A 115,343-nucleotide genomic window follows, 5' to 3' on the forward strand; every position below is an offset into this window, starting at 1 on the left:
CAGGTAGAACCGGAAGATCTGATCAAATTTGGTCTGATCCCTGAGTTCATCGGTCGTCTGCCAGTTGTAGCAACGCTGAATGAACTGAGCGAAGAAGCCCTGATTCAGATCCTTAAAGAGCCGAAAAACGCCCTGACCAAGCAATATCAGGCGTTGTTTAATCTTGAGGGCGTTGATCTGGAGTTCCGTGACGAGGCGCTGGATGCTATTGCTAAGAAAGCGATGGCGCGTAAAACCGGTGCTCGTGGTCTGCGCTCCATCGTAGAAGCCGCACTGCTCGATACCATGTACGATCTGCCGTCCATGGAAGATGTCGAAAAAGTGGTTATCGACGAATCGGTAATTGATGGCCAGAGCAAACCGCTGCTGATTTATGGTAAGCCGGAAGCGCAACAGGCATCTGGTGAATAATTAACCATTCGCATACAGTCAGTTAACCAAAAAGGGGGGATTTTATCTCCCCTTTCATTTTTCCTCTATTCTCGACGTTGAATGTGGGGGAAACATCCCCATATACTGACGTACATGTTAATAGATGGCGTGAAGCACAGTCGTGTCATCTGATTACCTGGCGGAAATTAAACTAAGAGAGAGCTCTATGAATCCTGAGCGTTCTGAACGCATTGAAATCCCCGTATTGCCGCTGCGCGATGTGGTGGTTTATCCGCACATGGTCATCCCCTTATTTGTCGGGCGGGAAAAATCTATCCGTTGTCTGGAAGCGGCGATGGACCATGATAAAAAAATTATGCTGGTCGCGCAGAAAGAAGCTTCAACGGATGAGCCGGGTGTAAACGATCTTTTCACCGTCGGGACCGTGGCCTCTATATTGCAGATGCTGAAGCTGCCTGACGGCACCGTCAAAGTGCTGGTCGAGGGGTTACAGCGCGCGCGTATTTCTGCGCTCTCTGACAATGGCGAACACTTTTCTGCGAAGGCGGAGTATCTGGAATCGCCGACCATTGAGGAGCGGGAACAGGAAGTGCTGGTGCGTACTGCAATCAGCCAGTTCGAAGGCTACATCAAGCTGAATAAGAAAATCCCACCAGAAGTGCTGACGTCGCTTAACAGCATCGACGATCCTGCGCGTCTGGCAGATACCATTGCCGCGCATATGCCGCTGAAACTGGCTGACAAACAGTCTGTTCTTGAGATGTCCGACGTTAACGAGCGTCTGGAATATCTGATGGCGATGATGGAATCGGAAATCGATCTGCTGCAGGTTGAGAAACGTATTCGTAACCGCGTGAAAAAGCAGATGGAGAAATCCCAGCGTGAGTACTATCTGAACGAGCAGATGAAAGCCATTCAGAAAGAACTCGGCGAAATGGACGACGCGCCGGACGAAAACGAAGCCCTGAAGCGCAAAATCGACGCGGCGAAAATGCCGAAAGAGGCAAAAGAAAAAGCGGAAGCAGAACTGCAGAAGCTGAAAATGATGTCTCCGATGTCGGCAGAAGCAACCGTGGTGCGTGGTTATATCGACTGGATGGTACAGGTGCCGTGGAATGCGCGTAGCAAGGTCAAAAAAGACCTGCGTCAGGCGCAAGAAATCCTCGATACCGATCATTATGGTCTGGAGCGCGTGAAAGATCGTATCCTTGAGTACCTCGCGGTTCAAAGCCGTGTAAACAAAATCAAGGGGCCGATCCTCTGCCTGGTAGGGCCGCCGGGGGTAGGTAAAACGTCCCTGGGTCAGTCCATAGCCAAAGCCACAGGACGTAAATATGTCCGTATGGCACTGGGCGGCGTGCGTGATGAAGCGGAAATCCGTGGTCACCGCCGTACTTACATCGGTTCTATGCCGGGTAAATTGATCCAGAAAATGGCGAAAGTGGGCGTGAAAAACCCGCTGTTCCTGCTCGATGAGATCGACAAAATGTCTTCTGACATGCGTGGCGATCCGGCTTCTGCACTGCTTGAAGTGTTGGATCCAGAGCAGAACGTGGCGTTCAGCGACCATTACCTGGAAGTGGATTACGACCTGAGTGACGTGATGTTTGTCGCGACATCGAACTCCATGAACATTCCGGCACCGCTGCTGGATCGTATGGAAGTGATTCGCCTCTCCGGTTATACCGAAGATGAAAAACTGAACATCGCCAAACGTCACTTGCTGCCGAAGCAGATTGAACGTAATGCGCTGAAAAAAGGTGAGCTGACCGTCGACGATAGCGCCATTATCGGCATTATTCGTTACTACACCCGTGAGGCAGGCGTGCGTGGTCTGGAGCGTGAAATCTCCAAACTGTGCCGTAAAGCGGTTAAGCAGTTACTTCTCGATAAGTCATTAAAACATATCGAAATTAACGGCGATAACCTGCATGACTACCTCGGCGTACAACGTTTCGACTATGGTCGCGCGGATAACGAAAACCGCGTCGGTCAGGTAACGGGTCTGGCGTGGACAGAAGTCGGCGGCGACTTGCTGACCATCGAAACTGCATGTGTACCAGGCAAAGGTAAACTCACTTATACCGGTTCGCTGGGCGAAGTGATGCAAGAGTCCATTCAGGCGGCGTTAACGGTGGTTCGTGCGCGTGCGGAAAAACTGGGGATCAATCCAGATTTTTACGAAAAACGCGACATCCACGTGCACGTACCGGAAGGTGCGACGCCGAAAGATGGTCCGAGCGCTGGTATTGCCATGTGCACTGCGCTGGTTTCTTGCCTGACCGGTAACCCGGTTCGCGCCGATGTGGCGATGACGGGCGAGATAACCTTGCGTGGCCAAGTGTTACCAATCGGCGGTTTGAAAGAAAAACTGCTGGCGGCGCATCGTGGTGGAATTAAAACTGTGTTAATTCCGTACGAAAATAAACGCGATCTGGAAGAGATTCCAGACAATGTTATTGCCGATCTGGACATTCATCCGGTGAAACGTATTGAGGAAGTTCTGACTCTCGCGTTGCAAAATGAGCCGTCTGGCATGCAGGTTGTAACCGCAAAATAGTGACCTCGCGCAAAATGCACTAATAAAAAAAGGGCTGGCAGGTAAATTCGGACTTGCCAGCCTTTTTTTGTCTCGTTAAGTTAGAGGGCGGATTAGGCTTGCCCTTATTAAGGGGTGTTGTAAGGGGATGGCTGGCCTGATATAACTGCTGCGCGTTCGCACCTTGAAGGATTCAAGTGCGAGATAAATTATAAAGAGGAAGAGAAGAGTGAATAAATCTCAATTGATTGACAAGATTGCTGCAGGGGCTGATATCTCTAAAGCTGCGGCTGGCCGTGCGTTAGATGCTATTATTGCTTCCGTAACTGAATCCCTGAAAGAAGGGGATGATGTAGCACTGGTAGGTTTTGGTACTTTTGCCGTTAAAGAGCGTGCTGCCCGTACTGGTCGCAACCCGCAGACCGGTAAAGAGATCACCATCGCTGCAGCTAAAGTACCGAGCTTCCGTGCAGGTAAAGCACTGAAAGACGCGGTAAACTAAGTGTTGTCCCCATTGGGGATGTGACGAAGTTCAAGGGCGCATCTACTGATGTGCCTTTTTTATTTGTATTCCGTGACTTTCTGCGCATTGTGGGCTGACAATTGCCCCCGTTTCTTGTCACAATAGGCCTTTGCGCGCAGCGATAAGTTGCGTGAGGTATACAGTCATCTACAGCGGAGTGTTGTTACACCATGATGGACAGCTTACGCACGGCTGCAAACAGTCTCGTGCTCAAGATTATTTTCGGTATCATTATCGTGTCGTTCATATTGACCGGCGTGAGTGGTTACCTGATTGGCGGAGGCAATAACTACGCCGCAAAAGTGAATGACCAGGAAATCAGCCGTGGGCAGTTCGAGAACGCCTTCAACAGCGAGCGTAATCGCATGCAGCAACAGCTGGGCGATCAATACTCCGAGTTGGCGGCGAACGAAGGCTATATGAAAACCCTGCGTCAACAGGTGCTGAATCGTCTTATTGACGAGGCGCTGCTGGATCAGTACGCTCGCGAACTGAAACTGGGTATCAGCGATGAGCAGGTCAAGCAGGCGATTTTCGCGACCCCGGCTTTCCAGGTTGACGGCAAGTTCGATAACAGCCGCTACAACGATATCCTCAACCGAATGGGAATGAGTGCCGATCAGTACGCGCAGGCGCTGCGTAACCAGCTCACCACCCAACAGCTGATTAATGGCGTTGCCGGCACCGACTTTATGCTGAAAGGTGAAACTGACGAACTGGCCGCGCTGGTCGCTCAACAACGTGTAGTGCGTGAAGCGACTATCGACGTTAATGCGCTGGCGGCTAAGCAAGCTGTGACCGAAGCAGAAATCGCCAGCTACTACGAGCAAAACAAAAACAATTTCATGACTCCGGAACAGTTCCGCGTGAGCTACATCAAGCTGGATGCCGCCACGATGCAGCAACCGGTTAGCGATGCGGATATCCAGAGCTACTACGATCAGCATCAGGATCAATTCACCCAGCCGCAGCGCACGCGCTACAGCATCATCCAGACCAAAACTGAAGATGAAGCGAAAGCCGTACTTGATGCGCTGAACAAAGGCGGTGATTTTGCCGCGTTAGCAAAAGAAAAATCTGCCGATATTATCTCTGCCCGTAATGGCGGTGATATGGGTTGGTTAGAAGACGCCACCACTCCGGACGAGCTGAAAAATGCCGGTCTGAAAGAAAAAGGTCAGCTTTCTGGCGTGATCAAATCCTCGGTAGGTTTCCTGATCGTCCGTCTGGATGACATTCAGCCAGCAAAAGTGAAGTCGTTAGACGAAGTGCGTGACGACATCGCAGCGAAAGTGAAACACGAAAAAGCGCTGGATGCATACTACGCGCTGCAACAGAAAATAAGCGATGCAGCAAGCAATGACACTGAATCTCTGGCAGGTGCAGAGCAGGCAGCGGGCGTTAAAGCTACTCAGACTGGCTGGTTCAGCAAAGATAAGCTGCCGGAAGAGTTAAACTTCAAGCCAGTTGCGGACGCTATCTTTAACGGCGGTCTGATTGGTGAAAACGGCGCGCCGGGCATCAACTCTGACATCATCACCGTAGACGGCGATCGTGCATTCGTTCTGCGTATCAGTGAGCATAAACCGGAAGCGGTTAAACCGCTGGCAGATGTTCAGGAACAGGTTAAAGCAATGGTTCAGCACAACAAAGCTGAACAGCAAGCGAAAGTGGATGCTGAAAAACTGCTGGTTGATCTGAAAGCGGGCAAAGGTGCGGAAGCTATGCAGGCTGCCGGTGTGAAATTTGGTGAGCCGAAAACCTTAAGCCGTTCTGGTCGTGACCCGATTAGCCTGGCGGCATTTGCACTGCCTCTGCCAGCGAAAGACAAACCGAGCTACGGTATGGCGACCGATATGCAGGGCAATGTCGTTCTGCTGGCGCTGGACGAAGTGAAACAAGGTTCAATGCCGGAAGAGCAGAAAAAAGCGATGGTGCAGGGCATTACCCAAAACAACGCACAAATCGTCTTTGAAGCTCTGATGAGTAACCTGCGCAAAGAGGCGAAAATCAAAATTGGCGATGCGCTGGAACAGCAATAATCCTGAAGCCGCCTCGCAAAAAAATGCTTTGCAGCTGTAACAAGAAAAGGTCGCTTTCGCGGCCTTTTCCATTTCTGAACATTGCCATTTGTTTACTGTTTTCACTGCCGTTAAGGTGATTCCACTGTTAACAAACAAGGAGAAAACAGTATGAAACACGGAATCAAAGCACTGCTCATTACCCTGTCCCTGGCCTGTGCCGGAATGTCTCACTGTGCGCTGGCGGCAGCTCCTGCAGCGAAACCGGCGGCGGTCGAAACCAAAGCGGAAGCACCTGCAGCACAAAGCAAAGCGGCAGTACCGGCGAAAGCCAGTGATGAAGAAGGCACCAGAGTCAGCATTAATAATGCCAGCGCGGAAGAGCTAGCCCGCGCGATGAATGGCGTTGGCCTGAAGAAAGCGCAGGCGATTGTCAGTTATCGCGAAGAGTATGGCCCGTTTAAAACGGTGGAGGATCTAAAGCAGGTGCCGGGGATGGGCAATTCGCTGGTGGAACGTAATCTGGCGGTATTAACCCTGTAATTAATTTGCATAGTGGCAATTTTTTGCCAGACTGAAGAGGTCATACCAGTTATGGCCTCTGTACTTATAACAACAACGTAAGGTTATTGCGCTATGCAAACACAAATCAAAGTTCGTGGATATCACCTCGACGTCTACCAGCACGTAAACAACGCACGCTACCTTGAGTTTCTCGAAGAAGCCCGCTGGGATGGACTGGAAAACAGCGACAGTTTTCAATGGATGACCGCCCATAACATCGCTTTCGTGGTGGTGAATATCAATATCAACTATCGCCGCCCGGCGGTATTAAGCGACCTGTTAACCATTACGAGCCAGTTACAGCAATTAAACGGTAAAAGCGGCATCTTAAGCCAGGTTATTACTCTGGAGCCGGAAGGGCAGGTGGTGGCAGATGCGCTTATCACGTTTGTTTGTATCGATCTTAAAACGCAGAAGGCTTTAGCTCTGGAAGGGGAGCTGCGCGAAAAGTTGGAGCAGATGGTTAAGTAAACGTTTTGTTGTGCCGGATGCGGCTTGAGCATCCGGCAACACCCGGAATAATTACTTCAACCCGGTCTTCTGCTTCATCGCCGCCATCACAACTGGTTTATCGGCCAGATAATGATTCAACCCATTACTACGCAGATTACATGCAGCACAATGACCGCAACCATCGCCTTTGATGCCGTTATAGCAGGTCAGTGTTTCGTTACGCACTAAATCCAGCTTGCCGTAATAATCCGCCAGCGCCCAGGTTTCCGCTTTATCAATCCACATCAGCGGCGTTTCAAAACGAATATCTTTCGCCATGCCCAAACTGACGGCATGGTTTAGTGCTTTCACAAACTCATCGCGGCAATCCGGGTAGCCGGAGAAATCTGTTTCGCAGACGCCGGTGATCACCGCTTCGGCTTTCACCTGATATGCGTAAATCGCCGCGAGCGTCAGGAACAAAATATTACGCCCTGGAACAAACGTATTCGGGATGCCATCGGCTTCAGGTTCATAATCTGGCACTGGAATGCTGTCACGCGTTAGACTGCTGACTGCCAGCTCGTTAAGCAGGGTGACATCCAGCACCTTATGCGCGCGTGCGCCCAGTTTCAGCGCCAGATCGCGCGCGACGTCGATCTCTGCGCGATGGCGCTGACCGTAATCAAACGTCACGCAATGGACTTCATCATATTGTTGCAATGCCTGCACCAGACAGGTTGTAGAGTCCTGGCCCCCACTGAATACAACGACAGCACGTTTCATAAATCATCCCGCTAAATCGATAAAACGTTATGGTAACGCCTGCGGTTAACCCGGGCCAGCTCTTCATTGCGACGGTGCGGGTAGCCAGGCCTCGGTAAATTCAAACCAGCCGCGCGGTGTCAGTCGCACACCGTTCACGCCTGGCGGCGCACTAATGCGATAGTGATAGTTGAACAGTGGTGTCAGCGTTGCGTCAGCCATTAACTGGCTAAACACCATTTTCAGAGCATTAAATCGGTTTTCTTCATCAGGCATTATTTGCACGGCATCCAGTGTCGATTGTAGATGTGCGTATGTACTGGCAGTAAAAACATGTGGCCACAGCGGATCGCAGCGCAGCCATTGTTCAAGGGTATATTCCGGCGCTTCGCCAATTAATCTGTCGCCCATCATGAGGTCTGCTTGCGCCAGTGGCGTGGCTCCATCCCAGTTTTTCGCGTTATGAAAAATAATCTTTAGCTCGCAACCTTCTGCCGCCAGCGTCGTTCGTAACTGTTCTGCCATCACATGAAGTTCCACCGGCAGGTGATAAACCAGCGTCAGCGTTTCAGGTAGTTTGACTTCCTCCGGTACCTTCCATTGTGGAATAGTCCAGCCTGGCAGCAATGCATGACTGGCGGTGATCAGATTTTCTCCGACTTCTAACGTTTGTAGTAAACCGGATTGATGAATAATGGTGATCACTTTTCGTGCCTGCCAGAGAGTCAGTCGGGGGCTTTTGCGCAACGTTAAATAGCAAAAACCTAAACTGATGCCGCTACTGACCTGACTGACCCGTGGCAATTCCTCTGGTTTGCCGATGGTGATTTGGACGGGATGCCGACAACTCGTACCCAAATCTTTTTCAAAAAGCGGCGGGGTTATCCAGTACTCAACCGCTTTTAGTAGCGGATGACGTAAATGGTAATAATCATGGCTTTCGAGGCGCACCAGCTCCGGTGTGAATTGTGTTAAGCGAAAAGGACCAGTGCCGATCAGTGGGAATTGCGGATGCGCCAGATGGCAGCAATAGCTCGCCAGCCGGTGTGCCAGCCAGTAATCGGGACGATTTAAAAAGAAGGTCAGACACTGCGGGTGGGTGACTTCAATACGCTTCACGCTAATAAATAACTGCCTCAGGGCAGGCAACTGTAGCAGCATCAGCAAGCGTTGATGTAGCTGTGTTGCTTTTACTGCATCACCGTTATGCCAATGTAGAGTTGAGCGAAGATAAAAATCCCAGCGTAACCCGTCAGCAGATGTTTCCCAGTGATGTGCTAAATCGCCAATTGGGCGTTGGGAGTTATTGTCGAAACGGCTCAGGCCGGAAAAAATTTGCCCGGCGAGATGCTGTTCGGCTCGTCCGGCTAAAAAACCCGGTTGCAGTGGTTCGAGCGGGCGATAATAAGGAATACGCAATGTCGGGGTATCGTTTTGCCATTGCCCGCCCATAAACGGTTGTAACATGGTACGCAGTTCGCCAGGCGCTAGCTGCGCGAGTTCCAGCACATCCTGTTGTTTTCCACTTTCCAGCGCCTGTTCCATCATCGTATTGCGCAAGGATTCCGGCGTCACCAGAAAGCGCAGTTGCCCGCGTTTTCCGCGCCCGGATTGCGCCTGCCACTCCAGCCATCCCGCCTCCTGCGCCTGACGTAACAATGTGCGTACATGGCGTTCGCTGCAAAAGCAACGTTCTGCCAGTTCGCTGACGGTAACGGATTGTGGTGCTCCGGCGGAAGGCTGCCACAAACGTTGATACTGGTTAAGACGATTAAGCAGTCGCATATAAACCCGGAACAATATTTTTTATCTATTCACTATTACTTCCGTATATATCAAGTGATACTCAATCACCATTAACCGTGTCACAGAGTGGAGAAAGAAATGGCTCGTCTGGCAGCATTTGATATGGACGGCACTTTATTGATGCCTGACCATCATTTAGGTGAGAAAACTCTCTCTACTCTGGCGCGCCTGCGTGAACGCGATATTACCCTTACATTTGCTACGGGGCGTCATGCGCTGGAGATGCAGCATATTCTCGGGGCGCTATCGCTGGATGCGTATTTAATTACCGGCAACGGCACGCGTGTGCACTCTCTGGAAGGCGAACTTTTACATCGTGATGATTTACCTGCGGATGTGGCGGAGCTGGTGCTGTATCAGCAATGGGATACCCGAGCCAGCATGCATATCTTCAATGACGATGGTTGGTTTACCGGGAAAGAGATCCCTGCGCTGTTGCAGGCATTTGTCTATAGCGGTTTTCGTTATCAGATAATCGATGTCAAAAAAATGCCACTCGGCAGTGTCACCAAGATCTGTTTCTGTGGCGATCACGACGATCTTGCACGCTTGCAGATCCAACTACACGAAGCTTTAGGTGAGCATGCACATTTGTGTTTTTCCGCGACTGATTGCCTGGAAGTGCTGCCGGTGGGCTGCAATAAAGGCGCTGCGTTGACGGTGCTGACCCAACATTTAGGTTTTTCGCTGCGTGACTGTATGGCCTTTGGTGACGCGATGAATGATCGCGAAATGTTAGGCAGCGTCGGCAAGGGCTTTATTATGGGTAATGCGATGCCGCAATTGCGCGCGGAACTCCCTCATTTACCGGTGATTGGACACTGCCGTAATCAGGCTGTCTCTCACTTTTTGACGCACTGGCTGGATAATCCACATCTACCTTATTCCCCCGAATAACGAGATCCCTTCCAGCACCGGGCAACTGCCCGGTTTTTTTTGCCCCGAATTTGTCATTTTGTGCATTCTCTGTGAAATCGCACGGAATTAATTGTCGGTATTTGGCCTTTAAAATAGAATCAAAAGAGAAAATAATTCTCTGTGGATTGGCTATGTTAGATAAAATTGACCGTAAGCTGCTGGCCTTATTACAGCAGGATTGCACCCTTTCTTTGCAGGCACTGGCAGAAGCCGTTAATCTGACAACCACGCCTTGCTGGAAGCGTCTGAAACGGTTGGAAGATGACGGTATTCTTATCGGCAAAGTCGCGTTGCTGGATCCGGAAAAAATTGGCCTGGGTCTGACGGCTTTTGTGCTGATTAAAACGCAACATCACAGCAGTGAATGGTATTGTCGCTTTGTTACGGTCGTCACGGAAATGCCGGAAGTTCTCGGTTTCTGGCGCATGGCCGGTGAATACGATTATCTGATGCGGGTCCAGGTTGCTGATATGAAGCGCTACGATGAGTTTTATAAGCGTCTGGTTAACAGTGTGCCGGGGCTTTCGGACGTCACTTCCAGCTTCGCGATGGAACAGATTAAGTACACTACCTCGTTACCTATCGAATAATTATCCAGGATCAGGTCAGGACATAACGCGTGCGATTATTTGCTCAACTAAGCTGGTATTTCCGCCGGGAATGGCGCCGCTATCTCGGGGCTGTCGCCTTGCTTGTCATTATTGCGATTCTGCAACTGATCCCGCCAAAAGTCGTTGGTATTGTTGTCGATGGCGTGACAGAAAAACACTTTACTACCGGGCAGATCCTGATGTGGATCGCCACCATGGTGTTGATTGCAGTGGTGGTTTATCTCCTGCGTTACGTCTGGCGCGTACTGCTGTTCGGCGCGTCTTATCAACTGGCTGTTGAACTGCGTGAAGACTATTACCGCCAGCTAAGCCGCCAGCATCCAGAGTTTTATCTGCGTCATCGCACGGGCGACCTTATGGCCCGTGCGACAAATGACGTCGATCGTGTGGTATTTGCCGCCGGTGAAGGGGTGCTAACGCTGGTGGATTCGCTGGTGATGGGTTGCGCAGTGCTGATAATGATGTCAACGCAGATTAGCTGGCAGTTAACTTTAATAGCGCTGTTGCCGATGCCAGTGATGGCAATCATGATTAAACGGAATGGCGACGCCTTGCATGAACGCTTTAAGCTGGCACAAGCCGCCTTTTCCAGCCTTAACGATCGTACCCAGGAGAGTCTGACCAGTATTCGTATGATTAAATCCTTTGGTCTGGAGGATCGCCAGTCTGCACTGTTCGCCGCAGATGCCGAAGATACCGGTAAGAAAAACATGCGAGTAGCGCGCATTGATGCTCGTTTCGATCCGACCATTTATATCGCGATTGGCATGGCGAATTTACTGGCGATTGGCGGTGGTAGTTGGATGGTCGTGCAGGGCAGCTTAACGTTGGGCCAGCTCACCAGTTTTATGATGTACCTTGGTTTGATGATTTGGCCGATGCTGGCGCTGGCGTGGATGTTTAACATTGTGGAGCGTGGCAGCGCGGCGTATAGCCGAATTCGTAGCATGCTGGCCGAAGCGCCAGTCGTTATTGATGGTAAAGATAAGGTGCCAGAAGGTCGTGGTGAACTGGATGTGAATATTCGTCAGTTTACGTATCCTCAAACTCATCACCCTGCGCTCGAGAATGTCAGTTTTGCGCTGAAACCGGGTCAGATGCTGGGAATTTGCGGGCCGACCGGCTCCGGCAAGAGTACTGTGCTGTCATTAATTCAACGTCATTTTGATGTCACCGAGGGTGATATCCGTTTTCATGATATACCTTTGACGCAGTTGCAACTCGACAGCTGGCGTAGCCGCCTGGCGGTAGTTAGCCAGACACCGTTCCTTTTTTCTGACACGGTTGCTAATAACATCGCGCTGGGTTGCCCGAATGCCACCCAGCAAGAGATTGAACACGTAGCGCGGTTAGCCAGCGTGCATGACGATATTTTGCGTCTGCCGCAAGGTTACGACACAGAAGTGGGCGAACGCGGCGTGATGCTTTCCGGTGGGCAAAAACAGCGAATCTCCATTGCCAGGGCATTGCTGGTCAATGCGGAAATCCTCATTCTTGACGATGCTCTATCGGCGGTAGATGGTCGCACGGAATACCAGATTCTCCATAACCTGCGCCAGTGGGGGCAGGGGAGAACGGTGATTATCAGCGCCCATCGCCTTTCTGCCCTGACCGAAGCGAGTGAAATTATTGTGATGCAGCATGGGCATATTGCCCAGCGCGGCGATCATGATGTGCTGGCGCAGCAAAGCGGCTGGTATCGCGATATGTATCGCTATCAACAACTGGAAGCGGCGCTCAACGATGCTCCGGAAAATCATGAGGAGGCCGTTGATGCGTAGTTTTAGCCAACTCTGGCCGACTCTGAAGCGCCTGTTAGCTTACGGTTCACCGTGGCGCAAACCGCTGGGTATCGCAGTGTTGATGATGTGGGTGGCAGCGGCGGCAGAAGTGAGCTGCCCGCTGCTCGTCAGTTACTTTATCGACAATATGGTGGCGAAAAATAATCTGCCGCTGAAAATGGTTGTCGGGCTGGCGGCGGCATATGTCGTACTGCAACTGTTTGCCGCCGGGCTACATTACGCGCAGTCGCTGTTGTTTAACCGTGCGGCAGTAGGCGTTGTACAACAGTTGCGTACCGACGTGATGGATGCTGCGTTACGCCAGCCATTAAGCGAGTTTGATACCCAACCCGTCGGGCAGGTGATTTCCCGCGTCACTAATGACACTGAAGTGATCCGCGATCTCTACGTTACCGTGGTCGCGACCGTTTTGCGTAGTGCCGCCCTGGTAGGGGCGATGCTGGTAGCGATGTTCAGTCTCGACTGGCGAATGGCGCTGGTAGCGATAATGATATTCCCGGTTGTGCTGGTGGTGATGGTGATATACCAGCGTTACAGTACGCCGATTGTCCGCCGTGTACGCGCCTATCTGGCGGATATCAACGACGGCTTTAACGAAGTTATTAACGGCATGAGCGTCATCCAGCAGTTCCGCCAGCAGGCGCGATTTGGCGAACGTATGGGCGAAGCCAGCCGTTCACACTATATGGCGCGAATGCAAACGCTACGGCTGGACGGCTTTTTACTGCGTCCCCTGCTGAGTCTGTTTTCATCGCTCATTCTTTGTGGCTTGTTGATGCTGTTTGGCTTCTCCGCCAGCGGCACCATTGAAGTGGGCGTGTTGTATGCGTTTATCAGCTATCTTGGGCGACTTAACGAACCCTTAATCGAACTGACCACGCAACAGGCGATGCTGCAACAGGCTGTTGTTGCTGGCGAACGTGTGTTTGAGCTGATGGACGGTCCGCGGCAGCAATATGGCAATGATGATCGCCCGTTACAGAGCGGCACCATTGAAGTTGATAACGTGTCATTTGCTTATCGCGATGACAATCTGGTGCTGAAAAATATTAATCTTGCCGTTCCTTCGCGCAGCTTTGTGGCGTTGGTGGGGCATACCGGTAGCGGAAAAAGTACCCTGGCAAGTTTGCTGATGGGCTATTACCCACTAACAGAAGGTGAGATTCGCCTTGATGGACGTCCGTTAAGTTCGCTCAGTCATAGCGCGCTGCGTCAGGGCGTGGCGATGGTGCAGCAAGATCCGGTGGTGCTGGCGGATACTTTCCTTGCCAATGTGACGCTGGGACGTGATATCTCCGAAGAGCGCGTCTGGCAGGCGCTGGAAACGGTACAACTGGCGGAACTCGCGCGTAGCATGAGCGACGGTATTAATACGCCGCTGGGCGAGCAGGGGAATAATCTCTCAGTCGGGCAAAAGCAACTGCTGGCACTGGCACGCGTGCTGGTGGAGACGCCGCAAATCCTGATCCTTGATGAGGCAACCGCCAGCATTGACTCCGGTACTGAACAGGCGATTCAACATGCTCTGGCGGCGGTGCGTGAACATACTACGCTGGTGGTGATTGCTCACCGCTTATCAACTATTGTTGATGCCGACACCATTCTGGTGCTTCATCGTGGTCAGGCTGTGGAACAGGGTACTCACCAGCAACTGCTGGCCGCCCAGGGGCGCTACTGGCAGATGTATCAACTGCAACTTGCGGGCGAAGAGCTGGCAGCCAGCGTGCGTGAAGATGAATCTCTGAGCGCCTGATTAGCGCAAAATTTCATCGGTGGTGCAAAAATGTAACGCACTGTGCACTGTCATAGTGCGTTTTTATTTTCAATCTTCTCAACTTCCTGCTCTCTTTCTCGTTTTTCATTTCTGGCACACCGCTTGCAATACCTTCTTCGTGTAGCAGAACCATTACCGAATTCTGACCGGAGGGGATCTATGAAGCTGGTGACCGTGATAATCAAACCATTCAAGCTGGAAGACGTTCGTGAAGCGTTATCTTCCATTGGTATTCAGGGCCTGACCGTCACCGAAGTGAAAGGTTTCGGGCGTCAGAAAGGGCATGCCGAGCTGTACCGTGGGGCGGAATACAGTGTCAACTTCCTGCCAAAAGTAAAAATTGATGTGGCGATTGCTGATGACCAACTCGATGAAGTGATCGATATCGTCAGTAAGGCGGCTTACACCGGAAAAATTGGCGATGGCAAAATCTTCGTCGCTGAATTGCAACGCGTCATTCGTATTCGTACCGGCGAAGCCGACGAAGCGGCGCTGTAATCTCTGGCACACAGCAACAGGAACGAAAAATGAAGATAGCGACGATAAAAACTGGGCTTGCTTCACTGGCGATGCTGCCGGGACTGGTCATGGCTGCACCTGCGGTGGCCGATAAAGCCGACAATGCGTTTATGATGATTTGTACTGCGCTGGTGCTGTTTATGACTGTTCCGGGGATTGCCCTGTTCTACGGCGGGTTGATTCGCGGCAAAAACGTGCTGTCGATGCTAACGCAGGTGACCGTGACGTTTGCACTGGTCTGTATTCTCTGGGTGGTTTACGGTTACTCGCTGGCGTTTGGTGAGGGCAACAACTTCTTTGGCAACATCAACTGGTTGATGCTGAAAAACATCGAACTGACGGCGGTGATGGGCAGCATTTATCAGTATATCCACGTGGCGTTTCAGGGATCGTTTGCCTGCATTACCGTCGGCTTGATAGTCGGGGCGCTGGCGGAACGGATCCGCTTCTCAGCAGTGCTGATTTTCGTGGTGGTATGGCTGACGCTCTCTTACATTCCGATTGCGCATATGGTCTGGGGCGGTGGTTTGCTGGCTTCTCATGGTGCGCTGGATTTCGCGGGTGGCACGGTGGTGCACATTAACGCCGCAATCGCCGGTCTGGTGGGCGCGTATCTGATAGGTAAACGCGTGGGCTTTGGCAAAGAGGCGTTTAAACCGCACAATCTGCCGATGGTCTTCACCGGAACTGCCATTCTCTATATCGGTTGGTTTGGCTTTAACGCCGGGTCAGCGGGTACGGCGAATGAAATCGCAGCACTGGCATTTGTGAATACTGTGGTGGCAACGGCGGCGGCAATTCTTGGCTGGATCTTCGGTGAATGGGCGCTGCGTGGTAAGCCTTCACTGCTGGGGGCGTGTTCTGGCGCGATTGCCGGTCTGGTCGGCGTGACGCCAGCCTGTGGCTACATTGGGGTTGGCGGTGCGTTGATTATCGGCGTGGTAGCTGGTCTGGCGGGCTTGTGGGGCGTTACCATGCTCAAACGCTTGCTGCGGGTGGATGATCCCTGCGATGTCTTCGGTGTGCACGGCGTTTGTGGCATTGTCGGCTGTATCATGACCGGGATTTTTGCCGCCAGCTCGCTGGGCGGCGTGGGCTTCGCTGAAGGTGTGACGATGGGGCATCAGTTGCTGGTACAGCTGGAAAGCATCGCCATTACGATCGTCTGGTCCGGTGTGGTGGCATTTATCGGCTACAAACTGGCGGATCTGACGGTTGGCCTGCGTGTGCCGGAAGAACAGGAGCGAGAAGGGCTGGACGTCAACAGCCACGGCGAAAATGCCTATAACGCGTAACAAGCAATCAAATGCAATTTCGCCTGATGCGCTGCGCTTATCAGGCCTACAATAAAAATCACAATTTGTTGAATTTACGATAATTTGTTGACCGGATAAGGCGTTTACGCCGCATCCGGCATCAACAAAAGTACGTTACCAACTATCTGGCAGCCGGACGGTTTTCACCTCCGGCTGTTTTTTTAATTGTGATTACGCATTACCCCTTCCTGAACGGTCGAGGCAACCAGCACGCCGTCCTGGGTATAAAACTCACCGCGCACAAAGCCGCGTGCGCTGGACGCTGACGTGCTCTCCACGCTATACAGCAGCCATTCGTTTAAATTAAATGGTCGATGGAACCACATGGAATGGTCAATGGTGGCTATCTGAATCCCCGGTTCGAGAAAACCGATGCCGTGCGGCTGTAGAGCTACCGGCAGGAAGTTAAGATCAGAAGCGTACCCCAGCAGATACTGATGAACGCGCAGATCATCCGGTACGCTACCATTTGCGCGGATCCATACCTGACGATGCGGCGCGGCGACGTGACCTTTCAGTGGGTTATGAAATTCCACCGGACGCACTTCCAGCGGACGATCGCAGATGAATTTATCTTTCAGCACTGGCGGCAGCAGGTGCGCCAGCGACTGGGCGATCTGTGTTTCCGAGGGCAAACCATCAGGCGCTGGGGCCAGAGGCATCTCTTTTTGGTGTTCGAATCCAACTTCTGGCGCCTGGAAAGACGCTGTCATATAAAAAATCGGTTTGCCGTTCTGAATCGCTGCCACACGGCGAGCACTGAAACTGTTGCCGTCGCGCAGTGTTTCGACATCATAAATAATCGGCTTCTTGCTATCACCAGGGCGAAGAAAGTAGCTGTGGAATGAATGCACCAGACGCTCTTCGGGTACTGTCTCCTTTGCGGCATACAGGGCCTGACCCACGACCTGGCCGCCAAACACCTGGCGTAAACCTAAATCTTCACTCTGGCCGCGAAAGAGTCCTTCCTCAATTTTTTCCAGATTCAACAATGTCAGTAAATTTTTTAAGGCCTGACTCATATTAACTCTCCAGTAACAAAGCTGCCGCAGCAAGCCAAAGTGAGTTGAGTATAACGCAATTTTGTCACTGGTCCGATGGGTGCAATGGTCTGAATTACGGGCTAAATGCAGGCGTAAATACGTGATTTGTGCCACACTTATTGACGTTACGATTTTGTTAACCACTCTTCCGGCGAGGAAAGTTAGCCCGCTGGTGCATTGATAATAAGGAGAAGTGAATGAAACTCGTGCACATGGCCAGTGGTTTAGCGGTTGCGATTGCGTTGGCGGCTTGCGCTGATAAAAGCGCGGATATCCAGACGCCAGCACCTGCTGCAAATACCTCTATTGCGGCGACACAACAACCTGCTATACAGCAACCTAATGTCTCCGGTACGGTCTGGATCCGTCAGAAAGTCGCACTGCCTCCCGATGCTGTGCTGACCGTGACACTTTCTGACGCGTCGTTAGCCGATGCGCCGTCTAAAGTACTGGCGCAAAAAGCGGTGCGTACCGAAGGTAAACAGTCGCCATTCAGCTTTGTTTTGCCATTTAACCCGGCAGACGTTCAGCCGAACGCGCGTATTCTGTTAAGTGCGGCGATTACCGTAAATGACAAATTGGTGTTTATTACCGATACCGTTCAGCCGGTGATCAACCAGGGCGGAACTAAAGCCGACCTGACATTGGTGCCGGTACAGCAAACTGCCGTGCCGGTTCAGGCCAGCGGTGGCGCAATGACCACCGTACCTTCGACTTCACCAACTCAGGTGAATCCGTCTTCGGCAGTTCCAGCTCCAACGCAATATTAAGCGAAGTTAACCCTCTCCGCCTGGAGAGGGTTAGTAGTTCCAGCGATAACGCTGCAAGTCGATTTGTCCGTTTCCCGATACCATCACGCCTTCTGCCAGTAATGCCTGCCGCTGACGCTGTAAATCTGGTCCGGTTAATGAGATTGTGCCGTGGCGGTTAACCACCCGATGCCAGGGCAAAGTGCTGCCTTCGGGCAGGCGCTTTAACACACCGCCCACCTGGCGCGCGGCACGGGGCGATCCTGCCAGTTTCGCGACATCGCCGTAAGTCGTGACATACCCTTCGGGAATAGCGGCTACGATTTGCCACACGCGTTGGGGAAATGAATCTTCTTTTTCCATCTTTCCTTCCTGAGGTAATTTTTCAGCATAATCTGGAAAAACGTCCGAGTGAAGCCGCATTGCGCAAGAAACCAGCATCTGGCACGCAATGGGTTGCAATTAGCCGGGGCAGCAGTGATAATGCGCCTGCGCGTTGGTTCTCAACGCTCTCAATGGGGGCTCTGTTGGTTCTCCCGCAACGCTACTCTGTTTACCAGGTCAGGTCCGGAAGGAAGCAGCCAAGGCAGATGACGCGTGTGCCGGGATGTAGCTGGCAGGGCCCCCACCCATTTCTGCCTCCCCACCGTTTCGTCAAAAAATCCCAATATGGCTAAACTTTAATCACGACTGATGCCGCAAGAATTTTCTGGCTGCGCAGTACGCTTCGGAGGTATGTCTGATGAAGTATGTTGATGGTTTTGTGGTTGCCGTTCCTGCCGACAAAAAGGATGCCTATCGTGAAATGGCCGCAAAGGCCGCGCCGCTGTTTAAAGAGTTTGGTGCCCTGCGCATTGTTGAATGCTGGGCCAGCGATGTACCGAATGGCAAAGTGACCGATTTTCGTATGGCGGTCAAAGCGGAAGAGAATGAGGAAGTGGTTTTTAGCTGGATTGAATACCCTTCAAAAGAGGTCCGCGACGCTGCCAATCAGAAGATGATGTCGGACCCACGGATGAAAGAGTTCGGCGAGTCCATGCCGTTTGATGGTAAACGAATGATCTACGGTGGGTTCGAGTCAATCATCGACGAGTAGCGTGACGGGCTGTGCGGCGTGCCGCCAGCCCCAAAATTCACAGATGGTGTTCTGCCCAGCGTAAAAACTCTTCTTTCGGTAATGCTTTGCTGTACAACCACCCTTGGCCGTAATGTACGCCATGCTGGCGTAGCCACTCTTCCTGTTTGCTGGTTTCGATCCCTTCCGCCACCATTTTAAGTTTCAGTGTTTTTGCCATTTCGATGATATGCGGTGTGACATTTTTATATTCCAGCGCATCAACGAAGGATTTATCGATCTTCAGAATATCGACATCCAGATCCTGCAAATAACTTAAGCTCGAATAACCGGTACCAAAATCATCAAGATAAATTTCATGACCAACCTGTCGATATCGGGAGATTACCGGGGCGCTGATTTTTGGATCGGCAAACTCGCGTTCAGTGAGTTCAAGAGCGATCTGTCTGGGATTGACCTGGTAGTGATTGATCATTTCACGCAGCAATTGCGGGATTTTTTCCGAGGTGAGCACGGTGGATTCAAGATTGATCGAAATATGTTGCTGCGGATGCTGACGCAGCCAGTCGCCCATATCTTCAAAGACCGTTTTGATAATAAGCAGAGTCAGAGATTCTGACAGGCCCGTTTGTTGCGCCAGCGGGATAAAACTATCCGGTGACAACCAGCTACCGTCTGTCTGCGGCCAGCGCGCCAGCGCTTCGGCTCCGACAATCTTTCCATTCGATAAGGAGATAATAGGCTGATAGTGCACGCAAATATCGCGGTTTTCGATAGCATCTTGCAGGCGATGATGCGGTGACTGGATACGGCGTAAAATCCGCAGGACGAACATTGCCGCCAGTAGGCCAATTAACAATCCGACAGGCAACCAGATAAAGACCTGCCGATACCAACCTTTTTGTAACGTTTTTGTCGAAGCCCAGGTGATTATGGAAATGTTCATCTCGGGGAGAGGCAGGATATCGTAAATGATTCCATTCTTTTCGATGTGTTCACCTGGTGTTTTTTGCAGCTGGGTAATAATTCCCTGGGCTATTTCGTCACTGCTGGTAATAATAATGTTATGCACATTGCCAATAATCGCGGCATCAATTTGCCACGAGCTATAAGGAATCACATCTATAAATGAGGCGGGGTCAATCATCACTATGTAATGTGCAGTTCCCATAGCGACCATGTAGCGGGTAATACCTAAATCGTTGTGCGAGGTTAACCATACCCGATAACCATCGTTCGATATTTTACCTGGCTCGGGGAAGGTATCTGGCGGACTTTCATGTTCCAGAGAAGAGCACTGAGGAACGTTGTTATCGACATAGACTACTTCCTGAATATAGCGATAACTATAAGATACCCGGCGCATTTCCATTAGATGAGCCTCGCTACAGGCTGCGCCTTGCCATTTTTCCAGTTTTTGTAGTGCATCTTTCCCTTGCGACGCCACTTTGTTGGCGCGAATAGCGACGCGGGATGAGTAGGTATGTAGCTCCTCAACAAATGACGTTTCTACCTGTTGATGAGCCAGCCAGATGCTTAAGCCCACTGGCAGAAGTACGGAAAGGATCAGTACTCCTGAAATTAGGCTGACCAGATGTCGTGTTCTCACCAGCATGTCCTTATTTACGCAGTGTAGGGAAAGTATATCCGATAGCGAATAAGGGCATGCAAAAGATAAGTGATGCGGGGGAGTTTCGTTAAATGCGTTGTGGCAACGATTGTTGTCAATTCACCAGGCGCGGATGTTTACGCCTGGTGAGGGCGATACAACTTATGGTGTCGCTTCGGTGCGGGTGAGAGTGAAAATATCGTAAAAGGACAACTCACCTTTACGAGCGATCATTTTCTGCAACTGTTCTTTGTGGATGTTCGCGACACGCGGCGAGTTCAGAATAGCGTCGACCAATGCAGTTGGAACAAAGCGTGTATTGTACCATTCGCCGTTGTAGCAAACCCGGAAATCCAGAACGTCGATATCTTCGTAATGGTAACGCGGATAAACGTCAAAAAAGAAGAAACCGTTAAGCAGGATGAACAATACCACCAGGAGCCAGACTGAACCAACCAGCGTTTCAGACTGTAACATCACAGCCAGAGTGGCAAAAAAAGCGACATACATACCGATAAACAGCCCCGGATGTTTACGGATAAAACTGATACTAAAGCGAGGTTTATTATCGCGTTTTTCGTGTGCATTTAGTGCATCAATTGTTTCGGTCAGCAGGCGTTGTATTTCAGTCATCTTTTGCCTTTGTGGTATCTGCAACTTTTCAGGGAACACCTTATTTTAACGTGGGAATCATATGATGAAAGTAACAGATTAACCACAATTTTGCATAACAGTTGCAACTATGGTTACAGTTTTTTAATGACAGTGGCCGGGTTACCGCCCACGACAACGTTAGCCGGAACATCTTTTGTGACGACGGCGCCAGAGGCCACCACGACGTTATCGCCAATGGTTACACCAGGGTTGATGACAGCACGTCCGCCAATCCAGACGTTATTACCGATAGTCACAGGTTTCCCCAGTTCAGCGCCACTATTACGGGCTACTGGGTCAACAGGGTGCGTTGCGGTATAAATGTGAACACCTGGTGCCAACATGCAATTATCACCGATACGAATTGGGCAGACATCGAGCATCACGCAATCGAAGTTGGCGTAAAATCCTTTGCCCAAAAAAATGTTATAGCCATAGTCGCAGCGAAAAGAGGGTTCAATATAAGCATCTGCTACCTGACCGAATAAATCGGTGAGAATTTTCTGGCGTAATGTTTGTTCTTCCGGTGCGGAGTGATTGTATTGGTGAATAAGCTGACGAGCGCGCAGGCGATCGCGAGATAACTCCTCATCTGCCGAGCGATACAACTCACCAGCAATCATTTTTTCTTTTTCTGTGCTCATTACTGACCTCCCGTTGCTGAAAATGCGGCAACACGGTAATGCGAAAAGTCAGTTAAGAGAACGTTCCCGTTTCCCGAGTGTGATGAATGTCACATGCAGTATGCTTTCATTGCGAATAATATAATAATGTTAATAAACAGTCGGTTACATCTTCGAATGTCTGCTATTTAATTACCGAATAAATTTCCATACAGAGGAGGGGATCTTGTCGTACAGTTTATTCATGGTCAATTCTGCGAGGCGGTGATCTGCGGCTGAGTAAAATACCGCCAGTTCATTATCTGATAATTCGTATTTATTTTTCTCGATAACACGCTCAAGCGTGTCAATTGTCTGGCAACGACGCAGACGCATCAAATAATCGGTTTTCGTTAAAGGTTTATCGGACATACTTCTACCCATGGTTGTAATAATTCTAACAAGATAAACTCGCAGGATTCTCTTTAGTGGCATTCACAAAACAACGGAACAGTCGGTTACCTGACTTCCGCCATTTCTGGAGATCCTGCATATTAATACCATAACTACTGAACAACATAAAGGTGTCGTCCAGATATTCATCTATCTGCTCAATGAGCTTATTGTCTTCATTATACTTAATTTTGTAATTAAGTGCGAAGGTTGCTATATGCTCAATGAGTTCATTAAGCTGCAGATTGATGGCCGAGGTAGGGTCGTTAACCCAACCATGGTTACTTTCTTCAAGATTTGCAAGACAGTCATGATACAAGGTTTCGCAGAGAAATTTAAGCTGCGCGATATCATGTCTTTTTGGTGAGTATTCATCCATAACGCGTCCCCCTTCTTAGCGGTTGAACTAACGGACACCTTTTGGGATGGAAAACTTACAGACCTGGCCTTGCACTCTCACTTGTTAGATTAACTATAAGCTACTCTTTGGCGGTTTTCATCGTATTATTACGAAAAATTACAATTAGGAGGAGGGGAGGGAAAAGACCCTCTTCCTCATTCCAGCGCCGACGACGTAATGGCTAAAGCACTTTGTCTGATGCTATTCATAACATAATGTAATCAGGATGTTTGAGAGTGATAAAAGGGTCTGACGATTTGTCACACTAATACCCAGGATTACTCTGATTATGATGTAATTGACATGAACAAATAAAGAATTGCCGCAAATAATTAAGAATAGCCTCTAGATGCCTGGGGGTTATTAAATCCATCAGTACGACTTAATATAAATTAACTAACAATAAGTATTTTTTATGAATTTTATGCGGCGTTAAAACTAACTTACGTTTGAAATCATTAACTATAAACATTTCAACATTAAGATTACGCGTATAAAAAAGGCCGCTTGCGCGGCCTTAGTGATTACGATGTTAATCAGTGATGATCGACTGTATGGTTATGTTCGATATCTTCATTTTTGCGGCTAAAGCGGCGGCGAACCACCACGAAGAACACCGGAACGAAGAAGATCGCCAGTACCGTTGCGGTCACCATCCCGCCCATTACACCAGTACCTACTGCGTTCTGCGAGCCGGAACCAGCACCAGTGCTGATAACCAGCGGCATAACACCGAGAATAAATGCCAGTGAAGTCATCAGGATTGGGCGTAAACGCATCCGCACCGCATCCAGAGTTGCTTCAATCAGACCTTTACCTTCTTTATCCATCAAGTCTTTGGCGAATTCGACGATAAGTATCGCGTTCTTCGCCGACAACCCAATGGTTGTGAGCAGGCCCACCTGGAAGTAAACGTCGTTGGTCAGGCCGCGGAAGGTGGCTGCCAGCAACGCACCGATAACCCCCAGCGGAACGACCAGCATAACGGAGAACGGAATCGACCAGCTCTCGTACAATGCCGCCAGACACAGGAACACGACAATCAACGAAATCGCATACAGCGACGGCGCCTGGTTGCCGGAGAGACGTTCCTGATAGGACATCCCCGTCCAGTCGTAGCCAACACCGGTAGGCAGTTTGCTCGCCAGTTGTTCCATCAGCGCCATTGCTTCACCGGTACTCTTACCTGGTGCCGCCTGGCCTAAGATCTCCATGGATGGCAGGCCGTTGTAACGTTCCAGACGCGGCGAACCGTACTCCCAACGCGAAGAGGAGAATGCCGAGAACGGCACCATCTGGCCATCAGCAGCACGCACATACCAGTTACCGATATCTTCCGGCAGCATGCGGTATTTTGCTTCTGACATGACGTAAACTTTCTTCACACGACCGCGGTCGATAAAGTCGTTCACGTAGCTGCCGCCCCATGCAGCGCCCAGGGTAGTGTTAATATCGTTAATAGAAACACCCAGAGCCTGAGCTTTCTCCTGGTCGATATCAATCTTGAACTGCGGAGTATCTTCCAGACCGTTCGGACGCACGCTGGTCAACAGATCCGGATGTTTCGCCGCTTCGCCCAGCAGCTGGTTACGCGCTTGAGTCAGTTTTTCGTGACCGAGGCCAGCCTGGTCAATCAGCTCAAAGTCGAAGCCGGTTGCCGTACCCAGTTCCACAATCGCAGGCAGGTTAAAGGCGAAGACCATCGCATCTTTAATTTGCGAGAAGGCGCGCGTCGCACGCATGGTAATCGCTTCAACTTTGTTTTCATCACCCGGACGGTCAGCCCAGTCCTTCAACGAAACGAACGCAATACCGGTGTTCTGACCACGTCCCGCAAAGCCGAAGCCGTTAACGGCGAATACCGACTCAACGTTGTTCTTCTCTTTGGTCAGATAGTAATCCGTCACCTCATTGAGCACTTTCTGCGTACGTTCCTGCGTCGCACCCGCTGGCAGTTGGACCATGGTCATAAATACACCCTGGTCTTCATCTGGCAAGAAGGAACTAGGCAGACGTACAAACAGATAAGCCATGCCGACCACAATGATCAGATACAGCACCAGATAACGCCCCGTACTGCGCAGAATGCCGCCTACGCTGTCGGTGTAGTGGTGCGTGCTCTTCTCGAACATGCGGTTAAACCAGCCGAAGAAGCCTTTTTTGCCTTCGCCGTGATCGCCTTTAGCGATAGGTTTCAGCATAGTGGCACAAAGTGCCGGAGTCAGGATCAACGCCACCAGCACTGACAGCGCCATTGCCGAAACAATGGTAATGGAGAACTGACGATAGATTGCACCAGTAGAGCCGCCGAAGAAGGCCATCGGGATAAATACCGCCGACAGCACCATCGCGATACCCACCAGTGCGCCCTGAATCTGCCCCATCGACTTACGTGTGGCTTCTTTCGGCGGCAGACCTTCTTCCGCCATCACTCGCTCAACGTTTTCTACTACGACGATGGCGTCATCCACCAACAGGCCGATGGCGAGCACCATCCCGAACATCGTTAGCGTGTTTATCGAGAAGCCAAAGGCGGCAAGGACGGCAAAGGTCCCCAGCAATACCACCGGTACGGCAATGGTCGGAATCAACGTCGCGCGGAAGTTCTGCAGGAACAGATACATAACCAGGAACACGAGGATGATCGCTTCGACCAGGGTTTTAACCACTTCGTGAATAGAGATTTTCACGAACGGCGTCGTGTCGTACGGATAAACGATTTTCAGACCTGACGGGAAGAATGGCTCCATCTTCGCCAGTTCAGCACGGATTGCCGCAGCAGTTTCCAGCGCGTTCGCACCGGTTGCCAGCTTGATACCCAGACCCGAAGCCGGTTGTCCGTTAAATTCCGCGATGATGTCGTAGTTCTCACCACCCAGCTCAATCTTCGCCACATCACGCAGCAGCACGCGGGAACCATCCTGATTCACTTTCAGCAGAATTTTGCCGAACTCTTCAGTAGAGGTCAGACGCGTCTGAGCAATAATAGAGGCGTTAAGCTGCTGGCCTTTCACCGGCGGTGTACCGCCGAGCTGACCGGCTGCGACCTGGGCGTTCTGTGCTTTGATAGCGGTAATGACATCAACCGGCGTTAGCTGGTATTTGTTCAACTCATTCGGGTTCATCCAGATACGCATCGCGTACTGTGAACCGAACAGCTGAACGTCACCAACGCCCGACGTACGGCTAATGGCATCTTTCATATTTGCCGCTACGTAGTCAGAGATATCTTCCTGCGTCATGGTGCCGTCAGTGTTGATAACGCCGACAACCATCAGGAAGCTACTGGAAGATTTCTCAACGCTCACCCCTTGCTGCTGTACTTCTTGCGGCAGCAACGGCATCGCCAGCTGCAGTTTGTTCTGCACCTGAACCTGCGCGATATCCGCATCAGTACCAGACTCAAAGGTCAGGGTGATCTGCACAGTACCTGTGGAGTCACTGTTAGAGGACATATACATCAGGTTATCGATACCGTTCATATTCTGTTCGATAACCTGTGTCACCGTGTCCTGCACTGTTTTCGCATCAGCGCCGGGGTAGGAGGCGGAGATCGTGACCGCCGGCGGTGCAATCGTAGGATATTGCGCCACCGGCAGTTTGAGGATCGCCAGCCCCCCTGCCAACATGATAATGATGGCGATCACCCACGCAAAAATCGGGCGATCGATAAAGAAATTAGGCATGTCTTAACGGCTCCTGTTTAAGTTAAGACTTGGACTGTTCAGGCTGAGCACCGCTTGCGGCTTGCTGGTTATTATCAGCGGTAACTTCTTGTGCTTTTACCTGGACACCAGGACGCACTTTCTGCAGCCCACTTATTACTACGCGGTCGCCTGCTTTCAGACCTTCTGTCACCAGCCACTTATCACCAATAGCCTGGCTTGCGACGATTGGGCGGGTTTCCACTTTGTCATCTGCGCCAACCACCAGAACGGTAGCCTCACCGCGTGGTGTACGAGTTACACCCTGTTGCGGAACTAAAATGGCGTTAGGATTAAGCCCTTCTTCCAGACGAGCGCGTACGAACATGCCCGGCAGCAGAGTGTGATCCGGGTTCGGGAAGATAGCGCGTAAAGTGATAGAACCGGTGGTCTGATCGACAGTCACGTCAGAGAACTCCAGCGTACCGTCCTGCGGGAACTTAATGCCGTCGCTGGTGATCAGCGAGACTTTGGCCTTGCCGTTCTCTTGCTTCAGCGTGCCATTTGCCAGTTCCTGTTTCAGACGCAGGAAGTCGTTGCTGGACTGGGTAACATCCACATAGATAGGATCAAGTTGCTGCACGGTTGCCAGCGCAGTCGCCTGACCGTTTTGCACCAGGGCGCCTTCCGTCACGTTCGATTTACCAATACGGCCAGTAATCGGAGAGGTGACTTTGGTGTAAGCCAGATTGATCCGCGCGGTTTCAACAGCCGCTTTTGCCGCAGTGACAGCAGCATTTGCCTGTTGCGCATCAGCCAGCGCCTGATCGTACTCTTGCTTACTGATGTACTGAGTACCCAGCAGTTTCTGGTAACGATTAACAGTCAGTTGCGCGATATTGGCTGCCGCCTGCGCTTTCGCCAGATCGCCTTTTGCACTGTCGTACGCCGCCTGGTAGGTAGCAGGATCAATCTGATAAAGAGAGACGCCTGCTTCGATGTCGCTACCCTCTTTGAAATTACGCTTCAGGATAATCCCGCTAACTTGAGGACGAACTTCTGCGATCCGGTAAGCACTGGTGCGGCCCGGAAGCTCGGTTGTGATCTGCAGAGGTTCAGTTTTGACTGTTACTACCCCAACGGCGGGCATCTGCTGGCCACCTTGTTGGGCCTGTTTGTCGTCACATCCTGTAAGCGCTAAGCTGCCTGAGAGCATCAGAACGATCGCCAGAGGCGTAAACCCTCTGTTTTTGTTCATATGTAAACCTCGAGTGTCCGATTTCAAATTGGTCAATGGTCAAAAGTCGATAAACCCATTGCTGCGTTTATATTATCGTCGTGCTATGGTACATACATTCATAAATGTATGTAAATCTAACGCCTGTAAATTCACTAACATATGGCACGAAAAACCAAACAAGAAGCGCAAGAAACGCGTCAACACATCCTCGATGTGGCGCTACGTCTTTTCTCACAGCAGGGGGTATCATCCACCTCACTGGGAGAGATTGCAAAAGCGGCAGGCGTTACGCGCGGTGCAATCTACTGGCATTTTAAAGACAAGTCGGATTTGTTCAGTGAGATCTGGGAGCTGTCAGAGTCCAATATTGGTGAACTAGAGCTTGAGTATCAGGCAAAATTCCCTGACGATCCACTCTCAGTTTTAAGAGAAATACTAATTCATGTGCTTGAATCGACGGTGACAGAAGAACGGCGTCGATTATTGATGGAGATTATTTTCCACAAATGCGAGTTTGTCGGAGAAATGGCGGTTGTCCAACAGGCACAACGAAATCTCTGTCTGGAAAGTTATGAACGTATAGAGCAAACGTTAAGGCATTGTATTGAAAAGAAATTATTGCCAACCAATTTAATGACGCGCCGTGCGGCGATAATTATGCGCGGTTATATTTCCGGCCTTATGGAAAACTGGCTGTTTGCACCGCAATCTTTTGATCTAAAAAAAGAAGCCCGCGATTACGTAGCCATCTTGTTGGAAATGTATCTTCTTTGCCCGACCCTTCGTACTCCCGCCGCCAACGAAAAATCCTGAATCAGACTCCAGGATTTATCCTGGACATTTTCGCTGTTGCTATTCTGGTTCTCTACACCGTGATATTCTAGCCACCCGACTAGTTCAGGTCGTTCTTCAGGTTCAGAAACCTTCATTCATCATGACTATGTTCCAGTATTACAAACGATCACGGCATTTTGTTTTTTCAGCATTTATTGCTTTTGTTCTTGTCTTGTTATGCCAGAACACGGCGTTTGCGCGGGCGTCATCGAATGGTGATCTACCGACGAAAGCAGACCTGCAGGCACAACTTGACTCACTTAATAAACAAAAAGATCTTTCTGCCCAGGACAAGCTGGTGCAGCAAGATATTACTGACACATTAGCCACCCTCGAGAAAATCGATCGCGTAAAAGACGAAACGGTGCAATTACGGCAAAAAGTTGCCGAAGCGCCAGAGAAAATGCGCCAGGCGACCGCAGCGTTAACTGCGCTCAACGATGTGGATAACGACGAAGAAACCCGCAAAATTCTGAGTACGCTATCGTTGCGTCAGTTGGAGTTACGCGTCTCCCAGGCGTTGGACGATTTGCAGAATGCACAAAATGATCTGGCTTCTTATAACAGCCAGTTAGTTTCGTTACAGACGCAGCCTGAACGCGTGCAAAATGCGATGTATACCGCCTCGCAGCAATTGCAACAAATTCGCAGCCGCCTGGATGGAACCGAGGTCGGCGAAGCCGCCTTACGTCCCAGCCAGAAAGTGTTGATGCAGGCACAGCAGGCTTTGCTGAATGCCGAGATTGACCAACAGCGTAAAAGCCTGGAAGGGAACACTGTCTTACAGGACACCCTGCAAAAGCAGCGTGATTACGTGACGGCGAACAGTACGCGACTTGAACATCAGCTACAACTGTTGCAGGAGGCGGTGAACAGCAAGCGCCTGACATTAACCGAAAAAACGGCGCAGGAAGCCGTTACCCCGGATGAAGCTGCGCGTATTCAGGCTAATCCGCTGGTGAAGCAGGAGCTGGAAATAAACCAGCAATTAAGCCAGCGTCTGATTACCGCTACCGAAAACGGTAATGTCCTGATGCAGCAAAACATCAAAGTCAAAAACTGGCTGGAGCGGGCGCTGCAATCGGAACGTAACATCAAAGAGCAGATTTCTGTCCTGAAAGGCAGTCTGCTGCTTTCACGCATTCTTTATCAGCAACAACAAACGCTGCCCTCGGCGGATGAACTGGAAAATATGACCAACCGCATCGCGGACTTGCGTCTCGAACAGTTTGAAGTCAACCAGCAACGTGACGCGCTGTTCCAGAGCGATGCGTTCGTCAGCAAGCTGGAAGAAGGTCACGCCAACGAAGTCAACAGCGAAGTTCACGATGCGTTATTGCAAGTGGTTGATATGCGTCGCGAACTGTTGGATCAGCTTAACAAACAGTTGGGTAACCAGCTGATGATGGCCATTAACCTGCAAATCAACCAGCAGCAGTTAATGAGCGTATCGAAAAACCTGAAATCCATCCTGACTCAGCAAATTTTTTGGGTGAACAGTAACCGTCCGATGGACTGGGACTGGATCAAAGCGTTCCCGCAAACCCTGAAAGATGAGTTTAAATCGATGAAAATTACGGTGAACTGGGAAAAAGCCTGGCCCGCCGTATTTATCGCTTTCCTTGCCGGTTTGCCGCTGCTGTTGATTGCCGGGCTGATTCACTGGCGTTTAGGCTGGCTGAAAGCATATCAACAAAAACTGGCTTCGGCGGTAGGTTCCCTGCGTAACGATAGCCAGCTCAATACGCCAAAAGCGATTCTTATTGACCTGATCCGCGCGCTGCCGGTGTGCCTGATTATTCTCGCGGTTGGCCTGATTTTGCTGACCATGCAGCTCAACATCAGCGAACTGCTGTGGTCGTTCTGTAAAAAACTGGCGATTTTCTGGCTGGTGTTTGGCCTGTGCTGGAAAGTGCTGGAGAAAAACGGTGTTGCCGTGCGTCACTTCGGTATGCCGGAACAGCAGACCAGCCACTGGCGTCGGCAAATTGTCCGCATCAGCCTCGCGTTGCTGCCGATCCATTTCTGGTCTGTGGTGGCAGAACTCTCCCCGCTGCATCTGATGGATGATGTGCTGGGGCAGGCGATGATTTTCTTCAACCTGCTGCTGATTGCCTTCCTGGTGTGGCCGATGTGCCGCGAAAGCTGGCGTGATAAAGAGTCGCACACCATGCGACTGGTCACCATTACTGTGCTGTCGATTATCCCGATTGCGCTGATGGTGCTGACTGCAACGGGCTATTTCTACACCACGCTGCGCCTCTCCGGGCGTTGGATTGAAACCGTTTATCTGGTGATCATCTGGAACTTGCTCTACCAGACGGTGTTGCGCGGCTTAAGCGTAGCGGCGCGACGTATCGCCTGGCGTCGTGCGCTGGCGCGTCGGCAGAATCTGGTGAAAGAGGGCGCTGAAGGTGCCGAACCGCCGGAAGAACCCACCATCGCGCTGGAGCAGGTTAACCAGCAGACGCTGCGTATTACCATGTTGCTGATGTTTGCGCTGTTCGGTGTCATGTTCTGGGCAATTTGGTCCGATTTGATCACCGTGTTCAGCTATCTCGACAGCATCACGCTCTGGCATTACAACGGCAATGAAGCTGGTGCTGCGGTGGTGAAAAACGTCACCATGGGCAGTCTGTTGTTTGCGATTATCGCCTCAATGGTGGCCTGGGCGTTGATTCGCAACCTGCCTGGTTTGCTGGAAGTGCTGGTGCTGTCGCGCCTGAACATGCGCCAGGGGGCATCGTATGCCATCACCACTATCCTTAACTACATCATCATTGCCGTTGGTGCGATGACGGTGTTCGGATCGCTGGGCGTCTCGTGGGATAAACTCCAGTGGCTGGCAGCAGCATTATCCGTAGGTCTTGGTTTTGGCTTACAGGAGATCTTCGGTAACTTCGTCTCCGGTTTGATCATCCTGTTCGAACGTCCGGTGCGCATTGGCGATACGGTAACCATTGGTACCTACTCTGGGACGGTCAGTAAGATCCGTATTCGTGCGACAACGATTACCGATTTCGATCGCAAAGAAGTGATCATCCCGAACAAAGCGTTTGTTACCGAGCGTCTGATCAACTGGTCATTGACTGACACCACCACGCGTCTGGTGATCCGCCTGGGCGTGGCCTATGGTTCCGATCTGGAAAAAGTCCGCAGAGTTCTGCTCCAGGCAGCGACTGAGCATCCAAGGGTGATGCACGAGCCAATGCCAGAAGTCTTCTTTACTGCATTTGGCGCCAGCACGCTGGATCACGAACTGCGCTTGTATGTTCGTGAACTGCGCGACCGTAGCCGCACCGTCGATGAACTGAACCGTACTATCGATCAGTTATGTCGTGAAAACGACATCAACATTGCCTTTAACCAGCTTGAAGTGCATTTGCATAACGAGAAGGGCGATGAAGTGACGGAAGTGAAACGTGACTACAAAGGTGACGATCCGACGCCAGCGGTAGGATAATAACGAAAGGGGCGGCATTTAGTTGCCCCCGAGATTGCTGACAAAGTGCGCGTTGTTCATGCCGGATGCGGCGTGACCGCCTTATCCGGCCTACGAAACCGCGAAAATTCAATATATTGCAGGAGCGGTGTAGGTCTGATAAGCGTAGCGCATCAGGCAGTTTTGCGTTTGCCCGCAATCTTAGGGGACATTTAGCGGCCCCATTTATTTATCACTTTGCGCCTCATCATCGCGCGTTAATTTCTTTTCATAATCACGCTTTACAATATCCAGCGCGCGCAGCACGGTACTGGCAGGGATTTGATTTTCTTCCAGTAGCACAATTAAATCGACGGCCAGTTTGACATCGTCAGGGGCATTTTCCAGTGACATACATTCTCCATTGTTAGCGGGTTAAACGCGCTAACCTGTTTTCGATTTTTTCCAACGCATGACGGCAACGCGCCAGGCGCGCTTCATAGGCTTCCACTTCACGATGTAGCGTCTGCTGTTCCACGAGATCGGTCGCCCGCACCAGACGGGCTTTACGTTCGGCAACCATTTCACGTAGCCGTCGTTCAAACTCCTGATGCTGAATACGTTTACGCTGCCAGCGGGCTATTTTGGGTGGTGCGCTATCCCACTCGCGTAGCGACCAGGCTGCGGCTTCACGCGCGATGGCTTCCAGTTGTGCCGCCAGATGTTCTGCCAGCCAGGCGACTTGCGGCAGTTGCTGTTGCTCAACCGCATGGCGAAGCGCGGACAAATTATCTCCCGCTTCTTTCAGGTACGCCTGTAACGTTGTTGCACGGGTCTGAAAAAGGTGCCTGTCAAAACGGGCGCTTAGCGTGGCGAACTGCGCCACCGGGGCACAACGCTGGCGCAGCGTGGCGAGCTGACCTTCCAGTTTTTCCAGCAGCAGGGCAGTTTTCACGATAAGACCTCAATGAAAATGATAATTGTTATGCTAAAGTAGCCACTCTGTATGCTGACTACACATAATATGCAACGAATCATTTTAATCATCATTGGCTGGCTGGCGGTAGTGTTGGGTACGCTGGGCGTGGTATTACCGGTATTGCCGACGACGCCATTTATCCTACTGGCCGCCTGGTGCTTTGCCCGTTCATCGCCGCGCTTCCATGCCTGGTTGCTGTACCGTTCATGGTTTGGCAGCTATTTACGCTTCTGGCAGAAATATCATGCAATGCCACGCGGCGCAAAGCCTCGGGCGATATGCATTATTTTACTGACTTTTGCGATTTCACTTTGGTTCGTACATATGACGTGGGTGCGGATTCTGTTATTGGTGATCCTCGGCTGTTTGCTGATTTTTATGTGGCGAATCCCAGTGATTGATGAAAAGCAATAAAAACGGCAAAGCACAACAATCGCTGTTGCAATTATCGCCCACAGCCAGTACATTCTGGCGTTTTCGAGCACAGGCGCAGGCGGTCAAAGGTTAAACAACTGTTACTTTTGACTCGTTTAAAACGCGCCGTGAGTACCACCGTAACAAGCAGGCATACACTTATGACCGCGACTGCACAGCAGCTTGAGTATCTCAAAAATAGCATCAAAAGCATTCAGGACTACCCGAAACCCGGCATTCTTTTCCGCGATGTCACCAGCTTACTGGAAGACCCGAAAGCTTACGCTCTCAGCATCGATTTACTGGTTGAGCGTTACAAAAATGCGGGCATTACCAAAGTTGTCGGCACTGAAGCTCGTGGCTTCTTGTTCGGCGCTCCGGTAGCACTGGGTCTGGGCGTTGGTTTTGTGCCGGTACGTAAACCAGGCAAACTGCCGCGCGAAACTATCAACGAATCTTACGAACTGGAATACGGCACCGATAAGCTGGAAATCCACGTTGATGCCATTAAACCTGGCGACAAAGTGCTGGTGGTTGATGATTTGCTGGCAACAGGCGGCACCATTGAAGCGACGGTTAAACTGATCCGCCGTTTAGGTGGTGAAGTTACTGACGCTGCGTTCATCATTAATCTGTTCGATCTTGGCGGCGAACAGCGCCTCGAAAAGCAGGGCATTACCTGTTATAGCCTTGTCCCGTTCCCGGGCCATTAATTTTCGCCAGCCCACGTCATGGGCAGCACAAGTTGTACATTCAGCCTCGCCGTTCTGACGGGGCTGTGTTAGCATTACCCCTTCGTGAATCCACCTTCCAGCGTTTCAGAGCCTGCCAATGAGTTATCAGGTCTTAGCCCGAAAATGGCGCCCACAAACCTTTGCTGACGTCGTCGGCCAGGAACATGTGCTGACCGCACTGGCGAACGGCTTGTCGTTAGGGCGTATTCATCATGCTTATCTTTTTTCCGGCACCCGTGGCGTCGGAAAAACCTCTATCGCCCGACTGCTGGCGAAGGGGCTAAACTGCGAAACCGGCATTACCGCGACGCCGTGCGGCGTATGCGATAACTGCCGTGAAATCGAGCAGGGGCGCTTTGTCGATTTGATTGAAATCGACGCCGCCTCGCGCACCAAAGTTGAAGATACTCGCGACTTGCTGGATAACGTCCAGTACGCTCCGGCGCGTGGTCGTTTTAAAGTCTATCTGATCGACGAAGTGCATATGCTGTCGCGTCACAGCTTTAACGCACTGTTAAAAACCCTTGAAGAGCCGCCAGAGCACGTTAAGTTTCTGCTGGCGACGACCGATCCGCAGAAATTGCCGGTGACGATTTTGTCACGCTGTCTGCAATTCCATCTCAAGGCGCTGGATGTCGAGCAAATTCGCCATCAGCTTGAGCACATCCTCAACGAAGAACATATCGCCCACGAGCCACGTGCGTTGCAACTGCTGGCGCGCGCCGCTGAAGGCAGCCTGCGAGACGCCTTAAGTCTGACCGACCAGGCGATTGCCAGCGGTGACGGCCAGGTTTCAACCCAGGCGGTCAGTGCGATGCTGGGTACGCTTGACGACGATCAGGCGCTGTCGCTGGTTGAAGCGATGGTCGAGGCCAACGGCGAGCGCGTAATGGCGTTGATTAATGAAGCCGCTGCCCGTGGTATCGAGTGGGAAGCGTTGCTGGTGGAAATGCTCGGTCTGTTGCACCGCATTGCGATGGTACAACTTTCGCCTGCTGCACTTGGCAACGACATGGCCGCCATCGAGCTGCGGATGCGTGAACTGGCGCGCACCATACCGCCGACGGATATTCAGCTTTACTATCAGACGCTGTTGATTGGTCGCAAAGAATTACCGTATGCGCCGGACCGCCGCATGGGCGTTGAGATGACACTGCTGCGCGCGCTGGCGTTCCATCCGCGTATGCCGCTGCCTGAGCCAGAAGTGCCACGCCAGTCCTTTGCGCCCGTCGCGCCAACGGCAGTAATGACGCCAACCCAGGTGCCGCCGCAACCGCAACCAGCGCCGCAGCAGGCACCGACTGTACCGCTCTCAGAAACCACCAGCCAGGTGCTGGCGGCGCGTCAGCAACTGCAGCGCGCTCAGGGAGCAACCAAAGCAAAAAAGAGTGAACCGGCAGCCGCTACCCGCGCGCGGCCGGTGAATAACGCTGCGCTGGAAAGACTGGCTTCGGTCACCGATCGCGTTCAGTCGCGTCCGGTGCCATCGGCGCTGGAAAAAGCGCCAGCCAAAAAAGAAGCGTATCGCTGGAAGGCGACCACCCCAGTGATGCAGCAAAAAGAAGTAGTCGCCACGCCGAAGGCGCTTAAAAAAGCGCTGGAACATGAAAAAACGCCGGAACTGGCGGCGAAGCTGGCGGCAGAAGCCATTGAGCGCGACCCGTGGGCGGCACAGGTGAGCCAACTATCGCTACCCAAACTGGTCGAGCAGGTGGCGTTAAATGCCTGGAAAGAGGAGAGCGACAACGCTGTATGCCTGCATTTGCGCTCCTCTCAGCGGCATTTGAATAACCGCGGCGCACAGCAAAAACTGGCTGAAGCGTTGAGCACGTTAAAAGGTTCAACGGTTGAACTGACTATCGTTGAAGATGATAATCCCGCGGTGCGCACGCCGCTGGAGTGGCGTCAGGCGATATACGAAGAAAAACTTGCGCAGGCGCGCGAGTCCATTATTGCGGATAATAATATTCAGACCCTGCGTCGATTCTTTGATGCGGAGCTGGATGAAGAAAGTATCCGCCCCATTTGATCGTAAGCACTGCTTACGATCGTCATCCTTAACGTGATTGAGAGAGAAACCTATGTTTGGTAAAGGCGGTCTGGGCAACCTGATGAAGCAAGCCCAGCAGATGCAAGAAAAAATGCAGCAGATGCAGGAAGAAATCGCGAAGCTGGAAGTGACTGGCGAATCCGGTGCTGGTCTGGTGAAAGTGACCATCAATGGCGCTCACAACTGCCGTCGCGTAGAGATCGACCCGAGCCTGCTGGAAGACGACAAAGAGATGCTGGAAGATTTGGTCGCTGCGGCATTCAACGACGCAGCGCGTCGCATCGAAGAAACCCAGAAAGAAAAAATGGCCTCTGTTTCCTCCGGAATGCAGCTGCCGCCAGGCTTTAAGATGCCGTTCTGATGCAAACCAGCCCGCTGTTAACACAGCTTATGGAAGCACTGCGCTGTCTGCCGGGCGTTGGCCCAAAGTCGGCGCAGCGTATGGCGTTCACGCTGCTTCAGCGCGATCGTAGCGGCGGGATGCGTCTGGCGCAGGCGCTCACCCGGGCGATGTCGGAAATCGGCCACTGCGCCGATTGCCGCACCTTCACTGAACAGGAAGTCTGTAATATCTGTTCGAATCCGCGTCGTCAGGAAAACGGTCAAATCTGCGTGGTAGAGAGTCCGGCGGACATCTACGCCATTGAGCAGACCGGGCAGTTTTCCGGTCGTTATTTTGTGTTGATGGGGCATCTGTCACCGCTGGACGGCATTGGCCCGGATGATATCGGACTTGATCGCCTGGAACAGCGTCTGGCGGCAGAAAAAATCACCGAAGTGATCCTCGCCACCAACCCGACGGTCGAAGGTGAAGCCACCGCTAACTACATTGCCGAGCTTTGCGCGCAATATGACGTGGAAGCCAGCCGAATCGCTCATGGCGTACCGGTTGGCGGCGAGCTGGAAATGGTCGACGGCACCACGTTGTCGCATTCCCTTGCCGGGCGTCATAAGATTCGTTTTTAAGCAAACGAGAGCAGGATCACCTGCTCTCGCTTGAAATTATCCTTCCTTGTCCCCATTTACCCCTCATCCTGTTTTTAACCTTAAAATGGCATTATTGAGGTAGACCTACATGAAAGGACAAGAAACTCGTGGTTTTCAGTCAGAAGTGAAACAGCTTCTGCACCTGATGATCCATTCTCTCTATTCCAATAAAGAAATCTTCCTGCGTGAGCTTATCTCTAACGCCTCCGATGCGGCGGACAAGCTGCGTTTCCGCGCGCTCTCTAACCCGGATCTGTACGAAGGTGACGGCGAACTGCGCGTTCGTGTTTCTTTCGATAAAGACAAGCGCACGCTGACCATTTCCGATAACGGCGTGGGGATGACCCGCGACGAAGTGATTGACCATCTGGGGACTATCGCGAAATCCGGCACCAAATCATTCCTCGAATCCCTGGGTTCTGACCAGGCGAAAGACAGCCAACTGATCGGTCAGTTTGGTGTTGGTTTCTACTCCGCGTTTATCGTGGCCGATAAAGTGACCGTGCGTACTCGTGCGGCGGGCGAAAAACCAGAAAACGGCGTCTTCTGGGAATCGGCTGGTGAAGGTGAATACACCGTTGCCGACATCACCAAAGAAGATCGTGGTACTGAAATCACCCTGCATCTGCGTGAAGGCGAAGACGAGTTCCTCGATGACTGGCGCGTGCGTTCCATCATCAGCAAATACTCCGACCATATCGCGCTGCCGGTAGAAATCGAAAAACGCGAAGAGAAAGACGGCGAAACCGTTATCTCCTGGGAGAAAATCAACAAAGCGCAGGCTCTGTGGACCCGTAACAAGTCGGAAATCACCGATGAAGAGTACAAAGAGTTCTACAAACATATCGCCCATGACTTTAACGATCCGCTGACCTGGAGCCACAACCGCGTTGAAGGTAAGCAGGAGTACACCAGCCTGCTGTACATCCCGTCGCAGGCACCGTGGGATATGTGGAACCGCGATCATAAGCACGGCCTGAAACTGTACGTCCAGCGCGTGTTCATCATGGACGACGCAGAACAGTTCATGCCGAACTATCTGCGCTTCGTGCGTGGTCTGATTGACTCCAGCGATCTGCCGCTGAACGTTTCCCGTGAAATCCTCCAGGACAGCACAGTAACGCGTAACCTGCGCAATGCGCTGACCAAGCGTGTGCTGCAAATGCTGGAAAAACTGGCGAAAGACGACGCGGAAAAATACCAGACCTTCTGGCAACAGTTTGGCCTGGTACTGAAAGAAGGTCCGGCGGAAGATTTCGCTAACCAGGAAGCGATCGCCAAACTGCTGCGTTTTGCGTCTACCCATACCGATTCTTCTGCGCAGACCGTGTCTCTGGAAGACTACGTTTCCCGCATGAAAGAAGGGCAGGAGAAAATCTACTACATCACCGCAGACAGCTATGCGGCAGCGAAGAGCAGCCCGCACCTGGAACTGCTGCGTAAGAAAGGCATCGAAGTTCTGCTGCTTTCTGACCGCATCGATGAGTGGATGATGAACTATCTGACCGAGTTCGACGGTAAACCGTTCCAGTCTGTGTCTAAAGTTGACGAGTCGCTGGAAAAACTGGCTGACGAAGTTGATGAGAGCGCGAAAGAAGCGGAAAAAGCACTGACTCCGTTCATCGACCGCGTGAAAGCCCTGCTCGGCGAGCGCGTGAAAGATGTTCGTCTGACTCACCGTCTGACCGATACGCCAGCGATCGTTTCTACCGACGCGGACGAAATGAGCACCCAGATGGCGAAACTGTTTGCCGCAGCGGGCCAGAAAGTGCCAGAAGTGAAATACATCTTCGAACTGAACCCGGATCACGTACTGGTGAAACGTGCTGCAGATACTGAAGATGAAGCCAAGTTCAGCGAGTGGGTAGAACTGCTGCTGGATCAGGCGCTGCTGGCAGAACGCGGTACGCTGGAAGATCCGAACCTGTTTATTCGTCGTATGAACCAGTTACTGGTTTCTTGATGTAATGCCGGATGAATTTTATCCGGCATACAGCTGAATGTGGTGCCGGATGACCTTCGTGTCATCCGGCATTTTTCTTTTCATCCTCTGCAATTTCCGCAAATTATCTCACCATTAACCGTTTCAGCCCCGGGCGCCTTTCTTGAGGCAATCGCCTGTTGGTGGTATCGTTTATCGCTTTTTCAAAAAATTCGACACATTTTAAGGGGATTTTCGCAATGCGTATCATTCTGCTTGGCGCTCCGGGCGCGGGGAAAGGGACTCAGGCTCAGTTCATCATGGAGAAATATGGTATTCCGCAAATCTCCACTGGCGATATGCTGCGTGCCGCAGTCAAATCTGGCTCCGAGCTGGGTAAACAAGCTAAAGACATTATGGACGCTGGCAAACTGGTCACCGATGAACTGGTGATCGCGCTGGTTAAAGAGCGCATTGCTCAGGAAGATTGCCGTAATGGTTTCCTGTTGGACGGCTTCCCGCGCACCATTCCGCAGGCAGACGCGATGAAAGAAGCGGGCATCAATGTTGATTACGTTCTGGAATTCGACGTACCGGACGAGCTGATTGTTGATCGTATCGTCGGTCGCCGCGTTCACGCGCCGTCTGGTCGTGTATATCACGTTAAATTCAATCCGCCGAAAGTAGAAGGCAAAGACGACGTGACCGGTGAAGAGCTGACTACCCGTAAAGACGATCAGGAAGAAACCGTACGTAAACGTCTGGTTGAATACCATCAGATGACTGCACCGCTGATTGGCTACTACTCCAAAGAAGCAGAAGCGGGTAACACCAAATACGCGAAAGTTGACGGCACCAAACCGGTTGCTGAAGTTCGCGCGGCTCTGGAAAAAATCCTCGGCTAATCAAGCCGCAGCAGATCTGCTCTCGGGCAGGTCTGCTCATCCTCCTCAGGCCAGACCTTTCACAGCAATTAGTTCTTCTTCCTCACTTTTCCGCTACAATTATCAACAAGTTGAATCGATAAGAGGCGGTAATGCGTCAGACTAAAACCGGTATCTTGCTGGCAAACCTGGGGACGCCCGATGCCCCCACTCCTGAAGCGGTAAAACGCTATCTGAAACAATTTTTAAGCGATAGACGCGTGGTCGATACCTCACGGCTGTTGTGGTGGCCGTTGCTGCGTGGTGTGATTTTGCCGCTGCGCTCACCGCGCGTGGCGAAGCTGTACGCCTCGGTCTGGATGGAAGACGGCTCGCCGCTGATGGTTTACAGCCGCCAGCAACAGCAGGCGCTGGCACAACGTTTACCGGATACGCCAGTGGCGCTGGGCATGAGCTACGGCTCGCCATCACTGGAAAGCGCCGTAGATGAACTACTGGCAGAACATGTTGATCATATTGTGGTGCTGCCGCTCTATCCGCAATACTCCTGTTCAACGGTCGGTGCGGTATGGGATGAACTTGCACGCATTCTCGCGCGCAAGCGTAGCATTCCGGGGATTTCGTTTATTCGTGATTACGCCGATAACCACGATTACATTAATGCGCTGGCAAATAGCGTGCGGGCCTCTTTCGAAAAACATGGCGAGCCGGATCTGCTGCTGCTCTCTTATCATGGCATTCCTCAGCGTTACGCGGATGAAGGTGATGATTACCCGCAGCGTTGCCGCACAACGACGCGTGAACTGGCTTCCGCACTGGGAATGGCACCAGAAAAAGTGATGATGACCTTTCAGTCGCGCTTTGGCCGGGAACCCTGGCTGATGCCTTATACCGACGAAACGCTGAAAATGCTTGGAGAAAAAGGCGTCGGTCATATTCAGGTGATGTGCCCGGGCTTTGCTGCGGATTGTCTGGAGACGCTGGAAGAGATTGCCGAGCAAAACCGTGAAGTCTTCCTCGGCGCTGGCGGGAAAAAATACGAATATATTCCGGCGCTTAATGCTACACCGGAACATATCGAAATGATGGCTAATCTTGTTGCAGCCTATCGCTAAAGAATCGAGCACCGTCGCGTAGAGCATCGTCGGCGGTTTTCATCATCCGTGAATAATGCAAAAAGGCGTGCAGCGTACCGGAGTAGAGTTTGAACTCACAAGGTTGCTGGTGTGCCGCTAACGTCTGGTAAAGCAGGCGACTGTCATCCAGCAGCGGATCGAACTCCGCTCCGGCGATATAACAGGGCGGCACATTTCGAGTGAGATCATTATTAAACAGGCAGTAATACGGCGACTCGCGATCCGCTTCGCTGCCTAAATATGCCTCTTCATACATCTGCAAATCCTGTTGCGTTAAGCCATCCCAGGCACCGCCCAGCAGGCGACGAGTCACGGAATCCCGTAACCCATAAAGTCCATACCACAGCAAAACGCCCACAACCTTACCGCAATCGATCTGTTTATCCCGCAGCCACAAGGCGCTGGCTAGCGCCAGCATTGCGCCAGCGGAATCACCGGCAAAGCCAATACGTGACATATTGATTTGATAATCGCCCGCCTGCTGGTGGAAGTGACAACAGGCGGCCACGATTTCCTCTATCGCCTGCGGAAAACGCGCTTCTGGCGAAAGGGTGTAATCAATGCCAATCACCGTACACTGAGTGTAGATTGCCAGAAGTCGCATGATGCGATCGTGGGTATCGAGGTTGCCGAGAATAAAACCACCGCCGTGAAGATAAAATAGCGTCGCTGGGCTATCTGAATTTGGACAAAATAAGCGGGCCTCCACTTGTCCATATTTTGTCGGAACTGCGTAATCTCTGGTTTCCATTTCTGGAGCGCCCGCATTCCAGAATTGCCGCTCGAGCGTGTAATGCTGACGCTGCTCGGCAAGTGTTCCTTCTGCGGGCCAGGGCGGTAAATCAGGCTGAAGTGTATTAACAACGGCCCTCATTTCGGCAGAAATCAGTTCCAGTGCGGGTAATTTGTTTTCCATCTTCATAGAAAAACTCCTTTCAAATTACGCCATTGTAAGGAAGCTCTGCCATGATAATGCGATCTCGTCTGCTGATATTGAAACTGGCTGCATCTCGCGCGTTCCCGTGAGATTGTGTTAACATTCGCCGCTCAGTTAACCACCCGTAAAAACAACCATGAAATTTCCCGGTAAACGTAAATCCAAACATTACTTCCCCGTAAACGCACGCGATCCGCTGCTTCAGCAGTTCCAGCCAGAAAACGAAACCAGCGCCGCCTGGGTAGTGGGTATCGACCAGACTCTGGTCGATATAGAAGCGAAAGTGGATGATGAGTTCATTGAACGTTATGGATTAAGTGCCGGGCATTCACTGGTGATTGAAGATGATGTTGCCGAAGCACTCTATCAGGAACTTAAAGAGAAAAACCTGATTACCCATCAGTTTGCGGGTGGCACTATTGGTAACACCATGCATAACTACTCGGTACTGGCGGATGACCGCTCGGTACTACTGGGCGTGATGTGCAGCAATATTGAAATTGGCAGCTACGCCTATCGTTATTTGTGTAATACCTCCAGCCGTACCGATCTTAACTATCTGCAAGGCGTAGACGGCCCGATTGGACGCTGTTTTACGCTGATTGGCGAGTCTGGCGAACGCACTTTTGCCATTAGCCCTGGCCACATGAACCAGCTACGGGCAGAAAGCATTCCGGAAGATGTGATTGCCGGAGCGTCGGCGCTGGTACTCACCTCATATCTGGTGCGCTGCAAGCCGGGCGAACCGATGCCGGAAGCAACCATGAAAGCCATTGAGTACGCGAAGAAATATAACGTACCGGTGGTGCTGACGCTGGGGACTAAATTTGTCATCGCCGAGAATCCGCAGTGGTGGCAGCAATTCCTCAAAGAACACGTTTCCATCCTTGCGATGAACGAAGAAGAAGCCGAAGCGTTGACCGGAGAGAGCGATCCGCTGCTGGCGTCTGACAAGGCGCTGGACTGGGTGGATCTGGTGCTGTGCACCGCCGGGCCAATCGGTTTGTATATGGCGGGCTTTACTGAAGACGAAGCGAAACGCAAAACCCAGCATCCGCTGCTGCCGGGCGCTATCGCGGAATTTAACCAGTATGAGTTTAGCCGCGCCATGCGCCACAAGGATTGCCAGAATCCGCTGCGCGTCTATTCGCACATTGCGCCGTATATGGGCGGACCAGAAAAAATCATGAACACCAACGGTGCCGGAGATGGGGCGCTGGCGGCGCTGTTGCATGACATTACCGCTAACAGTTATCACCGTAGCAGCGTACCAAATTCCAGCAAGCATAAATTCACCTGGCTGACGTATTCGTCATTAGCGCAGGTGTGTAAATATGCCAACCGTGTGAGCTATCAGGTACTGAACCAGCATTCTCCACGCTTAACGCGCGGGCTGCCGGAGCGTGAAGACAGCCTGGAAGAATCTTACTGGGATCGTTAAGTTATCGTCGGTTCGTAGGCCAGATAAGGCGTTCACGCCGCATCTGGCATTTGGCTCTCGATGCCTGATGCGACGCTGGCCGCGTCTTATCAGGCCTACATATCCGCGCCTGTTATCAGGCAACCACCGTTTACCCCGTCACCACTTCACCTGCCGGTGGCGTTTCCAGCAGTTCCAGCATGGTGCGGGCAATTTCACGCTCGCCCATCACCACCTGATTCGCGCCACGTTCGGTGATATATGCCACCTCGTCGTCATAATGGGCGCGGGCGATAATCTCAATATCCGGGTTTTTCGCGCGAGCAGACGCCACAATCTCGCCTGCTTCGTAACCGTTGGGAATCGTCAGGATCAGCCATTTTGCGCATTCCAGATGCGCCAGTTGCATGATCTCTTCGTTAGCCGCGTTGCCTAATACCGCCCGGACTCCGCGCTCACGCAGTTCGTCGACGCGAGTACGTGACGTCTCAATCACCACTAAAGGAATATCAGACGCGAGCAATTTCTCCCCCAGCAGGCTGCCCACACGACCATAACCTACCAGCAGCGCATGGTTGCAGATATCAACCGGAATCTGCTTCTCTTCTTCGATAGCTTCCTCCAGCGTCTGCTCTTCCAGCGTTTCGGTTTTCGCCAGGTATTTCTCCAGCAGCGCGAACAGCACAGGGTTGAGCATAATCGACAAAATCGCCCCCGCCAGCACCAGGTTTTGCCCCACCTGCGGCAGCAGATTCAATGCCATCCCCAGTCCCGCCAGGATAAAGGCGAACTCACCAATCTGCGCCAGGCTGGCGGCGATGGTCAACGCCGTACGCTGGGAGTGGCCAAACAACCGGACGAGGAAGAGCGCCGCGACCGATTTACCAAACAGAATAATCGCCAGCGTAGCCAGCACCGCCAACGGCTGCTGAATCAGGATTAACGGATCAAACAACATCCCGACAGAGACGAAGAACAACACTGCAAACGCATCACGTAATGGCAGCGTATCGTGGGCGGCACGGTGGCTAAGTTCGGACTCATTCAGCACCATCCCGGCAAAGAACGCGCCGAGTGCAAAGGAGACGTCAAACAGCTCCACCGCGCCAAAAGCAATCCCTAACGCCAGCGCCAGCACCGACAGGGTAAACAACTCGCGCGAACCCGTTGCCGCGCTACGTGCCATAATCCACGGCACCAGACGGCGACCTACCAACATCATAATGGCAATAAACGCGACAACTTTGCCGATAGTGATACTCATATCCAGCGCCAGCGTCGCAAAGCCCACATCGCCCTGTTCCAGCATTCCGGCTACCGCTGGCAGCAACACCAGCGTCAGGACCATCACCAGGTCTTCCACAATCAGCCAGCCGATGGCGATTTGCCCTCGCTGGCTGTCTATTAATTGCCGTTCTTCAAGTGCACGAAGTAACACTACCGTACTGGCGGTGGAAAGACACAAACCGAACACGATACCAGTCATCAACGACCAGCCCAGCACGGCGGAGAGCGCCATACCCAGCAGTGTCGCCACGGCTATCTGGGCAATTGCGCCGGGAATGGCGATGGACTTTACCGCCATCAAATCCTTGAGCGAAAAATGCAAACCGACGCCGAACATCAGCAAAATAACGCCCAGTTCCGCCAGTTCAGGCGCAAGTTTTGTATCGGCAACAAAACCTGGGGTAAAGGGGCCTGCCAGCACACCCGCTAACAGATATCCCACCAGAGGAGAAATACGCAGTTTATTGGCCAGCATGCCGAGGATAAAGGCAAGCACAAGGCCGCCAACAATTGTGGTGATAAGCGGGGTGGCGTGATGCATTCCGTCTCCTTTTCCTGGTGGTGGTTGTCCATATTTTGGCCGGGAAAACCAAAATTACAGGTAATAGTTTATGACAATTTCATAGATGATGTTTATGAATAATTGTTGAATTTTGCAGAAAAATGGAATTAGCCGCAAAAAAGGCACGGATCGGAAAAGTGATGAGGTGTATGAAGAGGAAAGGCTTATGGTTACTGCAAAATGAAGCAGCCAAAGTTTACCTTTGGCTGCCGGGAATTCAGGATTTATGCCGATTATCAGGTAAGAATATGGTCAACATGCCAAGAAGCGGCAGGAAAGCACATATTTTATAAACTAACTCGATACTGGTATGGTCGGCGATAAGCCCCAGAACTGCGGCTCCAAGGCCACCCATGCCAAAAGCAAAACCGAAAAAGAGCCCGGAAACCATGCCGATACGCCCCGGCAACAGCTCTTGTGCATAAACCAGAATGGCAGAAAACGCCGAGGCGAGGATAAATCCAATAATCACCGTCAAAACCCCCGTCCAGTGCAGGCTTGCGTACGGTAAAATAAGCGTAAAAGGCGCAACGCCGAGGATAGAGCCCCAAATTACATATTTTCGCCCAATCTTATCGCCAACAGGCCCGCCAATCACCGTCCCCGCCGCAACGGCAAATAAAAAGGCAAACAGATGAAGTTGGGCATTCTGGATGGATAATCCGAATTTTTCCATCAGATAAAAGGTGTAATAGCTGCTGATGCTCGCCATATAGAAATATTTCGAGAAAATCAGCACTAACAGTACGCAAACAGCCAGCACGACCTTATTTCGTGGCAGCGGATTGATTATTGGCGCTTTCGGCTTGCCTTTACTCATTCGGTGCTGCGCAGAGTACCAGCGGCTGATTTGCGCCAACACCACGATTGCCAGCAGTGCCGCCAGTACAAACCATGCAACGTTGCCTTTGCCATAGGGGGCGATGAGCACCGCCGCCAGCAAAGGTCCCAACGAACTGCCAAAGTTACCGCCGACCTGGAAGATGGATTGCGCCAGACCATGACGTCCGCCAGACGCCATACGTGCCACGCGGGAAGATTCTGGATGAAAGACCGACGAACCGGTACCGACCAGCGCCGCCGCCAGCAACACCGAGCCAAAACTGCCCGCCAGTGCCAGCAATACCAGGCCGCTTAAGGTAAAGCACATGCCAATTGGCAACGACCACGGCATGGGGTATTTATCTGTCCAGTAACCGACCACTGGTTGCAGCAGCGAAGAGGCGAGCTGGAAGGTGAGGGTTATCAGCCCAATCTGCATAAACGTCAGGGAAAACTCTGACTGTAAGAGCGGATAAATCGCCAGAATCAGCGATTGGATCATGTCGTTCAGCAGATGTGAGAGGCTGATAGCGCCTAAAATACCAAACGAAGTTCGGGCCTTGGTGGCCGACGCAGTCGCGCCTGCCACAGGCTGGGATTGTTCACTCATTGCCATAGGAAAGTCACTTTTTTAGAGTTGCGATGTAAAAATTTATCTTAATTGTGATTATTACCTGACTAACATACCTGCACGTGCCTTTTGAAGGAAGTCTCAATGTGGAAAACAGAATTTCCAATCTGGATGTAGATTTATCGTAACCGAACGCAGACTTGTCTATGATGTCGCGTCATACTAATTTTCAACACGTTATTATCTGGTCAGGGAGAGAAGTATGAAATTATTGCAGCGGGGTGTGGCATTAGCACTGTTAACCACATTGTCACTGGCGAGTGAAACTGCGTTGGCCTATGAGCAGGATAAAACCTATAAAATTACGGTTCTGCATACCAACGACCATCACGGTCATTTCTGGCGCAATGAATATGGCGAATACGGTCTGGCGGCACAAAAAACGCTGGTGGACGGTATTCGTAAAGAGGTCGCTGCTGAAGGCGGGAGCGTGCTGCTACTTTCTGGTGGCGACATTAATACCGGTGTGCCGGAATCCGATTTGCAGGACGCAGAGCCAGATTTTCGCGGCATGAATCTGGTGGGCTATGATGCAATGGTGATTGGCAATCATGAATTTGATAACCCGCTCACCGTATTACGCCAGCAGGAAAAGTGGGCAAAGTTCCCGTTGCTCTCTGCCAATATCTATCAAAAAAGTACCGGCGAGCGCCTGTTTAAACCCTGGGCGCTGTTTAAACGCCAGGATCTGAAAATCGCCGTTATCGGTTTAACAACTGATGAAACAGCGAAATTAGGTAACCCAGAAAACTTCACCGACATTGAATTCCGTAAACCTGCCGACGAAGCCAAACTGGTGATCCAGGAGCTGCAACAGACAGAAAAGCCGGACATTATTATCGCGGCGACCCATATGGGGCATTACGACAACGGTGAGCACGGTTCTAACGCGCCGGGTGATGTAGAGATGGCGCGCAGTTTACCTGCCGGATCGCTGGCGATGATTGTCGGCGGACATTCACAAGATCCCGTCTGTATGGCAGCTGAAAATAAAAAGCAGGTAGATTACGTTCCTGGTACACCATGCAAACCGGATCAACAAAACGGCATCTGGATTGTACAAGCGCATGAGTGGGGCAAGTACGTTGGTCGGGCCGACTTTGAGTTTCGCAACGGCGAAATGAAAATGGTCAACTACCAACTGATTCCGGTGAACCTGAAGAAAAAAGTCACCTGGGAAGACGGGAAAAGCGAGCGTGTGCTGTACACCCCGGAAATCGCCGAGAATCAGCAAATGATCTCGCTGTTATCGCCTTTCCAGAACAAGGGCAAAGCGCAGCTGGAAGTGAAAATTGGCGAAACCAATGGTCGTCTGGAAGGCGATCGTGACAAAGTGCGTTTTGTACAGACCAATATGGGACGATTGATTCTGGCAGCCCAAATGGATCGTACTGGTGCCGACTTCGCGGTGATGAGCGGAGGCGGAATTCGTGATTCTATCGAGGCAGGCAATATCAGCTATAAAAACGTGCTGAAAGTGCAGCCGTTCGGCAATGTGGTGGTGTATGCCGACATGACCGGTAAAGAGGCGATTGATTACCTGACTGCCGTCGCGCAGATGAAGCCGGATTCCGGTGCCTACCCGCAATTTGCCAACGTCAGCTTTGTGGCGAAAGACGGCAAACTCAACGACCTGAAAATTAAAGGCGAACCGGTCGAACCGGCAAAAACCTACCGCATGGCAACATTAAACTTTAATGCTACTGGCGGTGATGGTTACCCGCGCCTTGATAACAAACCGGGATATGTGAATACCGGCTTTATTGATGCCGAAGTGCTGAAAGCGTATATCCAGAAAAACTCGCCGCTGGATGCGAATGCTTATGAGCCGAAAGGTGAGGTGAGCTGGCAGTAATCTGAAAGTGCCGGATGCTCACATCCGGCACGATGCTTAATCGCGGCGAGCGATATCGGCAAATTTGGCATCGAGGATCTTCGCCAGATCGCTTGCCGCCAGTTCGATATCCAGCCCGCGTTTACCGCCGGAAACATAAATAGTGGCAAATTCTTGTGCGGGGGCGTCGATAATCGTCGGCAGACGTTTTTTCTGCCCTAGTGGGCTAATTCCACCAACCAGATATCCCGTTGAACGCTGCGCGACCATCGGATCGGCCATCTCTACTTTCTTGGCACCCAGCGCCTTTGCTACTTTTTTGAGATCTAATTGACCTGCGACTGGCGTGACGGCCACGGCAAGGTGTTTCATATCGCCGTTCACTGCGACCAGCAGCGTTTTGTAGACCTGATCCGGATTCAAACCTAATTTTTTGACGACTTCATCGCCAAAATTGGTTTCAGCCGGATCGTGTTCGTAGGTATGAACCTGAAAAGAAATTTTGTTTTTTTCGAGTAATTTAACTGCGGGTGTCATCGTAATTTTCCTGCCTCAAACAAAAAACGGAGAAAGCATACGCCTGATGGCGGCCCAAAAAAAAGTGTCATCTTGCCTAAGAGTATTGGCAGGATGGTGAGATTGAGCGACAATCGACTTACACCGTCGTTTAAAGCGACGGCATAATAATAAAAATATGAAATTCCTCTTTGACGGGCCAATAGCGATATTGGCCATTTTTTTAGCGCAACATTTGCGGCAAATTCCCTTCTCCATACAGATGTAAAGCTCCGACAGCGACCACATAGCGCCCCGGCGGCATGGCGCGTAATTTATCCCGCCAGGCGAGATTTCGCTGGTGCATCAGCACATCGTACAGCGACTGGCTAAACGTATTGGGCAGCGTTATTTCATTATTTTGCGGCGGCGCATTCAGCCACCAGCTCATCATTTGTTGCAGTAACCGTGCGTTGGTATGCCAGTGAGTCAGCGTATCGTCCAGCAGCGCCAGTCCTTTGTCGGGAAGCTGGAGCAACATGGCAATCTGTTTTTCAGCCCCTTCCAGTTCAATTACAGGTTTATGTTGTTGCTTCGCCGCCTGCAATAACTGGTAATCGATACCGTATTCTGCCCGCAGCCCCAGTTTTTGCGCCTGTGTCGCCTGAAGAACCATCGCGATTTGCCACAGCGGTTGAGTAGAAAAGAGTGAGGGAGAAATGCCCATCTCCAGGCTAATGTGCTGCAGATTTTGCAATTGTTCTTCGCTAATGCGCGCTTCCAGCGCCTCGCAGGCTGGCAAATTGGCAAAAGGCGTATCGCTGGTGGAAACATCCGCCTCGACGATCAGCGCATCGGCGTTTTTGAGCTTTTTGAGCAAACGGGTGGGCAGGGGAGCCATATCGTGACTCCCCATATGAATACTGCCAATCAGATGAAAATGGCGATTGCCGGGAAGAGAGATATCGATAGCAGGCCAGGTGTAATGATTACCGCGCAGCGCGGCCCAAAGCGTTTTTACCCGGTACAACAGATCCATACGACCTCCCTTTGTGAAATATCATGCTAGCGCGCGGGGAGGGATGGCGCAAATGGAGTTGAGACGGATTGAAACTGCGACCGAATATTTGGCACGCCGTGAAGAGCGTGCAAAAAAGATCGCGTAAGGCTAAAACATCGCTTCATCTCGTAGGTCGGATAAGGCGTTTACGCCGCATCCGGCATTCGATCACCATTGCCTGATGCGACGCTGGCGCGTCTTATCAGGCCTACAAACCTATGCCTGAACCGTAGGCCGGATAAGGCGTAAACGCCGCATCCGGCATCCGAGCACCATTGCCTGATGCGACGCTGGCGCGTCTTATCAGGCCTACAAACCAATGCCTGAACCGTAGGCCGGATAAGGCGTTTACGCCGCATCCGGCAGTCATGCGTCGATGCCAAATGCGCCGCCCTAAAGCAGCGCATCCGCAATGACGTACTTATTCCTTCGGTTTAAACCGCAGCAACCGGTTGGCGTTACTCACTACGGTAATCGACGAGAGCGCCATTGCCGCTCCGGCAACTACCGGGTTAAGCAGTGTTCCAGTGAAAGGCCACAAAATACCGGCGGCGACCGGAATACCGATACTGTTGTAGATAAACGCGCCGAGCAGGTTCTGCTTCATGTTGCGCAGCGTTGCGCGGGAAATAGCGAGCGCATCCGCAACCCCCATCAGGCTATGGCGCATCAGGGTAATCGCCGCGGTTTCAATGGCAACATCACTGCCGCCACCCATCGCAATACCGACATCCGCCTGGGCCAGCGCTGGCGCGTCGTTAATGCCGTCGCCCACCATTGCCACCTGACGTCCTTCACTTTGCAGACGTTTGATCGCTTCGGCTTTACCGTCCGGCAGCACCCCGGCAATCACTTCATCAATCCCCGCTTCTTTGGCGATTGCTTTGGCGGTGGTTGGGTTATCCCCGGTCAACATCACCAGACGATATCCCGCTTTATGCAGACGTTGCAGCGCCGCCACGCTATCGTTACGCAACGGATCGCGTACTGCCAGCAGGGCCACCGCTTTCCCGTCTACCGCCAGCAGCACAGGCGTTGCGCCTTGCGATGCCTGAGCAGTAATCTCCGCTTCGATAGCTTTGGTATCAACCTGTTGCTCATTTAACAACGCCTGATTACCCAGCAATAACGCATGACCTTCTGCTTCACCGCTCACGCCCAGCCCGCGCAATGTGCGGAAACCGTTGACCTGCGGCAGCTGCATATCGCCTGCTTTATCAAGGATCGCTCGTGCCAGCGGATGGCTGGAACCTTGCTCCAGCGCCGCCGCCAGACGCAATGCCTGCGCTTCATCAACATCAGCAAACGTTTTCACTGCGACAACCTGCGGCTTCCCTTCAGTCAGCGTCCCGGTTTTATCGAACACGACGGTATCGAGCGTACTGGCGCGTTGCAGTGCGTCGGCGTCCCGCACCAGCACACCAAACTCAGCCGCCCGCCCGACGCCGGAAATAATCGACATCGGCGTCGCCAGCCCCAGCGCACACGGACAGGCGATAATCAGCACTGTGGTGGCAATCACCAGGGTATAGACAATCTGCGGTGCCGGACCAAAGAAATACCAGATTGCCGCACTGATCAGCGCAATAACCACCACTACTGGCACAAATACGGCAGAGATTTTATCCGCCAGCTGGCCGATTTCTGGCTTGCTGCTCTGGGCCTGGCGCACCATACGAATAATCCGTGACAGCGTGGTATGGCTGCCAACCGCACTGGCGCGAAACAGCACGCTACCGTCCTGAACCACTGTCCCGGCATGGACGCTATCGCCTTCGCCCTTTTGCTGCGGGATAGGTTCGCCCGTCAGCATCGCTTCATCCAGCCACGCTTCGCCTTGGGTAATTTCACCATCTACCGGCACGCGGTCGCCCGTCGTCAGGCGCAGTAGCATGCCTGGCTGAACTTCCGCCAGCGGCACGCTTTTTTCACCTTCGTCAGTAACCAGGCGCGCCGTTGGCGGGGTTAAATCGAGTAATTTCTCCAGCGCCTTTGAAGAACGCTGACGTGCGCGTGCTTCCAGCATATGGCCGAGATTAATCAGACCGATAATCATCGCGCTGGCTTCGTAATAAAGATGCCGCGCTTCCATCGGGAACCACTGCGGCCACAGGTTGACGCTCATCGAATAGAGCCACGCCACGCCCGTACCCAGCGCCACCAGCGTATCCATCGTCGCCGCACCGTTGCGCAGGCTTTTCCACGCGCTGCGGTAAAAATGCCCGCCCGCGAAGACCATCACCGCCAGGGTTATCAGGCCGATAACTAACCACAGGCTGCGGTTGTCAGCGGTGACCATCATGTTATCGCCGATCATCCCCCAGACCATCACCGGGATACCCACCGCCAGGGCGACAATCGCCTGCCAGCGGAAGCGCTTCATTGTAGCGATGGCGGTTTCCTGCTGGCGCTCACGGCGTTTAGCGTCATCTTCAATCGCTTCCGCGCCGTAACCTGCTTTCTCCACCGCCTGGACTAAATCTTGTGGGGAGGCACTGCCCATCACCAGCGCAGTACGCTCCGCCAGGTTTACCCGTGCCTGGGTGACGCCCGGTACGCTTTGCAGCGCATTTTGTACGCGGGTGACACAGCTGGCGCAGCTCATGCCGCTCAGCAGCAACTGCTGGCTGTCATCGTCATCGGCGGTCGCTGCCGGAAGCTCATCAGAAACCGCTGTCAGTGCTTCCGACGGGATTGATGACTCCGCCAGCGGTTTAGCCTTTGGGTGGCTTACAGATGCGTCATAACCCGCTTGTTTGATGGTTTCGATCAGCTGTTCTGCACTTGCAGTGCCGGTAACGTGTGCTTCAGTGACAGACACATCCGCCTGCTCAACGTCCGGGCGCTGTTCGAGACTTTCTTTCACGCGTTTAACGCAGTGACCGCAGGACAGGCCGTCCAGGGTCAGGTCGATAGTTTGTGACATAACGTACTCCTTTAAGACAGTGTTGACTGACTGTGATAAAGGGTAAACCTTCCAGCAAGGGGAAGGTCAAGAAATTATTTATCAGCGAAATGAAAAGTCGGCAGAGATTAAAAAATTGGCGCAATTAGCATCAGAATTAGACATTTATCTCTTTGTTTTCCTTTATCTAAAGTACGGGTGCTAAGTTAAATCAGGATGCCTGAAAACTGGCATCGGGGTGAGGAAATACCTCCCGCATCTATAAAAAGGAGTTAACAAAAGATGTTAGATGCAAACAAATTACAACAAGCAGTGGATCAGGCGTACACCCAATTTCACTCACTTAGCGGCGGACAAAACGCCGACTACATCCCCTTTCTGGCGAATGTCCCCAGTCAACTGGCGAGCGTCGCTATCGTAACCTGCGATGGCAATATCTATAGTGCCGGTGACAGTGATTACCGCTTTGCGCTGGAATCCATCTCCAAAGTCTGTACGCTAGCCCTCGCGTTAGAAGATGTCGGCCCGCAGGCTGTACAAGATAAAATTGGCGCAGATCCCACCGGACTTCCCTTTAACTCGGTCATTGCCTTAGAACTTCATGGTGGCAAACCGTTATCACCGCTGGTTAATGCGGGGGCTATTGCCGCCGTCAGTCTGATTAAAGCCGAGAATGCAGAACAACGCTGGCAGCGAATTTTACATATTCAACAACAGATTGCAGGAGAACAAGTCGCGCTCTCTGACGAAGTCAACCAGTCGGAACAAACAACCAACTTCCATAACCGCGCTATTGCCTGGCTGCTGTACTCCGCCGGATATCTGTATTGCGATGCGATGGAAGCCTGTGATGTCTACACTCGCCAATGTTCCACGCTCATCAATACCGTGGAACTGGCGACGCTTGGCGCGACGCTGGCGGCGGGCGGTGTTAATCCGCTAAGTCAAAAACGCATTCTGCAGGCCGACAACGTGCCATACATTCTGGCCGAAATGATGATGGAAGGGCTGTATGGTCGCTCCGGTGACTGGGCGTATCGCGTTGGTTTGCCAGGAAAAAGCGGCGTTGGCGGCGGCATTCTGGCGGTCGTACCTGGCGTGATGGGGATTGCCGCGTTCTCCCCGCCGCTGGATGAAGACGGTAATAGTGTTCGGGGTCAGAAAATGGTGGCATCTGTTGCTAACCAACTCGGCTATAACGTGTTTAAGGGCTGATCATGATGAACGCGGAAGGTGATAACGGTAACAAACCCCTCGGGCTATGGAACGTCGTTTCCATTGGCATCGGGGCAATGGTGGGGGCAGGGATCTTTGCCCTGCTGGGGCAGGCGGCGTTGTTAATGGAAGCCTCAACCTGGGTCGCTTTTGCCTTTGGCGGCATAGTGGCGATGTTTTCCGGTTATGCCTATGCGCGACTTGGGGCGAGTTATCCCAGTAATGGCGGGATTATTGACTTCTTTCGCCGGGGATTAGGGAACGGCGTCTTTTCACTGGCATTATCCTTGCTTTACCTGATGACGCTGGCGGTGAGTATTGCTATGGTTGCCCGCGCATTTGGTGCTTATGCCGTGCAGTTTCTGCATGAAGGCAGCCAGGATGAGCATCTTATTTTGCTGTACGCGCTGGCTATCATTGCGCTGATGACTCTCTTCAACTCTTTAAGCAACCACGCGGTAGGTCGACTGGAAGTTATCCTCGTTGGCATCAAAATGATGATCCTGTTGTTGTTGATCATTGCGGGTGTCTGGTCGCTACAACCTGCGCACATTTCTGTCTCCGCGCCCCCCACTTCCGGCGCGTTCTTCTCCTGTATCGGGATTACCTTCCTTGCCTACGCGGGCTTTGGCATGATGGCGAACGCGGCGGATAAAGTAAAAGATCCGGCGGTCATTATGCCACGGGCGTTTCTGGTGGCGATTGGCGTTACTACGCTGCTTTACATCGCACTAGCGCTGGTACTGCTTAGCGATGTTTCGGCATTAGAGTTAGAAAAATATGCCGATACCGCGGTAGCGCAGGCCGCTTCTCCGCTGCTCGGGCATGTGGGGTATGTGATTGTGGTGATCGGCGCTTTACTGGCGACGGCTTCAGCCATTAACGCTAACCTGTTCGCGGTGTTTAATATCATGGACAACATGGGCAGCGAGCATGAGCTGCCGAAGCTAATGAATAAATCCCTGTGGCGGCAGAGCACATGGGGCAACATCATCGTGGTGGTGTTGATCATGCTGATGACGGCGGCGTTGAATTTAGGCTCGCTCGCCAGCGTCGCCAGTGCCACTTTTTTGGTCTGTTACCTGGCGGTGTTTATGGTCGCTATCCGCCTGCGTCATGATATCCACGCCTCGTTGCCAATCCTCATCGTTGGCACGCTGGTTATGTTGTTGGTGATCATCGGTTTTATTTACAGCTTGTGGTCCCAGGGCAGCAGTGCGCTGATGTGGATTATAGGCGCACTATTACTAAGCCTTATTGTGGCAATGGTAATGAAACGGAATAAAACGGTATAAACCTTCTTGTGCGCAGTGCTTTCTGCACTGCGCTTTTATTTTTTATCCTTAATTTAATCCCTTGCTTATGCTTTTAATAAATAATTCACACCAAAAAGATATATAGACGATAAAACTGTGATTTCTATCACTTCTTATCGTGGATTATTCTTAACGAGGATGATGGTAAACTAAAAGTCGTAGTGTATTCTTAATAAATAAAGTATAAGCTTTTTCACTGCATTTCTTTTAATGGGGGAAGTAAAAACAAAAGAGATGCACAAGTTATTACCCTTCTTAAATAAAATGATGCTGGTTATAAAGATCAGTTAAAATAATGACCTGGAAGGAAGTGACTTATCTATGGCGCGATTACAATTAAAAAACCGTAAAAATAAAGGTCTGATATTTTTAATCAGTTTTATTGTGATGGGTGGAGACGCGCTTGCTGCGCCATTACCGCAATGGGCGAATGCCCCTGCGGTTACGCCGGTTGCCAGTTTATCGTTACAGGAAAGCATATTGCGTGCCTTTGCGCGAAACCCCGACGTCACCCAACAGGCGGCGCAGATAGGTATTGGTGAAGCGCAAATCGATGAAGCCAAAAGCGCCTGGTATCCGCACATCGGTTTAACGGGTAATGCGGGGCCTTCCCGGCAAACGGACTCCAGCGGCAGGCTGGATAACAACGTTTCTTATGGCATAACCCTGACGCAGCTGGTGTATGACTTTGGTAAAACCAGTAACGATATCAAACTGCAAACTGCCGCTCGTGACAGCTACCGCTTTAAATTGATGGCAACCTTAACCGACGTAGCCGAAAAGACGGCGACGACCTATATGGAAGTCAGTCGTTATCAGGCTTTGTGCGACGCAGCGCAACGTAACATTCACTCTCTGGAAAACGTCTACAACATGGCCGCACTACGCGCCAACGCCGGGCTTAATTCATCATCCGATGAGTTACAGGCGCAAACGCGTATAGCGGGAATGCGCTCGACGCTGGAACAATATCAGGCACAGATGACAAGCGCCAAAGCACAGCTGGCGGTGCTCACAGGCGTACAGCCGGAGGCGATAGCTTCGCCGCCAGCCGCATTAGCCGAACAGCCAGTGTCGCTAAAAAATATCGACTATCAGTCCATCCCGCTGGTACTGGCGGCAGAAAACTTACGCCAGTCTGCCCAGTACGGCGTGGAAAAAACTAAATCGCAATACTGGCCTACGCTCAGTATTCAGGGCGGCAAAACGCGCTACCAGACCAGCGACCACTCGTATTGGGATGATCAGTTACAACTGAACGTCAACGCGCCGCTGTATCAGGGCGGCGCGGTTTCAGCCCAGGTGCAACAAGCCGAAGGGCAACAAAAAATCTCTGCCTCGCAGGTTGAGCAGGCAAAATTGGACGTGCTTCAACGAGCGTCGGTGGCGTATGCCAACTGGACTGGCGCAAGGGGTCGTGAAGAGGCTGGGTTAGCGCAATCTGAAAGTGCGCACAAAACGAGAGATGTGTACCAAAATGAATATAAATTGGGTAAACGCAGCCTGAATGATCTATTAACCGTCGAGCAAGATGTCTTTCAGGCGCAATCGGCTGAAATAAATGCCAATTATGATGGCTGGGTCGCCGCAGTGAATTATGCCGCTGCGGTTAATAACCTTATTCCATTAGCGGGAATTAAACAGGGCTTATACAACGACTTACCCGACTTGAAATAATCCTGCCATTATTAATATCAGGTATGCATCGTTGTTGAGTGATTACCTTTGTCTTATTTAGATAAATGGACTCGCTAAGGATGTGCGCCATTTATCAGGAATGCCATTATGAGCCTGATTATTGATGTTATTTCGCGAAAAACATCCGTCAAACAAACGCTGATCAATCCTGGCGACGTTACGGTTGTCATTTATGAGCCCTCTGTGGTGCAGGTTCATGCTCAGGCATCTGCCGTTGCGCGTTATGTTCGTGACGGAAATGACTTGTTGATCTATATGCAGGACGGCACGGTGATCCGCTGCAACGGTTATTTCCTGCAAGCGGCAAATACCAGCGAACAATCCGAACTGGTGTTTGCCGAGGGTCAACAACTGACCCACGTAACATTTGCCGATACCGCGGCAGGTGGATTAGCGCCCGTGGAGCTGACCGCTCAGACCACCGCAATTGAAAGCATTGCGCCGTACCTTGATATCGTCGGCCAGACGACGGCTTTCCCGTGGGGATGGCTGGCGGGGGCGGCGGTAGGTGGCGGCGCGCTTGGCGCTTTACTGGCAAGCGGTGGCGATGATGACTCAAAAACTGAAGTGGTTAACAACCCACCGCCAGCCGAACCCGGCAACGCCACGCCATCGTTTTTGGTAACCGATAATCAGGGCGATCAACGCGGTATTCTTTCCGCCAACGATACCACCGATGACACTACGCCAACCTTTAGCGGCAGCGGGCAGGCGGGGGCGACCATCCAGATTAAAGACAGCAATGGTGACACCATCGCCAGTACTCAGGTCGGTAGCGATGGACGCTGGAGCGTCGATTTGCCCACGCAAAGCGCGGGCGAACATACCTGGTCAGTGGTGCAAATCGTCGGTAGCACCATTACTAACGCCGGTTCGATAACGTTAACCATCGACAATAGTCAGGCCGCCGTACAGCTCGCCACCACCGCAGGCGATAACATCATTAACGCCAGCGAACAGGCCGCCGGATTTACGCTTTCTGGCACCAGTAGCCATCTGGCACAGGGAACAGAACTCACCGTCACGCTAAACGGCAAAACCTACACCACCACCGTTGGGGCTAACGGTGCCTGGAGCGTACAAGTGCCGACCGCCGATGCGCAAGCGTTAGGCGAAGGGAATCAGGCGGTGCTGGTCAGTGGGAAAGATGCCACGGGCAATACGGTCACTGGCGCGCAACTGTTAACGGTCGATACCCAACCGCCGACACTTGCTATCAACACCATCGCCCAGGACAACATTGTCAGTGCCGCGGAACATAACGCCGCGCTGGTGTTAAGCGGTACATCGAATGCGGAAGCGGGGCAAACCGTAACCCTGAACCTGAACGGCGTCACCCACACAGCAACCGTCGGTAGCGACGGAACCTGGCAAGTGACGCTGCCTGCCGCAGAAGTGCAGGCGCTGGCCGATGGCAACTACGCCGTAAATGCCAGCGTCAGTGACCGGGCAGGAAATACCACCAGTAACAATGCGAATTTCACGGTAGACACCACTGCGCCAGTGGTCAGCGTTAACACCGTTGCGGGCGACGATATTCTTAACACCGCTGAACAGATTGTGGCGCAGATTATTTCCGGTCAGGTCAGTGGGGCTTCTCCGGGGGATATCGTCACCGTGAAGTTAGGAGCCACAGTTCTGACAGGCGTGGTACAGGCAGACGGCAGCTGGAACGTAGCGCTTGATCCGGCGGTAACCCGTACTCTGGCGCGTGGCCCTAACGACATCATCGTCACGGTTACCGATGCCGCTGGAAATACCGGTACAGCGACCCATAACATCACGCTGGCAGGCGTCGCGCCGCAGGTGGCAATAGATACCATCAGCGGTGATAACGTACTGAATGCGCTGGAATCTCAGCAGCCGCTCACGTTAAGCGGCACCAGTAATTTACCTGACGGCGGCACGGTTAACGTGACGCTGAATAATGTCACGTATAGCGCTCAGGTCAGCGGCGGCGTCTGGTCGCTGAACGTTCCGGTGAGCGATGTCCTGAATCTGGCAAACACCAATTACACCGTTACCGCCAGCGCCACCGATGTGACCGGCAACACCGGCACCGCGCAGAGCAATTTGCTGGTCGATACGGTGCTGCCGCAGGTGATCATCAACACCTTTGCAGGCGACAACATTGTTAACAACGCCGAAGCAGCGGCAGATCAAACCCTCAGTGGGCGCGTCGTGGGTGCGGTGCAGGGCGATACCGTCACTATTGAACTGGGCGGTCATACCTACACGGCGACGGTGGGCAGCAACCTTACCTGGAGCGTGAACGTACCGACGGCGGATTTACAGGCGCTGGGCGATGGGGCGTTAACGATAAATGCCTCTGTGACGAACGGGCATGGCAACACTGGTAATGGTGAACGTGATATCACCATCAGCGCCACGCTGCCGGGACTGCGTATCAATACTGTCTCCGGCGATGACGTTATTAACGCTCTCGAACAGCAGCAGGATTTGGTCATTTCTGGCAGCAGTAGCCATTTACCTGCGGGCACTACCGTGACGGTAACACTCGGCAACGAAAGCTATCAGGGCGTGACCGACAGCAACGGCAACTGGCAGGTGGGTGTTCCAGCTGCGGACTTGCAGGCGCTCACTGCGGGCACGGTTATTGTTACCGCCAGTGCGGAAGATCCGGCAGGTAACCCGGTTTCTATCAACCATAATGTGCTGGTTGATGCGGGTAGCGTGGCGATTGTTATCAATACCGTCTCCGGCGATGACATTATCAATGCCGCAGAAAAAGGTGCGCCGCTGACGCTGACCGGTACCACTCAAGGAGTAGAGGCCGGGCAAACGGTAGTCGTGAAATTTGCCGGGCAAACCCTGACGACCACTGTTCAGAATGACGGTTCCTGGAGCCTGACCGTTCCCGCCAGTGCGGTAAGCAGCCTGCCCGATGGCGCAGCAGAAATCACCGCGACCGTCACTAATATCAGTGGTAACACTGGCGACACCTCCCGCACCATTACCGTCGACAGCCAGGCCCCGGCGTTGAGCATCGATCCGCTGACCGCTGATAACGTCATCAACGCCGCCGAAAGCGGGCAGAATTTGCAAATCACTGGCACCACTGACGCCCAGCCGGGGCAGACGGTGACCGTCACGCTGAATGGGCAGACGTATCAGGGCGTCGTGCAGGCAGACGGCACCTGGAGTGTGACCGTACCTGCCGCCAACGTTGGCGCACTGGCTGACGGCAACGCCACGGTCACCGCCAGCGTGAACGATGTCGCGGGTAATCCGACCAGCGTTTCACGCGTAGCGCTGGTCGATGCCACGCCACCTGTAGTAACCATTAATCCGGTGGCGACCGATAACGTCATCAACACGCCGGAACACACTCAGGCGCAAATTATCAGCGGCACGGTCACTGGCGCGCAGGCGGGCGATATTGTCACCGTGACGCTGAATAATGTGAATTACACCACCGTGGTGGATGCTTCCGGCAACTGGAGTCTGGGCGTTCCGGCCTCGGTGGTCAGTGGGCTGGTGGACGGCAGTTATCCGATCAATGTTTCAGTGACTGACCGTGCCGGAAACACGGGTAGCCAGTCACTGACCGTCACGGTCGATACCGCCGCGCCAGTAATTGGTATTAACACCATTGCTGGCGATGATGTGATTAACGCCAGCGAAAAAGGGGCCGATGTCCAGATTACCGGTACCAGCGATCAGCCAGCCAATACCGCTATCACCGTGACGCTGAACGGGCAAAATTACACCACCACGACCGACGCCTCCGGCAACTGGAGCGTCACGGTTCCGGCATCGGCGGTAACCGCGCTGGGCCAGGCCAACTACACGGTAACGGCGGCGGTGACCAGCGGTATCGGCAACAGCGCCACCGCCAGCCATAACGTACTGGTCGACAGCGCGTTGCCCGGTGTGACCATTAACCCGGTGGCAACCGACGATATTATTAACGCCGCGGAAGCGGGTGTTGCGCAAACCATCAGCGGGCAGGTTACTGGAGCCGCCGTTGGCGACACGGTAACGATTACGCTGGGCGGCAATACCTACACCACCACCGTCCAGCCGGGATTAAGCTGGAGCGTGAACGTTCCGGCGGCAGATATTCAGGCGCTGGGTAATGGCGATTTGACGGTGAGCGCCTCGGTCACCAATCAAAACGGCAATACCGGTAGCGGCACGCGGGATATCACCATCGACGCTAATCTGCCCGGTCTGCGGGTCGATACGGTGGCGGGCGATGATGTGGTCAATATCATCGAACACGGGCAGGCGCTGGTTGTCACCGGCAGCAGCTCGGGGCTGGCAGAAGGCACGCCGCTTACCGTCACAATTAATAATGTGGAATACACCACTGCGGTGCAGGCCGATGGCAGCTGGAGTGTGGGCGTTACGGCGGCGCAGGTTAGCGCCTGGCCTGCGGGGACGGTTAATATTGCCGTGTCCGGGGAAAGTAGCGCCGGAAATCCGATAAGCATTACGCATCCGGTAACGGTGGATCTCACTCCGGCGGCGATCACCATCAACACCATCGCCACGGACGACGTGATTAACGCCTCAGAAAAAGGCGCTAATTTAACGCTTTCCGGCACCACCACGAATGTAGAAGCCGGGCAAACGGTCACCGTGACCTTTGGCGGTAAAAACTACACCGCTACCGTGGCGAGCGATGGTAGCTGGACCGCCACCGTTCCCGCCGCCGATCTGGCGTCATTACCCGATGGCAGCGCCTCCGCGCAGGCCAGCGTCAGCAATATCAACGGCAATAGCGCCTCGGCGGTGCATAGCTACAGTGTCGACAGCAGCGCGCCAACCATCATTATCAATACCGTGGCGAGCGACAATATCGTCAACGCCAGCGAAGCTGATGCGGGCGTGACGGTGAGCGGCACCACCACCGCCGAAGCGGGGCAGATTGTTACGATAACGCTCAATAGCCCGACCGTGCAGACGTATCAGGCAACGGTACAGGCCGACGGCAGCTGGAGTATTAATATTCCGGCGGCAGATCTTGAGGCATTGACCGATGGCAGCCACACCCTGACCGCGACGGTCAATGACAAAGCGGGCAATCCGGCGAGCACCACGCATAATCTGGCGGTGGATCTCACCGTTCCGGTACTCACCATCAACACCATTGCGGGCGATGACATTATTAACGCCGCCGAACACGGGCAGGCGCTGGTGATTTCTGGTTCCAGCACAGGCGGAGAGGCGGGAGATGTCGTCAGCGTCACGCTAAACAATAAAACCTACACCACGACGCTGGATGCTTCCGGCAACTGGAGCGTCGGCGTTCCGGCGGCGGATGTCACGGCGCTGGGCAGCGGCCCGCAAACTGTTACCGCCACGGTGACTGATGCGGCGGGTAATAGCGATAACGAGACGCACACGGTTACCGTTAACCTTACCGCGCCGACCATTGGCATCAACACCATCGCCACCGATGACGTGATTAACGCCACCGAAAAAGGCGCGGACCTGCAAATTTCCGGCACCAGCAATCAGCCAGCAGGCACCACAATTACGCTGACGCTTAACGGACAAAATTACTCCGCCACGACGGACGCCGCAGGCAACTGGAGCACCACGGTGCCAGCCTCCGCCGTCGGTGCGCTGGGCGAAGCCAGCTACACGGTGACGGCGAACGTCACCGACAGCGCAGGCAACAGCAATTCCGCCAGCCATAACGTGCAGGTGAATACCGCGCTGCCGGGCGTCACCATTAATCCGGTAGCGAGTGACGATATTATTAACGCCGCCGAATCGGGCGTGGCGCAGACCATCAGCGGGCAGGTGACGGGCGCGGCGGCGGGCGATATCGTCACCGTAACGCTTGGCGGGAAAACCTACACCGCTACCGTGCAGGGCAATTTAAGCTGGAGCGTGGACGTTCCGGCAGCGGATATTCAGGCCATCGGTAATGGCGACCTGACGGTGAATGCCTCGGTAACCAACGGCGTTGGTAATACCGGCAGCGGTTCGCGAGATATAACTATCGACGCCAATTTGCCAGGTCTGCGCGTTGATACGGTGGCGGGCGATGATGTGGTCAATAGCATCGAGCACGCTCAGGCGCTGGTGATAACTGGTAGCAGTAGCGGGCTGGCGACGGGCGCGGCGCTGACGGTGGTGATTAACACGGTCACTTACGCTGCGACAGTATTAGCCGATGGCACATGGAGCGTTGGTGTTCCGGCGGCAGATGTGGGCAACTGGCCTGCGGGGACGGTGAATATCACGGTTTCAGGCGCCAGTAGCGCCGGAAACCCGGTCACTATCACTCATCCGGTCACCGTCGATCTGGCAGCGGTGGCGATCTCCATTAACACCGTTTCCGGCGATGATGTGATTAACGCCGCTGAAAAAGGGGCTGATTTAACCCTTTCCGGCAGCACTTCCGGCGTGGAAGCGGGGCAAACCGTCACCGTCACCTTTGGCGGCAAAACCTACACCGCCACCGTAGCGGGCGATGGCAGCTGGACAACCACCGTGCCTGCCGCCGATCTCAGCGCATTACGCGACGGTGACGCCACGGTACAGGCCAGCGTCAGCACTATTAACGGCAACACGGCTTCGGCGACGCACGACTACAGCATCGATGCCACAGCCCCGACGCTTGTCATTAACACCATCGCCACCGACGATATTCTGAACGCCGCCGAGGCGGGCAATCCGTTAACCATCAGCGGCAGCAGTAGCGCCGAAGCGGGGCAGACGGTAACAGTCACGCTTAATGGCGTGACTTACAGCGGCACCGTCCAGGCGGACGGCAGCTGGAGCGTCAGCGTGCCGACGGCAGATCTCGGCAATCTGACCGCCAGCCAGTACACGGTCAGCGCCTCGGTAAGCGACAAAGCGGGCAACCCGGCATCTGCTATCCATGGTCTGGCGGTGGATCTCAGCGTTCCGGTGCTGACAATCAACACCGTCTCCGGCGATGACATTATTAACGCTACCGAACACGGACAGGCGCTGGTGATCTCCGGCTCCAGCACTGGCGGCGAAGCGGGCGATGTCATCACCGTCACGCTAAACAGTAAAACCTACACCACCACGCTGGACGCTTCCGGCAACTGGAGCGTCGGCGTTCCGCTGTCAGATGTCACCGCGCTGGGCAGCGGCCCGCAAACCATTACTGCCACCATTACGGATATCGCGGGTAATAGCGATGACGCCAGCCGCACAGTTACCGTAAATCTCACCTTACCAACTATTGGCATCAACACCATTGCTACGGATGACGTGATTAACGCCACGGAAAAAGGCGTGGATCTGCAAATTACGGGCACCAGTAATCAGCCCGCAGGCACCACCATTACGGTGACGCTGAACGGGCAAAATTATACCGCCACCACAGATGCTTCCGGCAACTGGAGTGCCACGGTGCCAGCCTCGGCGGTCAGTGCATTGGGTGAGGCCAACTACACGGTAACCGCAAACGTCACTGATACGGCAGGTAACAGCAATTCCGCCAGCCATAATGTGCAGGTCAACAGCGCCTTGCCTGCTGTCACCATTAACGCGGTGGCGACTGACGATATTATTAACGCTGCCGAATCGGGCAATGCGCAAACCATCAGCGGCCAGGTCACGGGTGCCGCGGCGGGGGATACGGTCACCGTTACGCTGGGTGGCAACACCTACACCACCACGGTGCAGGCTAATTTAAGCTGGAGTGTGGACGTTCCGGCAGCGGATATTCAGGCGCTGGGTAACGGTTCTCTGACAGTTAACGCCTCGGTCACCAACGGCGTTGGCAACACGGGCAGCGGCTCGCGGGATATCACAATCGACGCCAATCTGCCTGGTCTGCGTGTCGATACCGTAGCGGGCGATGACGTTATTAACAGCATTGAGCACAATCAGGCGCTGGTGATCACCGGGAGCAGCACCGGACTGACGGCAGGAACCGCGTTAACGGTTGTGATCAACAACGTCACTTACGCCGCGACGGTGTTAGCCGACGGCACGTGGAACCTCGGTGTTCCGGCGGCAGACGTTAGCAACTGGCCTGCGGGTACGGTGGATATTACGGTAAGCGGCACTAACAGCGCCGGAACAACCTCCACCATTACCCATTCGGTTACCGTCGATCTGGCGGCAGTCGCCATCACCATTAACACTCTCTCCGGCGATGATGTGATCAACGCCGTGGAGAAAGGCGAAACGCTGGTGGTAAGCGGCAGCACCAGCGGTGTTGAAGCCGGGCAGACGGTGACCGTCACCTTTGGTGGCAAAAATTACACCACCACCGTGGAAGCTAACGGTAGCTGGACGGTGAATGTGCCGCCTGCCGATCTCGCTGCGCTGCCGGATGGCGCGGGCAACGTACAGGCGAGCGTCAGCAACATTAACGGCAATAACGCCCAGGCGGATCGCGCGTACAGCGTCGATGCCACCGCGCCGATCATTACCATCAACACCATCGCCAGCGACGATATTCTTAATGTGAGCGAAGCGGGCGCGGGGATCACCATCAGCGGCACCACCACGGCGCAGGCCGGGCAGACGCTGACCGTCACGCTCAATAACAACACGTACCAGACCACCGTCCAGGCCGATGGCACCTGGAGCGTGAGTGTTCCGGCAACGGATTTAAGCGGATTAACCGCCAGCAGCTATACCGTGACTGCGACGGTGAGCGATAAAGCGGGTAACCCGGCAAGCGCCGATCATGCGCTGGCGGTGGATGTCACCGCGCCGGATCTCACCATTAACACCGTCGCGGTCGATGACATCATCAACGCCATCGAACACGGGCAGGCGCTGGTGGTGAGCGGCACTAGCACGGGCGCGGAACCCGGCGATGTGGTCACCGTCACGCTCAACGGCAAAAACTACACCACCACGCTGGACGCTTCCGGTAACTGGAGCGTCGGTATTCCGGCGGCGGATGTCACGGCGCTGGCGACCGGTAGCCAGACCATTACCGCCAGCCTGAGCGATCGCGCGGGCAACAGCGACAGCACGACTCACGATGTGACCGTTGATCTCAGCGGCCCGACGCTGACCATCAATATCGTCTCCGGCGATGACATTATTAACAGTACCGAGAAAACCCAGGATCTGACCATCAGCGGTGGCTCCAGCGGCCTGGCGACAGGCACCACGGTCACTGTGATGTTGAATGGCCTGGCGTACAGCGCCACTACCGATAGTTCCGGCAACTGGAGCGTTACCGTGCCTGCTTCGGCAGTCGGCGCATTGGGCGAGGCGGTGTACCAGATTAGCGCCAGCGCCACCGACAGCGCGGGCAACAGCGGCAGTACCACCCATACGGTGAATGTCGAATCGCTCCTGCCTGGGGTAATCATTAATACCGTGGCGGGCGATGACATTATCAACGCCGCTGAAATTGCCGTTAACCAGACCATCAGCGGTCAGGTTACAGGGACGGCAGCAGCAGGGGATACGGTCACTATCACGCTCGGCGGTAATCAATACACAGCCACCGTGCAGCCAGATTTAAGCTGGAGCGTCAGCGTACCGACGGCAGATTTGCAGGCGTTAGGTAACGGTGAGCTGACCATCACCGCCTCGGTCACCAACACCACAGGCAATACCGGCACCGCCACACACGACATCGTGATAGACGCCAACCTGCCAGGTCTGCGCGTCGATACCGTAGCAGGCGATGATGTGGTCAATATTATCGAGCACGGTCAGGCGCTGGTGGTAACCGGCAGCAGTACCGGACTGGCGGTGGGAACGCCACTGACAGTGGAAATCAACAACGTCACCTACGGCGCAACGGTACTCGCCGATGGCAGCTGGAGCGTCGGCGTTCCGGCGGGAGATGTCGCAAACTGGCCTGCGGGGACGGTTAATATTGCCGTCTCTGGCACTAATACTGCTGGAACCACAACCAGCATCAGCCATCCAGTTACGGTCGATCTCGCTGCCGTCGCTATCACCATCAATACCCTTTCCACTGACGATGTCATTAACGCCGCCGAAAAAGGCAGCGATTTGCAGCTTTCCGGCACCACCTCCGGCGTGGAAGCGGGGCAGACTATTACCGTTATTTTCGGTGGTAAAAGCTACACCACCACGGTCGCCGCGGATAATACCTGGGGGCTGACGATCCCAGCCGCCGATCTCGCAACCTTGCCAGACGGCGCAACAAACGTACAAGCCAGCGTCAGCAACGTCGCAGGCAACATCGCCCAGGCAACGCATGCTTACAGCGTTGATGCCGCCGCGCCCTCTGTCACCATCAACACCATCGCCACGGACGATATTCTTAATGCCGCCGAAGCGGGTACTGCGCTGACCATCAGCGGCACCAGCACGGCGGAAGCCGGGCAGACGGTGACCGTGACGCTAAACGGTGTCGATTACAGCGGCAATGTACAGGCAGACGGTAGCTGGAGCGTCAGCGTCCCGACTGGCGATTTAGCGAATCTCACCGCCAGCCCGTATACGGTGAGCGCGGCGGTCAGCGACAAAGCCGGAAATCCGGCCTCGGCAACGCATAATCTGACGGTAGATCTCGTTGCCCCAGTCGTCACCATTAACACGGTGGCGGGCGATGACATCATCAACGCCACGGAACATGCTCAGGCGCAGATTATCAGCGGCTCGGCAACGGGCGCGACGACGGGTAACACGGTTTCCGTGACGATTGGCACGACCACCTACACCACCGTGCTGGACGCCAACGGCAACTGGAGTATCGGCGTGCCTGCCAGCGTGATTTCCGCACTGGCGCAGGGTGATGTGACCATTACCGCCACGGTCACCGACTCCGCAGGCAACAGCGGCACAGCCTCGCACACTGTCAGCGTGGCGCTCGGCGCACCCGTGCTCGGCATCAACACCATTGCCATCGATGACATTATCAACGCCACGGAGAAAGGTGCGGATCTGGCGATTTCCGGCACCAGCAACCAGCCTGCGGGTACGCAGGTAACCGTTACGCTCAACGGGCAAAATTACACCACTACTGCCGATGCCTCAGGTAACTGGAGCGTGACCGTTCCGGCGTCTGCGGTCGGTACGCTCGGTGAAGCGACTTATACCGTAACCGCCGCCGCAACCGATGTTGATGGCAACAGCGGTTCCGCCAGCCATAATGTGCAGGTCAATACTGCGCTGCCTGGCGTCACCATTAACGTTGTGGCGAGCGACGATATTATTAACGCCGCCGAAGCAGGCGCGGGCCAGACCATCAGCGGGCAGGTAACAGGCGCGGCGGCAGGCGACACGGTAACCGTCACGCTCGGCGGGGCGACTTACACCGCCACGGTGCAGGCGAATTTAAGCTGGAGCGTCAATGTTCCGGCAGCCGCTTTACAGGCGCTGGGCAACGGCGAACTGACCATTTCGGCTTCGGTGACGAACAGCGTAGGCAATACCGGAAATGGCACGCGTGAAATCACCATAGACGCGAATCTTCCCGGTCTGCGGGTCGATACTGTCGCTGGCGATGATGTGGTCAATATTATCGAGCACGGACAGGCGCTGGTGATTACCGGCAGCAGTTCCGGTCTGGCGACGGGCAGCAACGTCACTCTGACCATTAACGGGCAAACCTATGTTGCGGCGGTACTGGCGGATGGCACCTGGAGCGTCGGCGTTCCGGCGGTGGATGTCAGCGCCTGGCCTGCGGGGACGGTCACGATTACGGCGAGCGGTAGCACCACCGCCGGAAATCCGGTCAGCGTTACGCATCCGGTGACTGTCGATCTCTCGGCGATTGCCGTCAGCATCAACGCCATTACCGCCGATGATGTGATTAACGCCGCTGAAAAAGGCGCGGCGTTAACGCTCACCGGCAGTACCTCTGGCGTCGAAGCCGGACAAACGGTCACCGTCACCTTTGGCGGCAAAACCTACACAGCAAGCGTCGTGGCGAATGGTTCCTGGAGCACCACGGTTCCGGCGGCAGATATGGCAGCCCTGCGTGATGGTGATGCCAGCGCGCAGGCCAGCGTCAGCAATGTTAACGGCAACAGCGCCACCACGACCCACGCTTACAGCGTCGATGCCAGCGCGCCAACGGTGACCATCAACACTATCGCGGGCGACGACATTCTTAATGCCGCCGAAGCCGGTGCGGCGCTGACCATCACTGGCAGCAGCACGGCGGAAGCGGGGCAGACGGTGACCGTCACGCTCAATGGCGCAAACTATACCGGCACGGTTCAAACGGACGGCAGCTGGAGCGTCAGCGTGCCGCCAGCCGACTTAAGCGCGCTGACCGCCAGCAACTATACCGTTAGTGCGGCGGTGAGCGACAAAGCCGGAAACCCGGCCTCGGTTAATCACAACCTGACGGTGGATACTTCCGTTCCGGTCGTCACCATCAACACGGTGGCGGGCGATGATGTGATCAACGCGACGGAACACGCCCAGGCGCAGATTATCAGCGGCTCCGCCACGGGTGCGGCAACCGGTAGCACTGTGACGGTGACTATTGGCAGTAGCACTTTCACCACGGTGCTGGACGCCAGCGGTAACTGGAGCGTCGGCGTCCCGGCAAGCGTCGTCTCGGCACTGGCGAACGGTACGGTGACCATTAACGCCAGCGTCACCGATGCCGCCGGAAACAGCGGCAGCGCCACGCACCAGGTGACGGTCAATACTGGCCTGCCGTCAATTACCTTTAACGCCATCAGCGGCGATAACGTCCTGAACGCCGATGAAAAAGGCCAGCCGTTGACCATTAGCGGTAGCAGTACGGGGCTGGCGACAGGCGCACAGGTTACCGTCACGCTCAACGGTCATAACTACAGCGCCACCACCGACGCAGCAGGCAACTGGACCTTAACCGTTCCGGTGAGCGATCTGGCGGCTTTAGGCCAGGCCAACTATACGGTCAGCGCCAGCGCCACCAGTCCGGCAGGCAACACCGCCAGTAGCCAGGCGAATTTACTGGTCGACAGCGGCCTGCCGGGCGTCACCATCAATACTGTGGCGGGTGACGATATTATCAACGCCGCTGAAGCGGGGGCCGATCAAACCATCAGCGGGGTAGTGACCCGCGCCGCCGCTGGCGATACGGTCACCGTGACGCTGGGCGGCAACACTTACACCACCACGGTACAGGGCAACTTAAGCTGGAGTATCAGCGTTCCGGCAGCCGATCTCCAGGCGCTGGGCAATGGCGATTTGACCATTAATGCCTCGGTGACCAACGCGAATGGCAATACGGGTAGCGGCACGCGGGATATCACCATTGACGCCAACCTGCCGGGGCTGCGCGTGGATACGGTAGCGGGCGATGATATCGTCAACAGTATCGAACACGGGCAGGCGCTGGTAATCACTGGTGGCAGTAGCGGCCTGAATGCAGGCGCAGCGCTGACGGTCACCATCAACGGTGTGGCCTATGCCGCCACGGTACAGGCGGATGGAAGCTGGATCGTCGGCATTCCGGCGGCGAACGTTAGCGCATGGCCTGCGGGGCAGTTAAACATTGAGGTAACAGGGCAAAGCAGCGCCGGAAACCCGGTCAGCGTCAGCCATCCGTTTACCGTTGATTTAACGGCGGTGGCAATCAGCATCAATACGGTCGCCAGCGACGACGTGATTAACGCCGCCGAAAAAGGTGCCGACCTGACCCTTTCAGGCAGCACTAGCGGAATTGAAAGCGGGCAAACCGTTACCGTCACCTTTGGCGGCAAAACCTACACCGCAAGCGTCGCCGCTAACGGGAGCTGGAGTGTAACGGTTCCGGCGGCAGATCTGGCAACTCTGCCAGACGGCGCGGCGAACGTGCAGGCCAGCGTCAGCAGCGCGAGCGGTAACAGTGCCTCAGCGACTCATGCGTATAGCGTCGATGCCAGCGCACCGACGCTCACCATTAACACCATCGCCAGCGATGACATTCTTAACGCCACAGAGGCGGGAAATCCGCTCACCATCAGCGGCACCAGCACCGCCGAAACCGGGCAGACGGTCACCGTCACCCTTAACGGCGCAACCTACAGCGGTAATGTGCAGGCGGACGGTAGCTGGAGCGTCAGCGTTCCCACTTCAGCCTTAGGCGCGCTGACCGCAAGCAATTACACCGTCAGCGCCACGGTCAACGACAAAGCGGGCAACCCCGGCAGCACCAGCCATAATCTGGCGGTAGACACCACCGCGCCCGTTCTCACCATTAACACCGTGGCGGGCGATGACATCATCAACGACGCCGAACACGGGCAGGCGCTGGTGATCTCCGGCACCAGCACGGGCGGGGAAGCGGGCGATGTGGTGAGCGTTGTGCTCAACGGCAAAACCTACACCACCACCCTGGATGCCTCCGGTAACTGGAGCGTCGGTGTATCAGCGGCGGATGTTACGGCACTCGGTAGCGGTGCGCAGACGATCACCGCCAGCGTCAGCGATCGGGCAGGCAACAGCGATGACGCCAGCCGCACCGTGACCGTCAGCCTCACCGCGCCAGTGATTAGCATCAACACCATCGCGGGTGATGACGTGATCAACGCCACTGAAAAAGGATCGAACCTACAACTGACTGGCACCAGCGATCAACCTGTGGGTACGGCGGTCACCGTCACGCTGAACGGACAAAACTACCGTGCCACCACCGATGCTTCCGGCAACTGGAGCGTTACCGTGCCCGCCTCGGCGGTCAGTGCGCTGGGCGAAGCGACCTACAGCGTCACGGCGAGCGTCACTAATGCTCAGGGTAACAGCAGCACCGCCAGCCATAACGTGCAGGTCAATACCGCGCTGCCGGGCGTTACCATTAATCCGGTGGCGACGGACGATATTATCAACGCTTCAGAGGCGGGCAGCGCGCAAACCCTCAGCGGCCAGGTAACCGGGGCGGCGGCGGGCAGCACCGTCACCGTTGAACTGGGCGGTAAAACTTACACCGCCACCGTCCAGCCAGATTTAAGCTGGAATGTGAGCGTACCTGCCGCCGACTGGCAGGCGCTGGGTAACGGTGAGTTAACGGTTAATGCCTCGGTGACCAACGCCGTTGGCAACACCGGTAGCGGCACGCGCGATATCACCATCGATGCCAGTCTGCCAGGTCTGCGAGTCGATACCGTCGCGGGTGATGATGTAGTCAATATTATCGAACACGCTCAGGCGCAGGTGATTACCGGCAGCAGCTCCGGCTTTGCCGCAGGTACGGCGCTGACTGTGGTGATAAATAACCAAACTTACGCCGCGACGGTGCTGGCGAACGGCAGCTGGAGCGTCGGCGTTCCGGCGGCGGATGTCAGTAACTGGCCTGCGGGAACGCTGAATATTACCGTTAGCGGCGCGAACAGTGCCGGAACGCAAACCAGCATTACCCATCCGCTGACCGTTGATCTCACCGCCGTCGCCGTCAGCATAAACAGCATCACCAGCGATGATGTGATTAACGCCGCCGAAAAAGGCGCGGCGTTAACGCTCTCCGGCAGCACGTCCGGCGTCGAAGCGGGGCAAACAGTTTCCATTACCTTTGGTGGCAAAACCTACACCACCACGGTGGCGGCTAACGGTAGCTGGAGCACCACCGTTCCGGCGGCGGATATGGCGGCCCTGCGTGACGGCGATGCCAGCGCCCAGGTGCGGGTGACTAACGTCAACGGCAACAGCGCCACGGCAACGCATGAATACAGCGTCGATAGCGCCGCGCCAACGGTCACCATCAACACCATTGCCAGCGATAACATCATCAATGCCAGCGAAGCGGCGGCGGGCGTAACGGTTTCCGGCACCAGCACCGCGGAAGCGGGGCAGACGCTCACCGTCACGCTTAATGGCACCAACTACCAGACCACGGTGCAGGCGGACGGCAGCTGGAGTTTAACGCTGCCCGCCAGCGACTTAACCGCACTTGCCAATAACGGCTACACCCTGACCGCCACGGTCAGCGATCTGGCGGGTAACCCTGGCAGCGCCAGCAAAGGCGTGACCGTCGATACCACTGCGCCGGTGATCAGTTTTAACACCGTGGCGGGCGATGATGTGATTAACAACGTCGAACACACTCAGGCGCAGATTATCAGCGGCACCGCCACGGGCGCGGTCGCGGGCGACCGCCTGGTGGTGACCATCGCCGGGCAGCAGTATGTCACCAGCACCGATGCCAGCGGCAACTGGAGCGTCGGCGTGCCTGCCAGCGTGATTTCCGGCCTTGCGGACGGCACGGTGACTATCAGCGCCACTATCACCGATAGCGCAGGCAACAGCAGCACGCAGACGCACAACGTGCAGGTCAATACGGCGGCAGTGTCACTTTCGGTTAGCACCATCAGCGGCGATAACCTCATTAGCGCCGCCGAAGCAGGCAGCGCGCTGACCCTGAGCGGCACCGGAACGAACTTTGCCGCAGGTACAGTGGTGACCGTGTTGCTTAACGGCAAAGGCTACAACGCTACCATTCAAAGCAACGGGAGCTGGAGTGTGAACGTGCCTGCGGCGGACGTCGCGGCACTGGCGGATGGCACCAGCTACACGGTCAGCGCCTCCGCGCAGGACAGCGCCGGAAACAGCGCCACGGCCTCGCGCAGCGTAGCGGTGGATCTCACCGCGCCGGTTATCAGCATTAACACCGTTTCGACGGACGACCGACTCAACGCCGCTGAACAGCAGCAGCCGTTAACCCTTAACGGCTCGACCAGCGCGGAAGTGGGGCAGACGGTCACCGTGACCTTTGGCGGCAAAACTTACACCGCTACGGTTGCCGCCAATGGCACCTGGGCGCTGAACGTGCCTGCGGCGGATCTGGCAGCGCTCGGTCAGGGCGCGCAGACCATTACCGCCAGCGTGAACGATCGCGCCGGTAACCCCGGTCAAACCACGCACGCCCTGACCGTCGATACCGTTGCGCCAACGGTGACCATCGCCACCGTGGCGGGTGACGATATTATCAACAACGCCGAACAGCTTGCCGGGCAGACCATCAGCGGCACCACCACCGCCGAAGTGGGCCAGACGGTGACGGTCACCTTTAACGGTCAGAGCTGGACTGCAACGGTCGGCAGCGGCGGAAGCTGGTCGGTGTTTATTCCGGCGCAGCAGTTTGCCGGATTAAGCGACGGCAGCTACACCATTAGCGCGACGGTCAGCGATCAGGCCGGAAACCCCGGTAGCGCCAGCCGTGGCGTGACGTTGAACGGCGATGTGCCTACCGTCACCATCAACACTTTTGCGGGCGACGATGTAGTGAATGCAGCGGAACATGGCTCGTCGCTGGTGATCAGCGGCACCACCACCGCCCCAGTTGGGCAGACGCTGACCCTGACCTTAAACGGCAAAACCTACACCACCACCGTGCAGACGGGCGGTAACTGGAGCTACACGCTCGGCAGCGCCGATGTCACCGCGCTGGCGGACGGCAACGCCTACGTGATTAACGCCTCGGTAAGCAACGCTATCGGCAATACCGGTAGCAGCAATCACACCATTACCGTCGATCTCAGCGCCCCGGCGATGGGCATTAATATCGATTCCCTGCAAGCCGACACTGGCCTTAGCGCCAGCGACTTTATCACCAGCGTCAGCCCGGTGGTGGTCAACGGCTCGCTCACCGCCGCGCTTGCCAGTAACGAGACGGCGCAAATCAGTATCGACGGCGGCGTAACCTGGACCACGCTTACCGTTACCGGCACGACCTGGCGCTATAACGACAGCCGCACGCTGACCGATGGCAACTATCTCTATCAGGTGCGGGTGATTGACGCTGCGGGCAACGTCGGCGCGACCGACAGCCAGAACGTGGTGATCGACACCATCGCGCCAGATCCAGCAGTAAAAACCATCGCCATCAGCGCGATCACCACCGATACCGGATTGATCACTAACGATTTTGTTACCAGCGACACGACGCTTGCGGTAAGCGGCACGCTGGGGGCGACGCTGGCTGCCGGTGAGTTCGCGCAAATCAGTATCGATGGCGGCACCACCTGGCAGAATCTTTCGGTAAGCGGTTTGACCTGGACGTACCTTGACGGGCGTACGCTGACCGATGGCAACTACAACTACCAGGTGCGGGTGATCGACACCGCCGGAAATATCGGTGCGACCGCCAGCCAGATTGTCACCGTTGACACCACCGCGCCGCTGGCGAGCAAAACCATCGCCATTGCGGGCATCAGCGATGACACCGGGTTAAGCAGCAGCGATTTTGTTACTCGCGACACCACGCTGACCGTGCGCGGTACGCTCGGTGCGGCGCTGGCCGCTGATGAACGAGCGCAAATCAGCCTCGACGGCGGGATTACCTGGACCACGTTAACCGTTATCGGCACCAGCTGGAGCTATGCCGATGGTCGCACACTGACCGACGGCACCTGGAACTACACGGTGCGGGTGGTGGATCTGGCGGGGAACGTCGGGCAGACCGCGACGCAAAACGTGGTGGTCGATACCACCAGTCCGGAAGCGGCGAAAAGCATCACCATTACCGGTATCAGTGACGACACCGGAGCCAGCAGCAGCGATTTTATTACCAGCGACACCTCGCTTACCGTGCGCGGCGTACTGGGCGCGGCGCTCGGCACTAATGAATTCGCGCAAATCAGCACCGACAACGGTGCAACCTGGGTGAATGTGACGCTGGCGGCAGACGGCCTCAACTGGACATACGCTGACGGGCGCACGTTGACTAACGGCACGACCACCTGGCAGGTGCGAGTGGTCGATCTGGCAGGCAACGTTGGCGCAACGGGCAGTCAGACGGCGCAGATTGACACCGTTAACCCGGCGCAGGTGTTGACCATCGCCAGCATCAGCACCGACACGGGGAGTTCGTCCACCGACTTTATCACCAGTGATACCTCGCTCACGCTGACCGGTTCGCTGGGGGCGGGGCTTGCCAGCGGCGAAGTGGCGCAGATTAGCCTTGATGGCGGTGCGACCTGGACCACGCTCACTACCAACGGCACGCAGTGGACTTACACCGACAGCCGCACGCTGACCGACGGCAGCTATGTTTATCAGGTGCGGGTGCTGGATCTGGCGGGAAATACAGGCCCGGTGGTGTCGAAAACGGTGGTGGTCGATACGATTAACCCCACCGCCACGCCAACTATTGTGTCGTATACCGATGATGTCGGGCAGCGTCAGGGGACGTTAAGCAGTTCGCAGGCCACCGACGATACCTCGCCACTGCTGAACGGCGTGCTCTCCGGTCCGCTGGCCAGCGGCGAAGTGGTTTACCTCTACCGTAACGGTCTGCTGTTAGGCGCGGTGACGATGGTCGGCGCGTTGAACTGGACCTACAGCGACAGCGGGCTGGTCAGCGGCGCGTACACCTACAGCGCGCGGGTAGTGGATCTGGCAGGAAATATCACCTCCTCCAGCGATTTTATCCTGACGGTCGATACCTCTATTCCGACCACGCTGGCGCAAATCACCAGCCAGACCACGCGCGATACCACGCCGATTATCAGCGGGGTGATCACTGCCGCGCTCGCCAGCGGGCAGTATGTCGAAGTGGTCATCAATGGCAAAACCTACACCTCGCAGCCGGGCGGTGCGGTGGTAGTCGATCCGGCGCATAACACCTGGTATGTGCAGTTACCGGATACCGATGTGCTGGCGGCGTCCGCGACCGCCTATAACGTCACCGCGCAGGTAAAAAGCTCGGCGGGCAACGGCAACACCGCCAACGTCAGCAACGGCACGGTGACGGTCAACGCGGCGATTGATTACACGCCCGCCTGGACAACTGCCAATAAAACGACCGCCTGGGGGCTGACCTACGGCCTCGACAACCACGGGATGTGGACGGTGCTGGCTAACCAGCAAATTATGCAATCAACCGATCCGCTCACATGGTCGAAGACCGCACTGACGCTGGTGCAAAGCGGCAACAACTACGCCACCAGTTCCATTGCCGATTACGATCGTAACGGTACAGGCGATCTGTTTATCACCCGTGATGACTACGGCACGGGCTATATCAACGGCTTTACCAATAACGGCGACGGCACCTTTTCCAGCGCGATTCAGGTGAACGTCGGCACGCTGACATGGTATGGCTCGATTGTGGCGTTTGATAAAGAGGGCGACGGCTATCTCGATTTCTGGATTGGCGACGCAGGCGGGCCGGACTCCAACACCTTCCTGTGGAATAACGCAGGCACTCTGGTAGGCAACTCCACCACCGCCAACAACGGAGGGAGCGCCACGGTCGGCGGGGTAGTAAACGGCTATCTTTCCCTTAACGAAGGTTCCGGCGTCGATCTCAACAATGACGGCAGGGTAGACCTGGTTCAGCACACCTTCAACCTGAATAACTACTACACCCTTTCATCGCTCATCAGCCAGGGCAACGGCACGTTTGTCTGGGGGCAGAACACCATCAACACCTTCCTCAGCGTTGCAGGCAGCGGCGGCAACTCGACGTCTGTGTCCATGACCTGGGCAGATTTCGATGGTGACGGCGATATGGATCTGTTCCTGCCCGCCAGCCAGGGAAGAGCTAACTACGGCTCGCTGTTATTCAACACCAACGGCGTGTTGGGGAATCCGGTGGCGGTGGGGGCAACGGGTACAACCTATGCCAGCCAGTTCAGCGTGGCAGTGGACTGGAACCACGACGGCCTGATGGATATCGCCCGTATCGCCCAGACCGGACAGTCCTACCTTTACACCAACGTTGGCGGGGCCAGCAACTGGACGCAGTCGGTACTCGGCGGCAGCCAGAGTGGCACCACCAGCGGCGTGGCGGCAATGGACTACGACTGGGACGGCGCGGTGGATGTACTGGTGACCAAACAGTCGGGCAGCGTATTCCTGATTCGCAACACCAACACGGTGAGCTACGGCACCTCGCTGCACTTACGCATCACCGATCCCAACGGCATTAACGTCTATTACGGCAATACCGTAAAACTCTACAACTCGGCGGGTGTGCTGGTCGCCACGCAAATCATCAACCCGCAGTCGGGGATGGGGGTTAACGACACCTCGGCGCTGGTCAATTTCTACGGGCTGAATGCCGGGGAAACCTACAACGCGGTGCTGATCAAATCCACTGGCACCACCGCCAGCAATATCGACCAGACGGTAAACACCACCTGGGGTGGCTTACAGGCCACCGATGCCACTCACGCTTACGACCTCAGCGCCGAAGCGGGTACCGCGAGCAATAACGGCAAGTTCGTCGGCACCGGTTATAACGACACCTTCTTTGCCACCGCAGGCACCGATACTTACGATGGCTCCGGCGGCTGGGTGTACAGCTCTGGCACCGGGACCTGGCTGGCGAACGGCGGGATGGACGTGGTCGATTTCCGCCTCTCCACAGTGGGGATCACCGCCAACTTAAGCACCACTACTGCCCAGGCGACCGGCTTTAACACCTCGACATTTACCAATATTGAAGGCATTTCCGGCTCGAATTTTAACGACACTCTGACCGGCAGCACGGGCGATAACCAACTGGAAGGGCGCGGCGGTAACGACACGCTCAACATCGGCAACGGCGGTCACGACACCTTGCTCTATAAACTGCTCAACGCCAGCGACGCCACTGGCGGCAACGGCTCGGACGTGGTGAATGGTTTTACGGTAGGGACATGGGAAGGTACCGCCGACACCGATCGCATTGATATTCGTGAACTGTTGCAGGGCAGCGGCTACACCGGAAACGGCAAAGCCAGCTACGTCAACGGCGTAGCGACGCTGGATGCGCAGGCCGGGAACATCAGTGATTTTGTCAAAGTTACCCAGAGCGGCAGCGACACCATCGTGCAGATCGACCGCGACGGCACGGGCGGCACTTTTGCGGCAACTAACGTGGTCACGCTGACGGGCGTGCATACCGACCTCGCCACATTGCTGGCGAATCATCAGTTGATGGTGGTGTAAATAATGAAAAAAAATGCCCAGTCCGTGGAAGCCTGGCTGGAGGCGATGATCGCCGTGGCGCGTTATTACCGCCTCGATTTTTCTCAGGAGAACGTGCGCGCGACCGTCAACTGGGAGCGCGACAGCAAGCGGGAAGAGTTACTTACCGATATGGCGCGGCAACTGGGGATGGGGCTGCGGCTGGTGGAGTTTTCCGCCGATTCGCTTAACCCCTGGCGGCTGCCGTTGATCGCGGTGTTTGATAATCAGCAGGTCGGTGTGATTACTCGCCGCGATAACCACGACAATATCAGCATTCAGTTCAGTGGTGACGAAGGGCTGGAAACCACGCTTAACGTCGCGGATGTTGAAGATAAAATCGTCGAACTGGCGCTGCTGCGCCCGCTCAGTGCCATCCCCGATGCGCGGGTGGATGACTATATTCGCCCGTATCAGGCGAACTGGTTCTGGAGCCTTTCGCTAAAAGACTGGCGGCGCTATGGCGATATTATGCTGGCGTCACTGGTGGCGAACGTGCTGGCGCTGGCGGCGATGATTTTCTCGATGCAGGTTTACGACCGGGTGGTTCCGGCGCAATCGTACCCGACGCTGTGGGTGCTGTTCGCTGGGGTGATGATGGCGATCCTGTTTGAGTTTTGTATGCGCATGGTGCGCACGCACCTCTCGGATATGATTGGCAAACGGGCGGATCTGCGTATTTCGGACCGCGTGTTTGGTCACGCATTACGGCTGAAAAATAACGTGCGCTCGAAATCCACCGGATCGTTTATCTCGCAGATCCGCGAACTGGAATCGGTGCGGGAGCTTATTACTTCCACCACCATCGGCGCGGTGGCGGATCTGCCGTTCTTCCTGCTGTTTGTCTTTATTCTGTGGATGATTGGCGGCTGGCTGGTGCTGGTTGTTTTGCTGGCGCTGCCTTTATTAGTGATCCCCGGCCTGCTGGTGCAACGCCCGCTGGCGCGGCTGGCGAACGAAGGGATGCGCGAGTCAGCGGTACGCAACGCTACGCTTGTGGAAGCGGTGCAGTCGATTGAAGACATTAAACTGCTGCGCGCCGAGCAGCGTTTTCAGAATCAGTGGAATCACACCAACGACGTGGCCTCGTCCATCAGCATGAAGCAACGTTTTCTCACCGGGCTGCTGCTCACCTGGACCCAGGAAGTGCAATCCATCGTCTACGTGGTGGTGCTGTTGGTGGGCTGCTTTATGGTGATGAACGGCGACATGACCACCGGCGCGCTGGTCGGGACGACGATTCTGGCTTCGCGCACCATTGCGCCGCTGTCGCAGATATCCGGCGTGCTCTCGCGCTGGCAGCAGGCGAAAGTGGCGCGCAATGGCCTGGATGAACTGATGAAGCGCCCGGTGGATCAGCCGGAGCACGGCAAACTGGTGCATAAAGCGGTGCTGCACGGCAATTATCAGTTCAGTAACGCGGTGTTTTATTACGATGAAGAAGAGAAGATTGCCGATGTGGCGATTGGCAAACTCAACATTCAGGCCGGAGAGAAAATCGCCATTCTCGGGCGCAATGGCGCGGGCAAATCAACGCTGCTGCAAATGCTCGCCGGAATGCGTATCGCCCAGCAGGGGCAGGTGCTGCTGGATAACATCAGCATCGGGCAGCTTGATCCGGCAGATCTGCGCCGCGACATGGGGCTGCTCAGCCAGACCGGGCGACTGTTCTTCGGCTCGCTGCGGGAAAACCTCACCATGGGGATGCCGGAAGCCAGCGATGAAGATATCGAACGCGCGTTAACCCTCAGCGGGGCGCTGCCCTTTGTGCAGAAGCAGAAAAATGGCCTCAACTACATGATTCAGGAAGGGGGATTTGGTCTTTCTGGCGGTCAGCGGCAAACGCTGCTGTTGGCGCGGCTCCTCATCTCTCAGCCGAATATTGTCCTGCTTGACGAACCCAGCGCCTCGCTGGATGAAATGGCGGAAGCGCATTTAATCGAACAACTGAAACAGTGGATTGGACATCGCACGCTGGTCATCGCCACTCACCGCACGGCGATGCTGCAACTGGTCGACAGAATCATCGTGATGGATCAGGGGCGGATTGTGATGGATGGCACGAAAGAGGCCATTTTGCGTGAACAGGGCGAACCCACGGCGCGACGGGTGGTGTTGCAGGAGAAGAATAAGGGGTCTGCCGCATGAACGGACAACTGCAATATAACCGTGGCCTGACTGAACCCCGCCTGCCGCGCTCGGCGCTGGCGGTACGAGTGACTGTCGTCATGCTGCTCTGTTTTCTCGGCTGGGCGTGGTATTTCCAGCTTGATGAAGTCACTACCGGCAGCGGCACGGTAGAACCCTCCGGGCGCGAACAGGTGGTGCAGTCGCTGGAAGGCGGAATTCTGTATCATCTCGACGTCAAGGTGGGCGATATTGTCGAACAGGGCCAGCCGCTGGCGCAGCTTAACCGCACCAAAACGGAATCCGACGTCCAGGAAGCGATGTCGCGCCTGTACGCGGCGCTGGCAACCTCGGCGCGGCTGCGGGCGGAAGTGAGTAATAAACCGCTGGTCTTCCCTGACGAACTGAATAAATTCCCCGAACTTATCGAGTCGGAAACGGCGTTGTACAACACTCGCCGCGACGGGCTGAACAAAGCCACCACCGGGCTGACGCAGGGGATTAGCCTGGTCAACCGTGAACTGGCTATGACCCAGCCGCTGGTGAAACAAGGGGCTGCGAGCAGCGTCGAAGTGCTGCGCCTGCAACGCCAGGCCAATGAACTGGAAAACAAACTTAGCGACGTGCGCACGCAATACTACGTTCAGGCGCGGGAAGAGTTAGCGAAAGCCAATGCGGAAGTGGAAACTCAGCGTTCGGTGATCCGTGGACGGGAAGACTCCCTCACCAGGCTCAACTTTACTGCGCCAGTTCGTGGCATTGTTCAGGATATTGATGTCACCACGGTTGGCGGCGTCATTGCCCCCGGTGGTAAACTCATGACCATCGTGCCGCTGGATGAGCAACTGCTGATTGAGGCAAAAATCTCCCCGCGCGATGTGGCGTTTATCCATCCGGGGCAAAAATCGCTGGTGAAAATAACCGCTTACGATTACTCCATCTATGGCGGCCTGCCGGGGGAAGTGGCAGTGATATCACCAGACACCGTGCAGGATGAAGTGCGGCGCGATGTTTATTACTATCGGGTGTACATTCGCACTTTCAGCAACCATCTGGAAAATAAACATAAACAGCAGTTTCCGATATTCCCCGGTATGGTGGCGACGGTCGATATCCGCACCGGCAAAAAAAGCGTGCTGGATTATCTGTTGAAACCCTTTAACAAAGCACAGGAGGCGTTGCGCGAACGATGAACATTAGCGATGTAGCAAAAATTACCGGCCTGACCAGCAAAGCCATTCGCTTCTATGAAGAGAAGGGACTGGTGACACCGCCGATGCGCAGCGAAAACGGTTATCGCACCTACACGCAGCAGCATCTCAACGAACTGACCTTACTGCGCCAGGCACGCCAGGTGGGCTTTAACCTGGAAGAGAGCGGCGAGCTGGTGAATCTGTTTAACGACCCGCAGCGTCATAGCGCCGATGTAAAACGTCGTACGCTGGAGAAGGTGGCGGAGATCGAACGGCATATCGAAGAACTGCAATCCATGCGCAACCAGCTACTGGCGCTGGCGAATGCCTGCCCCGGTGATGACAGCGCCGACTGCCCGATTATCGAAAATCTCTCCGGCTGCTGCCATCATCGGGCGGGGTGAAAATCAGTTAATCCCCGTTTGCACCGAAAGAATATGTTGCAAACTTTCTACCATAATGCGCCCCGACTGAAATAAGCCTTCCTGGATTTCGTTGTTAACATTCACAGCGTGCACCAGGGAGGCTAATAATGCTACTTGCAAGAAGGCAAAAATAAACGCACCGATAATCATAATATGCGTCAGGGCCATTTTCTTTTGCTCCTTCATTTTAAATAGCCCACAAACTGGCCTTCTTTCATTAAGGCGACTTTTCCTGTGTGATGATAAACAATGACGTTATACAGACCCGACTGATAAACCGTAGCATCGGTATTATCTTCATCTATGGCACATAGTGAATCATTGAGATAAGCAAAGTTTTTACTGCTCATTCTGAAAGTGACGCCAAATCCTTTATAAATGGATTTTTTAGCGGCCTGGGCATGTTGTGCGGCTTCTGCATTTTTAAATGCCTGTGCCTCGGATGCACTTAAAATAGCCGCCTGACGCTGTTGTTCTGCGAGATAACAGGTGTCATGACTGACGCCCTGCGCCTGGCAATCTGCGATGCGGGAAGTGGGTGAACTACAGCCAGCCAGTAATATAACCGCCAGCAGGGAAAACGATTTAATGGTGCTATTCATCATTGTTAACCTTAAATAATGTGCGGAAAATTGCGAATAAGAAATTGCTATTAAAATTAGAACGAATATCCCACGCCGACACCTGCGCCGAAATCAGATTGTGTATCCGCTGAGACTCCCGCTTTAATTACCGTATGAATTCCAGCATTAAAAGATGTTCCGACAGACACCGCAGATTCACCGTTGAAGGTTCCTGCTCCCGCTGACACCATCATTAAATCACCGGTTTTCACCTGCGGCTGTGAGGCAATGGCAATGGCTGACGCGATCCCCGCATTAGCATCTTTACGGTTATCTTCAACTTCGTTTTTCAGCGAACTGAAATTGTTATTGAGCGTCGTAATCTGCTGGCTATTATCCGCTACTCGTTTTTGCGTGTTGCTTAACTGCTGATGTGTTTGGGTTGCGTCTTGTGTCAGGCTGTCAATTTGTTCATGCGTTTGCGTTGAGTCTTGCGCCAGACGCTGAATTTGCTCCCCATACTGCACACTATCGATATGTTGTTGAGTTGCCTGGTTAGTCGCAAGGGTATCAATTTTCTGTTTTTGTTCTGCTGCAATACGCACATTCGCATCATTTTGTGCGGTTAGTCTGGCGTTAACCATCTCCTGATAATGTGCGCTGGTCTGGGCATCGCCAAGTGCAGAAACCGTTTTTTGCGTCGCGTCGATTTGCTTCTGCTGATCGGTAATTTGTTGCTGCTGGGTGTCTGCTTGTTCCTGCTGCGCGTTGGTAGCGGCTGTCTGTCTGGCGTCAATCATGCCCTGATATCGGGCGGCAGTCTGTACATCACCGGTGGCAGCAACGGTTTTCTGGGTTTCGTCGAGCTGTTGCTGCTGGTCAGCAATATCGCTGCGGTTCTGTTCGATATTATTTTTATTTTCCGTCACGGCAGCGGAGAGTTTGACGCCGTTCAGCAGTGCGGTGTTGGCGTTAGCGTTCGCATGGTCAGCCGTTGACTGGGCATGTGCGACATCGCCTTTTATGGTGCTGACGTCTGACTGTACGGCGGAGACATCATTGCGGGCGTCGGTGATGGCGGCTTTATTGGCATCAATATCCGTCTGCGCCACCATAATGGCATGATGCGCGTCATCGGCTTTCAGCGATGCCCAGTTGGCAGTGTGCTGCGCGTTCTGAATGGCGGTATCCTGCCCGTTGTCGCGGTCGATCTGCGCTTGATTGGTTATCGGGTTCAGCGTACTGGTAGGCTGTACGGGAGAAGCAGTTGTATCTTCCTGAGGCGTTGTAGTTTTGTAATCATGCGCAATCAGGTAATTTTGTGCGGCTGCGCTATTTCCTGTCCTTTCTAAAAATCGACCAATTTTCTGATCAATTTCCATTTGCGACATTCCTGGCTGGATTGCCGCTAATTCTGTCGCTGCTGCCTCAACAGTATCACCCGCAAACGCAGATGGACTTACCGCGGTAGCAACAACGACAGCCAGTAAAGACAGCTTTACAGTTTTCATGCATTTTTTCTCGTTCAAAGTAAGTCACAGGTTTGTTTCTATAAGCAACGTATAACGTTGTTATAAGAATTAATTTGCGTTGCAATTTAATCGAAATCTACGCCGCCATTTGTGTGATGTAAAGCGCGTTTTTGTCTTGTGTAAGCGTAAGCATCACCTAGAATAAACAAAAAATGTTTCTTATATAAATAAAATTGAAAATCATTTTGTGCTCTTTCAATGTAAAAAAGAGTAAAGACTTGTTTTGATAAGCGAAATAAATGTTGTTTCTGGGCTAAACGTGAAGCGGTTCCTGATGTGTGCTAGAATGCGTTTCTTTGATAAATCTCAATTTTTAAGAGGTTTACGCCAGGCAGGAAAATTAAATGAATGAATTTGAGAAGATTTTTAATGAAATGAATCTGGACAGAGCGCTGCTCCCCATCCTTTTTCGTTCGAATCGCTCTACGGTGTGGAAGTATTTAAGCGGCGATAGTACGGCTCCTGCCTCTGCCATGTCGCTGATCATGCTGTTGCAGTTGATCCAGAAGAGAAACCCCGATCTGTTAGCCGAATGGTTAACGCTTTCTGATTTCACCATTCCGCCAGAAGTTTACCTGGACCAGCCTGATTACTGGAAAGGGTGGGTGTATACCCAACATAAGGTCAATAAAAACGTCCTGGAATATCTAAAAAAACACTATCCGGATGAAGACCAAAAAAACATGAATAAAGGTAGTGACGAGTAATTTGCCAATGCCAGTTAATATGGCGGAGGCGGCCTACGATTCGGGCGCAGACTTCCAGGCATGATAAGACGCGTCCGCGTCGCATCAGGCATCGGCGCATAACCGCCGGATGCGGCGTAAACGCCTTATCCGGCCTACGGTTGAGTGCAGTTTTCCAGGCATGATAAGACGCGCCCGCGTCGCATCAGGCACCGACGCATAACTGCCGGATGCTGCGTAAGCGCCTTATCCGGCCTACGTTCGGGCGCAGACTTCCAGGCATGATAAGACGCGTCCGCGTCGCATCAGGCATCGGCGCATAACCGCCGGATGCGGCGTAAACGCCTTATCCGGCCTACGTTCGGGCACAGACTTCCAGGCATGATAAGACGCGTCCGCGTCGCATCAGGCATCGGCGCATAACCGCCGGATGCGGCGTAAGCGCCTTATCCGGCCTACGTTCGGGCACAGACTTCCAGGCATGATAAGACGCGTCAGCGTCGCATCAGGCATCGGCGCATAACCGCCGGATGCGGCGTAAACGCCTTATCCGGCCTACGTTCGGGCACAGACTTCCAGGCATGATAAGACGCGTCCGCGTCGCATCAGGCATCGGTGCATAACCGCCGGATGCGGCGTAAACGCCTTATCCGGCCTACGGTTCGGGCACAGTTTTGTAGGCATGATAAGACGCGTCAGCGTCGCATCAGGCGATGACCGCACGGATAATCAGCGTTATCCCTTCAATCGCAATCACCTCAACATGCGTACCTGCGCCGAGATCCTCGCTGGCGCTGACAGGCCATGAACTGTCACCGACGCGCATATGACCGCGCCCGTTGACCAGCGGAGATTCCAGCACAAAACGTCGGCCAATCAGCTGTTGACCGCGCTGGTTTAAATGACTGTCACTGTGCTTTTGTTCGCGTACGCCTCGTGCCAGCCATTTCCACCACAGCCAGGCGGCGAGCAGCGTCAGGACGGCAAACATCACCCCTTGCCACTCCCAACCCAGCGGCAGCAGCCAGACCACCAGGCCAGTAATCACTGCTGCCACGCCGCTCCACAACAGATAACCATTGCCGCCCAGCATTTCGGCCGCCAGCAGCAAACCGCCGAGACTCAGCCAAAAAATATGCGGATGGATAGCTATCATCTCGATCATGATTTATTTCGCTCGTTCGCGCTGTCTTTCACCAGTTCAGCAATCCCGGCAATCGATCCCATCAGGCTGCTGGCGTCTAATGGCATCATCACCACTTTGCTGTTACTGGAGGAACCAATCTGCTGTAACGCTTCGGTGTATTTCTGCGCCACGAAGTAATTCACCGCCTGAATGTCACCAGAAGCAATGGCTTCAGACACCATTTGGGTCGCGCGGGCTTCCGCTTCGGCAGAACGTTCACGCGCTTCGGCCTGTAAGAATGCCGACTGACGTTCGCCTTCCGCTTTCAGGATTTGTGACTGTTTTTCACCTTCGGCTTTGAGGATTTCCGCCTGACGGATCCCTTCCGCTTCAAGGATGTAAGCGCGTTTGGTACGTTCCGCTTTCATCTGCGCGTTCATCGAAGAGATAAGCTCAGCCGGTGGGCGCACATCGCGAATTTCAATACGGGTGACTTTTATCCCCCACGGATTAGTGGCTTCATCGACAATATGCAGCAGACGCGAGTTAATGCTGTCGCGCTGAGAGAGCATTTCATCGAGTTCCATCGAACCCAGAACGGTACGGATGTTGGTCATGGTCAGGTTGATGATTGCCAGTTCCAGATTGCTGACTTCATAAGCCGCGCGCGGGGCATCAATCACCTGAATAAAGCAAACGGCGTCGATAGTGACGTTGGCGTTATCTTTCGAGATAACTTCCTGGGATGGGATGTCGAGCACTTGCTCCATCATATTGATCTTACGACCAATGCGGTCCATAAACGGCACCACCAGACTTAGCCCCGGCTGTAACGTTTTGGTATAACGACCAAATCGTTCTACCGTCCACTGATAGCCCTGCGGAACGATTTTGACGCCCGCGCCAACAATGACCAGCGCGACAAAAATGAGAATCGGGATAAAAATAAGCATCGGAAAAACCTCCTGTTGTACCGTCCATAAAGAGCAAAATTGCTGCTTGATTAAACAAATTATACCTGATTACTGAAAGAGAGTTCCCCCTTATTCTTGCGGAGGATAAACTGTTTTTAGTAAAAATCAGAAAAGGGATGGGCAATGCAGGAAAATAGTCTTTTGCTCCAACTGCAAAATGTTGGATATCAGGCGGGCGATACGAAGATTCTAAATAACATCAATTTTTCGCTGCGTGCTGGCGAATTTAAGTTAATTACCGGCCCTTCCGGCTGCGGCAAAAGTACGCTACTAAAAATAGTTGCTTCATTAATCAGCCCGACCAGCGGAACGTTACTGTTTGAAGGTGAGGATGTCAGCACACTAAAGCCAGAAACCTATCGCCAACAAGTTTCTTACTGCGCCCAAACGCCGGCTCTGTTTGGCGACACGGTCTACGATAACCTGATCTTTCCCTGGCAGATCCGTAACCAGCAGCCTGACCCGGCCATTTTTCTCGATTTTCTCGAACGTTTCTCCTTGCCGGACACCATTTTGACGAAAAATATCGCCGAGCTATCCGGGGGTGAAAAACAACGCATCTCATTGATTCGTAACCTACAATTTATGCCGAAGGTTTTATTGCTTGACGAAATCACCAGTGCGCTGGATGAAAGCAACAAACGCAACGTCAATGAGATGATCCACCGCTATGTACGTGAGCAAAATATTGCGGTGTTGTGGGTGACGCACGATAAAGACGAAATTAATCATGCGGATAAGGTGATTACGCTGCAACCGCATGCCGGAGAAATGCAGGAAGCACGCTATGAACACGCATAATATTACCAACGAGTCACTGGCACTGGCATTAATGCTGGTGATTGTCGCAATCTTAATTAGCCATAAAGAAAAACTGGCGCTGGAGAAAGATATTCTCTGGAGTGTGGGGCGCGCGATAATTCAGCTGATTATTGTCGGCTATGTGCTGAAGTATATTTTCAGCGTTGATGATGCCAGCCTGACATTATTGATGGTGTTATTTATCTGCTTTAATGCGGCGTGGAATGCGCAAAAGCGCAGTAAATATATTGCTAAAGCTTTTATCTCATCGTTTATTGCCATTACGGTCGGGGCGGGAATTACCCTGGCGGTGCTGATTCTCTCAGGGTCGATTGAATTTATCCCGATGCAGGTGATCCCTATCGCCGGGATGATTGCCGGTAACGCCATGGTAGCGGTGGGGTTGTGTTACAACAATTTAGGGCAACGGGTCATTAGCGAACAGCAACAGATTCAGGAGAAACTGAGTCTTGGCGCGACGCCGAAGCAGGCTTCAGCGATATTGATTCGCGACAGTATTCGCGCGGCTTTAATTCCGACGGTCGATTCAGCAAAAACGGTTGGCTTAGTGAGTTTACCAGGAATGATGTCCGGGCTGATATTTGCCGGGATTGATCCGGTGAAGGCGATTAAATATCAGATTATGGTGACCTTTATGCTGCTCTCAACCGCCAGCTTGTCGACCATTATTGCCTGTTATTTAACCTATCGTAAGTTTTACAATTCGCGCCACCAGTTGGTGGTGACGCAATTGAAGAAGAAATAATGCGATGCCTGATGCGACGCTGGCGTCTTATCAGGCCTGCAAACCTGCACAGCATCGCATTTCAACGGAAAATCAATACAACAACGCATACAGCTGGCGGCGATACTTCGACGCCAGTGCATCACCCGTACCCAGCGCAGCGAGGATCTCCTGGAACGTTTTACGTGTCTGACCGTCTGCGGCGGTGAGATCTTTACGCAGATGTCCGAACAGTAACTCCAGCGCCTCTTCATTGCGCCCAACCTGATGCAGTTGCAGCGCCAGTTGCGTCGCCAGTGCGGCATCTTCTGGATTCTCTGCCACCTGCTGTTGCAGCTGCTGAATTTCCGGCGTATCTGCCGCCTGCTTCAGCAGTTCGATTTGCGCCACCAGCCCCTGGTAGCGGGTGTCCTGATCCTGCAACGGAATGGTTTTCAGCACCGCTTCTGCATCTTCAGAACGGTTCAGCGCAATCAGCGTTTCTGCCAGCAGCAGGCCGATTTCCCCGTTCTGATTCGACAACTGCCAGGCGTCTTTCAGCAATGGCAGGGCGTCGGTGTAATTGCCTTCCTGCATCAGTTGCATCGCCTGCTGCGCTTTCAGCTCTTCTTCGCGCGGCAGCACTTTATCCAGCAGGGCGCGGATCGCTTCTTCCGGTTGCGGTCCCTGGAAGCCGTCTACCGGTTGCCCGTTCTGGAACAGATACACGGTCGGAATCGCGCGCAGACCAAACTGGGCGGCAATCATCTGCTCCGCGTCGCAGTCCAGCTTCGCCAGAATAAATTGCCCGTTGTACTGCGCCGCGAGGCTTTCCAGAATTGGGGTTAACTGCAAACAGTGCTGGCTACGTTCAGACCAAAAATAGAACAGCACAGGTGTGGTCATTGACTGTTCAAGAACCTGTTGCAGGTTAGATTCGTTAATGTTGACAATATTTTCTACGGACATGGAGTCGCTCTCTGTTGTCGATATTTTCTTTGACATGGGGGCTTAAGCGCGCGCTTCAACTCACCCCTGCAATATTTTGTCCATCACGCGCCCCGGCAGCAGGCGCTTAAGCACCATTACTGCCCAGGTCACCAGCGTTACCGGATAGCGCATCTTCGGCTTCTCGCTAATAAAAGCATGGCGCACTTTGTCGACCACCGCTTCCGGTCCCAACGTAAAGCGGGCGGCGATGCCAGGATTTTCGACTGGTTTATCACTTTGCGTCTGGTTGACGTTGTCGGTGAAGCGAGTACGAATGGGACCAGGTTCGATCAGGCTGACTTTAATTCCGCTGTGGCGCAGCTCCATGCGCAGTGCGTCTGACCACGCCTCCAGCGCATATTTACTGGCCGCGTAAGCGCCGCGACCCGGCGTGGAGATTAATCCCATCACCGATGAGGTCATCACAATACGCCCTTCACCGTGCGGCAACATCGCGGGTAGCAGGCGCATGGTGAGCTGGTGTGCGCCGAAAAAGTTGGCGGAAAACTGCTGTTCCATCTGCGTACGGCTGATGGTGGAAAGGGGGCCATACATGCCGAATCCGGCATTGTTAAAGATCCCATACAGACAATTATCGGTCAGGGCGATCACTTCGTCGGCTGCGCGATCAACACTTTCTGGCGAATCCAGATCGATCAACACACCGGTGAATCCCATGCTGTTCATGCGCTCAACATCATCCGGTTTCCGGCAACCTGCCAGCACATGAAAGCCCTGGCGTTTTAATTCGAGCGCGCTTTCCAGACCAATTCCACTGGAACATCCGGTAATTAAGACCGATTTTTGCATAACTTTACCTGTCAGGATCTCCGTTGCTTTATGAGTCATGATTTACTAAAGGCTGCAACTGCTTCGCCATCCAGTCGGCAATAAACGGCTGGGCGTCGCGGTTGGGATGAATACCGTCATCCTGCATCCATTGTGGCTTGAGGTAGACCTCTTCCATAAAAAAGGGCAGCAGCGGAACATCAAACTCTTTGGCGAGTTTGGGGTAAATGGCGCTAAAGGCTTCATTATAACGGCGACCATAGTTTGCAGGCAGACGTATTTGCATTAACAATGGTTCAGCGTTGGCGGCTTTGACATCCTGCAAAATCTGGCGCAGCGTCTGTTCCGTTTGCTGCGGCTGAAAACCACGCAAACCGTCATTGCCGCCCAGTTCAACCAGCACCCAGCGCGGCTGATGCTGTTTCAGCAGAGCCGGAAGGCGCGCCAGCCCTTGTTGCGAGGTGTCGCCGCTGATGCTGGCATTGACTACCGACGTTTTACTCTGCCACTTATCATTCAACAAGGCAGGCCAGGCCGCGCTGGCAGACATTCGATACCCGGCGCTCAGGCTATCACCCAGAATCAATAACGTGTCCGCTGCGGCGGCACGAAAGGTTAACAGGACCAGGAACAGGAAGGGCAAATGCCAGCGGAAAACATTGTTGAAGTTCATCATCTTAAGAAGTCCGTCGGTCAGGGGGAGCATGAACTCTCCATCCTCACCGGAGTTGAGCTGGTTGTCAAACGTGGCGAGACCATCGCGCTGGTGGGCGAGTCGGGATCGGGTAAGTCAACCTTGCTGGCGATCCTCGCCGGGCTGGATGACGGCAGCAGTGGCGAAGTGAGTCTGGTGGGACAACCGCTACATAATATGGACGAAGAAGCGCGGGCAAAATTGCGCGCGAAGCACGTAGGCTTTGTTTTTCAGTCATTTATGTTAATTCCTACCCTTAACGCGCTGGAAAACGTCGAGCTTCCGGCGCTGCTGCGCGGTGAGAGTAGCGCGGAAAGTCGTAACGGGGCGAAAGCGTTGCTCGAACAGTTAGGGCTGGGTAAACGTCTTGATCATCTTCCGGCACAGCTTTCCGGCGGTGAACAGCAACGGGTGGCGCTGGCGCGAGCCTTTAACGGTCGACCTGATGTGCTGTTTGCCGACGAACCCACTGGCAACCTTGACCGCCAGACGGGCGATAAAATTGCCGACCTGCTGTTTTCCCTCAACCGTGAACATGGCACCACGTTGATTATGGTGACCCACGACCTGCAACTGGCGGCACGCTGCGACCGCTGCTTACGGCTGGTGAACGGGCAGTTGCAGGAGGAAGCATGATTGCACGTTGGTTCTGGCGCGAATGGCGCTCGCCGTCGCTATTAATTGTCTGGCTGGCGCTAAGCCTGGCGGTGGCCTGCGTGCTGGCGCTGGGTAATATCAGCGATCGCATGGAGAAAGGTTTAAGCCAGCAAAGCCGTGAGTTTATGGCGGGCGATCGGGCGTTGCGCAGTTCGCGCGAAGTGCCACAAGCGTGGCTGGAGGAAGCGCAAAATCGCGGCCTGAAAGTTGGCAAGCAGCTGACTTTCGCCACGATGACCTTTGCGGGCGACACACCGCAGCTGGCGAATGTCAAAGCGGTGGATGATATCTACCCGATGTATGGCGATCTGCAAACCAATCCCCCAGGCCTGAAACCGCAGGCGGGCAGCGTATTGCTGGCCCCACGCCTGATGGCACTGCTTAACCTGAAAACGGGCGACACCATCGACGTGGGCGATGCCACCTTGCGGATTGCCGGAGAAGTGATTCAGGAACCGGATTCCGGTTTTAACCCCTTCCAGATAGCCCCACGCCTGATGATGAATCTGGCGGATGTCGATAAAACCGGAGCCGTGCAGCCGGGGAGTCGGGTCACCTGGCGCTATAAATTTGGTGGCAGCGAGAATCAGCTCGACGGCTATGAGAAATGGCTGTTACCCCAGCTTAAACCCGAACAACGCTGGTACGGTCTGGAACAGGACGAAGGCGCGCTGGGGCGCTCGATGGAACGCTCGCAACAGTTCCTGCTGCTTTCGGCGCTTCTGACCTTGCTGCTGGCAGTGGCTGCGGTGGCGGTGGCGATGAATCATTACTGTCGCAGTCGCTACGACTTGGTGGCGATCCTCAAAACGCTGGGGGCAGGGCGAGCGCAACTGCGTAAGTTAATCGTCGGTCAGTGGTTGATGATTCTGGTGCTTTCAGCCGTTACCGGCGGGGCGATTGGCCTGTTGTTCGAAAGCGTATTGATGGTACTGCTCAAGCCCGTTCTGCCTGCCGCACTACCGCCTGCCAGCCTCTGGCCGTGGCTGTGGGCGCTCGGCACCATGACGGTCATCTCGCTGCTGGTGGGGCTACGACCGTACCGCTTGTTACTGGCAACACAGCCTTTACGTGTGTTACGTAATGATGTGGTAGCGAACGTCTGGCCGCTGAAGTTTTATCTACCGATTGTCAGTGTGGTGGTTGTGCTGCTGCTTGCCGGATTAATGGGCGGCAGTATGCTGCTCTGGGCGGTGCTGTCGGGTGCGGTAGTACTGGCTTTGCTGTGCGGTGTTCTGGGCTGGATGCTGCTGAATGTACTTCGCCGCATGACGCTGAAATCGCTACCTCTGCGCCTGGCGGTCAGCCGCCTGTTACGTCAGCCGTGGTCAACGTTAAGCCAGCTTTCGGCATTTTCGCTCTCCTTTATGCTGCTGGCACTGCTGCTGGTGTTGCGTGGCGATCTGCTTGACCGCTGGCAGCAGCAGCTACCGCCAGAAAGCCCGAACTACTTTTTAATCAACATCGCCACAGAACAGGTTACGCCGCTAAAAACGTTCCTCGCGGAACATCAAATAGTCCCGGAATCGTTTTATCCGGTGGTGCGGGCGCGACTGACGGCGATTAACGGCAAGCCGACAGAAGGCAATGAAGATGAGGCGCTCAATCGCGAACTCAATCTCACCTGGCAAAATACGCGGCCCGATCATAATCCGATTGTCGCCGGTAACTGGCCGCCAAAAGCCGATGAAGTGTCGATGGAAGAGGGGCTGGCGAAACGCTTAAACGTTGCCCTCGGCGATACCGTCACCTTTATGGGCGATACCCAGGAGTTCCGCGCTAAAGTGACCAGTCTGCGCAAAGTGGACTGGGAAAGTCTGCGGCCTAATTTCTATTTTATTTTCCCGGAAGGGGCATTGGACGGGCAGCCGCAGAGCTGGCTTACCAGTTTCCGCTGGGATAATGGCAACGGCATGTTGACGCAACTCAACCGCCAGTTCCCGACCATTAGCCTGTTAGACATTGGCGCGATTTTAAAACAGGTCGGTCAGGTGCTGGAGCAGGTAAGTCGGGCGCTGGAAGTGATGGTGGTGCTGGTCACCGCCTGCGGTATGTTGCTGTTGCTGGCACAGGTGCAGGTGGGAATGCGTCAGCGTCATCAGGAGCTGGTGGTGTGGCGCACACTCGGTGCGGGGAAAAAACTGCTGCGCACGACATTGTGGTGTGAGTTCGCCATGCTTGGGTTTGTTTCCGGCCTGGTAGCCGCAATTGGTGCGGAAACGGCGCTGGCAGTGTTGCAGGCGAAAGTGTTTGATTTCCCGTGGGAACCTGACTGGCGATTGTGGATTGTGCTGCCGTGCAGCGGTGCGCTGCTGCTGTCGCTTTGCGGCGGCTGGCTGGGTGCGCGACTGGTTAAGGGTAAGGCGCTGTTCAGGCAGTTTGCGGGGTAATGACAGGCGTTAGATTGCCTGATGCGCAAAGTCTTATCTGGCCTACGAAGAGCGTGCAATATATTGATTTTGCAAGATTGTGTAGGTCAGTTATGCGCAGATGCCTGATGCGACGCTTTGCGCGTCTTATCATGCCTACAAAACTGAACTTAACCGTAGGCCGGATAAGGCGTTTACGCCGCATCCGGCATGAACAGCGTGCATTTTGGCAATAAATCTGAAACCAACTGTCATGTCGGTTTTTTTAAAGGCCGAAGGTGGCAAACCTTCGGCCTTAGCTACGTTTCCTCAGTTATTCAATAAACTGGCGGATCAGTTCCAGCAGCGCGATTAGCGCCTTAAGAACGATGAGAACTTTATCGAGAAAAGTTTTCATCCGTTGCTCCCTTAAGGGAGAAAGACAATCACAGCTTACCCTTACGTTGCCTGTAACTATGATTTTCTTCATGTGCTAGATGAGGACTGCCTCTCTCCAAATTAGAGCACCAGAATCAGCACCACCTGTATCCTGACCAGGACTTAAAAGTACTTTTCCGCACTGCGGTAATCCCTTGAGGCAGTATCACTACTAGCGTCGGGATTGTATCGCCAACATAGCTGTTTGAATATGTAGGCATCCTGACTTATAATTCACTTGCTAGATGAGGACTGTTTCATTTCTGCCCGGAACCACCAAGTCTTGGGCGGAAAAAATAAAAAAACCGACTGTCATGTCGGTTTTTTTATATCTGTATTCTGGTGCAACCATTCTGTTCTCACGACAATCGCCGTTTCAGAATACCGCCCATCACTGCGTCTTAACCCATTCCGCCACTTCCGCCCATTCACCGCGAAAGACAACTTTTTCCGCTTTTTTCTCAAGCTGATAGCGATACATCGGGTCGTAATATTCTTCAAGTAACGGGACCAGCCAGGCCAGATGACCGTCGGTGCTGCCGGTGGTGAGTTGCGTTGTCAGCGCCGCATCCAGCCTTGCAGCCAGTTCGTTATAGCGCTGTAGCCCCAGCCGACGCTTAATCGCTGAAAGCCCATGATGCAGGTATTCGCAATACTCCTGCCAGCCCTGTTCGTCGCCATAGGCGTGGGTAAAATCATGATGCATACGCAAGAAATACTCTTCGTTCAGGCGCTCAAGACGGATCTCAAACGGATCTTCTACCACCGCAATCGCCGCCTGAGTCATTCGCTCGCGCAGGCATTCCGGCAGGTGATTCGAACCGATCATCCGGCTTTCATCTTCCAGCACCCACAGGCGCAGCTCCTGACGGGCGTCGGTTTTTAGCATTTCGGCAGCCAGCAGGTTTTCAAAACTCGCCTGACTAAGTTGCGGCTGCAATGTGCGACCAAAAGCAGAACCGCGATGGCGCGCCAGCCCTTCCAGATCAACACCGTTCGGCTGTTGTTGCACTAACAGCGTTTTGCCGCTGCCGGTACAACCGCCAATCAGCACTATCGGTTTTTGTGCCAGTTCAATGGTCGCCTGAATCGCGGTCTGGCGCAGAGCCTTATAACCGCCTTCCACCAGCGGATAATCAATCCCCGCTTCATGCAGCCAGCGTTGCACAATATGTGAACGTTGACCGCCACGGGCGCAGCAGAGAATACCTTGCGGATTTTGCAGACACGCTGCCCGCCAGGCGTCCATGCGCTGCTGACGAATTTCACCCGCCACCAGTTTATGCCCCAGCGCCAGCGCCGCGTCAGACCCTTGCTGTTTGTAGCAGGTGCCAACGGCGGCGCGTTCATCATTATTCATTAACGGCAGATTGATAGCGGCGGGCATTGCGCCTTGCTCAAACTCGATGGGGGCGCGAACATCAATAATGGGCGTATCAGCAATCAGCAGGGCACGATAGTCCTGTTCCGTGTGTCTCTCTTGCATAGTAAAAAGTGAACCTCAAATCAGCTTGCGCGCTATTTTACGCGCCAACGCGCAAGGAAACTTGATTTTTAACTGTGTGAGTTGCCGAAAATTTCTAAAAATCCACTGATTTCCGGCCTGCGCTGGGTAAACAAGGCCACAATATCTTCCACCGCTTTGCCGCTGCCAAATTTACGCCATGCCAGACTCAATGGCGAAGGCGGGCGCATCGTTGGAATGACCCGGCTGACCAGTTGTTGACTATCAATCATCGACTGGCAAAGTGATTTTGGCAAAAAACCAATGCCAACGCCCGCCAGATGGGCGGCGATTTTCGTTTCCATATCAGGAACAATAATCTCCTTTTGCCCCGGCAAACGCCAGGCGACGCGTTTGGTTAAGGTGCGGGCGCTGTCTTCAATATTGACCGCAGGAAAGCGCCGCAACTGCGCTTCTGTTAGCGGCTCTTCAACCTTCGCCAGTGGATGATCTGCCGCCATGACAAAGCGCCATTGCACCGAACCTAAGGGATCAAGGCTAAAAGTATTTGCCAGTGCTTCGGTTCCCGTGACGCCGATGGCCAGTGAAAAACCTTCGTAAAGTAGCGAATCCCAGACGCCCATATAGATTTGCCGGGAGATGTGAAACTGGGTAAAGGGGTAACGTTCATTCAGCCACGCCAGCAGTTGGGCGACGGCCTGGGGATTGTAGAGCAGGTTGTTGATGACAATATTCACCTGGCGTTCCACGCCATCATTCACCTGTTGTAGCTCGCTCGGCATGCTTTCCAGCCAGCTCAGCCAGTCTCTGGCCTGACAAAGCAGATGTTCGCCAGCCGCTGTCAACGTCACGCTACGAGTCGTGCGGAAAAACAGCGCCACTCCGGTATTCTCTTCCAGAAGCTTAATGCGATAACTGATGGTCGCCGTGGTTTTACATAATCGTTCTGCCGCTTTTGAAAAACTTCCCGTTTCGGCAACAGCAATGAAAGTCCGCAAAGTTTCTGGATCAAACATCTTCAGGTATCCCCTTTTAAATCCGCAGGTTGCGTGATTTTCCTGTCCTTTGATTTACCTGTATTTTCACATGATAACCCTGCGTGATTTGTGGGCTAAATCTAGTTTTGGAAAAATATTCCAACTTTTGTGTTGATGTTGTTCTCTTTAGGTTTTAGATTGCCTGTTATTGAAACCAAGCTGACCGGTCGGCGCTGGTTGAACGGAATTATGTTACAAGGACAAAAAGATGAAACTTCAGGTATTACCGTTAAGTCAGGAAGCCTTCTGTGCTTATGGCGACGTTATCGAAACGCAGCAACGGGATTTTTTCCATATTAACAATGGCCTGGTGGAGCGCTATCACGATTTGGCGCTGGTTGAGATTCTTGAGCAAGACCGTACGCTTATCAGCATTAACCGCGCGCAACCGGCGAATCTGCCGCTGACCATCCACGAGCTCGAACGTCATCCGCTGGGTACTCAGGCCTTTATCCCGATGAAAGGTGAAGTGTTTGTAGTGGTCGTGGCGTCAGGTGACGATAAACCAGACCTGTCAACGCTGCGGGCGTTTATCACCAACGGTGAGCAGGGGGTGAATTATCATCGTAACGTCTGGCATCACCCACTTTTCGCCTGGCAGCGCGTCACCGATTTTCTGACCATCGATCGCGGCGGCAGTGACAACTGTGATGTTGAAAGTATTCCTGAACAGGAACTCTGTTTTGCGTGACGCCTGCAACCGACTTGCATAAGATAAACTAATTGTTCATTGTTTATGCTCACTTGTAGGTCGGAGTTAACGTAGGTATGACGGAAGTTAGACGGCGCGGCAGGCCAGGACAGGCGGAGCCTGTGGCACAGAAGGGCGCACAGGCGTTAGAGCGGGGAATTGCGATTCTGCAATATCTGGAAAAAAGTGGAGGAAGTTCGTCGGTTAGCGATATTTCTCTCAATCTGGATTTGCCGCTCTCGACGACCTTTCGCCTGTTAAAGGTTTTACAGGCAGCGGATTTTGTCTATCAGGACAGTCAGTTAGGCTGGTGGCATATAGGATTAGGTGTCTTTAACGTCGGCGCGGCGTACATCCATAACCGTGATGTCCTCTCCGTCGCCGGGCCGTTTATGCGCCGCCTGATGCTACTTTCCGGCGAGACGGTCAATGTCGCGATTCGTAACGGCAATGAAGCGGTATTAATTGGTCAGTTAGAGTGTAAATCGATGGTCAGGATGTGTGCGCCGCTGGGCAGTCGTCTGCCGCTGCATGCTTCCGGTGCGGGCAAGGCGCTGCTTTATCCGCTGGCGGAAGATGAGCTGATGAGCATCATCCTGCAAACCGGTTTGCAGCAGTTTACGCCAACTACGCTTGTGGATATGCCCACCTTGCTGAAGGACCTGGAACAAGCGCGTGAACTGGGCTATACCGTAGATAAAGAAGAGCATGTTGTAGGCCTGAATTGCATAGCTTCAGCAATTTACGATGATGTAGGTAGTGTTGTTGCCGCTATCTCCATCTCCGGGCCTTCATCAAGACTGACAGAAGATCGTTTTGTCAGTCAGGGTGAGCTGGTCAGAGACACCGCCCGCGATATCAGCACGGCGTTGGGACTGAAAGCACATCCATAGTGTCTGTCGCATCCCGCTCTGCGGAGCGGGTTTTTTTGACAAAATTTGAAAGTTGGAAAATTTTTCCAATTAATAGAGGTAGGAATAAAATGGCAAAAATGAGAGCCGTTGACGCGGCAATGTATGTGCTGGAGAAAGAAGGTATCACCACCGCCTTCGGCGTTCCGGGAGCAGCAATCAATCCTTTCTATTCAGCGATGCGTAAGCACGGCGGTATTCGTCACATTCTGGCGCGTCACGTGGAAGGTGCGTCGCACATGGCGGAAGGCTATACCCGCGCAACGGCTGGGAATATCGGCGTTTGTCTGGGGACTTCAGGTCCGGCGGGTACTGACATGATCACCGCGCTCTATTCTGCTTCTGCTGATTCCATTCCTATTCTGTGCATTACCGGCCAGGCACCGAGAGCCCGTCTGCATAAAGAAGATTTTCAGGCCGTAGATATCGAATCTATTGCCAAGCCGGTCAGTAAAATGGCGGTTACAGTACGTGAAGCGGCGCTGGTGCCTCGTGTGCTGCAACAGGCATTTCACCTGATGCGTTCTGGTCGTCCGGGTCCGGTACTGGTGGATTTACCGTTCGACGTTCAGGTTGCGGAAATCGAGTTTGATCCTGACATGTACGAACCGCTGCCGGTCTACAAACCTGCAGCCAGCCGTATGCAGATCGAAAAAGCGGTAGAAATGTTAATCCAGGCCGAACGTCCGGTGATTGTTGCTGGAGGCGGGGTAATCAACGCCGATGCCGCGGCACTGTTACAACAGTTTGCTGAACTGACCAGCGTTCCGGTGATCCCAACGCTGATGGGCTGGGGCTGTATCCCGGACGATCATGAACTGATGGCCGGGATGGTGGGTCTGCAAACCGCGCATCGTTACGGTAATGCAACGCTGCTGGCGTCGGACATGGTGTTTGGTATCGGTAACCGTTTTGCTAACCGTCATACCGGTTCGGTAGAGAAATACACCGAAGGGCGCAAAATCGTTCATATCGATATTGAACCGACGCAAATTGGCCGGGTGCTGTGTCCGGATCTTGGCATTGTCTCCGACGCCAAAGCGGCGCTGATGCTGCTGGTTGAAGTGGCGCAGGAAATGCAAAAAGCAGGTCGTCTGCCATGCCGTAAAGAGTGGGTTGCTGAGTGCCAGCAGCGCAAACGCACTTTGCTGCGCAAAACCCATTTCGACAACGTGCCGGTGAAACCGCAGCGCGTGTATGAAGAGATGAACAAAGCCTTTGGACGTGATGTTTGCTATGTCACCACCATCGGCCTGTCACAAATCGCTGCGGCGCAAATGCTGCATGTCTTTAAAGACCGTCACTGGATCAACTGTGGTCAGGCAGGCCCGCTGGGCTGGACCATTCCGGCGGCGCTGGGCGTGTGTGCGGCTGATCCAGAACGTAATGTGGTGGCGATTTCCGGTGACTTCGACTTCCAGTTCCTGATTGAAGAATTAGCCGTTGGCGCACAGTTCAACATTCCGTACATCCATGTGCTGGTGAATAACGCCTATCTCGGCCTGATTCGCCAGTCGCAACGCGCATTTGATATGGATTACTGCGTACAGCTCGCGTTCGAAAATATTAACTCCAGTGATGTGAACGGTTATGGCGTTGACCACGTGAAAGTAGCGGAAGGTTTAGGTTGTAAAGCTATTCGCGTTTTCAAACCGGAAGATATTGCTCCAGCCTTTGAACAGGCGAAAGCCTTAATGGCACAGTACCGTGTCCCGGTGGTGGTGGAAATTATGCTTGAACGTGTAACCAATATTTCGATGGGCAGTGAACTGGATAATGTCATGGAATTTGAAGATATCGCCGATAACGCAGCGGACGCACCGACTGAAACCTGCTTCATGCACTATGAATAAGGGAGATAAATAATGTTACGTTTCTCTGCTAATTTATCGATGTTATTTGGTGAATATGATTTTCTCGCCCGTTTTGAGAAAGCCGCGCAGTGTGGTTTTCGCGGTGTTGAATTTATGTTTCCTTATGACTACGACATTGAAGAATTAAAACATGTACTGGCGAGTAATAAACTCGAGCATACGTTACATAATTTACCGGCGGGTGACTGGGCGGCAGGCGAGCGGGGTATTGCCTGTATTCCTGGCCGTGAAGAAGAGTTTCGTGATGGCGTAGCAGCAGCGATTCGTTATGCCCGTGCGTTGGGGAATAAAAAAATCAACTGTCTGGTCGGTAAAACGCCGGCTGGTTTCAGCAGTGAACAGATTCACGCAACGCTTGTGGAAAACCTGCGTTATGCCGCGAATATGTTGATGAAAGAAGATATTTTATTACTGATTGAACCTATCAACCATTTCGATATTCCTGGTTTCCATCTCACCGGAACTCAACAGGCGCTGAAACTGATTGACGATGTTGGTTGCTGCAATTTGAAAATACAGTATGACATTTATCACATGCAGCGGATGGAAGGTGAATTAACCAACACCATGACCCAATGGGCCGATAAAATTGGTCACCTGCAAATTGCCGATAATCCACATCGCGGCGAACCAGGGACCGGAGAAATTAATTACGAATATCTCTTTACGGTAATTGCGCAATCAAACTACGATGGGTGGGTAGGATGTGAATATAAACCGAAGACCACTACGGAAGAGGGATTAGCGTGGATTACCCCTTACTGCTAAATTAAAATATGCTGCAGACAAGGTTTTTAATACCTGGCTGGTGGGGAATGAAGTTATCTGTATTCGATAAATGATAGCAGTTGGCGCGATTTTAACAGGTGTTCCTATGTTTAATATTTCATTTAACCGCGAAAATATGTTGTCTGGTTTTCAGTGGTTTTTCTTCATTTTTTGTAACACCGTAGTGGTTCCGCCAACGTTGCTTTCGGCATTTCAGCTACCGCAAAGCTGTTTGCTGACACTGACGCAATATGCATTTCTGGCAACCGCATTAGCCTGTATCGCTCAGGCATTTTTCGGTCATCGCCGCGCTATTATGGAAGGGCCTGGAGGTTTATGGTGGGGAACGATCCTCACCATCACGTTGGGTGAATCATCGCGAGGTACACCGCTCAATGATATTGCCAATAGTCTGGTAGCAGGAATTGCGATTTCCGGCGTACTGACTATTTTAATTGGTATTAGTGGGTTAGGTCACCGTCTGGCACGCTTGTTCACCCCAACCGTGATGGTCGTTTTTATGTTGATGCTGGGCGCGCAGCTTACCACTATCTTCTTTAAGGGAATGTTAGGTTTGCCGTTTGGTATTGCCGACCCAAATTTTAAAATTCAGTTTCCAGCGTTTGCTCTGTCGGTAGCGGTAATGTGTCTGGTGCTGGCGATGATTATTTTTCTTCCCCAGCGTTTGGCACGTTATGGGGTATTGGTGGGGACAATACTAGGTTGGCTACTTTGGCGTTTCTGCTTTCCTTCATCGCCAATAATTCATTCTGAACTGCACTGGCAATGGTTTCCCTTGGGGAGCGGAGGCAAGTTATCCCCAGGGATTATTGTGACGGCGGTAATTACCGGTCTGGTTAATATCAGCAATACTTATGGTGCAGTCCGGGGTACTGATATTTTTTACCCACAACAAGGGGCGGGAAACAGACGTTATCGTCGAAGTTTCGTGGTCACAGGGGTGATGACGCTGGTGACGGTGCCGATGGCTATTATTCCCTTTTCTCCGTTCGTTTCGTCTATTGGTTTATTAACGCAAACTGGCGATGCGACACGTCGTTCATTTCTCTACGGTAGTGCGATTTGTTTGTTGGTAGCGATGACTCCGCCACTGACGCGCTTATTCAGCAGTATTCCGCTGCCGGTAACGAGTGCGGTAATGTTAGTGTCTTATTTGCCATTACTCTTTTCTGCGCTACTTTTTAGCCAACAAATTAACTTTACGGCGCGTAATGTTTATCGACTCGCACTACCGTTATTTGTTGGGATCTTTTTAATGGGATTACCGCCGGTCTATTTACAGGATCTGCCATTAACGCTTCGCCCATTATTAAGTAACGGATTGCTGGTTAGTATTTTGTTGGCGGTGTTAATGGATAATCTGATTCCGTGGCATCGGCTGAAATGAGGTGACGGGTGACGAGAATTAGCCACCCGATATGGCTCAACTGAACTTACTCTGCGCCCACATCACACCGCTGGCATACTCCGGCGGCAGCAGCGGGATTAAGGCTTCCAGCGTCGCGGTCAGACGCGATGTGTCGCTGTCGGTCAAATTCAAATGCCCCACTTTACGCCCCGGACGGACTTCTTTGTCGTACCAGTGCAGATGCACCAGCGGCAGTTTCAGCCAGTCATAATTCACATCGCTACCAATCAGGTTGATCATCACCGACGGACTATTCACTACTGGTTGCGGTAACGGCAGATCGGTAATCGCCCGCAGATGCAGCTCAAACTGGCTGATGCTGGCGCCGTTTTGCGTCCAGTGACCGCTGTTATGCACACGCGGTGCCAGTTCGTTGATCAACAGACCTTGCGGGGTGACAAAACACTCCATCGCCATCACGCCCACATAGCCCAGCTCCTGCATAATCGCCGACAGCATCTCTTCGGCTTGCGCTTGCTGCTGCGCATTGGCCTGCGGGAAAGCGACGCTGGTGCGCAAAATACCGTCCTGATGCAGGTTATGCGTCAGCGGATAAAACACGGTGCTGCCATCAAAGCCGCGCGCGCCAACCAGCGATACTTCGCCAGAGAAGTTAATGCCCTGCTCGACAATACATTCGCCGTAACACTCTTCCGGTAACTGTTCGGTTTCATTGGCGCGTAAACGCCATTGACCGCGACCGTCATAACCACCAGTGCGGCGCTTAACAATCGCCAGCTCACCTAAACGATCAAACACCGCAGGCCACTCGCTGCGATTAGCAAGTAATTGCCACGGTGCGGTCGGCAGGTGGAGCTTGTCGAAAAGCTGCTTCTGAGTCAGACGGTCGGCAATAATCGGGAACACATCGCGGTTCACAAATGCCGGATGGCGCGCCAGCTCGCGGGTTAATGCGGTTTCCGGCCAGCGTTCGATCTCAGCGGTAATCACGCTTTGTTGAAAAGGCACCGCCGCCGGTTCAGCGTCCAGCCCGACCGGCCAGACAGCAATGCCTAACGGTTCGCCAGCCTGGCGCAGCATACGGCCTAACTGCCCGTTACCGAGGACGCAAACCTGTTTCATGCCGCACCTCGAGGGTCCGGGTTTTCCAGCACTTCGTCGGTCTGGGCTTTGCGCCAGTCATTCAGACGCTGGTGCAGTTCTTTATCGTGAGTTGCAAGAATTTGTGCTGCCAGTAATGCCGCGTTTGCCGCGCCAGCTTTACCAATCGCCAGCGTACCCACCGGAATGCCGCGCGGCATTTGTACGATGGAGTAGAGGCTATCGACACCGCTCAGTGCGGCGCTCTGTACTGGCACGCCCAGCACTGGCACTAGCGTTTTGGCGGCAATCATGCCTGGCAGGTGCGCTGCGCCGCCTGCGCCCGCAATAATCACCTGATAACCGTTCTCTTCGGCGCTTTCGGCGAAGCTGAACAATTTATCGGGGGTGCGGTGAGCAGAAACCACTTCAACGTGGTGCGGGACATTCAGGATTTCGAAGATTTCGGCGGCGAACTGCATGGTAGCCCAGTCGCTTTTGGACCCCATCACGATGGCGACACGCGCCGGATTATTGCGGGAAGACATGCGTCTTAAAACTCCTGTGGTGCACAACTCTCGGCTTTAGAGGGCACAGAGAATAGCACGGAAAGAGAGCAAGGAAAACGGTTGCGTAGCTGTGGAATCAGCAAAGTCGCGGGTATTTAAAACGGAAAATGAATCAACTCAACGTCATCCGCCGTGACTTTCACCATCGAACCTTCCGTATGCCAGGCTCCCAGTACCACGCGAAAAGCCGGTTGCTGATTGGCGATAAGTTCATGTACCGCCGGGCGATGGGTATGCCCGTGGATCAGCCATTGCACCTGATGTTTTTCCATCGCACTGACCACCGCGTTTTGGTTAACGTCCATGATCGCCAGCGATTTGCTGCTGTTGGCTTCTTTACTGTTCGCGCGCATTCGCGCGGCAATACGTTTGCGCACAAACAACGGCAGGGCGAGGAATAGCGTTTGCAGCCAGGGTTTGTGGACTTTGGCGCGAAAAGCCTGATAACCCGCATCATCGGTGCACAGCGTGTCGCCATGCATAATCAACACCCGACGACCATAAAGTTCGAGCACCTTTTCTTCCGGCAATAACGTCATGCCGCTTTCACGGGCAAAGCGTTTGCCGAGCAGAAAATCACGGTTGCCATGAATGAAATAACAGGGAACGCCGGAATCGGACACCGCTTTGATCGCTGCGGCCATCTGGCGATGAAACGGGCTGGGATCGTCGTCGCCAATCCAGGCTTCAAACAGATCGCCAAGAATATACAGCGCGTCGGCGTTGCGGGCTTCTCCCGCTAAAAAACGCAGAAAACCGGCGGTGATCGCCGGTTCTTCCACGCAGAGATGAAGATCTGCAATAAAGAGTGTCGCCACGATTACTCGCTAACGGTCACGCTTTCAATGATGACGTCTTCTTTTGGCACGTCCTGGTGCATACCGCTACGACCGGTTGCAACACCTTTGATTTTGTCTACCACGTCCATGCCTTCAACCACTTCAGCAAACACGCAGTAGCCCCAACCTTGCAGGCTTTCGCCAGAGAAGTTCAGGAAGTCGTTATCAACCACGTTGATGAAGAACTGTGCAGTTGCAGAGTGCGGTGCCTGAGTACGGGCCATTGCCAGCGTACCACGGGTGTTTTTCAGACCGTTGTTGGCTTCGTTTTTGATCGGCTCTTTGGTGGCTTTTTGTTTCATGCCCGGCTCAAAACCGCCGCCCTGAATCATAAAACCGTTGATAACACGGTGGAAAATGGTGTTGTTGTAAAAACCTTCGCGGCAGTAGTCCAGGAAGTTTTTAACTGTTTCAGGTGCTTTATCGTCAAAAGTTTTGATGACAATATCGCCGTGATTGGTGTGGAAAGTAACCATTTTTGCATCCTGTTCCGTTTGATTGGTGCTTCAACCCGGTTCGGGTCATATATAGGGTGGTGTTATAGCATAACCGCACGATCGGATCATCTCGCAATGTATGCTGATTCGCGCGGGAAATATGGGTATTATACGCAACTCAATTACCCACACATGTCTAAACGGAATCTTCGATGCTAAAAATCTTCAATACTCTGACACGCCAAAAAGAGGAATTTAAGCCTATTCACGCCGGGGAAGTCGGCATGTACGTGTGTGGAATCACCGTTTACGATCTCTGTCATATCGGTCACGGGCGTACCTTTGTTGCTTTTGACGTGGTTGCGCGCTATCTGCGTTTCCTCGGCTATAAGTTGAAGTATGTGCGTAACATTACCGATATCGATGACAAAATCATCAAGCGCGCCAATGAAAATGGCGAAAGCTTTGTGGCGCTGGTGGATCGCATGATCGCCGAAATGCACAAAGATTTTGATGCTTTGAATATTCTGCGCCCGGATATGGAGCCGCGCGCGACGCACCATATCGCAGAAATTATTGAACTCACTGAACAACTGATCGCCAAAGGTCACGCTTATGTGGCGGACAACGGCGACGTGATGTTCGACGTCCCGACCGATCCGACATATGGCGTGCTGTCGCGTCAGGATCTTGACCAGCTGCAGGCAGGCGCGCGCGTTGACGTGGTCGACGACAAACGCAACCCGATGGACTTCGTTCTGTGGAAGATGTCGAAAGAGGGCGAACCGAGCTGGCCGTCTCCGTGGGGCGCGGGCCGTCCAGGCTGGCACATTGAGTGTTCAGCAATGAACTGCAAACAGCTGGGTAACCACTTTGATATCCACGGCGGCGGTTCTGACCTGATGTTTCCACACCACGAGAACGAAATCGCTCAGTCCACCTGTGCGCATGATGGTCAGTATGTGAACTACTGGATGCACTCCGGGATGGTGATGGTTGACCGCGAGAAGATGTCCAAATCGCTGGGCAACTTCTTTACCGTGCGCGATGTGCTGAAATACTACGACGCCGAAACCGTGCGTTACTTCCTGATGTCGGGCCACTATCGCAGCCAGCTGAACTACAGCGAAGAGAACCTGAAGCAGGCGCGTGCGGCGCTGGAGCGTCTCTACACTGCGCTGCGCGGCACAGATAAAACCGTTGCGCCTGCCGGTGGCGAAGCGTTTGAAGCGCGCTTTATTGAAGCGATGGACGATGATTTCAACACCCCGGAAGCCTATTCCGTACTGTTTGATATGGCGCGTGAAGTAAACCGTCTGAAAGCAGAAGATATGGCAGCGGCGAATGCAATGGCGTCTCACCTGCGTAAACTTTCCGCCGTATTGGGCCTGCTGGAGCAAGAACCGGAAGCGTTCCTGCAAAGCGGTGCACAAGCAGACGACAGCGAAGTGGCTGAGATTGAAGCGTTAATTCAACAGCGTCTGGATGCCCGTAAAGCGAAAGACTGGGCGGCGGCAGATGCGGCGCGTGACCGTCTTAACGAGATGGGGATCGTGCTGGAAGATGGCCCGCAAGGGACCACCTGGCGTCGTAAGTAATTGCGCTATTGCCGGATGCGAGTTTTCGCATCCGGTTGTCGCCTGCGCCACCACAACATTCCCATCAGTAGCATCCCCGGCAACCACACCCACATCAATTCAGAAATTATCACCTGATGCCCATACGGCGTGGTGTAACGAGACAACGCAAACGGCGCGACTTTAATCACCTGCCAGGGAGCGAAAAAGCGTTCATCTGACCACGGCCACAGCCAGCCAACACCTTTACCGCCAGTGGTTACCGAATCCAGCAAGCTGTGCGATAGCAACGAGACGGTTAAAAACAGCCAGCAGCGAATCAGCCCAGCCCTGAACCATCGACGTCCAATCAGCACACATAACAGCGGGACAACAAACGCAAACACCAGCGAATGGGTAAACCCGCGATGACCAAAAACATTGCCGTAAGCAACGCCAAATTTAAACGACAATACGTCGGCATCAGGCAGCATCGCCAGGACGATTCCGGCAAATAACAGACGCGGAGGGATGACTTTCGAACCCAACCCTAAACCAATGCAAAGGGGAACGGCGGCGTGCGTAATAACGGTTGGCATGATGATCGCTTCGGCAAAATGTCGATGCTATCAGCATGGATGAATGGGGCGTAGAGGGCAAAAGTCTGAAAAGAGAACCGGCCTGTTGATACAGGCCGGGAAAGGGATCAGGCAACAACCTGTACGCTGTGACCTGCAAAACTCACTGTCTGACCGGCGACGATTTTGCAACGTTTACGCGTTTCAACTTCGCCGTCGACTTTTACCTGGCCTTCGGCTATCGCGATTTTCGCCTGCGCGCCGCTTTCGCTCCAGCCTTCCAGTTTCAGCAAGTCGCACAGCTCAACGTGCGGATGTTTACCTAAAGAAAATGTCGCCATGTTACTCACCCTGTGGATCATGATATTCAACGCACGCCTGTAGCGTGTTTTCAATCAGCGTGGCAACCGTCATCGGGCCAACGCCGCCCGGAACAGGCGTAATGTATGAGGCGCGTTTAGCCGCGTCTTCAAACACGACGTCGCCCACAACTTTGCCATTTTCCAGACGGTTGATGCCGACATCAATCACAATTGCGCCTTCTTTGATCCAGTCACCAGGAATAAAGCCCGGCTTACCGACGGCAACGATCAACAGATCGGCATTTTCTACATGATGACGCAGATTTTTAGTGAAGCGGTGAGTCACGGTGGTGGTGCAACCTGCCAACAGCAGTTCCATGCTCATCGGGCGGCCAACGATATTCGATGCGCCAATCACCACGGCGTTGAGGCCGAAGGTATCAATGTTGTAACGCTCAAGCAGCGTGACGATACCGCGCGGGGTGCAGGGACGCAGACGCGGCGCGCGCTGGCACAGACGACCGACGTTGTAAGGATGGAAACCGTCCACGTCTTTGTCCGGGTGAATACGTTCCAGCACTTTGACGTTATCAATACCCGCCGGTAATGGCAGTTGTACCAGAATGCCATCGATGGTGTTGTCGGCATTCAGTACATCGATAAGCTCCAGCAGCTCTGCTTCGCTGGTGGTTTCCGGAAGGTCGTATGAGCGGGAGATGAATCCCACCTCTTCGCAAGCTTTGCGTTTGCTTGCGACATAAATTTGCGATGCAGGGTTGCTACCCACCAGCACAACGGCCAGTCCTGGCGCCCGCAGTCCGGCCGCAATACGCGCCTGAACTTTTTGAGCAACCTCAGAGCGCACCTGCTGCGCAATCGTTTTACCATCTATAATCTTTGCTGCCATCAGAGAGAGGATTCCATCTGTTACGTAGGTCGAAGGGGATGCGCCTATTTTGTCAGAAGCGGGGCGCGCTGTCAGGTTTCGTTTTCTGGACTATCCGTAATCCGCTGTTTTTTTGGGCAACAGCGCGTTGCTGGTTTGATAGTTACCCGGCTCATATAAACGCACAATTTTCTGTAACGTAAGAAAATAGTACTCTTTATAAATGAAAAACAGGTTTACCTGTTCCAGACAGAGGGCGGATATGTGTTTCCTTGCTTTCATGGTGAGATAAATAGACACCGCCGTACACTTGTTCAGCAACCGGTTCAAAAGCCATTGACTCAGCAAGGGTTGACCGTATAATTCACGCGATTACAGCATCTCGCGGTGTAATGCGCCCTTAGCTCAGTTGGATAGAGCAACGACCTTCTAAGTCGTGGGCCGCAGGTTCGAATCCTGCAGGGCGCGCCATTACAATTCAATCAGTTACGCCTTCTTTATTTCCCCATAATTTCAGAAATGGCACATCTTTGAGGCGTCATTACCAAAATGTCGTCTGTTTTCCTCGCCTGCTCCGTCAAATGATTAGGCGCAAGGTGAGCATATCTACGTACCATTTCTATGGATTCTCATCCGCCCATTTCCTGAAGCACTGATGAAAAACATCAATGAATGCACCAGGAGGAAACTGATGAGTTAGGTTCAAACTGTAGTACAATTCTCTTCGGTATTAACAGGAAAGAATAGGCTATGAACCCTTATATTTATCTTGGTGGTGCAATACTTGCAGAGGTCATTGGTACAACCTTAATGAAGTTTTCAGAGGGTTTTACACGGTTATGGCCCTCTGTTGGTACAATTATTTGTTACTGTGCATCATTCTGGTTATTAGCTCAGACGCTGGCTTATATTCCTACAGGGATTGCTTATGCTATCTGGTCAGGAGTCGGTATCGTCCTGATTAGTTTACTGTCCTGGGGATTTTTCGGCCAACGGCTGGATCTGCCAGCCATTATAGGCATGATGTTGATTTGTGCCGGAGTGTTGGTAATTAACTTATTGTCACGAAGCGCACCACATTAAAAATAGTTTCGTTCGAGTTTAATAAAAAGCAGCCCGTATGTTTATATGGGCTGCTTTTTTACGCTGCAATAATTCAAATGATAGTGGACAAAAAACATAATCAGTCGATGGGGTCACTGTAGGATGCAACTGCCTGTGCGGGGAAACCCCCGCTCAATTCCTGTCTGACCCCATCATTTTTCAGCCAATAATAAGTATTATTTTCTTTATTAAAAGCGTAAATGCTACAAATACCTGCACCCTCACTATTTGTGTTCCATCCGCTATTAGCTACATTGCCCCATTCCTGGTAAAGTCTTGCGTTAACTTCTCGCTTGATAATATGTCCTGAATTATGATCATTATAATCGTAACTGTCGATATCCTGCGCGTCAGGAAATTCTCCGTTCATGTTTTCAATCCACGGTAAAATATTTTTAACTGATTTATAATTTTCAATGCTGTATTTGAAAAAACGCTTCACGAGAAAAGTATAAGCGCCGGCGGATTTATTCGTTATTTTATCAGTGGCGAAAATAGCAAAAATCTTCCAAACGCACCTTTCATCTACATTCGGAAAAGTCACTGTGCCATCCTGACTCACTGCCAGAGCATTATTGTCTGCATCAGTGCTACAGCTCCATGTTACCTTATCATTATTAACAGGGTCATTATCAATGACCATCTTGAAGGTGGCGCCTGGGAACAGGCTATTAGGAAAATTGTAACCACCCTTCATATCATTTTTAATATCATAGATATGGTTATCAACTAAAACACCTGTGATTTTACTCATCATTGACTCTCTTTGTGTATTAGATAAAAGTATATTTCCGTGTAAAGGAATATACTGATACTAATGCAATTAATGAGTAATTGTTCTTATTTAAAAGTTATATGATGGTATGAATATGATTATGTAATGCCTCTGAGTAGTGGCTACACTGATTATTTGTGTCCAATTAATATTTACAGGATTCTGACCAGGAAAGTGAAAAGGAAAGGAGCAAGCAAAGTTGCTCCCTTAAATCATTAATACTCAAGAATGCCGTGAGCGACAGGCAAATAGCGCAGGGAGAAATAAAGCACGTCTTTGCCGCAGGAGGAACGTTTCGCTAACAGCGAAGCAATTTCTGCATCCGGTTTTGGTTTTGCTTCAAAGGTTTTACCTTTACCGGCGACAAACAGTTCATAAACAACGCCGCTGGCGGGGGAGAACGTTTGGCAATCGGCACTGGCCTGCAGATAACGCTCACGCTGTTCGGCGGTAAGTTTATCGACGCCGCTACCATCCTGTACCCAGACGTGGATGCCAGTAGATTTCACTTGTTCCAGCAGTTGCCGATAGCCATCGGGCGACATGTTTCCGGCGAAAAAGCTACTGATATAAACCGGTTTTGCCGAAACATCACTGATCAGCCGTTGTGAGTTGTTTAACCATTTCAGCAATGGCTGGCGAGCGGCTTCGCTGCGCCAGTTCAGGTCGTCAATTTCTGCGCTGATATACCAGCCATCCGGCGTAACGCCGGGTGCGGCGCTCCATAATCTGGCCTGCTGGAGATCGGCGACCAGCAGGCGATTAAGATAGCTCTCCAGCGCCGCAGATGACTGCTTCTGATGCAGAAAAAATTCCGGATCGGCATTCAAACCAACAATCAGCTTCAGGCCAGCTTGTTGCGCAGCTGCGGCACGCTTAAACAATAATGCCCGCTGTTCTGGCTGGGTGAACGCATCGCCGTAACGGGTCCATTGCATAATCAGGGTGTCGAATCCTTGCAAATGCAACTGACTCATCAGCCCACGCCACTGGGCGTCGGTGACCTGACTATCGCGGTTTTGTGGTTGCCAGATAATACCTTTCATCGCAAAGGAAAAAGGACTGACCAACAAAAGTGTCAGCAATACGAAAATTAACTTACGCATTTACCAGTGCACTCCAATGGTGAGAAACGCGTTGTTGCGCTCCCCTGTACGTTGATTAATCGCCTTAAAGGTATGTTGATATTCGACGCCGAGACTGACTTTGTGCGGCCAGGCGTCGTAGTGCGTCTCGCCGGTCCAGATATTCCAGCGTACGCCAACGCCGCCCACCTGCGCGCCCTGAGTACCTTTATCCCGATAGCCGTTACCCTGTACGTGAGCGTAAGGTTCAATAGTCTGCCCGTTCGCTACCTTCTGATGCCAGCTCACTCGATAATCTGCCGTCCACGCTTGAATATCTTGACGAAAATATTGCGCCGCATCGAGATACAGATTTTGCGCAAACCAGCCAGAACCGTTCGGGTGCCATTCATCGCTGTATTTTCCGCCGTTAAAGAACGAGGCGCTGGCACGCAGCATGGTGTCGGAGGCGCCATTTTGCCCGTTTAGTGGGAACTGCTGTTCAACGGCGAGGAAAAAGATCTGATCGCGCAGCGGCTTCCAGCGCAATCCGGTGCCGGACATCGGATTTTTCACCGGCATCATCACCCCGTTTTCTCCGGTATCGGCAAAGACGCGGCTATAAACCGAGAGCAGGTCGCCTTCCAGCAGCATATTGCGCCCGATGCGGTACTCCGCTTCCAGTTGTCCGTAGCTACGATAGCTTTTCCCAGGCGCTGCGCCGCCGACATTATTGTTAGCGGTACTCATTGCGCCGGAACGCAAGCCGATAGAAGAATCGAAACTGAACGTCCAGCGGCGACCGACCTCCTCATGCAAGCGACGGAAATTAAAGCGTTGTTGATTTTGTTCCGGCGTTAGCGGTGTAATCAGCGCCTGATTATCAATGTCATCAATCACCAGCCGGGCGTAGTGCTGCGTCGCAGGCATATCATCCAGACGCTGGTTCACGTAGGCCAGTTGTCGGATCAGTGCCGGATCGTCCGGTAGTCCTTTATGCGCCTGTTCCAGTATTTCCCGCGACTGCGCGATATCACCGCTATCCCACAGGGCGTAGCCGAGCGCCGCCTGGGTGTTGCTATTATTCGGTTCCAGTTCAAGCGCCGCGCGCAGATCGCTCACTGCCGCTGAGACATTATGACGTTGGCGGTAAATCGTTGCCCGCGCGACGTAAGCGTTGGCAGAAGGCGCAATGTTAATTGAGCGAGTGAGATCGTTTAGCGCGAGTTCTGGCTGCGCTGGAATATAACGTTGCGCATGCAGCCACCAGTATTGGGCATTGTTTCCCAGCCCACGTTGTTCTGCCTGTTGAAGCCAGCGATCGCGAGCCGCGCCATTTCCCGCTGCCTGAGCGGTGTTGGCGGCGGCGAGCAGATCCTCATTGCTCATTTCGTGAAGGCTGATTTTCTCCCAGGCTGCCAGGGCGGTGCTGTAATCTTCCACCTGGTAAGCCTGATAAGCCACGGCGCGATGTTGCCAGGCGTTCGGTTGCCTTTTTTCCGCCTGAAGCCATGCATATAACGCCACGCCGGGTAGCGTGTCCCGATAACACTTTGCCAGACGGTTCCAGGCGGCGGCATCGTAGGAAGGCGACATATCGCCCAGCAAGTGAACAATTGCCGGGCAATTATCTGCAATACCCGGCAACTGGCTTTGCCACTGACGTTGCGCCGCCAGCGGCAAGGGTTTCGATAAAATCGCCACTTTTGCAGGCGTCGCCAGGTAAGGATGACTTTCCAGCAGAGAAGCCAGCCGTGTCATTAAAGTCTGGCTGACGGTCGCATCACCCTGGAAGGGATAGCGTTGCAGCAATAAATCGGCAGCTTCGCGTGACTGCTCGTTCTGCATCAGTTGCCAGGTCAGTTGATCCAGGCGGGTAAGATTTGCCGGTTCTTGCTGATACAGCAATCGTGCCAGACGCAGGGCTTCAGCCTTGTTACGGGTCGCTACGCTAACGGCATAACGCTCTTCAAGCATTTCATCGGCGGGGAGGGTAGCGAGCAGTCTTTGCGCCGCGTCGTACTGACCTTCTTTTAACAGCACCGGTAGCGTTGCGCCAACAACATACTGGCGGTTATCGGCAAACTGTACCTGATGATTCGCCAATGCCTGCACGGGGTTGGCGCTGTATTTCGATAACAGATAGAGCCAGCTTTTCTCTTGTGTGTCCGTGGTAAATAGCGGCGTATTTTCAGCGAGATAACGCTGGAGGCGTGCTTTTTCGCCACGATAAGCCAGCGCAGTCGCGTAAGTAATGTACGACTGTGGATCGGTGAAGATCCCCACTGATTGCAGAGCAAGGATCCGATCGTCCAGTTCTCCGGCAAGAAGAACGTCAAACCACTGACGGCGCTCTGTCGCGTTTAATGTATTCTGCTGGCGTGCTTCATTGTATAGCGTATCTGCCTGCGACCATTGTTTCAGGTAGATTGCTCGTTGCAGCAGATCGGTCCGCAACGTTCTCCCTTCCGGCGACGCGGCAAACTTTGCATCGTCCAGTTGCGCTCTGGCGACAGGCAACTGCGCCAGTCGCAGCGCATTCTGCCCGACTTCGCTGCGACAACGCAGGGTCGGCGCAGCCTCGCACGCTTTTTGCTGGGCGAGCAACTCTTCAACAGTCGTAACGCTTTTCACTTCAACTGGAATTGCCGCCAGACTGCGCTCAAGTCGGACATCTCCAGGGTGACGTTTCAGTTGATCCTCAAGCAATAATCGCGCGCGGTCATCATGACCAAAATGGCGATAAGCCTCCGCCAGATATAACGTCAACGGAATATTATCCGGCACCTGCTGATGAATATATTCAAATTCGCGGATGGCGGTTGCTTCGTCGTTATTTTTCTGTGCCTTCAGCGCCTTATCGAGACGGGGATAAATAACAAAATGGCGATAGTCACTCAGCCCCAGCTCTTCTGCGCTGGTGCCGATAGTGTCTGCGAGTGCGCTGGTACTCAATAAGGACGTCAGCAGCAAACCAGACCATCCGATGATGCGATTAAGGTTATTCTCCTTCATTTTCGGACTCCAGTTGTGCAACCTGTTCGGTGGTTAAACCTGCTTTGAGTAATAGTGATTGCATCGAAACTTGTAATTCGCGCTGAATTGACAGTACGCGATCCAGCGTTTCCTGGCTGATAACGCCTTCGGTGACCAAAAATTTGCCGAGCGGCAGAGAGCTGCGC

Annotated in this window: 85 protein-coding genes, 1 tRNA gene, 1 other RNA gene, 3 pseudogenes and 1 other annotated feature (2 of these 91 cut by a window edge); of the genes and pseudogenes, 49 read left to right on the forward strand and 41 right to left on the reverse strand. The window is 53.4% G+C overall.

Annotated elements, in window-relative coordinates:
• From clpX to fadM, 6 genes are all read left to right on the forward strand, one after another.
• Positions 1-411, forward strand: the end of a protein-coding gene (gene clpX / locus D9736_RS14050) for an ATP-dependent protease ATP-binding subunit ClpX (protein ID WP_000130305.1). 864 nt of this gene lie to the left of the window's left edge; only the last 411 of its 1,275 coding nucleotides appear in the window; its start codon lies beyond the left edge, outside the window; its stop codon occupies positions 409-411.
• A 187-nt stretch (positions 412-598) separates the two neighbouring features.
• Entirely contained in the window at positions 599-2,953 is a 2,355-nt protein-coding gene (lon, locus tag D9736_RS14055; RefSeq protein WP_064527151.1) for an endopeptidase La, read from the forward strand.
• Positions 2,954-3,143: 190 nt separating this feature from the next.
• Complete coding sequence (hupB, locus tag D9736_RS14060; RefSeq protein WP_254892905.1) at positions 3,144-3,434, forward strand: nucleoid-associated protein HU-beta; 291 nt, start codon at positions 3,144-3,146, stop codon at positions 3,432-3,434.
• Positions 3,435-3,625: 191 nt separating this feature from the next.
• Positions 3,626-5,497, forward strand: coding sequence for a peptidylprolyl isomerase (gene ppiD, locus D9736_RS14065; RefSeq protein WP_130258544.1), 1,872 nt, complete (start codon positions 3,626-3,628; stop codon positions 5,495-5,497).
• 150 nt (positions 5,498-5,647) lie between these two features.
• Complete coding sequence (locus tag D9736_RS14070) at positions 5,648-6,019, forward strand: helix-hairpin-helix domain-containing protein (protein ID WP_130206270.1); 372 nt, start codon at positions 5,648-5,650, stop codon at positions 6,017-6,019.
• 93 nt (positions 6,020-6,112) lie between these two features.
• Positions 6,113-6,511 (forward strand): long-chain acyl-CoA thioesterase FadM, encoded by a 399-nt coding sequence (gene fadM, locus D9736_RS14075; RefSeq protein WP_001194534.1) that lies wholly within the window; start codon positions 6,113-6,115, stop codon positions 6,509-6,511.
• Positions 6,512-6,562: 51 nt separating this feature from the next.
• Here the strand turns inward: fadM and queC are convergent, their stop codons facing one another.
• Together queC and D9736_RS14085 are read right to left on the reverse strand one after the other, a co-directional pair.
• Positions 6,563-7,258, reverse strand: coding sequence for a 7-cyano-7-deazaguanine synthase QueC (gene queC, locus D9736_RS14080; RefSeq protein ID WP_130258545.1), 696 nt, complete (start codon positions 7,256-7,258; stop codon positions 6,563-6,565).
• A gap of 63 nt (positions 7,259-7,321) precedes the next feature.
• Complete coding sequence (locus D9736_RS14085; RefSeq protein ID WP_130258546.1) at positions 7,322-9,022, reverse strand: SgrR family transcriptional regulator; 1,701 nt, start codon at positions 9,020-9,022, stop codon at positions 7,322-7,324.
• A gap of 99 nt (positions 9,023-9,121) precedes the next feature.
• On the opposite strand from D9736_RS14085, the gene cof reads away from it, so the two are divergent.
• The 6 genes from cof to amtB all read left to right on the forward strand — a co-directional run bounded on the left by cof (position 9,122) and on the right by amtB (position 15,962).
• Positions 9,122-9,940 (forward strand): HMP-PP phosphatase, encoded by an 819-nt coding sequence (gene cof / locus D9736_RS14090; RefSeq protein ID WP_130258547.1) that lies wholly within the window; start codon positions 9,122-9,124, stop codon positions 9,938-9,940.
• Between the two features lie 152 nt (positions 9,941-10,092).
• Positions 10,093-10,551, forward strand: a complete 459-nt coding sequence (gene decR / locus D9736_RS14095; protein ID WP_000884589.1) for a DNA-binding transcriptional regulator DecR — start codon at positions 10,093-10,095, stop codon at positions 10,549-10,551.
• A gap of 29 nt (positions 10,552-10,580) precedes the next feature.
• On the forward strand, positions 10,581-12,353 hold the full coding sequence (locus tag D9736_RS14100; protein ID WP_130206276.1) for a SmdA family multidrug ABC transporter permease/ATP-binding protein: 1,773 nt from the start codon (positions 10,581-10,583) through the stop codon (positions 12,351-12,353).
• Complete coding sequence (locus D9736_RS14105; RefSeq protein WP_130223209.1) at positions 12,346-14,127, forward strand: SmdB family multidrug efflux ABC transporter permease/ATP-binding protein; 1,782 nt, start codon at positions 12,346-12,348, stop codon at positions 14,125-14,127. The genes D9736_RS14100 and D9736_RS14105 overlap by 8 nt, the downstream gene beginning before the upstream one ends.
• A 180-nt stretch (positions 14,128-14,307) precedes the next feature.
• Positions 14,308-14,646 carry a P-II family nitrogen regulator gene (gene glnK / locus D9736_RS14110; protein ID WP_000780338.1) on the forward strand — a complete coding sequence of 113 codons (339 nt, stop codon included), beginning with the start codon at positions 14,308-14,310 and terminating at the stop codon, positions 14,644-14,646.
• Between the two features lie 29 nt (positions 14,647-14,675).
• Positions 14,676-15,962, forward strand: coding sequence for an ammonium transporter AmtB (amtB, locus tag D9736_RS14115; protein ID WP_130215471.1), 1,287 nt, complete (start codon positions 14,676-14,678; stop codon positions 15,960-15,962).
• Between the two features lie 182 nt (positions 15,963-16,144).
• Here the strand turns inward: amtB and tesB are convergent, their stop codons facing one another.
• Entirely contained in the window at positions 16,145-17,005 is an 861-nt protein-coding gene (gene tesB, locus D9736_RS14120) for an acyl-CoA thioesterase II (protein ID WP_130215473.1), read from the reverse strand.
• 218 nt (positions 17,006-17,223) lie between these two features.
• Between tesB and D9736_RS14125 the strand changes: the two genes are divergently transcribed.
• Positions 17,224-17,796 carry a YbaY family lipoprotein gene (locus D9736_RS14125; RefSeq protein ID WP_130258548.1) on the forward strand — a complete coding sequence of 191 codons (573 nt, stop codon included), beginning with the start codon at positions 17,224-17,226 and terminating at the stop codon, positions 17,794-17,796.
• A 30-nt stretch (positions 17,797-17,826) separates the two neighbouring features.
• Here D9736_RS14125 and D9736_RS14130 read toward each other — a convergent pair whose 3' ends face one another.
• Positions 17,827-18,138, reverse strand: coding sequence for an MGMT family protein (locus D9736_RS14130; protein WP_130215477.1), 312 nt, complete (start codon positions 18,136-18,138; stop codon positions 17,827-17,829).
• A gap of 162 nt (positions 18,139-18,300) precedes the next feature.
• On the opposite strand from D9736_RS14130, the gene ffs reads away from it, so the two are divergent.
• Positions 18,301-18,397, forward strand: an RNA gene (gene ffs, locus D9736_RS14135) — signal recognition particle sRNA small type.
• A 120-nt stretch (positions 18,398-18,517) separates the two neighbouring features.
• Complete coding sequence (locus tag D9736_RS14140) at positions 18,518-18,871, forward strand: DUF1428 domain-containing protein (RefSeq protein ID WP_064529090.1); 354 nt, start codon at positions 18,518-18,520, stop codon at positions 18,869-18,871.
• A gap of 37 nt (positions 18,872-18,908) precedes the next feature.
• Here the strand turns inward: D9736_RS14140 and D9736_RS14145 are convergent, their stop codons facing one another.
• The 7 genes from D9736_RS14145 to acrA all read right to left on the reverse strand — a co-directional run bounded on the left by D9736_RS14145 (position 18,909) and on the right by acrA (position 27,470).
• Positions 18,909-20,459, reverse strand: a complete 1,551-nt coding sequence (locus D9736_RS14145; protein WP_130258550.1) for an EAL domain-containing protein — start codon at positions 20,457-20,459, stop codon at positions 18,909-18,911.
• 162 nt (positions 20,460-20,621) lie between these two features.
• Positions 20,622-21,092, reverse strand: coding sequence for a YlaC family protein (locus tag D9736_RS14150; RefSeq protein WP_130258551.1), 471 nt, complete (start codon positions 21,090-21,092; stop codon positions 20,622-20,624).
• Between the two features lie 113 nt (positions 21,093-21,205).
• Positions 21,206-21,757, reverse strand: a complete 552-nt coding sequence (maa, locus tag D9736_RS14155) for a maltose O-acetyltransferase (protein ID WP_130206289.1) — start codon at positions 21,755-21,757, stop codon at positions 21,206-21,208.
• Between the two features lie 171 nt (positions 21,758-21,928).
• Positions 21,929-22,147 carry an HHA domain-containing protein gene (locus D9736_RS14160; protein WP_001280991.1) on the reverse strand — a complete coding sequence of 73 codons (219 nt, stop codon included), beginning with the start codon at positions 22,145-22,147 and terminating at the stop codon, positions 21,929-21,931.
• 25 nt (positions 22,148-22,172) lie between these two features.
• Complete coding sequence (tomB, locus tag D9736_RS14165) at positions 22,173-22,547, reverse strand: Hha toxicity modulator TomB (RefSeq protein ID WP_000344800.1); 375 nt, start codon at positions 22,545-22,547, stop codon at positions 22,173-22,175.
• 557 nt (positions 22,548-23,104) lie between these two features.
• Positions 23,105-26,254, reverse strand: a complete 3,150-nt coding sequence (acrB, locus tag D9736_RS14170; protein WP_130258552.1) for an efflux RND transporter permease AcrB — start codon at positions 26,252-26,254, stop codon at positions 23,105-23,107.
• Between the two features lie 22 nt (positions 26,255-26,276).
• Positions 26,277-27,470, reverse strand: a complete 1,194-nt coding sequence (gene acrA, locus D9736_RS14175; protein WP_130215483.1) for a multidrug efflux RND transporter periplasmic adaptor subunit AcrA — start codon at positions 27,468-27,470, stop codon at positions 26,277-26,279.
• A gap of 141 nt (positions 27,471-27,611) precedes the next feature.
• Between acrA and acrR the strand changes: the two genes are divergently transcribed.
• The 3 genes and pseudogenes from acrR to D9736_RS23760 all read left to right on the forward strand — a co-directional run.
• The gene (gene acrR / locus D9736_RS14180; RefSeq protein ID WP_130206295.1) at positions 27,612-28,265 is read left to right on the forward strand and encodes a multidrug efflux transporter transcriptional repressor AcrR; all 654 of its coding nucleotides are present in this window, start codon (positions 27,612-27,614) and stop codon (positions 28,263-28,265) included.
• Positions 28,266-28,386: 121 nt separating this feature from the next.
• On the forward strand, positions 28,387-31,749 hold the full coding sequence (mscK, locus tag D9736_RS14185; protein WP_130258553.1) for a mechanosensitive channel MscK: 3,363 nt from the start codon (positions 28,387-28,389) through the stop codon (positions 31,747-31,749).
• Between the two features lie 60 nt (positions 31,750-31,809).
• Positions 31,810-31,908: pseudogene (locus D9736_RS23760) on the forward strand (hypothetical protein); the annotation flags it as partial.
• 45 nt (positions 31,909-31,953) lie between these two features.
• Here the strand turns inward: D9736_RS23760 and rsmS are convergent.
• Together rsmS and priC are read right to left on the reverse strand one after the other, a co-directional pair.
• A complete protein-coding gene (rsmS, locus tag D9736_RS14190; RefSeq protein WP_130206299.1) occupies positions 31,954-32,121 on the reverse strand; it encodes a pleiotropic regulatory protein RsmS in 168 nt (55 codons plus the stop codon).
• Positions 32,122-32,134: 13 nt separating this feature from the next.
• On the reverse strand, positions 32,135-32,662 hold the full coding sequence (priC, locus tag D9736_RS14195; RefSeq protein ID WP_130223195.1) for a primosomal replication protein N'': 528 nt from the start codon (positions 32,660-32,662) through the stop codon (positions 32,135-32,137).
• A gap of 69 nt (positions 32,663-32,731) precedes the next feature.
• On the opposite strand from priC, the gene D9736_RS14200 reads away from it, so the two are divergent.
• The 8 genes from D9736_RS14200 (at position 32,732) to hemH (ending at position 40,791) form a co-directional block, all read left to right on the forward strand.
• Complete coding sequence (locus D9736_RS14200; RefSeq protein WP_130215613.1) at positions 32,732-33,100, forward strand: DUF454 family protein; 369 nt, start codon at positions 32,732-32,734, stop codon at positions 33,098-33,100.
• Between the two features lie 161 nt (positions 33,101-33,261).
• Complete coding sequence (gene apt, locus D9736_RS14205; RefSeq protein ID WP_064529079.1) at positions 33,262-33,813, forward strand: adenine phosphoribosyltransferase; 552 nt, start codon at positions 33,262-33,264, stop codon at positions 33,811-33,813.
• A gap of 118 nt (positions 33,814-33,931) precedes the next feature.
• On the forward strand, positions 33,932-35,863 hold the full coding sequence (gene dnaX / locus D9736_RS14210; RefSeq protein ID WP_130215491.1) for a DNA polymerase III subunit gamma/tau: 1,932 nt from the start codon (positions 33,932-33,934) through the stop codon (positions 35,861-35,863).
• Positions 35,196-35,260: a sequence feature (DnaX frameshifting element), on the forward strand. (Overlaps the previous gene by 65 nt.)
• 52 nt (positions 35,864-35,915) lie before the next feature.
• The gene (locus tag D9736_RS14215) at positions 35,916-36,245 is read left to right on the forward strand and encodes a YbaB/EbfC family nucleoid-associated protein (RefSeq protein ID WP_001515903.1); all 330 of its coding nucleotides are present in this window, start codon (positions 35,916-35,918) and stop codon (positions 36,243-36,245) included.
• Positions 36,245-36,850 carry a recombination mediator RecR gene (gene recR, locus D9736_RS14220; RefSeq protein WP_130206305.1) on the forward strand — a complete coding sequence of 202 codons (606 nt, stop codon included), beginning with the start codon at positions 36,245-36,247 and terminating at the stop codon, positions 36,848-36,850. Before D9736_RS14215 ends, recR begins: the two co-directional genes overlap by 1 nt.
• 109 nt (positions 36,851-36,959) lie before the next feature.
• Positions 36,960-38,834, forward strand: coding sequence for a molecular chaperone HtpG (gene htpG, locus D9736_RS14225; protein ID WP_000678201.1), 1,875 nt, complete (start codon positions 36,960-36,962; stop codon positions 38,832-38,834).
• Between the two features lie 218 nt (positions 38,835-39,052).
• The gene (adk, locus tag D9736_RS14230; RefSeq protein ID WP_001313630.1) at positions 39,053-39,697 is read left to right on the forward strand and encodes an adenylate kinase; all 645 of its coding nucleotides are present in this window, start codon (positions 39,053-39,055) and stop codon (positions 39,695-39,697) included.
• 131 nt (positions 39,698-39,828) lie between these two features.
• Positions 39,829-40,791 (forward strand): ferrochelatase, encoded by a 963-nt coding sequence (gene hemH / locus D9736_RS14235; protein WP_130206309.1) that lies wholly within the window; start codon positions 39,829-39,831, stop codon positions 40,789-40,791.
• Here the strand turns inward: hemH and aes are convergent.
• The gene (aes, locus tag D9736_RS14240; RefSeq protein ID WP_130223191.1) at positions 40,766-41,734 is read right to left on the reverse strand and encodes an acetyl esterase; all 969 of its coding nucleotides are present in this window, start codon (positions 41,732-41,734) and stop codon (positions 40,766-40,768) included. The genes hemH and aes overlap by 26 nt on opposite strands.
• Before the next feature lie 151 nt (positions 41,735-41,885).
• Here aes and gsk point away from each other — a divergent pair, with 151 nt between their 5' ends.
• Positions 41,886-43,190, forward strand: coding sequence for an inosine/guanosine kinase (gsk, locus tag D9736_RS14245; protein ID WP_130215497.1), 1,305 nt, complete (start codon positions 41,886-41,888; stop codon positions 43,188-43,190).
• A 130-nt stretch (positions 43,191-43,320) separates the two neighbouring features.
• On the opposite strand, the gene ybaL is transcribed toward gsk, so the two are convergent.
• Entirely contained in the window at positions 43,321-44,997 is a 1,677-nt protein-coding gene (ybaL, locus tag D9736_RS14250) for a YbaL family putative K(+) efflux transporter (protein ID WP_130258554.1), read from the reverse strand.
• Between the two features lie 238 nt (positions 44,998-45,235).
• Entirely contained in the window at positions 45,236-46,456 is a 1,221-nt protein-coding gene (gene fsr / locus D9736_RS14255; protein WP_130223189.1) for a fosmidomycin MFS transporter, read from the reverse strand.
• A gap of 217 nt (positions 46,457-46,673) precedes the next feature.
• Here fsr and ushA point away from each other — a divergent pair, with 217 nt between their 5' ends.
• Positions 46,674-48,326, forward strand: a complete 1,653-nt coding sequence (gene ushA, locus D9736_RS14260) for a bifunctional UDP-sugar hydrolase/5'-nucleotidase (protein WP_130258555.1) — start codon at positions 46,674-46,676, stop codon at positions 48,324-48,326.
• Between the two features lie 36 nt (positions 48,327-48,362).
• Here the strand turns inward: ushA and ybaK are convergent, their stop codons facing one another.
• Complete coding sequence (gene ybaK, locus D9736_RS14265; protein ID WP_130215505.1) at positions 48,363-48,842, reverse strand: Cys-tRNA(Pro)/Cys-tRNA(Cys) deacylase YbaK; 480 nt, start codon at positions 48,840-48,842, stop codon at positions 48,363-48,365.
• A 202-nt stretch (positions 48,843-49,044) separates the two neighbouring features.
• A complete protein-coding gene (locus D9736_RS14270) occupies positions 49,045-49,839 on the reverse strand; it encodes a TraB/GumN family protein (RefSeq protein WP_130258556.1) in 795 nt (264 codons plus the stop codon).
• A 49-nt stretch (positions 49,840-49,888) separates the two neighbouring features.
• Between D9736_RS14270 and D9736_RS14275 the strand changes: the two are divergent.
• Positions 49,889-49,966, forward strand: a pseudogene (locus tag D9736_RS14275) (addiction module antidote protein, HigA family); the annotation flags it as partial.
• A gap of 315 nt (positions 49,967-50,281) precedes the next feature.
• On the opposite strand, the gene copA reads toward D9736_RS14275, so the two are convergent.
• Positions 50,282-52,786 carry a copper-exporting P-type ATPase CopA gene (gene copA, locus D9736_RS14280; RefSeq protein WP_130258557.1) on the reverse strand — a complete coding sequence of 835 codons (2,505 nt, stop codon included), beginning with the start codon at positions 52,784-52,786 and terminating at the stop codon, positions 50,282-50,284.
• A gap of 261 nt (positions 52,787-53,047) precedes the next feature.
• Between copA and glsA the strand changes: the two genes are divergently transcribed.
• From glsA to cueR, 7 genes are all read left to right on the forward strand, one after another.
• Entirely contained in the window at positions 53,048-53,980 is a 933-nt protein-coding gene (glsA, locus tag D9736_RS14285; protein ID WP_130223182.1) for a glutaminase A, read from the forward strand.
• Positions 53,981-53,982: 2 nt separating this feature from the next.
• Positions 53,983-55,275 (forward strand): APC family permease, encoded by a 1,293-nt coding sequence (locus D9736_RS14290; RefSeq protein WP_130206329.1) that lies wholly within the window; start codon positions 53,983-53,985, stop codon positions 55,273-55,275.
• A gap of 342 nt (positions 55,276-55,617) precedes the next feature.
• Positions 55,618-56,973: a TolC family outer membrane protein gene (locus D9736_RS14295; RefSeq protein WP_130258558.1), complete on the forward strand. Its 1,356-nt coding sequence runs from the start codon at positions 55,618-55,620 to the stop codon at positions 56,971-56,973.
• 108 nt (positions 56,974-57,081) lie between these two features.
• Entirely contained in the window at positions 57,082-78,750 is a 21,669-nt protein-coding gene (locus tag D9736_RS14300) for an Ig-like domain-containing protein (RefSeq protein ID WP_130258559.1), read from the forward strand.
• Positions 78,751-78,753: 3 nt separating this feature from the next.
• Positions 78,754-80,916, forward strand: a complete 2,163-nt coding sequence (locus D9736_RS14305; RefSeq protein WP_130258560.1) for a type I secretion system permease/ATPase — start codon at positions 78,754-78,756, stop codon at positions 80,914-80,916.
• Entirely contained in the window at positions 80,913-82,088 is a 1,176-nt protein-coding gene (locus D9736_RS14310; protein WP_130258561.1) for an HlyD family type I secretion periplasmic adaptor subunit, read from the forward strand. The genes D9736_RS14305 and D9736_RS14310 overlap by 4 nt, the downstream gene beginning before the upstream one ends.
• Positions 82,085-82,492, forward strand: a complete 408-nt coding sequence (gene cueR / locus D9736_RS14315) for a Cu(I)-responsive transcriptional regulator (RefSeq protein ID WP_001026752.1) — start codon at positions 82,085-82,087, stop codon at positions 82,490-82,492. Before D9736_RS14310 ends, cueR begins: the two co-directional genes overlap by 4 nt.
• 3 nt (positions 82,493-82,495) lie before the next feature.
• Here cueR and D9736_RS14320 read toward each other — a convergent pair whose 3' ends face one another.
• Genes D9736_RS14320 through D9736_RS14330 form a run of 3 tightly spaced genes read right to left on the reverse strand, consistent with a single transcriptional unit; the run spans position 82,496 to position 84,221 of the window.
• Entirely contained in the window at positions 82,496-82,699 is a 204-nt protein-coding gene (locus tag D9736_RS14320) for a hypothetical protein (RefSeq protein WP_130215523.1), read from the reverse strand.
• Positions 82,696-83,118, reverse strand: a complete 423-nt coding sequence (locus D9736_RS14325) for a hypothetical protein (protein WP_130215525.1) — start codon at positions 83,116-83,118, stop codon at positions 82,696-82,698. The genes D9736_RS14320 and D9736_RS14325 overlap by 4 nt, the downstream gene beginning before the upstream one ends.
• A gap of 53 nt (positions 83,119-83,171) precedes the next feature.
• Positions 83,172-84,221 carry a YadA-like family protein gene (locus tag D9736_RS14330; RefSeq protein WP_240779345.1) on the reverse strand — a complete coding sequence of 350 codons (1,050 nt, stop codon included), beginning with the start codon at positions 84,219-84,221 and terminating at the stop codon, positions 83,172-83,174.
• Positions 84,222-84,952: 731 nt separating this feature from the next.
• Here D9736_RS14330 and D9736_RS14335 point away from each other — a divergent pair.
• On the forward strand, positions 84,953-85,315 hold the full coding sequence (locus D9736_RS14335; RefSeq protein WP_001001643.1) for a hypothetical protein: 363 nt from the start codon (positions 84,953-84,955) through the stop codon (positions 85,313-85,315).
• Positions 85,316-86,000: 685 nt separating this feature from the next.
• On the opposite strand, the gene D9736_RS14340 is transcribed toward D9736_RS14335, so the two are convergent.
• Both D9736_RS14340 and D9736_RS14345 read right to left on the reverse strand, forming a co-directional pair.
• Positions 86,001-86,459: an NfeD family protein gene (locus tag D9736_RS14340; protein ID WP_130206345.1), complete on the reverse strand. Its 459-nt coding sequence runs from the start codon at positions 86,457-86,459 to the stop codon at positions 86,001-86,003.
• On the reverse strand, positions 86,456-87,373 hold the full coding sequence (locus D9736_RS14345; protein ID WP_000904498.1) for an SPFH domain-containing protein: 918 nt from the start codon (positions 87,371-87,373) through the stop codon (positions 86,456-86,458). The genes D9736_RS14340 and D9736_RS14345 overlap by 4 nt, the downstream gene beginning before the upstream one ends.
• Positions 87,374-87,517: 144 nt before the next feature.
• On the opposite strand from D9736_RS14345, the gene fetA reads away from it, so the two are divergent.
• Both fetA and fetB read left to right on the forward strand, forming a co-directional pair.
• Positions 87,518-88,195, forward strand: coding sequence for an iron ABC transporter ATP-binding protein FetA (fetA, locus tag D9736_RS14350; RefSeq protein WP_130258563.1), 678 nt, complete (start codon positions 87,518-87,520; stop codon positions 88,193-88,195).
• Positions 88,182-88,961 (forward strand): iron export ABC transporter permease subunit FetB, encoded by a 780-nt coding sequence (fetB, locus tag D9736_RS14355; protein ID WP_130258564.1) that lies wholly within the window; start codon positions 88,182-88,184, stop codon positions 88,959-88,961. Before fetA ends, fetB begins: the two co-directional genes overlap by 14 nt.
• Positions 88,962-89,033: 72 nt before the next feature.
• Here fetB and cnoX read toward each other — a convergent pair whose 3' ends face one another.
• Genes cnoX through tesA form a run of 3 tightly spaced genes read right to left on the reverse strand, consistent with a single transcriptional unit; the run spans position 89,034 to position 91,371 of the window.
• Positions 89,034-89,888: a chaperedoxin gene (cnoX, locus tag D9736_RS14360; RefSeq protein WP_001295322.1), complete on the reverse strand. Its 855-nt coding sequence runs from the start codon at positions 89,886-89,888 to the stop codon at positions 89,034-89,036.
• A gap of 60 nt (positions 89,889-89,948) precedes the next feature.
• Positions 89,949-90,758, reverse strand: a complete 810-nt coding sequence (gene ybbO / locus D9736_RS14365; RefSeq protein ID WP_130258565.1) for an NADP(+)-dependent aldehyde reductase — start codon at positions 90,756-90,758, stop codon at positions 89,949-89,951.
• A complete protein-coding gene (tesA, locus tag D9736_RS14370; protein ID WP_001295836.1) occupies positions 90,748-91,371 on the reverse strand; it encodes a multifunctional acyl-CoA thioesterase I/protease I/lysophospholipase L1 in 624 nt (207 codons plus the stop codon). The genes ybbO and tesA overlap by 11 nt, the downstream gene beginning before the upstream one ends.
• Between tesA and ybbA the strand changes: the two genes are divergently transcribed.
• The gene (gene ybbA / locus D9736_RS14375) at positions 91,342-92,028 is read left to right on the forward strand and encodes a putative ABC transporter ATP-binding protein YbbA (protein WP_001110573.1); all 687 of its coding nucleotides are present in this window, start codon (positions 91,342-91,344) and stop codon (positions 92,026-92,028) included. The genes tesA and ybbA overlap by 30 nt on opposite strands.
• Positions 92,025-94,439, forward strand: a complete 2,415-nt coding sequence (ybbP, locus tag D9736_RS14380; protein ID WP_130258566.1) for a putative ABC transporter permease subunit YbbP — start codon at positions 92,025-92,027, stop codon at positions 94,437-94,439. Before ybbA ends, ybbP begins: the two co-directional genes overlap by 4 nt.
• A gap of 787 nt (positions 94,440-95,226) precedes the next feature.
• Here ybbP and mnmH read toward each other — a convergent pair.
• Together mnmH and allS are read right to left on the reverse strand one after the other, a co-directional pair.
• Complete coding sequence (gene mnmH / locus D9736_RS14385) at positions 95,227-96,321, reverse strand: tRNA 2-selenouridine(34) synthase MnmH (protein WP_001157981.1); 1,095 nt, start codon at positions 96,319-96,321, stop codon at positions 95,227-95,229.
• A gap of 68 nt (positions 96,322-96,389) precedes the next feature.
• Positions 96,390-97,316 (reverse strand): HTH-type transcriptional activator AllS, encoded by a 927-nt coding sequence (gene allS, locus D9736_RS14390; RefSeq protein ID WP_130258567.1) that lies wholly within the window; start codon positions 97,314-97,316, stop codon positions 96,390-96,392.
• Positions 97,317-97,545: 229 nt separating this feature from the next.
• On the opposite strand from allS, the gene allA reads away from it, so the two are divergent.
• From allA to D9736_RS14415, 5 genes are all read left to right on the forward strand, one after another.
• Positions 97,546-98,028 (forward strand): ureidoglycolate lyase, encoded by a 483-nt coding sequence (allA, locus tag D9736_RS14395; RefSeq protein ID WP_130206359.1) that lies wholly within the window; start codon positions 97,546-97,548, stop codon positions 98,026-98,028.
• Positions 98,029-98,105: 77 nt separating this feature from the next.
• Positions 98,106-98,921: an HTH-type transcriptional repressor AllR gene (gene allR, locus D9736_RS14400; protein WP_130223150.1), complete on the forward strand. Its 816-nt coding sequence runs from the start codon at positions 98,106-98,108 to the stop codon at positions 98,919-98,921.
• An 89-nt stretch (positions 98,922-99,010) separates the two neighbouring features.
• Positions 99,011-100,792: a glyoxylate carboligase gene (gcl, locus tag D9736_RS14405; RefSeq protein WP_130258568.1), complete on the forward strand. Its 1,782-nt coding sequence runs from the start codon at positions 99,011-99,013 to the stop codon at positions 100,790-100,792.
• 12 nt (positions 100,793-100,804) lie between these two features.
• A complete protein-coding gene (gene hyi / locus D9736_RS14410) occupies positions 100,805-101,581 on the forward strand; it encodes a hydroxypyruvate isomerase (RefSeq protein ID WP_130258569.1) in 777 nt (258 codons plus the stop codon).
• 106 nt (positions 101,582-101,687) lie between these two features.
• A complete protein-coding gene (locus D9736_RS14415) occupies positions 101,688-102,989 on the forward strand; it encodes a uracil/xanthine transporter (protein ID WP_130206365.1) in 1,302 nt (433 codons plus the stop codon).
• Positions 102,990-103,025: 36 nt separating this feature from the next.
• On the opposite strand, the gene purK is transcribed toward D9736_RS14415, so the two are convergent.
• From purK to ppiB, 4 genes are all read right to left on the reverse strand, one after another.
• Positions 103,026-104,093, reverse strand: a complete 1,068-nt coding sequence (purK, locus tag D9736_RS14420) for a 5-(carboxyamino)imidazole ribonucleotide synthase (protein WP_130258570.1) — start codon at positions 104,091-104,093, stop codon at positions 103,026-103,028.
• Positions 104,090-104,599: a 5-(carboxyamino)imidazole ribonucleotide mutase gene (gene purE / locus D9736_RS14425; protein ID WP_001295318.1), complete on the reverse strand. Its 510-nt coding sequence runs from the start codon at positions 104,597-104,599 to the stop codon at positions 104,090-104,092. Before purE ends, purK begins: the two co-directional genes overlap by 4 nt.
• Positions 104,600-104,715: 116 nt before the next feature.
• Positions 104,716-105,438 (reverse strand): UDP-2,3-diacylglucosamine diphosphatase, encoded by a 723-nt coding sequence (lpxH, locus tag D9736_RS14430; RefSeq protein WP_130258571.1) that lies wholly within the window; start codon positions 105,436-105,438, stop codon positions 104,716-104,718.
• A gap of 2 nt (positions 105,439-105,440) precedes the next feature.
• Complete coding sequence (ppiB, locus tag D9736_RS14435; RefSeq protein WP_000256002.1) at positions 105,441-105,935, reverse strand: peptidylprolyl isomerase B; 495 nt, start codon at positions 105,933-105,935, stop codon at positions 105,441-105,443.
• 173 nt (positions 105,936-106,108) lie between these two features.
• On the opposite strand from ppiB, the gene cysS reads away from it, so the two are divergent.
• Positions 106,109-107,494, forward strand: a complete 1,386-nt coding sequence (cysS, locus tag D9736_RS14440; protein ID WP_000912345.1) for a cysteine--tRNA ligase — start codon at positions 106,109-106,111, stop codon at positions 107,492-107,494.
• Between the two features lie 5 nt (positions 107,495-107,499).
• Here the strand turns inward: cysS and D9736_RS14445 are convergent, their stop codons facing one another.
• The 3 genes from D9736_RS14445 to folD all read right to left on the reverse strand — a co-directional run bounded on the left by D9736_RS14445 (position 107,500) and on the right by folD (position 109,239).
• The gene (locus D9736_RS14445) at positions 107,500-108,051 is read right to left on the reverse strand and encodes a metal-dependent hydrolase (protein ID WP_130258572.1); all 552 of its coding nucleotides are present in this window, start codon (positions 108,049-108,051) and stop codon (positions 107,500-107,502) included.
• A gap of 107 nt (positions 108,052-108,158) precedes the next feature.
• Entirely contained in the window at positions 108,159-108,371 is a 213-nt protein-coding gene (gene ybcJ / locus D9736_RS14450; protein ID WP_130206373.1) for a ribosome-associated protein YbcJ, read from the reverse strand.
• Position 108,372: 1 nt separating this feature from the next.
• Positions 108,373-109,239: a bifunctional methylenetetrahydrofolate dehydrogenase/methenyltetrahydrofolate cyclohydrolase FolD gene (folD, locus tag D9736_RS14455; protein WP_064529024.1), complete on the reverse strand. Its 867-nt coding sequence runs from the start codon at positions 109,237-109,239 to the stop codon at positions 108,373-108,375.
• A 373-nt stretch (positions 109,240-109,612) separates the two neighbouring features.
• Here folD and D9736_RS14460 point away from each other — a divergent pair.
• Positions 109,613-109,689: transfer RNA gene (locus tag D9736_RS14460), tRNA-Arg, on the forward strand.
• A 26-nt stretch (positions 109,690-109,715) separates the two neighbouring features.
• Here D9736_RS14460 and D9736_RS14465 read toward each other — a convergent pair.
• A pseudogene (locus D9736_RS14465) lies at positions 109,716-109,874 on the reverse strand (integrase); the annotation flags it as partial.
• A 94-nt stretch (positions 109,875-109,968) separates the two neighbouring features.
• On the opposite strand from D9736_RS14465, the gene emrE reads away from it, so the two are divergent.
• On the forward strand, positions 109,969-110,301 hold the full coding sequence (gene emrE, locus D9736_RS14470; protein WP_001070440.1) for a multidrug efflux SMR transporter EmrE: 333 nt from the start codon (positions 109,969-109,971) through the stop codon (positions 110,299-110,301).
• A gap of 100 nt (positions 110,302-110,401) precedes the next feature.
• Here emrE and D9736_RS14475 read toward each other — a convergent pair whose 3' ends face one another.
• From D9736_RS14475 to nrfB, 4 genes are all read right to left on the reverse strand, one after another.
• Positions 110,402-111,079: a hypothetical protein gene (locus D9736_RS14475; RefSeq protein ID WP_130258573.1), complete on the reverse strand. Its 678-nt coding sequence runs from the start codon at positions 111,077-111,079 to the stop codon at positions 110,402-110,404.
• A 233-nt stretch (positions 111,080-111,312) separates the two neighbouring features.
• Entirely contained in the window at positions 111,313-112,203 is an 891-nt protein-coding gene (locus D9736_RS14480; RefSeq protein WP_130215581.1) for a DUF4434 family protein, read from the reverse strand.
• Positions 112,204-115,176 (reverse strand): bacteriophage adsorption protein NfrA, encoded by a 2,973-nt coding sequence (gene nfrA, locus D9736_RS14485; RefSeq protein ID WP_130258574.1) that lies wholly within the window; start codon positions 115,174-115,176, stop codon positions 112,204-112,206.
• On the reverse strand, positions 115,163-115,343 hold the 3' end of the coding sequence (gene nrfB, locus D9736_RS14490) for a cyclic di-3',5'-guanylate-activated glycosyltransferase NrfB (protein WP_130258575.1). 2,057 nt of this gene lie beyond the right edge of the window; only the last 181 of its 2,238 coding nucleotides appear in the window; its start codon lies off the right edge, out of view; its stop codon occupies positions 115,163-115,165. The genes nfrA and nrfB overlap by 14 nt, the downstream gene beginning before the upstream one ends.

It is taken from the genome of Escherichia sp. E10V10, assembly GCF_004211985.1.
GTDB lineage: Bacteria > Pseudomonadota > Gammaproteobacteria > Enterobacterales > Enterobacteriaceae > Escherichia.

Bases quoted from the DNA above. Each gene is read 5' to 3' on its own strand.
- lon (WP_064527151.1), top strand. From the start codon at position 599: ATGAATCCTGAGCGTTCTGAACGCATTGAAATCCCCGTATTGCCGCTG.
- ppiD (WP_130258544.1), top strand. From the start codon at position 3,626: ATGATGGACAGCTTACGCACGGCTGCAAACAGTCTCGTGCTCAAGATT.
- D9736_RS14070 (WP_130206270.1), top strand. From the start codon at position 5,648: ATGAAACACGGAATCAAAGCACTGCTCATTACCCTGTCCCTGGCCTGT.
- fadM (WP_001194534.1), top strand. From the start codon at position 6,113: ATGCAAACACAAATCAAAGTTCGTGGATATCACCTCGACGTCTACCAG.
- queC (WP_130258545.1), bottom strand. From the start codon at position 7,258: ATGAAACGTGCTGTCGTTGTATTCAGTGGGGGCCAGGACTCTACAACC.
- D9736_RS14085 (WP_130258546.1), bottom strand. From the start codon at position 9,022: ATGCGACTGCTTAATCGTCTTAACCAGTATCAACGTTTGTGGCAGCCT.
- cof (WP_130258547.1), top strand. From the start codon at position 9,122: ATGGCTCGTCTGGCAGCATTTGATATGGACGGCACTTTATTGATGCCT.
- decR (WP_000884589.1), top strand. From the start codon at position 10,093: ATGTTAGATAAAATTGACCGTAAGCTGCTGGCCTTATTACAGCAGGAT.
- D9736_RS14105 (WP_130223209.1), top strand. From the start codon at position 12,346: ATGCGTAGTTTTAGCCAACTCTGGCCGACTCTGAAGCGCCTGTTAGCT.
- glnK (WP_000780338.1), top strand. From the start codon at position 14,308: ATGAAGCTGGTGACCGTGATAATCAAACCATTCAAGCTGGAAGACGTT.
- amtB (WP_130215471.1), top strand. From the start codon at position 14,676: ATGAAGATAGCGACGATAAAAACTGGGCTTGCTTCACTGGCGATGCTG.
- tesB (WP_130215473.1), bottom strand. From the start codon at position 17,005: ATGAGTCAGGCCTTAAAAAATTTACTGACATTGTTGAATCTGGAAAAA.
- D9736_RS14125 (WP_130258548.1), top strand. From the start codon at position 17,224: ATGAAACTCGTGCACATGGCCAGTGGTTTAGCGGTTGCGATTGCGTTG.
- D9736_RS14130 (WP_130215477.1), bottom strand. From the start codon at position 18,138: ATGGAAAAAGAAGATTCATTTCCCCAACGCGTGTGGCAAATCGTAGCC.
- D9736_RS14140 (WP_064529090.1), top strand. From the start codon at position 18,518: ATGAAGTATGTTGATGGTTTTGTGGTTGCCGTTCCTGCCGACAAAAAG.
- D9736_RS14150 (WP_130258551.1), bottom strand. From the start codon at position 21,092: ATGACTGAAATACAACGCCTGCTGACCGAAACAATTGATGCACTAAAT.
- maa (WP_130206289.1), bottom strand. From the start codon at position 21,757: ATGAGCACAGAAAAAGAAAAAATGATTGCTGGTGAGTTGTATCGCTCG.
- D9736_RS14160 (WP_001280991.1), bottom strand. From the start codon at position 22,147: ATGTCCGATAAACCTTTAACGAAAACCGATTATTTGATGCGTCTGCGT.
- tomB (WP_000344800.1), bottom strand. From the start codon at position 22,547: ATGGATGAATACTCACCAAAAAGACATGATATCGCGCAGCTTAAATTT.
- acrB (WP_130258552.1), bottom strand. From the start codon at position 26,254: ATGCCTAATTTCTTTATCGATCGCCCGATTTTTGCGTGGGTGATCGCC.
- acrA (WP_130215483.1), bottom strand. From the start codon at position 27,470: ATGAACAAAAACAGAGGGTTTACGCCTCTGGCGATCGTTCTGATGCTC.
- acrR (WP_130206295.1), top strand. From the start codon at position 27,612: ATGGCACGAAAAACCAAACAAGAAGCGCAAGAAACGCGTCAACACATC.
- mscK (WP_130258553.1), top strand. From the start codon at position 28,387: ATGACTATGTTCCAGTATTACAAACGATCACGGCATTTTGTTTTTTCA.
- rsmS (WP_130206299.1), bottom strand. From the start codon at position 32,121: ATGTCACTGGAAAATGCCCCTGACGATGTCAAACTGGCCGTCGATTTA.
- D9736_RS14200 (WP_130215613.1), top strand. From the start codon at position 32,732: ATGCAACGAATCATTTTAATCATCATTGGCTGGCTGGCGGTAGTGTTG.
- apt (WP_064529079.1), top strand. From the start codon at position 33,262: ATGACCGCGACTGCACAGCAGCTTGAGTATCTCAAAAATAGCATCAAA.
- dnaX (WP_130215491.1), top strand. From the start codon at position 33,932: ATGAGTTATCAGGTCTTAGCCCGAAAATGGCGCCCACAAACCTTTGCT.
- D9736_RS14215 (WP_001515903.1), top strand. From the start codon at position 35,916: ATGTTTGGTAAAGGCGGTCTGGGCAACCTGATGAAGCAAGCCCAGCAG.
- recR (WP_130206305.1), top strand. From the start codon at position 36,245: ATGCAAACCAGCCCGCTGTTAACACAGCTTATGGAAGCACTGCGCTGT.
- htpG (WP_000678201.1), top strand. From the start codon at position 36,960: ATGAAAGGACAAGAAACTCGTGGTTTTCAGTCAGAAGTGAAACAGCTT.
- adk (WP_001313630.1), top strand. From the start codon at position 39,053: ATGCGTATCATTCTGCTTGGCGCTCCGGGCGCGGGGAAAGGGACTCAG.
- hemH (WP_130206309.1), top strand. From the start codon at position 39,829: ATGCGTCAGACTAAAACCGGTATCTTGCTGGCAAACCTGGGGACGCCC.
- aes (WP_130223191.1), bottom strand. From the start codon at position 41,734: ATGAAGATGGAAAACAAATTACCCGCACTGGAACTGATTTCTGCCGAA.
- gsk (WP_130215497.1), top strand. From the start codon at position 41,886: ATGAAATTTCCCGGTAAACGTAAATCCAAACATTACTTCCCCGTAAAC.
- ybaL (WP_130258554.1), bottom strand. From the start codon at position 44,997: ATGCATCACGCCACCCCGCTTATCACCACAATTGTTGGCGGCCTTGTG.
- fsr (WP_130223189.1), bottom strand. From the start codon at position 46,456: ATGGCAATGAGTGAACAATCCCAGCCTGTGGCAGGCGCGACTGCGTCG.
- ushA (WP_130258555.1), top strand. From the start codon at position 46,674: ATGAAATTATTGCAGCGGGGTGTGGCATTAGCACTGTTAACCACATTG.
- ybaK (WP_130215505.1), bottom strand. From the start codon at position 48,842: ATGACACCCGCAGTTAAATTACTCGAAAAAAACAAAATTTCTTTTCAG.
- D9736_RS14270 (WP_130258556.1), bottom strand. From the start codon at position 49,839: ATGGATCTGTTGTACCGGGTAAAAACGCTTTGGGCCGCGCTGCGCGGT.
- copA (WP_130258557.1), bottom strand. From the start codon at position 52,786: ATGTCACAAACTATCGACCTGACCCTGGACGGCCTGTCCTGCGGTCAC.
- glsA (WP_130223182.1), top strand. From the start codon at position 53,048: ATGTTAGATGCAAACAAATTACAACAAGCAGTGGATCAGGCGTACACC.
- D9736_RS14290 (WP_130206329.1), top strand. From the start codon at position 53,983: ATGATGAACGCGGAAGGTGATAACGGTAACAAACCCCTCGGGCTATGG.
- D9736_RS14295 (WP_130258558.1), top strand. From the start codon at position 55,618: ATGGCGCGATTACAATTAAAAAACCGTAAAAATAAAGGTCTGATATTT.
- D9736_RS14300 (WP_130258559.1), top strand. From the start codon at position 57,082: ATGAGCCTGATTATTGATGTTATTTCGCGAAAAACATCCGTCAAACAA.
- D9736_RS14305 (WP_130258560.1), top strand. From the start codon at position 78,754: ATGAAAAAAAATGCCCAGTCCGTGGAAGCCTGGCTGGAGGCGATGATC.
- D9736_RS14310 (WP_130258561.1), top strand. From the start codon at position 80,913: ATGAACGGACAACTGCAATATAACCGTGGCCTGACTGAACCCCGCCTG.
- cueR (WP_001026752.1), top strand. From the start codon at position 82,085: ATGAACATTAGCGATGTAGCAAAAATTACCGGCCTGACCAGCAAAGCC.
- D9736_RS14320 (WP_130215523.1), bottom strand. From the start codon at position 82,699: ATGAAGGAGCAAAAGAAAATGGCCCTGACGCATATTATGATTATCGGT.
- D9736_RS14325 (WP_130215525.1), bottom strand. From the start codon at position 83,118: ATGATGAATAGCACCATTAAATCGTTTTCCCTGCTGGCGGTTATATTA.
- D9736_RS14335 (WP_001001643.1), top strand. From the start codon at position 84,953: ATGAATGAATTTGAGAAGATTTTTAATGAAATGAATCTGGACAGAGCG.
- D9736_RS14340 (WP_130206345.1), bottom strand. From the start codon at position 86,459: ATGATCGAGATGATAGCTATCCATCCGCATATTTTTTGGCTGAGTCTC.
- D9736_RS14345 (WP_000904498.1), bottom strand. From the start codon at position 87,373: ATGCTTATTTTTATCCCGATTCTCATTTTTGTCGCGCTGGTCATTGTT.
- fetA (WP_130258563.1), top strand. From the start codon at position 87,518: ATGCAGGAAAATAGTCTTTTGCTCCAACTGCAAAATGTTGGATATCAG.
- fetB (WP_130258564.1), top strand. From the start codon at position 88,182: ATGAACACGCATAATATTACCAACGAGTCACTGGCACTGGCATTAATG.
- cnoX (WP_001295322.1), bottom strand. From the start codon at position 89,888: ATGTCCGTAGAAAATATTGTCAACATTAACGAATCTAACCTGCAACAG.
- ybbO (WP_130258565.1), bottom strand. From the start codon at position 90,758: ATGACTCATAAAGCAACGGAGATCCTGACAGGTAAAGTTATGCAAAAA.
- ybbA (WP_001110573.1), top strand. From the start codon at position 91,342: ATGCCAGCGGAAAACATTGTTGAAGTTCATCATCTTAAGAAGTCCGTC.
- tesA (WP_001295836.1), bottom strand. From the start codon at position 91,371: ATGAACTTCAACAATGTTTTCCGCTGGCATTTGCCCTTCCTGTTCCTG.
- ybbP (WP_130258566.1), top strand. From the start codon at position 92,025: ATGATTGCACGTTGGTTCTGGCGCGAATGGCGCTCGCCGTCGCTATTA.
- mnmH (WP_001157981.1), bottom strand. From the start codon at position 96,321: ATGCAAGAGAGACACACGGAACAGGACTATCGTGCCCTGCTGATTGCT.
- allS (WP_130258567.1), bottom strand. From the start codon at position 97,316: ATGTTTGATCCAGAAACTTTGCGGACTTTCATTGCTGTTGCCGAAACG.
- allA (WP_130206359.1), top strand. From the start codon at position 97,546: ATGAAACTTCAGGTATTACCGTTAAGTCAGGAAGCCTTCTGTGCTTAT.
- allR (WP_130223150.1), top strand. From the start codon at position 98,106: ATGACGGAAGTTAGACGGCGCGGCAGGCCAGGACAGGCGGAGCCTGTG.
- gcl (WP_130258568.1), top strand. From the start codon at position 99,011: ATGGCAAAAATGAGAGCCGTTGACGCGGCAATGTATGTGCTGGAGAAA.
- hyi (WP_130258569.1), top strand. From the start codon at position 100,805: ATGTTACGTTTCTCTGCTAATTTATCGATGTTATTTGGTGAATATGAT.
- D9736_RS14415 (WP_130206365.1), top strand. From the start codon at position 101,688: ATGTTTAATATTTCATTTAACCGCGAAAATATGTTGTCTGGTTTTCAG.
- purK (WP_130258570.1), bottom strand. From the start codon at position 104,093: ATGAAACAGGTTTGCGTCCTCGGTAACGGGCAGTTAGGCCGTATGCTG.
- purE (WP_001295318.1), bottom strand. From the start codon at position 104,599: ATGTCTTCCCGCAATAATCCGGCGCGTGTCGCCATCGTGATGGGGTCC.
- ppiB (WP_000256002.1), bottom strand. From the start codon at position 105,935: ATGGTTACTTTCCACACCAATCACGGCGATATTGTCATCAAAACTTTT.
- cysS (WP_000912345.1), top strand. From the start codon at position 106,109: ATGCTAAAAATCTTCAATACTCTGACACGCCAAAAAGAGGAATTTAAG.
- D9736_RS14445 (WP_130258572.1), bottom strand. From the start codon at position 108,051: ATGCCAACCGTTATTACGCACGCCGCCGTTCCCCTTTGCATTGGTTTA.
- ybcJ (WP_130206373.1), bottom strand. From the start codon at position 108,371: ATGGCGACATTTTCTTTAGGTAAACATCCGCACGTTGAGCTGTGCGAC.
- folD (WP_064529024.1), bottom strand. From the start codon at position 109,239: ATGGCAGCAAAGATTATAGATGGTAAAACGATTGCGCAGCAGGTGCGC.
- emrE (WP_001070440.1), top strand. From the start codon at position 109,969: ATGAACCCTTATATTTATCTTGGTGGTGCAATACTTGCAGAGGTCATT.
- D9736_RS14475 (WP_130258573.1), bottom strand. From the start codon at position 111,079: ATGATGAGTAAAATCACAGGTGTTTTAGTTGATAACCATATCTATGAT.
- D9736_RS14480 (WP_130215581.1), bottom strand. From the start codon at position 112,203: ATGCGTAAGTTAATTTTCGTATTGCTGACACTTTTGTTGGTCAGTCCT.
- nfrA (WP_130258574.1), bottom strand. From the start codon at position 115,176: ATGAAGGAGAATAACCTTAATCGCATCATCGGATGGTCTGGTTTGCTG.